At 56.6% G+C, this 112,241-nt stretch carries 109 protein-coding genes and 2 pseudogenes (2 of these 111 cut by a window edge); 55 read left to right on the top strand and 56 right to left on the bottom strand.

All coding sequences use genetic code 11. The annotated features are described in order from the left end of the window. Window positions 1-75, bottom strand: the beginning of a protein-coding gene (locus ACNY69_RS14475; protein WP_418798959.1) for a bleomycin resistance protein. 345 nt of this gene lie to the left of the window's left edge; only the first 75 of its 420 coding nucleotides appear in the window; it begins with the start codon at window positions 73-75; the stop codon falls past the left edge of the window. 38 nt (window positions 76-113) lie between these two features. Beyond that, window positions 114-992 carry a LysR family transcriptional regulator gene (locus ACNY69_RS14470; protein ID WP_293772648.1) on the bottom strand — a complete coding sequence of 293 codons (879 nt, stop codon included), beginning with the start codon at window positions 990-992 and terminating at the stop codon, window positions 114-116. Between the two features lie 130 nt (window positions 993-1,122). Between ACNY69_RS14470 and ACNY69_RS14465 the strand changes: the two genes are divergently transcribed. Next, window positions 1,123-1,974: a Vmh family MBL fold metallo-hydrolase gene (locus ACNY69_RS14465; RefSeq protein ID WP_418798957.1), complete on the top strand. Its 852-nt coding sequence runs from the start codon at window positions 1,123-1,125 to the stop codon at window positions 1,972-1,974. A gap of 56 nt (window positions 1,975-2,030) precedes the next feature. Here the strand turns inward: ACNY69_RS14465 and ACNY69_RS14460 are convergent, their stop codons facing one another. From ACNY69_RS14460 to ACNY69_RS14440, 5 genes are all read right to left on the bottom strand, one after another. Next, window positions 2,031-2,702 carry a hypothetical protein gene (locus tag ACNY69_RS14460; RefSeq protein WP_293772645.1) on the bottom strand — a complete coding sequence of 224 codons (672 nt, stop codon included), beginning with the start codon at window positions 2,700-2,702 and terminating at the stop codon, window positions 2,031-2,033. Between the two features lie 409 nt (window positions 2,703-3,111). Further along, complete coding sequence (gene rluF / locus ACNY69_RS14455) at window positions 3,112-3,963, bottom strand: 23S rRNA pseudouridine(2604) synthase RluF (RefSeq protein WP_418798955.1); 852 nt, start codon at window positions 3,961-3,963, stop codon at window positions 3,112-3,114. A gap of 104 nt (window positions 3,964-4,067) precedes the next feature. Next, a complete protein-coding gene (locus ACNY69_RS14450) occupies window positions 4,068-4,538 on the bottom strand; it encodes a GNAT family N-acetyltransferase (RefSeq protein ID WP_418798952.1) in 471 nt (156 codons plus the stop codon). A 121-nt stretch (window positions 4,539-4,659) separates the two neighbouring features. After that, window positions 4,660-6,633, bottom strand: coding sequence for an autotransporter outer membrane beta-barrel domain-containing protein (locus tag ACNY69_RS14445; RefSeq protein ID WP_418798950.1), 1,974 nt, complete (start codon window positions 6,631-6,633; stop codon window positions 4,660-4,662). Between the two features lie 178 nt (window positions 6,634-6,811). Beyond that, window positions 6,812-7,702 carry a MurR/RpiR family transcriptional regulator gene (locus ACNY69_RS14440; protein WP_418798948.1) on the bottom strand — a complete coding sequence of 297 codons (891 nt, stop codon included), beginning with the start codon at window positions 7,700-7,702 and terminating at the stop codon, window positions 6,812-6,814. A gap of 402 nt (window positions 7,703-8,104) precedes the next feature. On the opposite strand from ACNY69_RS14440, the gene ACNY69_RS14435 reads away from it, so the two are divergent. Together ACNY69_RS14435 and ACNY69_RS14430 are read left to right on the top strand one after the other, a co-directional pair. Continuing rightward, on the top strand, window positions 8,105-10,228 hold the full coding sequence (locus ACNY69_RS14435; RefSeq protein WP_418798944.1) for a TonB-dependent siderophore receptor: 2,124 nt from the start codon (window positions 8,105-8,107) through the stop codon (window positions 10,226-10,228). Between the two features lie 34 nt (window positions 10,229-10,262). Further along, the gene (locus ACNY69_RS14430; protein WP_418799007.1) at window positions 10,263-11,357 is read left to right on the top strand and encodes an ABC transporter substrate-binding protein; all 1,095 of its coding nucleotides are present in this window, start codon (window positions 10,263-10,265) and stop codon (window positions 11,355-11,357) included. Here the strand turns inward: ACNY69_RS14430 and ACNY69_RS14425 are convergent. The 5 genes from ACNY69_RS14425 to ACNY69_RS14405 form a co-directional block, all read right to left on the bottom strand. Further along, the gene (locus ACNY69_RS14425) at window positions 11,346-12,329 is read right to left on the bottom strand and encodes an XdhC family protein (protein WP_111140980.1); all 984 of its coding nucleotides are present in this window, start codon (window positions 12,327-12,329) and stop codon (window positions 11,346-11,348) included. The two genes, ACNY69_RS14430 and ACNY69_RS14425, sit on opposite strands and share 12 nt — an antisense overlap. Continuing rightward, window positions 12,326-12,892, bottom strand: a complete 567-nt coding sequence (locus ACNY69_RS14420) for a nucleotidyltransferase family protein (RefSeq protein WP_418798942.1) — start codon at window positions 12,890-12,892, stop codon at window positions 12,326-12,328. Before ACNY69_RS14420 ends, ACNY69_RS14425 begins: the two co-directional genes overlap by 4 nt. A gap of 94 nt (window positions 12,893-12,986) precedes the next feature. Then, window positions 12,987-15,281 carry a xanthine dehydrogenase family protein molybdopterin-binding subunit gene (locus ACNY69_RS14415; protein WP_418798940.1) on the bottom strand — a complete coding sequence of 765 codons (2,295 nt, stop codon included), beginning with the start codon at window positions 15,279-15,281 and terminating at the stop codon, window positions 12,987-12,989. Continuing rightward, the gene (locus ACNY69_RS14410) at window positions 15,278-16,270 is read right to left on the bottom strand and encodes an FAD binding domain-containing protein (RefSeq protein WP_418798938.1); all 993 of its coding nucleotides are present in this window, start codon (window positions 16,268-16,270) and stop codon (window positions 15,278-15,280) included. The genes ACNY69_RS14415 and ACNY69_RS14410 overlap by 4 nt, the downstream gene beginning before the upstream one ends. Continuing rightward, window positions 16,267-16,755, bottom strand: coding sequence for a (2Fe-2S)-binding protein (locus ACNY69_RS14405; protein ID WP_418798936.1), 489 nt, complete (start codon window positions 16,753-16,755; stop codon window positions 16,267-16,269). Before ACNY69_RS14405 ends, ACNY69_RS14410 begins: the two co-directional genes overlap by 4 nt. 414 nt (window positions 16,756-17,169) lie before the next feature. Between ACNY69_RS14405 and ACNY69_RS14400 the strand changes: the two genes are divergently transcribed. The 6 genes from ACNY69_RS14400 to ACNY69_RS14375 all read left to right on the top strand — a co-directional run bounded on the left by ACNY69_RS14400 (window position 17,170) and on the right by ACNY69_RS14375 (window position 21,961). Continuing rightward, entirely contained in the window at window positions 17,170-17,481 is a 312-nt protein-coding gene (locus ACNY69_RS14400; protein ID WP_293772624.1) for an ArsR/SmtB family transcription factor, read from the top strand. After that, the gene (locus ACNY69_RS14395) at window positions 17,478-18,005 is read left to right on the top strand and encodes a rhodanese family protein (protein WP_418798933.1); all 528 of its coding nucleotides are present in this window, start codon (window positions 17,478-17,480) and stop codon (window positions 18,003-18,005) included. Before ACNY69_RS14400 ends, ACNY69_RS14395 begins: the two co-directional genes overlap by 4 nt. A 238-nt stretch (window positions 18,006-18,243) precedes the next feature. Next, window positions 18,244-18,570: an alpha/beta fold hydrolase gene (locus ACNY69_RS14390; protein WP_418798931.1), complete on the top strand. Its 327-nt coding sequence runs from the start codon at window positions 18,244-18,246 to the stop codon at window positions 18,568-18,570. 227 nt (window positions 18,571-18,797) lie between these two features. Then, complete coding sequence (locus ACNY69_RS14385; RefSeq protein WP_111140987.1) at window positions 18,798-19,088, top strand: Bor family protein; 291 nt, start codon at window positions 18,798-18,800, stop codon at window positions 19,086-19,088. A 406-nt stretch (window positions 19,089-19,494) separates the two neighbouring features. Next, the gene (locus ACNY69_RS14380) at window positions 19,495-19,860 is read left to right on the top strand and encodes a hypothetical protein (protein ID WP_111140989.1); all 366 of its coding nucleotides are present in this window, start codon (window positions 19,495-19,497) and stop codon (window positions 19,858-19,860) included. A 43-nt stretch (window positions 19,861-19,903) separates the two neighbouring features. Continuing rightward, on the top strand, window positions 19,904-21,961 hold the full coding sequence (locus ACNY69_RS14375; protein ID WP_418799006.1) for a pyrroloquinoline quinone-dependent dehydrogenase: 2,058 nt from the start codon (window positions 19,904-19,906) through the stop codon (window positions 21,959-21,961). A gap of 103 nt (window positions 21,962-22,064) precedes the next feature. Here ACNY69_RS14375 and ACNY69_RS14370 read toward each other — a convergent pair whose 3' ends face one another. Beyond that, window positions 22,065-22,319 carry a YrhK family protein gene (locus ACNY69_RS14370; RefSeq protein WP_418798929.1) on the bottom strand — a complete coding sequence of 85 codons (255 nt, stop codon included), beginning with the start codon at window positions 22,317-22,319 and terminating at the stop codon, window positions 22,065-22,067. Between the two features lie 195 nt (window positions 22,320-22,514). Between ACNY69_RS14370 and arsC the strand changes: the two genes are divergently transcribed. Continuing rightward, window positions 22,515-22,943 (top strand): glutaredoxin-dependent arsenate reductase, encoded by a 429-nt coding sequence (arsC, locus tag ACNY69_RS14365; RefSeq protein WP_418798927.1) that lies wholly within the window; start codon window positions 22,515-22,517, stop codon window positions 22,941-22,943. An 81-nt stretch (window positions 22,944-23,024) separates the two neighbouring features. Here the strand turns inward: arsC and ACNY69_RS14360 are convergent, their stop codons facing one another. Together ACNY69_RS14360 and ACNY69_RS14355 are read right to left on the bottom strand one after the other, a co-directional pair. Continuing rightward, window positions 23,025-24,251 carry an MFS transporter gene (locus tag ACNY69_RS14360; protein ID WP_418798925.1) on the bottom strand — a complete coding sequence of 409 codons (1,227 nt, stop codon included), beginning with the start codon at window positions 24,249-24,251 and terminating at the stop codon, window positions 23,025-23,027. Further along, window positions 24,248-24,775, bottom strand: a complete 528-nt coding sequence (locus ACNY69_RS14355) for a GNAT family N-acetyltransferase (protein WP_418798923.1) — start codon at window positions 24,773-24,775, stop codon at window positions 24,248-24,250. Before ACNY69_RS14355 ends, ACNY69_RS14360 begins: the two co-directional genes overlap by 4 nt. Before the next feature lie 97 nt (window positions 24,776-24,872). Here ACNY69_RS14355 and ACNY69_RS14350 point away from each other — a divergent pair, with 97 nt between their 5' ends. After that, the gene (locus tag ACNY69_RS14350) at window positions 24,873-25,778 is read left to right on the top strand and encodes a LysR family transcriptional regulator (RefSeq protein ID WP_111140999.1); all 906 of its coding nucleotides are present in this window, start codon (window positions 24,873-24,875) and stop codon (window positions 25,776-25,778) included. A 316-nt stretch (window positions 25,779-26,094) separates the two neighbouring features. Here the strand turns inward: ACNY69_RS14350 and ACNY69_RS14345 are convergent, their stop codons facing one another. Then, on the bottom strand, window positions 26,095-26,883 hold the full coding sequence (locus ACNY69_RS14345) for a hypothetical protein (protein WP_418798921.1): 789 nt from the start codon (window positions 26,881-26,883) through the stop codon (window positions 26,095-26,097). A gap of 906 nt (window positions 26,884-27,789) precedes the next feature. Between ACNY69_RS14345 and ACNY69_RS14340 the strand changes: the two genes are divergently transcribed. Beyond that, window positions 27,790-28,683, top strand: coding sequence for a LysR family transcriptional regulator (locus ACNY69_RS14340; protein WP_293772610.1), 894 nt, complete (start codon window positions 27,790-27,792; stop codon window positions 28,681-28,683). 13 nt (window positions 28,684-28,696) lie between these two features. On the opposite strand, the gene ACNY69_RS14335 is transcribed toward ACNY69_RS14340, so the two are convergent. From ACNY69_RS14335 to ACNY69_RS14320, 4 genes are read right to left on the bottom strand one after another with little or no spacing between them, the layout of a single operon-like run. Next, window positions 28,697-29,539: a metal ABC transporter permease gene (locus tag ACNY69_RS14335; protein WP_111138894.1), complete on the bottom strand. Its 843-nt coding sequence runs from the start codon at window positions 29,537-29,539 to the stop codon at window positions 28,697-28,699. Next, window positions 29,526-30,398, bottom strand: a complete 873-nt coding sequence (gene sitC / locus ACNY69_RS14330) for an iron/manganese ABC transporter permease subunit SitC (protein WP_111138967.1) — start codon at window positions 30,396-30,398, stop codon at window positions 29,526-29,528. Before sitC ends, ACNY69_RS14335 begins: the two co-directional genes overlap by 14 nt. Beyond that, entirely contained in the window at window positions 30,398-31,195 is a 798-nt protein-coding gene (locus tag ACNY69_RS14325; protein WP_111138895.1) for a manganese/iron ABC transporter ATP-binding protein, read from the bottom strand. The genes sitC and ACNY69_RS14325 overlap by 1 nt, the downstream gene beginning before the upstream one ends. Continuing rightward, window positions 31,192-32,106 carry a metal ABC transporter substrate-binding protein gene (locus ACNY69_RS14320; RefSeq protein WP_111138896.1) on the bottom strand — a complete coding sequence of 305 codons (915 nt, stop codon included), beginning with the start codon at window positions 32,104-32,106 and terminating at the stop codon, window positions 31,192-31,194. Before ACNY69_RS14320 ends, ACNY69_RS14325 begins: the two co-directional genes overlap by 4 nt. A 458-nt stretch (window positions 32,107-32,564) precedes the next feature. Here ACNY69_RS14320 and ACNY69_RS14315 point away from each other — a divergent pair, with 458 nt between their 5' ends. The 4 genes from ACNY69_RS14315 to ACNY69_RS14300 all read left to right on the top strand — a co-directional run bounded on the left by ACNY69_RS14315 (window position 32,565) and on the right by ACNY69_RS14300 (window position 34,277). Then, window positions 32,565-32,855 (top strand): hypothetical protein, encoded by a 291-nt coding sequence (locus ACNY69_RS14315; RefSeq protein ID WP_418798917.1) that lies wholly within the window; start codon window positions 32,565-32,567, stop codon window positions 32,853-32,855. Between the two features lie 292 nt (window positions 32,856-33,147). Next, the gene (gene ycgZ, locus ACNY69_RS14310) at window positions 33,148-33,393 is read left to right on the top strand and encodes a regulatory protein YcgZ (protein ID WP_111138898.1); all 246 of its coding nucleotides are present in this window, start codon (window positions 33,148-33,150) and stop codon (window positions 33,391-33,393) included. A 172-nt stretch (window positions 33,394-33,565) separates the two neighbouring features. After that, the gene (locus tag ACNY69_RS14305) at window positions 33,566-33,859 is read left to right on the top strand and encodes a hypothetical protein (protein ID WP_111138899.1); all 294 of its coding nucleotides are present in this window, start codon (window positions 33,566-33,568) and stop codon (window positions 33,857-33,859) included. A 163-nt stretch (window positions 33,860-34,022) separates the two neighbouring features. Next, window positions 34,023-34,277, top strand: coding sequence for a biofilm/acid-resistance regulator YmgB/AriR (locus ACNY69_RS14300; RefSeq protein WP_111138900.1), 255 nt, complete (start codon window positions 34,023-34,025; stop codon window positions 34,275-34,277). A gap of 410 nt (window positions 34,278-34,687) precedes the next feature. On the opposite strand, the gene ACNY69_RS14295 is transcribed toward ACNY69_RS14300, so the two are convergent. Beyond that, window positions 34,688-34,882 (bottom strand): hypothetical protein, encoded by a 195-nt coding sequence (locus ACNY69_RS14295; RefSeq protein ID WP_111138901.1) that lies wholly within the window; start codon window positions 34,880-34,882, stop codon window positions 34,688-34,690. A gap of 408 nt (window positions 34,883-35,290) precedes the next feature. On the opposite strand from ACNY69_RS14295, the gene ACNY69_RS14290 reads away from it, so the two are divergent. Both ACNY69_RS14290 and ACNY69_RS14285 read left to right on the top strand, forming a co-directional pair. Continuing rightward, window positions 35,291-36,307: a LacI family DNA-binding transcriptional regulator gene (locus tag ACNY69_RS14290; protein ID WP_111138902.1), complete on the top strand. Its 1,017-nt coding sequence runs from the start codon at window positions 35,291-35,293 to the stop codon at window positions 36,305-36,307. 112 nt (window positions 36,308-36,419) lie between these two features. Then, window positions 36,420-36,815, top strand: coding sequence for a (R)-mandelonitrile lyase (locus ACNY69_RS14285; RefSeq protein WP_418799004.1), 396 nt, complete (start codon window positions 36,420-36,422; stop codon window positions 36,813-36,815). Here the strand turns inward: ACNY69_RS14285 and ACNY69_RS14280 are convergent. Further along, entirely contained in the window at window positions 36,790-37,710 is a 921-nt protein-coding gene (locus ACNY69_RS14280) for a LysR family transcriptional regulator (protein WP_418798913.1), read from the bottom strand. The two genes, ACNY69_RS14285 and ACNY69_RS14280, sit on opposite strands and share 26 nt — an antisense overlap. Window positions 37,711-37,809: 99 nt before the next feature. Here ACNY69_RS14280 and ACNY69_RS14275 point away from each other — a divergent pair, with 99 nt between their 5' ends. Further along, window positions 37,810-38,535, top strand: coding sequence for an SDR family oxidoreductase (locus ACNY69_RS14275; protein ID WP_111138905.1), 726 nt, complete (start codon window positions 37,810-37,812; stop codon window positions 38,533-38,535). Between the two features lie 37 nt (window positions 38,536-38,572). Here ACNY69_RS14275 and ACNY69_RS14270 read toward each other — a convergent pair whose 3' ends face one another. The 3 genes from ACNY69_RS14270 to ACNY69_RS14260 form a co-directional block, all read right to left on the bottom strand. Then, window positions 38,573-39,313, bottom strand: a complete 741-nt coding sequence (locus tag ACNY69_RS14270; protein WP_111138906.1) for a YoaK family protein — start codon at window positions 39,311-39,313, stop codon at window positions 38,573-38,575. Window positions 39,314-39,524: 211 nt separating this feature from the next. Next, window positions 39,525-39,854 (bottom strand): DHCW motif cupin fold protein, encoded by a 330-nt coding sequence (locus tag ACNY69_RS14265; RefSeq protein ID WP_111138907.1) that lies wholly within the window; start codon window positions 39,852-39,854, stop codon window positions 39,525-39,527. A gap of 33 nt (window positions 39,855-39,887) precedes the next feature. Next, a complete protein-coding gene (locus tag ACNY69_RS14260; RefSeq protein ID WP_418798909.1) occupies window positions 39,888-40,580 on the bottom strand; it encodes an aspartate/glutamate racemase family protein in 693 nt (230 codons plus the stop codon). A 223-nt stretch (window positions 40,581-40,803) separates the two neighbouring features. Here ACNY69_RS14260 and ACNY69_RS14255 point away from each other — a divergent pair, with 223 nt between their 5' ends. Together ACNY69_RS14255 and ACNY69_RS14250 are read left to right on the top strand one after the other, a co-directional pair. Then, window positions 40,804-41,124: a hypothetical protein gene (locus ACNY69_RS14255; protein ID WP_111138909.1), complete on the top strand. Its 321-nt coding sequence runs from the start codon at window positions 40,804-40,806 to the stop codon at window positions 41,122-41,124. A gap of 561 nt (window positions 41,125-41,685) precedes the next feature. After that, a complete protein-coding gene (locus ACNY69_RS14250; RefSeq protein WP_293772594.1) occupies window positions 41,686-42,573 on the top strand; it encodes a glycosyltransferase family 17 protein in 888 nt (295 codons plus the stop codon). Between the two features lie 91 nt (window positions 42,574-42,664). Here the strand turns inward: ACNY69_RS14250 and ACNY69_RS14245 are convergent, their stop codons facing one another. Genes ACNY69_RS14245 through ACNY69_RS14235 form a run of 3 tightly spaced genes read right to left on the bottom strand, consistent with a single transcriptional unit; the run spans window position 42,665 to window position 43,880 of the window. Beyond that, window positions 42,665-43,192 carry a DUF4865 family protein gene (locus tag ACNY69_RS14245; RefSeq protein ID WP_111138911.1) on the bottom strand — a complete coding sequence of 176 codons (528 nt, stop codon included), beginning with the start codon at window positions 43,190-43,192 and terminating at the stop codon, window positions 42,665-42,667. Beyond that, entirely contained in the window at window positions 43,189-43,578 is a 390-nt protein-coding gene (locus tag ACNY69_RS14240) for a tautomerase family protein (protein ID WP_418798905.1), read from the bottom strand. The genes ACNY69_RS14245 and ACNY69_RS14240 overlap by 4 nt, the downstream gene beginning before the upstream one ends. Further along, the gene (locus ACNY69_RS14235) at window positions 43,560-43,880 is read right to left on the bottom strand and encodes a carboxymuconolactone decarboxylase family protein (RefSeq protein ID WP_111138913.1); all 321 of its coding nucleotides are present in this window, start codon (window positions 43,878-43,880) and stop codon (window positions 43,560-43,562) included. Before ACNY69_RS14235 ends, ACNY69_RS14240 begins: the two co-directional genes overlap by 19 nt. Before the next feature lie 96 nt (window positions 43,881-43,976). Here ACNY69_RS14235 and ACNY69_RS14230 point away from each other — a divergent pair, with 96 nt between their 5' ends. After that, window positions 43,977-44,858: a LysR substrate-binding domain-containing protein gene (locus tag ACNY69_RS14230; protein ID WP_111138914.1), complete on the top strand. Its 882-nt coding sequence runs from the start codon at window positions 43,977-43,979 to the stop codon at window positions 44,856-44,858. A 7-nt stretch (window positions 44,859-44,865) separates the two neighbouring features. On the opposite strand, the gene ACNY69_RS14225 is transcribed toward ACNY69_RS14230, so the two are convergent. Beyond that, window positions 44,866-45,411: a TetR/AcrR family transcriptional regulator gene (locus ACNY69_RS14225; RefSeq protein WP_418798902.1), complete on the bottom strand. Its 546-nt coding sequence runs from the start codon at window positions 45,409-45,411 to the stop codon at window positions 44,866-44,868. 158 nt (window positions 45,412-45,569) lie between these two features. Further along, window positions 45,570-46,124, bottom strand: coding sequence for a GNAT family N-acetyltransferase (locus tag ACNY69_RS14220; RefSeq protein ID WP_111138916.1), 555 nt, complete (start codon window positions 46,122-46,124; stop codon window positions 45,570-45,572). 285 nt (window positions 46,125-46,409) lie between these two features. Between ACNY69_RS14220 and ACNY69_RS14215 the strand changes: the two genes are divergently transcribed. Continuing rightward, window positions 46,410-47,027 (top strand): pyridoxamine 5'-phosphate oxidase family protein, encoded by a 618-nt coding sequence (locus ACNY69_RS14215; protein ID WP_111138917.1) that lies wholly within the window; start codon window positions 46,410-46,412, stop codon window positions 47,025-47,027. An 84-nt stretch (window positions 47,028-47,111) separates the two neighbouring features. Here ACNY69_RS14215 and ACNY69_RS14210 read toward each other — a convergent pair whose 3' ends face one another. After that, a complete protein-coding gene (locus ACNY69_RS14210; protein ID WP_293772584.1) occupies window positions 47,112-47,504 on the bottom strand; it encodes a VOC family protein in 393 nt (130 codons plus the stop codon). A 284-nt stretch (window positions 47,505-47,788) separates the two neighbouring features. Here ACNY69_RS14210 and ACNY69_RS14205 point away from each other — a divergent pair, with 284 nt between their 5' ends. The 3 genes from ACNY69_RS14205 (at window position 47,789) to ACNY69_RS14195 (ending at window position 54,661) form a co-directional block, all read left to right on the top strand. After that, window positions 47,789-48,982, top strand: a complete 1,194-nt coding sequence (locus tag ACNY69_RS14205) for an MFS transporter (protein WP_418798899.1) — start codon at window positions 47,789-47,791, stop codon at window positions 48,980-48,982. Between the two features lie 104 nt (window positions 48,983-49,086). After that, the gene (locus ACNY69_RS14200) at window positions 49,087-53,619 is read left to right on the top strand and encodes an ATP-dependent helicase (protein ID WP_418799003.1); all 4,533 of its coding nucleotides are present in this window, start codon (window positions 49,087-49,089) and stop codon (window positions 53,617-53,619) included. 187 nt (window positions 53,620-53,806) lie between these two features. Continuing rightward, window positions 53,807-54,661 (top strand): oxidoreductase, encoded by an 855-nt coding sequence (locus ACNY69_RS14195; RefSeq protein ID WP_111138920.1) that lies wholly within the window; start codon window positions 53,807-53,809, stop codon window positions 54,659-54,661. Window positions 54,662-55,001: 340 nt separating this feature from the next. On the opposite strand, the gene ACNY69_RS14190 is transcribed toward ACNY69_RS14195, so the two are convergent. Further along, the gene (locus tag ACNY69_RS14190) at window positions 55,002-56,453 is read right to left on the bottom strand and encodes a sugar porter family MFS transporter (protein ID WP_418798896.1); all 1,452 of its coding nucleotides are present in this window, start codon (window positions 56,451-56,453) and stop codon (window positions 55,002-55,004) included. Between the two features lie 193 nt (window positions 56,454-56,646). After that, complete coding sequence (locus tag ACNY69_RS14185) at window positions 56,647-57,549, bottom strand: LysR substrate-binding domain-containing protein (protein WP_111138923.1); 903 nt, start codon at window positions 57,547-57,549, stop codon at window positions 56,647-56,649. 197 nt (window positions 57,550-57,746) lie between these two features. On the opposite strand from ACNY69_RS14185, the gene ACNY69_RS14180 reads away from it, so the two are divergent. Genes ACNY69_RS14180 through ACNY69_RS14165 form a run of 4 tightly spaced genes read left to right on the top strand, consistent with a single transcriptional unit; the run spans window position 57,747 to window position 61,716 of the window. Continuing rightward, window positions 57,747-58,496 (top strand): SDR family NAD(P)-dependent oxidoreductase, encoded by a 750-nt coding sequence (locus ACNY69_RS14180; protein WP_418798893.1) that lies wholly within the window; start codon window positions 57,747-57,749, stop codon window positions 58,494-58,496. Between the two features lie 54 nt (window positions 58,497-58,550). Beyond that, window positions 58,551-59,849 (top strand): MFS transporter, encoded by a 1,299-nt coding sequence (locus ACNY69_RS14175; RefSeq protein WP_128087003.1) that lies wholly within the window; start codon window positions 58,551-58,553, stop codon window positions 59,847-59,849. A gap of 12 nt (window positions 59,850-59,861) precedes the next feature. Continuing rightward, a complete protein-coding gene (locus tag ACNY69_RS14170) occupies window positions 59,862-60,704 on the top strand; it encodes a transketolase (RefSeq protein ID WP_418798890.1) in 843 nt (280 codons plus the stop codon). A 1-nt stretch (window position 60,705) separates the two neighbouring features. Further along, a complete protein-coding gene (locus ACNY69_RS14165) occupies window positions 60,706-61,716 on the top strand; it encodes a transketolase family protein (protein WP_128087004.1) in 1,011 nt (336 codons plus the stop codon). 1,061 nt (window positions 61,717-62,777) lie between these two features. Here ACNY69_RS14165 and ACNY69_RS14160 read toward each other — a convergent pair. The 3 genes from ACNY69_RS14160 to ACNY69_RS14150 all read right to left on the bottom strand — a co-directional run bounded on the left by ACNY69_RS14160 (window position 62,778) and on the right by ACNY69_RS14150 (window position 67,416). Next, on the bottom strand, window positions 62,778-63,749 hold the full coding sequence (locus ACNY69_RS14160) for a ParB family protein (protein WP_418798887.1): 972 nt from the start codon (window positions 63,747-63,749) through the stop codon (window positions 62,778-62,780). Window positions 63,750-63,756: 7 nt separating this feature from the next. Further along, window positions 63,757-64,956, bottom strand: a complete 1,200-nt coding sequence (locus ACNY69_RS14155; protein ID WP_111138969.1) for an AAA family ATPase — start codon at window positions 64,954-64,956, stop codon at window positions 63,757-63,759. Between the two features lie 1,530 nt (window positions 64,957-66,486). Further along, window positions 66,487-67,416 carry a RepB family plasmid replication initiator protein gene (locus tag ACNY69_RS14150; protein ID WP_111138929.1) on the bottom strand — a complete coding sequence of 310 codons (930 nt, stop codon included), beginning with the start codon at window positions 67,414-67,416 and terminating at the stop codon, window positions 66,487-66,489. 460 nt (window positions 67,417-67,876) lie between these two features. Here ACNY69_RS14150 and ACNY69_RS14145 point away from each other — a divergent pair, with 460 nt between their 5' ends. Next, complete coding sequence (locus ACNY69_RS14145) at window positions 67,877-69,247, top strand: aldehyde dehydrogenase family protein (RefSeq protein WP_418798885.1); 1,371 nt, start codon at window positions 67,877-67,879, stop codon at window positions 69,245-69,247. A gap of 3 nt (window positions 69,248-69,250) precedes the next feature. Here the strand turns inward: ACNY69_RS14145 and ACNY69_RS14140 are convergent, their stop codons facing one another. Further along, entirely contained in the window at window positions 69,251-70,429 is a 1,179-nt protein-coding gene (locus ACNY69_RS14140) for an NAD(P)/FAD-dependent oxidoreductase (protein ID WP_293772568.1), read from the bottom strand. A 93-nt stretch (window positions 70,430-70,522) separates the two neighbouring features. After that, window positions 70,523-71,752, bottom strand: a complete 1,230-nt coding sequence (zigA, locus tag ACNY69_RS14135; protein ID WP_111138932.1) for a zinc metallochaperone GTPase ZigA — start codon at window positions 71,750-71,752, stop codon at window positions 70,523-70,525. Window positions 71,753-71,868: 116 nt separating this feature from the next. On the opposite strand from zigA, the gene ACNY69_RS14130 reads away from it, so the two are divergent. After that, window positions 71,869-72,207 carry an ASCH domain-containing protein gene (locus tag ACNY69_RS14130; RefSeq protein ID WP_418798883.1) on the top strand — a complete coding sequence of 113 codons (339 nt, stop codon included), beginning with the start codon at window positions 71,869-71,871 and terminating at the stop codon, window positions 72,205-72,207. Here the strand turns inward: ACNY69_RS14130 and ACNY69_RS14125 are convergent, their stop codons facing one another. Beyond that, window positions 72,208-72,756 (bottom strand): helix-turn-helix domain-containing protein, encoded by a 549-nt coding sequence (locus tag ACNY69_RS14125; protein ID WP_111138934.1) that lies wholly within the window; start codon window positions 72,754-72,756, stop codon window positions 72,208-72,210. 111 nt (window positions 72,757-72,867) lie between these two features. On the opposite strand from ACNY69_RS14125, the gene ACNY69_RS14120 reads away from it, so the two are divergent. The 13 genes and pseudogenes from ACNY69_RS14120 to ACNY69_RS14060 all read left to right on the top strand — a co-directional run bounded on the left by ACNY69_RS14120 (window position 72,868) and on the right by ACNY69_RS14060 (window position 83,182). Further along, on the top strand, window positions 72,868-73,536 hold the full coding sequence (locus tag ACNY69_RS14120) for an AzlC family ABC transporter permease (RefSeq protein ID WP_418799002.1): 669 nt from the start codon (window positions 72,868-72,870) through the stop codon (window positions 73,534-73,536). After that, entirely contained in the window at window positions 73,533-73,856 is a 324-nt protein-coding gene (locus ACNY69_RS14115; protein ID WP_418799001.1) for an AzlD domain-containing protein, read from the top strand. The genes ACNY69_RS14120 and ACNY69_RS14115 overlap by 4 nt, the downstream gene beginning before the upstream one ends. Window positions 73,857-74,046: 190 nt before the next feature. Then, window positions 74,047-74,649, top strand: a complete 603-nt coding sequence (locus tag ACNY69_RS14110) for a TetR/AcrR family transcriptional regulator (protein ID WP_111138936.1) — start codon at window positions 74,047-74,049, stop codon at window positions 74,647-74,649. A gap of 50 nt (window positions 74,650-74,699) precedes the next feature. Then, window positions 74,700-75,599 carry an alpha/beta fold hydrolase gene (locus ACNY69_RS14105; protein ID WP_418798880.1) on the top strand — a complete coding sequence of 300 codons (900 nt, stop codon included), beginning with the start codon at window positions 74,700-74,702 and terminating at the stop codon, window positions 75,597-75,599. 111 nt (window positions 75,600-75,710) lie between these two features. After that, a pseudogene (locus ACNY69_RS14100) lies at window positions 75,711-76,435 on the top strand (DJ-1/PfpI family protein). A 377-nt stretch (window positions 76,436-76,812) separates the two neighbouring features. After that, window positions 76,813-78,000 carry a M20 metallopeptidase family protein gene (locus tag ACNY69_RS14095; protein ID WP_111138939.1) on the top strand — a complete coding sequence of 396 codons (1,188 nt, stop codon included), beginning with the start codon at window positions 76,813-76,815 and terminating at the stop codon, window positions 77,998-78,000. Window positions 78,001-78,019: 19 nt separating this feature from the next. Then, on the top strand, window positions 78,020-78,868 hold the full coding sequence (locus ACNY69_RS14090; RefSeq protein ID WP_199559974.1) for a transporter substrate-binding domain-containing protein: 849 nt from the start codon (window positions 78,020-78,022) through the stop codon (window positions 78,866-78,868). Between the two features lie 6 nt (window positions 78,869-78,874). Continuing rightward, window positions 78,875-79,600: an ABC transporter permease gene (locus tag ACNY69_RS14085; RefSeq protein ID WP_199559975.1), complete on the top strand. Its 726-nt coding sequence runs from the start codon at window positions 78,875-78,877 to the stop codon at window positions 79,598-79,600. A 9-nt stretch (window positions 79,601-79,609) separates the two neighbouring features. Continuing rightward, window positions 79,610-80,296 (top strand): ABC transporter permease, encoded by a 687-nt coding sequence (locus ACNY69_RS14080; RefSeq protein WP_111138940.1) that lies wholly within the window; start codon window positions 79,610-79,612, stop codon window positions 80,294-80,296. Then, a complete protein-coding gene (locus ACNY69_RS14075; RefSeq protein ID WP_111138941.1) occupies window positions 80,293-81,072 on the top strand; it encodes an ATP-binding cassette domain-containing protein in 780 nt (259 codons plus the stop codon). The genes ACNY69_RS14080 and ACNY69_RS14075 overlap by 4 nt, the downstream gene beginning before the upstream one ends. A 266-nt stretch (window positions 81,073-81,338) precedes the next feature. Then, window positions 81,339-81,899 (top strand): fasciclin domain-containing protein, encoded by a 561-nt coding sequence (locus ACNY69_RS14070; RefSeq protein ID WP_199559976.1) that lies wholly within the window; start codon window positions 81,339-81,341, stop codon window positions 81,897-81,899. A gap of 60 nt (window positions 81,900-81,959) precedes the next feature. Then, the gene (locus ACNY69_RS14065; protein WP_111138943.1) at window positions 81,960-82,508 is read left to right on the top strand and encodes a sigma-70 family RNA polymerase sigma factor; all 549 of its coding nucleotides are present in this window, start codon (window positions 81,960-81,962) and stop codon (window positions 82,506-82,508) included. Further along, entirely contained in the window at window positions 82,505-83,182 is a 678-nt protein-coding gene (locus ACNY69_RS14060) for an anti-sigma factor (RefSeq protein WP_418798875.1), read from the top strand. The genes ACNY69_RS14065 and ACNY69_RS14060 overlap by 4 nt, the downstream gene beginning before the upstream one ends. A gap of 64 nt (window positions 83,183-83,246) precedes the next feature. Here the strand turns inward: ACNY69_RS14060 and eptA are convergent, their stop codons facing one another. The 4 genes from eptA to ACNY69_RS14040 form a co-directional block, all read right to left on the bottom strand. Continuing rightward, window positions 83,247-84,887 (bottom strand): phosphoethanolamine transferase EptA, encoded by a 1,641-nt coding sequence (gene eptA / locus ACNY69_RS14055; protein ID WP_293772554.1) that lies wholly within the window; start codon window positions 84,885-84,887, stop codon window positions 83,247-83,249. Window positions 84,888-85,329: 442 nt separating this feature from the next. Beyond that, a complete protein-coding gene (locus tag ACNY69_RS14050) occupies window positions 85,330-86,643 on the bottom strand; it encodes an NAD(P)/FAD-dependent oxidoreductase (protein WP_418798873.1) in 1,314 nt (437 codons plus the stop codon). Between the two features lie 275 nt (window positions 86,644-86,918). Beyond that, window positions 86,919-87,527 carry a dTMP kinase gene (locus ACNY69_RS14045; protein WP_418798999.1) on the bottom strand — a complete coding sequence of 203 codons (609 nt, stop codon included), beginning with the start codon at window positions 87,525-87,527 and terminating at the stop codon, window positions 86,919-86,921. Window positions 87,528-87,885: 358 nt separating this feature from the next. Continuing rightward, complete coding sequence (locus ACNY69_RS14040) at window positions 87,886-88,659, bottom strand: COG4705 family protein (RefSeq protein ID WP_111138946.1); 774 nt, start codon at window positions 88,657-88,659, stop codon at window positions 87,886-87,888. Between the two features lie 721 nt (window positions 88,660-89,380). On the opposite strand from ACNY69_RS14040, the gene ACNY69_RS14035 reads away from it, so the two are divergent. After that, entirely contained in the window at window positions 89,381-90,640 is a 1,260-nt protein-coding gene (locus tag ACNY69_RS14035) for a diguanylate cyclase domain-containing protein (protein ID WP_418798871.1), read from the top strand. Window positions 90,641-90,857: 217 nt separating this feature from the next. On the opposite strand, the gene ACNY69_RS14030 is transcribed toward ACNY69_RS14035, so the two are convergent. Continuing rightward, a complete protein-coding gene (locus ACNY69_RS14030) occupies window positions 90,858-91,238 on the bottom strand; it encodes a winged helix-turn-helix transcriptional regulator (RefSeq protein WP_293772547.1) in 381 nt (126 codons plus the stop codon). Window positions 91,239-91,336: 98 nt separating this feature from the next. On the opposite strand from ACNY69_RS14030, the gene ACNY69_RS14025 reads away from it, so the two are divergent. After that, window positions 91,337-92,065, top strand: a complete 729-nt coding sequence (locus ACNY69_RS14025) for an SDR family NAD(P)-dependent oxidoreductase (RefSeq protein WP_418798998.1) — start codon at window positions 91,337-91,339, stop codon at window positions 92,063-92,065. A gap of 58 nt (window positions 92,066-92,123) precedes the next feature. Here the strand turns inward: ACNY69_RS14025 and ACNY69_RS14020 are convergent, their stop codons facing one another. The 3 genes and pseudogenes from ACNY69_RS14020 to ACNY69_RS14010 all read right to left on the bottom strand — a co-directional run. Continuing rightward, entirely contained in the window at window positions 92,124-92,807 is a 684-nt protein-coding gene (locus ACNY69_RS14020) for a hypothetical protein (protein WP_418798869.1), read from the bottom strand. Between the two features lie 123 nt (window positions 92,808-92,930). Then, complete coding sequence (locus ACNY69_RS14015; protein WP_293772543.1) at window positions 92,931-94,187, bottom strand: MFS transporter; 1,257 nt, start codon at window positions 94,185-94,187, stop codon at window positions 92,931-92,933. 335 nt (window positions 94,188-94,522) lie between these two features. Then, window positions 94,523-94,870: pseudogene (locus tag ACNY69_RS14010) on the bottom strand (transcriptional regulator); the annotation flags it as partial. A gap of 325 nt (window positions 94,871-95,195) precedes the next feature. Here ACNY69_RS14010 and ACNY69_RS14005 point away from each other — a divergent pair. Continuing rightward, the gene (locus ACNY69_RS14005; RefSeq protein WP_418798867.1) at window positions 95,196-96,848 is read left to right on the top strand and encodes a methyl-accepting chemotaxis protein; all 1,653 of its coding nucleotides are present in this window, start codon (window positions 95,196-95,198) and stop codon (window positions 96,846-96,848) included. Between the two features lie 203 nt (window positions 96,849-97,051). Here the strand turns inward: ACNY69_RS14005 and ACNY69_RS14000 are convergent, their stop codons facing one another. From ACNY69_RS14000 to ACNY69_RS13980, 5 genes are all read right to left on the bottom strand, one after another. Beyond that, complete coding sequence (locus tag ACNY69_RS14000) at window positions 97,052-97,558, bottom strand: GrpB family protein (RefSeq protein WP_128087024.1); 507 nt, start codon at window positions 97,556-97,558, stop codon at window positions 97,052-97,054. 37 nt (window positions 97,559-97,595) lie between these two features. Continuing rightward, a complete protein-coding gene (locus tag ACNY69_RS13995; protein WP_128087025.1) occupies window positions 97,596-97,964 on the bottom strand; it encodes a nuclear transport factor 2 family protein in 369 nt (122 codons plus the stop codon). 262 nt (window positions 97,965-98,226) lie between these two features. Next, window positions 98,227-98,718, bottom strand: a complete 492-nt coding sequence (locus tag ACNY69_RS13990; protein ID WP_418798865.1) for a CpmK protein — start codon at window positions 98,716-98,718, stop codon at window positions 98,227-98,229. Between the two features lie 50 nt (window positions 98,719-98,768). After that, entirely contained in the window at window positions 98,769-99,320 is a 552-nt protein-coding gene (locus ACNY69_RS13985; protein WP_418798863.1) for a carbapenem self-resistance protein CarG family protein, read from the bottom strand. After that, on the bottom strand, window positions 99,317-100,147 hold the full coding sequence (locus ACNY69_RS13980; RefSeq protein ID WP_418798860.1) for an SUMF1/EgtB/PvdO family nonheme iron enzyme: 831 nt from the start codon (window positions 100,145-100,147) through the stop codon (window positions 99,317-99,319). The genes ACNY69_RS13985 and ACNY69_RS13980 overlap by 4 nt, the downstream gene beginning before the upstream one ends. Before the next feature lie 360 nt (window positions 100,148-100,507). Between ACNY69_RS13980 and fos the strand changes: the two genes are divergently transcribed. Beyond that, window positions 100,508-100,906: a fosfomycin resistance glutathione transferase gene (gene fos, locus ACNY69_RS13975; protein WP_293772530.1), complete on the top strand. Its 399-nt coding sequence runs from the start codon at window positions 100,508-100,510 to the stop codon at window positions 100,904-100,906. Between the two features lie 105 nt (window positions 100,907-101,011). On the opposite strand, the gene ACNY69_RS13970 is transcribed toward fos, so the two are convergent. Beyond that, window positions 101,012-101,797: a carbon-nitrogen hydrolase family protein gene (locus ACNY69_RS13970; RefSeq protein WP_418798857.1), complete on the bottom strand. Its 786-nt coding sequence runs from the start codon at window positions 101,795-101,797 to the stop codon at window positions 101,012-101,014. Window positions 101,798-101,992: 195 nt separating this feature from the next. Between ACNY69_RS13970 and ACNY69_RS13965 the strand changes: the two genes are divergently transcribed. Then, entirely contained in the window at window positions 101,993-102,442 is a 450-nt protein-coding gene (locus ACNY69_RS13965) for a GNAT family N-acetyltransferase (protein ID WP_111138954.1), read from the top strand. A gap of 503 nt (window positions 102,443-102,945) precedes the next feature. Further along, window positions 102,946-104,169: a cupin domain-containing protein gene (locus ACNY69_RS13960; RefSeq protein WP_418798855.1), complete on the top strand. Its 1,224-nt coding sequence runs from the start codon at window positions 102,946-102,948 to the stop codon at window positions 104,167-104,169. A 130-nt stretch (window positions 104,170-104,299) separates the two neighbouring features. On the opposite strand, the gene ACNY69_RS13955 is transcribed toward ACNY69_RS13960, so the two are convergent. Further along, complete coding sequence (locus tag ACNY69_RS13955; RefSeq protein WP_418798853.1) at window positions 104,300-105,208, bottom strand: alpha/beta hydrolase; 909 nt, start codon at window positions 105,206-105,208, stop codon at window positions 104,300-104,302. A gap of 684 nt (window positions 105,209-105,892) precedes the next feature. Here ACNY69_RS13955 and ACNY69_RS13950 point away from each other — a divergent pair. Beyond that, the gene (locus tag ACNY69_RS13950; RefSeq protein ID WP_418798851.1) at window positions 105,893-106,141 is read left to right on the top strand and encodes a hypothetical protein; all 249 of its coding nucleotides are present in this window, start codon (window positions 105,893-105,895) and stop codon (window positions 106,139-106,141) included. Window positions 106,142-106,314: 173 nt separating this feature from the next. Here the strand turns inward: ACNY69_RS13950 and ACNY69_RS13945 are convergent, their stop codons facing one another. Then, a complete protein-coding gene (locus ACNY69_RS13945) occupies window positions 106,315-106,716 on the bottom strand; it encodes a GFA family protein (RefSeq protein WP_418801246.1) in 402 nt (133 codons plus the stop codon). Window positions 106,717-107,447: 731 nt separating this feature from the next. Between ACNY69_RS13945 and ACNY69_RS13940 the strand changes: the two genes are divergently transcribed. Further along, on the top strand, window positions 107,448-108,119 hold the full coding sequence (locus tag ACNY69_RS13940) for a winged helix-turn-helix domain-containing protein (RefSeq protein ID WP_111138959.1): 672 nt from the start codon (window positions 107,448-107,450) through the stop codon (window positions 108,117-108,119). A gap of 389 nt (window positions 108,120-108,508) precedes the next feature. Here the strand turns inward: ACNY69_RS13940 and ACNY69_RS13935 are convergent, their stop codons facing one another. After that, window positions 108,509-109,987, bottom strand: a complete 1,479-nt coding sequence (locus ACNY69_RS13935) for a SulP family inorganic anion transporter (protein WP_418798847.1) — start codon at window positions 109,985-109,987, stop codon at window positions 108,509-108,511. Window positions 109,988-110,577: 590 nt separating this feature from the next. Here ACNY69_RS13935 and ACNY69_RS13930 point away from each other — a divergent pair. Beyond that, entirely contained in the window at window positions 110,578-111,855 is a 1,278-nt protein-coding gene (locus ACNY69_RS13930; protein WP_293772521.1) for a DUF2254 domain-containing protein, read from the top strand. Between the two features lie 78 nt (window positions 111,856-111,933). Next, a protein-coding gene (locus ACNY69_RS13925; protein WP_111138961.1) for a BCCT family transporter crosses the window boundary here: on the top strand, window positions 111,934-112,241 show its start. 1,687 nt of this gene lie beyond the right edge of the window; 308 of the gene's 1,995 nt are visible here — the first part of the coding sequence; its start codon is at window positions 111,934-111,936; its stop codon lies beyond the right edge, outside the window.

Raw genomic sequence — 112,241 nt, 5'->3', positions numbered from 1 at the left:
GAACGACGTGGCAAAGTCTGTGACGGTGAGTTCCGGCACCATCGGGTTCCAGTCCTGTTCCTGTTCGGTTGTCATAAAAAGCGTCCTTTTTTCATGAAGTTCTGCGACGCTGTTCAGTCGCGGAGTCGGGTTTGCAGTTCATCCAGCATCAGCCGCAGCGCGGCAGACTGATGCTCGCGCGACAGATAGAGCCCCCAGATGCCGATGCGCTGCGGCTCATAGTCCGGCAACAGCCTGACCAGTTTTCCGGCCGCCAGCGCCTGATGCGCCTCCTGCTCCGGCACCATTGCAATGCCGCAATGCGCAATCGCCGCCTCACACAACAGCGACGAGATGCCCGCGCTGAAATTTCCCCTGACGGCGACCGCCCTATTTTCCCCGGCTGCTGTCGTAAAGTGCCAGCGCTGTCCGGCAAAGCGACTGTAGTAAAGACAGTTATGTTCGGCGAGATCGCCAGGCGTCTGCGGCGTGCCGTGCTTTTGCAGATAGTCCGGTGAAGCGCAGAGTACGGAGCAGCACTCGCCGAGTTTGCGGGCAATCGCCCCCGGCTCGGGTGCATCGGTGATGCGGATAGCGAGGTCGATTCGCTCACCGATCAGGCTGACCGGCTGATTGTTGATGTCCAGCTCAATACGCAGCGCCGGATAGCGGGCGAGGAAATCGGGGATCGCCGGGCCGACAAGATGCAGCGCGGTAAAGTGGGCGCAGGCGATGCGCAGCGTGCCCGCCGGGATCGCCTGGGTCGTTTCCTGCTCGATCGCCTCAGAGATCACAGCCAGTTGCCGGGTCTTTTGCAGGATCGTTTCCCCGGCGGGCGTCAGGGTCAGCCGGCGCGACGAACGGTGCAGCAGGCGGGTGCCGGCCCACTTTTCCATCTCTTCCAGATAGCGGCTCACCATCGGCCGGGAAATCCCGAGCGCACGCGAGGCTGCACTCAGGCTGCCCAGTTCACATATGCGGTTAAATACGGCGGCCGCCGTCACTCTGTCCACTCTCACCTGCCCGAATGATGAAACTCAGCATCTCTGATTGCGGGAATTCTAACAGATCGCCAGATACGTAAAATAGCGCCACCGACATGCTAAAGCGCCCGTTACCCGGGCTACCCTCTGAGGAGTTACGATGAAAACGCTGATCTACCCTGCCATGCTGATGCTGGCTTCCTCTGCCGCCGGTGCAGCCACGCTGCAGCTGGAAACCTATAACCCCCAGACGAACGCGATCTTCCCCGTCTCCTCCACGCTGGTTTCCGGGCCCACCGAAGCGATTCTGTTCGATGCCCAGTTCAGCATCCAGGATGGCGAGAAGCTGGTGGAGATGGTCAAGAAGAGCAATAAAAAGCTTAAGGAGATTGTGATTACCTCTGGCGATCCTGACTTCTACTTTGGCCTGCAGCCAATCATGAAAGCCTGGCCGGATGTGAAGGTGGTGGCCGCACCCGCCATCGTGAAGCACATCCGGCAGACCCACGACGCCAAGCTGAAATACTGGGGCCCGCAGATGAAAGAGGGCGCGCCGGATAAACTCTTCCTGCCCGATGTGACGCATCAGACCCGCTTCAGCATCGATGGTGAAGTGCTGGAACTGCGTCATCCTGACCAGTACGCCGCCTATATCTGGATCCCTTCGGTGAGCACGATTCTGGGCGGCACGGCGCTCTCCTCCGGCATTCACGTCTGGACGGCGGACACGCAGAGCGCGGAGAGTCGCGCAGCGTGGCGGCATGTCCTGACCGAGATGCAGGGGCTGAAGGCCAGGAATGTGATTCCGGGTCACTATCTGGGTGCGCGCCCTGCCGGCTCGCAGGCGGTCGATTTCACGCTCAGCTACCTGCAGAGTTTTGAGAAGGCGCTGTCCCGGCACAAAAAGTCTGATGCGGTGATTGCTGAGATGACGCAGGCCTGGCCAGACCTGGCCGAACCGGGATCGCTGGAACTCAGCGCGAAAGTGAATACCGGCGAGATGAAATGGTAGGCGCGGGATCTATGACGCGGCTGCGACGCTGAGCCGCACCTGACATACAGCAGGCGCTACCGTTTTGCCAGGGAGCGCCTGTCGTCACGCGCCTGTAGCCGGGCCTCAGCGGGCGTCGGGAAAATATAATCATAGAGATCGCGGTAGAAACTCAGGTTCTTCAGTAATCCCTCCTGAATCGCCTTCGTGATGTCTTTGATCAGGAATGCCTGCGTGGTGTTAAAGTTGGTCATACTGAAAAAGGCTTTGTCATAGACGTTCACCACGCCCTCCCATTTCATTACCTTCTCCTCCGGGGAGGCGCCCTCCGCCGCGACGAATATCCCTTTATGCGACTTCACCCCCTGTTTACTGACATAGGTGGTCAGCGCGTCATAGCCACGCTTGTTGCGCCAGCGGCAGAATTCATAGGGCACGTCGTAATGCGGCAGGACAAAGTCCGGGCTGCGGAAGTGCTCATCGCCGAGCAACCCATCCAGCGTGACCGTGAAATGCAGAAAGTCCTGCAGAAAGTCGAACTGGCGGGTTTTGGTCAGCGTGACGTTGATGCGGTAGTGTCCGGTCTGAACATACCAGTAATTGGTGAAGCCGGTGACCAGAATGGTGAACGCCTGCCAGTCACTGAGTCGTCGATCCCCCGCCAGCCCCCTGAAACGGCTGATCATCAACCGTGATTTGGGATGCTGATACGCTTTCAGCAGCGGATCGTTCATACCTTTCAGTAACATCAGGCACACTCCTTGATAGATTGCGCTTATCCTGCCACGCCCTGATCGGGGTGAAAAGTGTCGTTGTTCTGAATGTGGGGAGGCATCCTCTGCCAGAGGATGTCTGGGGCATGGCATGATGGGGAAATGAACGGGCAGGCTGGCGCATTCGCAATGGCATGTCCTGCCAGCCTGGTCAGAGCCGGGCGCCGCGCTCACCGATGAATTCAAACTATTCTGCGCTTTTCAGCCTGATCAGAAGCACTGCCGCTCCCTGCGAACCTGCCGTCGGGTAAGGTGCCTGTAAAAAACAGAACAGATGGAAGGTGGACGGCAACGGGTTTTGCAGGTCAGGACGCAGCAGTCAGAAAGAGTGCGATGCGGTGGCAGTGACGCAGAGCACCCATTTCGCCTCTGCGTCCGGTCAGGATTAACGTCCTTTTTTCTTTCGTCCGGGCTGAGCAAAACGCTTGCGGGAAGCGCCGTTGGTGTCCGGTTTCGCAGCACTTTTCTGTGGCTTCCTGGCCGGGGCTTTCGCTTTCTTCGCGGGTTTATCTTCTGACGAGGAGTTTTCCAGCAGTTTAAACAGCTCAATCAGTTCATCGTCGGTCAGATCGCGCCACTCCCCCAGCGGCAATCCCTTGAGATTGACGTTCATGATGCGGGTGCGTTCCAGCTTCGTCACTTCATAGCCAAAATGCTTACACATGCGGCGAATCTGCCGGTTCAGCCCCTGCACCAGGGTGATGCGGAAGACAAACGGCGCTTCCTTTTTTACCTTACACTTTTTGGTGACCGTCCCCAGCATCGGCACGCCCGCGCCCATCCCGGCGATAAACTCATCGGTGATCGGTTTGTCGACCGTGACCACATACTCTTTTTCGTGGTTGTTCCCCGCCCGCAGGATCTTATTAACCAGATCGCCGTGGTTGGTGAGGAAAATCAGGCCCTGCGAATCTTTATCGAGCCGGCCAATCGGGAAGACGCGTTTGCTGTGGTTGACGAAATCGCTGATATTATCGCGTTCACCCTCTTCCATCGTCGTGATGATCCCCACCGGCTTATTCAGGGCAATCAGCACCAGATCGTCTTCGTCGCGCGGTTCGATAAGCTGACCGTTAACCTTCACCACGTCGCCTGCAAACACCTGCGCGCCCACAGTAGCGCGTTTGCCGTTAATGAAAACGTTGCCCTGCTCGATGAAACGATCGGCGTCGCGACGGGAGCAGATGCCGCTCTCGCTGATGTATTTGTTGAGACGAGTTGATGAGCCAGTCAGCATGATTCCTCCAAAAAAACGCGGACTATACCTTACCGGCGGGGGCTTGCGAAGTCTTTGCACGGGAAACTTTTGCCCGGCCAGGCCCGCCGGATGATCGCAGACATTCACAGCGTAATCGCCATTTCCATACAGCGTAAATCGCTGCCCGCCAGCTTAGAAGGATAGAGACTTTCACCCAGCGCCCGGAAGCCGTGCCACTGATAAAAACTGACCGCGTTCGGCGTCGACGCCAGCGTCAGCTGCTGATAGCCACGCTGCCGCGCCTCCGCTTTGATAGCGTTGAGGATCAGCCCCGCCATCCCCTGCCCGGTGCAGTCCGGCCGGGTGAAAATCGCCTCTACGCTGGCGGCGGCAAGATCGAGCGCGCCGGTGGAGACCGGGTCCCCATCCGGGCCGTCGATTACAAAAAACGGGTTCTCGCGGATCATGGCAGGAAAGCTGGCCGGCATCCTGTCCGGCGTCCAGGCGGCGATCACATCTGCGGGATAGACCTGCTCACAGCCATGACGGATGGCCAGATTGCGGATATTCCATAAACGGTATGCCTCTTCGGGTGACGCCTGTCTGACAATCATGCTGCTCTCCGGCCCGGAAACGTAACCGCTACGTTATCACATTGTTCTGCTGGCTTCTGCAGCGGCCTGACACAGGCGCCGTCGCGGTTTCTCCCTGCCGCGACGGCCACGCCCAGCCCGATCAGAAACGGGCGTTCAGCCCGACATTCCAGCTCACCTGATGCGTATCGCTGTTGCCCGCCAACGCCGAGACGCCCGCGAACGCATTGACCGACGTGCCGAGCGGCACGCTCGCACCGACGGCCATATCAACCCAGTTATCATCACGGGAGGCGCTGCTGCGGGTAAAGGCGGTACGGGTCGATTTCAGTCCGGCGGTGACGGCCGAATCGCTGTCACCGAACTGATGGTTATAACTCACCTGCGCCCAGGGATTGATCGGTAACGCTTTGGTATCGATGCGCCAGCCCAGCGAGCCGATCTGTGAATGCAGGGTCTGGTCGCCAAAGCGCATCGCGGTGCTGCTGTTCCCCGTCTCTTTATAGCCATCGACCTGGGTGTAGTCGAGCGCATAGCTGGCCATCGGGCCGGTGGAAACGTAACGGCCCAGCGGCAGATCCCAGCCGGTCTGGAGCCGCATGCCCATCAGGCTGCCGTTGCTGCTGCCCTTTTCGGTGCGGGTTGCCGGTCCCAGCCGGATCTGACGCGCGATGTGGTCAAAATCGAGATCGGCATAGTGGACATCCGCGTTAATCCATCCGCCATCGGGGTCACTGAACTGACTCCAGAGCGCCACCATGTTGCCGCGCAGGCGGTAATCAAAGCGCGACGAAGGTTGCTGACGCCCGTTGGTGGTCGAAAGCATCGCACCCGCCTGCCAGTTATCGCTGAGCTGATAGCCCACGCCCACCGTGCCGGTGGCGCTGGTGGCATCGCCATCCTGCAGGCTGTTGCCGCGAAAATCACGCCGCTGTCCGGCATAGCCGCCAAACAGGGTGAACTCTCCCGCGTCGGCGGACTGCTGACGCTGCTGCTGCAGATGGCCATCCAGCGTGTTGTGCGCATCGCCCACCAGCATCGCGGGTGCCTGACTCAGTGCCGCCACCTGCAGCGGCGCATTCAGCACCGACAGGACATAGTCAGCGATCAGCGCATGAACCGCCGGGCTGGGGTGCAGGCGGTCCGCAAACAGATACTGCTGCGCCTGAGAAAATCCCGGCGTTGCGCTGGTGCAGTCCTTCGCAGAGACCCCCGGCGGGCAGGCCATACCGGCGGTGTTGCTGAGGCCATACAGCCCGGGGTTATCGATCACCTCATTAAACAGCCCGTTAATATCCACGCGGGCGATGTTGCCGCCTGCGGCCACCAGTCCCTGCTCTTCCGCCTGATTATAGCGATCGGTGAGGAGTGCGGCCTGCTGGCTGAGCAGTTGCCAGGCGGCGATCAGCTGCTGCGCAATCGTATCTCGAATCAGCGGGATTGAGGAAACCTGACCTGCTGCCTCGCTCAGCGCCGTCTCAATCGCCTGTTGCCTGGCGGCACGATCCGCCGTGGTGGCTGTGCTCAGCGACTGAAACAGCGCCGCCGTGGCGGGCTGTGCGGCTGGCCCCAGCACCTGCAGAATCGCCTGCAGCAGTGCGGGTGTCGCGCCAACGTTCGGCACCGTTGGAACAATGACCGTTCCGGCTCCGGCATTCAGCAACTGGCTGACCTGCAGGGCCGCGGCGCTGGCGCTGTTGTCCACAATCTGCCGGGCGGTCAGGGGGGATAACGCCGCCGCCGCTAAGTCGTTGCCGCCAATCCAGTGAATGTAGAGCCCGTCCGGGTCGGCCCGCCCGCCACGCGCGGCGAGGTAGCTCGCGAGCTGATCCTGGGTGTTAAACCGGGGATCGATCGCGGGCACCGCCACGGCGCCACCTTCCGCATAGTTGCGTCCGCCCTGCGACGAGGGCCGCAGGCTATCGCCCAGCGACTGCGCCACAATATCGTCATACAGTGGATGGGTTGCGCCGTCATAGGTATAACGCCCGACGTTTCCGCCATCACTGAGGCTATCGCCAAAGACGGTCAGGTTGTCCCAGGCCGCCGCAGGCAGCGGCGACAGCAGGCTCAGCGTGGCACAGCAGAAAAGGTATTGCGCGTGAAGGGGTTTCATCAGCAGCTCCGCACAAATCAAAAGGAAAGGAAAAGGTCTGCGCTGTCCACGGGGATCAGCACGCTGTAAGCGTAGTCGTCCTGAAAAATTGACGGCTCAAAAGGCGCGATCGCGCTCGCAAAGCGGAAAAATTTGCGTTAATCCGCCCCCGCGTGCTGCACAGGCCGGGGTTGCGCCATTACTTTTTGCCGGCGGGTTTCAGGCCGCGATAGAGATCCTGCAAGCGTTTCATCGTCTTAACCGTGCGCTGAGGCAGCGTTGAGGCCACCGACAGGATAAGCATCTCCAGACAGACCATAATCGTGCCGTGCAGCGGAATGCGTCCCTTCTCGCCGCCGCGCGGCACGGTGATAACCACGTTCGCCTCGCGGGCAAAAAAGGAGTCGGTGGCGTTGGTCAGCAGAACAATCGGGATATCCAGCCGCTTTGCTTCGCGTACCACGGTCGTTCCTTCCCGGTGTGCCGACTGCTGCGCCATCATCACCAGCACGTCGCCACGCTGTAACGCCAGCATCTGCTCTGCCAGAGCAATGCCGGCACGGTTCAGGGAAAAGGCGGGCAGACCAATCCGGTTAAGCAGCCGCACGCTGTAGTCGGCCAGAATGCCCGACGCGTTAATGCCGAAGATCGCGACCTGGCGCGCTTCGCTCAGCAGGGCGACCGCATCGGCGACCGCGCCCCGGTTCTGCGGCTGCGACAGGATCTCGCAGGCGTGCCGGTGGCCCTGCAGCACAAAGTCAATGGCACTGTTCACGTCACTGGTCACCTCGCTGACGGTGGTGATCATCTTATCTTCGGAGGTCAGCGACGGACCAAACCAGGCTTTCAGCGTCTGTTTGAGATCCCGCAGCCCGCTAAAACCCAGCGCCTGTATGGCGCGGATCACCGTGGCATCAGAGGTGTGGTTCGCCTGTGCGATCTCCATGGCGGTGCTTTCCAGCACCGTCTCACGCTGCTGATCGAGATAGCGGGCCACTGCCAGCAGGCGCGGCGAGAGCTGTTTCTCGCGCGCACGCAGACGCTCAGCCAGTACATCCACCCTGCTTTTTACCGCTCTGTTCTGTTTCATGCTCTGCCCGCTGCCGGTTTTAAGGTCAAAAATGTAGTAAATGCGTCGTTGCCTTTTCGCTTTCACCTGCGGATTACAGGGATTTAGTGTGCCACCCAGTGTAATTACCTCACTAAAAAGACTTACTTTCAGCAAGTTAAACGCTGTCCCCAGCAGAATTTACGCACTAGCCGGACACGCTGAAATGTAGCAAATTTCTCGCAAATTTTATTTACTACTACATTAGCTAATGATTGAATGATTCTCAATTACAGATGAGAAGAATTGTCGTCCGGCCAGGATTTCCCGGACGCGGCCTCTCTCTGATTACGTGGCTGCCCGTTGCAGCAACCTCCAGGATCGCCCTGCATCGCAGATTGCCCGTGTTGCAGCGCATTAATCGCTTCAGAAACGAAAAGAAAAATGAAAAACAGTTCAGATATCCGTTGTCCGGCTCGCTACTCCGCCCTTGCTCTGGCGATCCTCAGCAGCCTTACTCTGCCGCAGGTCCATGCCGCTACCGACAGTTCAGCCGATATGACAGTGACCGCGAATGCCGGTGAAGATGGCCGTTACAGCGCCAGCGAGAGCAGCGTCGCCAGTAAAATGCCGACGGCGCGGCTCGATGAGGCGCAGTCGGTCAGCGTGGTGACGCAGCAGCAGCTGGAGGATTATCAGGCCAGCTCGCTGGCGGATGCGATGCGCTTTGTCAGCGGCGTCGCCGAGGCCAATACTCTGGCCGGAACAGAAGATGGCTTTGTGCGGCGCGGATTCGGCAGCAATGCGGATGGTTCGATCTACCGCGATGGTATCCGCAGCAGTCAGGGGCTGAATTTCGATGCCACCACCGAACGGGTTGAGGTGCTGAAAGGCTCCTCCTCTCTGCTGTATGGCATTCAGAATCCGGGTGGTGTCATTAATGTGGTCAGCAAAAAGCCGCAGTACAGCTGGCACGCCAGCGTTGCCGGACGTTACGCCAGCGAGGGCGGCGGCGCAGGCTCCCTGGATGTCACCGGGCCGCTGGGCAACGGTTTCGCTTTCCGGCTGATCGCCGAAAAACAGAATCAGGATTACTGGCGTAATTTCGGCAGCGACGATCACACCCTGGTCGCTCCTTCTCTGCAGTGGTATGGCGAGCAGGCGAGCTTCCTGATCAGCTACGCCGACTACCGCTACGATATTCCTTACGACCGCGGCACGGCTTTTATCGACGGCAAACCCATCGATCTCGGTTACACATCGCGCCTGGATGACAAAGCCAATCACGCCTGGGGCCACAACAGGACCCTGAATGCCAATTATGAGTGGCAGTTTAATGACGAGTGGCGCACCCGCCTGACGCTGGGCTGGAACCAGCGTCGTTATGACAACAATGAGGTGCGGGTGACGGCGGTGAATGCCAGCAGCGGCGCGGTGACGCGCCGCGCCGATGCCAATCGCGGGTTTAACCACAAAACGAAATATGTGAGCTGGGATCTGCTGGGTAACCCGGAGCTGCTGGGGATGTCACACGCGCTGGTGGTGGGCACCGATTATGAGATGAACCAGACTTATCGTGCCCATCAGTATCAGGGCAGGGTAAATCGCCAGTTTAATTACTTCTCTCCGGCGTATGATCAGCTCTCCCCCATTACGGACGCCAGCACGGAAAACAGCACCGCCGCCAATAATTTGAACCGTATTCATAGCCGTTCGCTCTATGCCAAAGACAGCATTTCGCTCTCATCTGACTGGATCCTGGTGCTGGGCGGCCGTTACCAGCACTATGAGCAGCGCGCCTCGCGCGGTTTTAATCCGCAGGTGGAGACCCTGAACGATGAGGGCAACAAGTTTCTGCCGCAGGCCGGACTGATCTACAAATTTACCCCTGACCTGTCGTTCTATACCAGTGTCAGCAAGTCGTTTACGCCATCAACCGATGTGGATGATGAGGGCAACGTCGGCAAGCCGGAACAGGGCACCAGCTGGGAAGTGGGCAGCAAATGGCAGCTCTCACCGAAACTGTTCGCCACCCTGGCGCTCTACCGGATCGATGAGAAAGCGATGTCGCTGAATATCAATGGCAGCACGCGGCCCATCGACAAGGCCCGTTCCACCGGAGCCGAAGTGGAGCTGAATGGCGAGATCGCCCCCGGCTGGGATCTGAGCGCGAACTACAGCTACGATCAGGCAGAGATCGTCAGCGACAGGGTGAACCCGGACAACAACGGCAATCGCCTGCAGAATGCGCCGCGTCATGCCGGTGCGCTCTACCTGAGCCATGAGCTGCAGATCAGCGGCGTGCCAGGCTCGCTGCGGCTGGGGGGCGGTGCACGCTATGTCGGCACGCGGGCGGGCGACCCGGATAACAGCTTTACCCTGCCTGACTACGTTGTCGCAGACAGCTTCGTGGCGTGGAATAACCGCCTGTTCGGCGAAAAGACCCAGCTGCGTCTGAACATCAACAACCTGTTCAACCAGCACTACTACAGTTCAAGCGGCGGCAATCTGCGCGTCCGTGAAGGTGAAACCCGCAACCTGATGGTACAGGCCCGTGTTGAATTTTAAATTACTGCGTCGTGCGCTGCTGCTGTTCAGCCTGATGGCGACCGCCTCAGGCGTGAACGCCCGCACGCTGACCGACATCACCGGTCGCCAGGTCACGATCCCCGATCATCCGCAACGCATTGTGCTGGGTGAGAGCCGGATGCTCTATAGCGTTGCGCTGCTGACGCCGGGCAATCCGCTGCAGCACATTGCGGGCTGGCCGCTGGATCTGAAAAAGTATGATCCCCAGACCTGGGCTATTTTTGCCCGCCAGTTTCCCGAAATCAGCCAGATCCCGGCGCTGGGTCTGGACGGGGTCAACGATATGAACCCGGAAAAGGTGATTGCACTGAAACCCGATCTGGTGATCCTGCCGCAGCTGGCGCGCGGCAGCGAAAACAGTCTCCTGCTGGAGAAGATGCTGAGCGCCGCCCGCATTCCGGTGGTGAAGATCGATCTGCGGGTGGCGCTGCTGAAAAATACCGAGCGCAGCATGACGCTGCTGGGTGAGATGCTCAACCAGCCCCAGCGGGCCGCTGACTTTAACCGGTTTTATCGCACGCATATGCAGCGCATCGGCGACCGGCTGGCGCACTATCACGGCCCTAAACCCACCGTGCTGCTGCAGCTGCATCTGGGGCGGCGCAGCGAATGCTGCGTGACCTCAGTGAACGGCAGTCTGGGCGAGCTGCTGCGCTTTGCCGGTGGCGAGAATATCGCCAGCCAGCAGGTTAAAGGGGTATTTGGCCGACTAAGCGAGGAGAGCGTGATTGCCGCGCAGCCGGACTTCTACTTCGCAACCGGCACCGGCAGCATCGGTGAAACGGGCGCGCTGAAGCTCGGCCCGGCCGTCACCCCGGCGCAGACCCGTGAAAGCCTGCTGACGCTGACGGGTCAGCAGAACGCGCTGAAGCAGCTGACGGCACTGAAAAACGGTCACGCCGCAGCCCTCTGGCATAACTTCTATCTGAGCCCCTGGCACGTCGTGGCGACGGAGTTCTTTGCCACCACGCTCTACCCGCAGCTTTTCCCTGACGTCGATCCTGAGCAGACCCTGCGGCAGATGTTCCGTGAATTCCTGCCGGTTCCGTTAACGGGCAGCTATCTCTACCGGCTGCCGCCCTCCTCCCCAACCGCATCAGGCGGCTGACGGAGCCGCATTTTTCACCCGGACAATATCGGCCATGACCGACAGCGCAATCTCCGCCGGGGTTTTGCTGCCGATAGGCAGACCGATGGGCGCATGGATGCGGTCCAGGTCGCGGCTCTCCATACCGGCAATATGTTGCAGCCGCGCCCGCCGTTTCTCGCTGTTTTTCGCCGAACCCATAATGCCGATGTAAAAGGCGGGGGTGGCAATCGCTTCCATCATCGTCAGATCGTCAATGCGCGGATCGTGCGTCAGCGCCACAATCGCCACCGCGGCGTGCGCCCCGTTCAGCTCCAGCCAGCGCGCCGGATGCTGTGAAACCAGCGTCACGTTATCCGCCCCGCTGAAATGCGTCTCCAGCTCCGCCAGCTTCTCCGGCCGGTGTTCACAGACCCGGACATGAAAGCCCAGCATCTGCCCGAGCCGGATACACTCATGCGCCACACTGGAGTAGCCCGCTATCAGCAGTTCCGGGATCGCACCAACTGGCAGAAGCAGCTGCTCCTCGCTGGCATCCAGCGCGGGCAGTCGCCTGTCGGTTGCGATCGCTTCCCACTGCGCGCGCTCGCCGGGGCGGATAATTCTGACCACAGGCTGGTCGCCTCGCAGCGCGGCCTGCATCGCCGTGAGCAGCGCCAGCGTGGTGTCGTCAGGCGGCAGGCACTCAATCACAATCTCCAGGCTGCCGCCGCACGGCAGCCGCACGTCCGGGCGGATCCCGCCTTCGCCATAGCGTACCCGCTGACTGGTGGCGCGATAGGCCCCCGCCGCCAGCTGCGCCAGAAAATCCTCTTCAATGCAGCCGCCCGACAGCGAACCGCAATACTCCCCGCTCTCGTTGACCGTCATCAGGGTGCCGGGCGCACGCGGCGATGAGCCATAGGTGCGCAGCACCGTGCAGAGCCAGACTGTCTGGCCTGCCTGACAACTGCTGAGTGCCGCATTAATGACACGTTGATCCAGCGTTATCATGAAAATTCCTTGATTAAGTGCAGATCGGCGGGCAGATCGATGTCATACAGACAGCCACGATCCTGAAGGGGCAATCGTACGGCGGCGGCACTGACCATCGCCTGCGGTCCGGCGTCGCCCTGTAAGGTGCTCAGCGTCGGATAGCAGTGGCGCTGAAAGCCCACCGGATGACCCGGCCTGCCTTCAATCCACGGCCTGACTATCAACGCCTCCGCCAGCGCACGGCCAACGGCGCGGTAACTTTCCGGCGTCACAAACGGCATATCCCCCAGCGCAATCAGCCAGCCATCATAGTGACGGCTGGCTCGTACGCCTGCGGCGATGGATTCACCCAACCCGCCGCTGTCGCACACGACCAGCCTGGCCCGGTTGCAGAGCGCATGTATTGCCGATGCGTCGGGACGTGCCACCACAAAGAGGTCCAGCCCGCTTGCGGCGGCCTGCTCCAGGGTCCGTTGCAGCACCGGTTTGCCGTCCAGGTCGGTCAGCAGCTTATGCCCGCCCGCCTGCTGCTGAAAGCGGCGGCTCAGACCAGCGGCCAGCACAATTAACGCTATCTTCACTGTTTTGCTCCGGCTGGCGTAAAAAACGGGCGCAGACTCCGGTCAGCGCCCGCATCCTTTGAGGCTGATCCGTCATTGCGGGTCAGCCATCCGATCAGATAAGCTTGTCGAGGGTAATCGGCAGATCGCGCACCCGCTTACCGGTCGCATGGAACACCGCATTACTGATTGCGGCTGCCACGCCCACAATCCCCAGCTCACCCACCGGTTTGCCGCCCATCGTGGTCGCCTCGAAGTCCGGCTCGCCGACGTTAATCGTGATGATCTCCGGGATGTCCCCGTTCACCGGCACCAGGTAATCCGCCAGATTGTTGTTGATCACCCGGCCATTGCGCGGATCGACAATGCCCTCTTCCATTAAAGCCTGGCCGACGCCCATGATCATGCCGCCTATCCACTGGCTGCGCGCCAGTTTAGGGTTGTAGAGACGGCCGCTGTCCAGCGCCGCCACCATCCGTTTTACCCGGATAGTGCCGAAATCTTCATCGACCCGCACTTCCACAAAGTGCGCGCTCCAGCTGTGGGCAGAAAATTTCTCCGGGCGACTCATGTCGTTCAGATTACGCACCATTTTGTCGCGTTCTTCCTGCGACATCTCCTCCGGGAAGGTGCCGCCTTTGACCGTCAGGCTCTCCACCGGTGCCAGGGAGGCCAGTTGCACAAACGAAAGGCGCTGGTCACTGCCCTGACCCTGCACGCCGTCGCCTTTTAAGGTCAGCGCAGAAACCGGCGTGCCTTTAAGGGGTGACTGCGGCAGTTCGCTGGCCAGCTTCAGCAACTGGTCGCGCATGCGTCTGGCGGTATCATCCACGGCGGCGGTTACGTTGCCCGCCAGCTGCGACCCTCCTGCCACCCCCGCACGCGGCAGCGCGGTATCCCCCAGCTCCACCGCAATAGCGGTCGACGCCACGTTCAGGATGTCGGCCGCGGTCTGCGCCAGAATGGTGTAGGTGCCGGTGCCGATATCTGCGCCAGCACACTGAACAATAAACCTGCCCTCTGGCGTCAGGATGACTTTTGCCTCGGCTGGCAGTTTGTTGACCGGATAGGTGCCGGAGGCCATGCCCCAGCCAATCAGCTCACGCCCTTCGCGCATTGAGCGCGGTGCCATGATCCGCTGATCCCAGCCAAAGGCCTCAGCCCCTTTCTGGTAGGCTTCTTTCAGGCGTCGCGAACTCCACGGCAGGTCGAGCTGATAATCTTTGTCCGCCCAGTTGCGCAGACGCAGTTCCAGCGGATCGATGTCGAGTGCATAGGCCATCTCATCCATCGCCACCTCCAGACCAAAGGCGCTCGGATTTTCGCCCGGCGCACGCATCCAGCCCGGCGTGACCGTGTTGATTGGCCGGACTTCATGCTGCGCGGAGACGTTCTCCACCGCATACATGCGGGCGGTGACCTTACTGCAGTTCTCGGCAAAGACATCAATCAGTGAGGTTTCGCTGAAGCTGCGCTGGATAATCGCCTGAATCCTGCCGTCACGCGAGGCACCCAGCTCCAGCTGCTGCGAGGTGGCCGGACGGCCGCCGAGACCGGTAAAGGTCTGTGGACGGGTCAGCGAGACTTTGATCGGGCGATTCAGCGCGCGCGACGCCACGCTGGCCAGCGCGACGTGCGTGTAGGGTACTGGCTTGGAGCCAAATCCGCCGCCGACGTAGGGCGAGATAATCCGTACGCTTTCAACATCAATGCCCATCCATTCAGCGATCTCCACTTGCGCACCAGCGACCCACTGGCTGGGTTCCCAGACGGTCATGCGGCCATCCTGCCAGCAGGCTACACAGGCGTGCGGCTCCATCGGCATGTTGTATTCACGCGGCGTGGTATAGCGTTCGCTGAGGCGCACGTCGGCCTGCTGCATGGCCTTCTGCGCATCGCCCATGTCGATATCCTGTTTCGATACCGGTTTCGGCTCAACGCCCTCATCGGTGGCGAAAATCAGCGCGGAGTCGGTTTCATACTCAATCTCCACCAGTGAGGCGGCCCAGGTGGCCTGCTCAAAGGTCTCGGCCACCACCAGACCGATGTTCTGGCCGTTGTGAATAATCTTATCGTCCTGGATCGGGGTGTAGGTTGACTGCGCCGCGCCGCCGTCCGCAATAGCGGTGGGCCTGATGATCTTCAGCGGATTAAGGTGGGTATAAACCGCCACCACGCCCGCAGCCTGCTGCGCTTTATCTGTGGACATGCGGCTGATGCGGCCGCTGGCGACGGTGGACTGGATCACCACGCCATAGAGCGGATTGTCCGGTTGATGTTCGACCGCATAGCGCGCCTCACCGGTCACTTTAACTTTACCGTCACCGCGCGAGCGCGCCGCGCCCAGCCCCTGAACGGCGCTGGCCGGCTCCGTTAACTCCTGACGTGATGTGTCGTTCAGGTCACTCATGCGGTTTCTCCTGCTGCCATCAGCGCGCGTGCAATCACACGCGGCGCCAGTTTCACTTTGTAAGCGTTATGTGTCAGCGCCTGCGTTTCCTGCGTAATCAGCTCTGCGGCCTGGAACACCCTCTCTTCATTGAACGGCTGGCCCTCCAGCGCCTGCTCGACCGACCTGGCCCGCCAGGGTTTTGTCGCCACACCGCCCAGCGCGATGTGCACCTGACGCATCACGCCATTCTCCAGCGTGAAGCCCGCCGCCGCGCTGGCTGCCGCAAACTCATAGGAGCTGCGATCGCGAACCTTGAGGTAGTGAGAGTGGCGCAGTGCATCTGTCTGTGGCACTTCGATAGCAACGATGATCTCATCGTCGCGCAGATCGTGTTCACGGTCCGGCGTGTCGCCCGGCAGCAGGAAGAAATCATCCATCGCCACCCGGCGCGTGTCGCCCTGTGCGTTCTGCAACACGACAGTGGCGTCAAACGCCACCAGCGCAACGGCCAGATCCCCAGGATAGACAGCGATGCAGCTATTGCTGGCCCCCAGAATGGCATGATTGCTGTTGACGCCATCAAGGGCGGCGCAGCCGGAACCAGGCTGACGTTTGTTACAGGCTGAAAACGTCGCCGGATCGCGGTAGTAATTACAGCGGGTGCGCTGGCGTAAATTGCCGCCCAGCGTCGCCATATTTCGGATCTGAGGTGACGCCGCCTGCCAGAGGCTGCCGTAGATAGCTGGCGCGTTCTGCTGGCAGTCAGGATGATCGGCCAGCTGGCTCATGGTCACCAGCGCACCGGCGGTGATCTTCTGGTCATCAAACTGCAGGCTTTTAAGCGCGCTTAACCCGGTGATGCCGATAAGCTGCGGCGGCGTAAAGACGCCGCACTTCATCAAATCGAGCTGCGTGGTACCGCCCGCCAGCAGCTGACTGCCTGACTGCTGCTTCAGAGTGGCCGCCTCTTCAGGCGAGTGGGCGGTTTTCCAGCTGAATTCATTCATACGGACTCCTTCGCCATTTCAGCCGCAGCCTGTCTGATGGCATCCACGATATGCGGATAGGCCCCGCAGCGGCAGAGGTTGCCGCTCATATATTCACGGATCTCATCGTCCGAACCGGCATGTCCCTCTTTGATGCAGGCGACGGCGGACATAATCTGGCCGGGTGTGCAGTAGCCGCACTGGAAAGCATCGTTTTCCATAAAGCAGCGCTGTACCGGATGCAGTTCTCCCTCCGCAGAGGCCAGCCCTTCAATACTGGTGACTTCAGCACCCTCGGCCTGGACTGCCAGCGTCAGACAGCTCAGCACCCGCTGGCCGTTAACCAGTACGGTACAGGCGCCGCACTGCCCCTGATCGCACCCTTTTTTGGTGCCAGTCAGGTTGAGATGCTCACGCAATGCATCAAGTAAGGTGACCCGGGGATCGACCTGCATCGGGTGCGACTGGCCATTGACCTGCATTGTTAGCGATATTTTTTCCGACATTGTCTGCTTCCCATTGTTGGGGGCTAAAAGATGTAATTTTTTTTATGTGTCTCTGACGGGAGTGAAATCGGGGAAATGGTGATAACCCTAATCTTTACGCGCGTATCTCTGTCATAAGGTTTAGCAGCTTTTTGGCAATCTGGTGGCAGGGTCGGTAAAAGTCAGCGTTATCCGAAGCGGAAAGCACCGTGAAAACGCGCCAGCGCCCTGCTTTGGGCGGAATGCGGATCTTTTCCCCAGGGTTTCTGCCGGCACTGCGGATAGGTATTTGACCGTAAAGAGCGGGACAGGAATGGGAGCGGAAGTTGACTGATGTGATCGCCAGGAAACGTTCCGGTTTCCTCAATTTTTGCTTGCAGGAAAATGCAGTTTATTTTAGATTTTACTAAATTTAGATTTAACTAAAATAAAGAGATGAACACTCCTTTACAGCTACAGGAAAGCGCCTCGCGCGCAACTACCCTGCTTAAGTCGATGAGCCACCCCCGTCGGCTGCTGATCCTCTGCGTGCTTATCGAGAAGCCTGGCACCTCATCAGGTGAGCTGAGTCAGCTGACCGGCCTTTCGCCCTCGGCAACCTCTCAGCATCTGGCGAAGATGAAAGAGGATGGCGTCATTGCATCTGAAAGAGTGGCGCAGAGAATGAACTACTTCATCAAAGATGAGGCGGTGAAAAAAGTTATCTCCACGCTAAAAGCGATTTATTGTCCAGAGGAGTTCAGATGAGTCCGGAATCTGTCGCACCCGAAAAGGCTAAAACACTGATTGAGCATGGGGCGTTGCTCATTGATATCCGCGATACCTCAGAATATCTGCGTGAACACATTCCTGGTGCGCGTTCCTTTCCCCTGACCGATATCCAGGCAGGTAAAACGATAGAGAATCCAGAGGGACGGCCTCTCATCTTTCACTGTCTGTCAGGCGGTCGCACGGCTCAGAATGCCCGTTCGCTCATGGCCGCAGCAGGCCCGGTACCCGCGTTGATACTGGCGGGTGGCATTAATGCCTGGAAGCGCGCCAGCCTCCCGGTGGTGGAAGACAAGAAGCAACCCTTGCCAATTATGAGGCAGGTCCAGATTGTTGCAGGCACACTGATTCTTACCGGGATTGTTCTGGGTTACAGCATAGACAGCCGTCTGTTTTTACTCGCTGGCTTTACCGGCGCGGGATTACTTTTTGCAGGCGTCAGCGGTATCTGTGGCATGGCAAATTTACTGTTAAAAATGCCCTGGAACAGAATGCATCAATAACGATTAGTAGAGTATGCGCAGATGAGTGCGCTGCTTGCGCCGGTTAAATAGTTAAGCGTTGAAGGTCAGCGATGAGCGAGAAGCGGACATTCATTTTAAATTTTTTCCCAAAATGCCTTCTTGCGATGCATTACCAGCTTTGCCATTAGGGGTGAATATGCTCGGCCCTTACGTAGCAAAGTGTCGGACTAAACAGCGGCCTATAATTATCCCCACCTATTACCGTGGGAGTCAGCATATGTTTGAAGGATTTACACATACACGAGTCAGCCTTTCAGAAGCAGAACTCAATGTGCGATTTGGGGGGATCGGACCACCTGTTCTGTTATTACATGGACACCCTCGTACACATGTAACCTGGTCAAAAGTGGCTCCCGAGCTGGCTAAATCATTTACCGTGGTATGTCCTGATTTGCGGGGGGTCGGTCAATCGTCAAAGCCAGCTGATCAGTTTGATCATGCTGGTTCTTCAAAAAGAGCTATAGCCAGTGGTCACCATATGGCCGAGGAAAATCCAAAAGAAGTCACGGCTGAATTACAGCGTTTTCTGTTGCAACCTTGCTAGCAGCATACAGATATATACTTATAGTGAAAGCGAAGACGCCGCGGTAAACATAAAAAGCCCCTGCTGAGCAGCGGCTTTTTTTATTACTGCACTCTTCGGCAAAACGTACCTGTCAGGCGTACTTAAAAATTTTTCTCATGTTTTCGCTTTTGTTGCCGATAACCTGATTGCTGGCTGAGTGATGATTTCACTCAGCATTTTTTTTATTTCAAGCGATAAGGATATTTATGAACAAGCTTTGTGTTGCGGCAGTACTGGCTCTGAGTTTAACCGGCTGTGCGCAGCAGACTTTCGTAATGAAACAGAATCAGGTTGGCGCGGCGACAAAAACCACCAGCCAGCCGTTCTTTGTTTCAGGTATCGGTCAGCGTAAGAGCATTGATGCAGCGCAGGTGTGCGGCGGCCAGGAAAAAGTTAATCGGGTTGAAGTGCAGCAGACGTTTGTTAATGGCTTACTGAGCGTAGTGACGTTTGGCATCTACACGCCTCGTGAAGCGCGCGTTTATTGCGCCATCTGATCATGCCTGAGGCCGGTTCGCCGGCCTAATCCTCCTCAGTTATTAAATCGCATCAATCTATTATTAACTTCTGCTGTCGCACCGCTGTACGGCTTGCCTGCTGACGACGATAAAGCGCTGAGCGCGCGTGAAGAGATTATCGCAGCCCCGATTTCCTTCAGCAGCGTCATGTTGATACCCACAGCCTGACCCGCCTTCTCACTGTTTTACACCCGCAAAAAAACGTTCCCTGTCACTTTGAACGATCCAGGGGAAAATCATCTTCTATACTGAGTGACGTTTATTGCGCTTTGCCGCTGCTTTTCGCGTCCCGTTGGGTTTTCCGTCATTACCTTGTGCATAAAAGAGCGGCATAACCCTGCCTCAGACCTTATTAACGACTCATTTTCTCAGGGGACTTCCTACGATGTTGCACTCTCAATCTTCACGCATGGGTAGCTTACTGCTGCTGCTGGCAGGCGTGATTGGCTTCTCGGTCGCGCTGTACGCATGGCTGACACCACTCACCGGTGTTACCGGCACCATCGGTGCGCTGGGTGTCGCCATCGCCAGCGCCGTGCTGGCGCTCCTGGCGCTTCTGTTACGTGGCGTATCCCGTCGGGGCATGCGCACTTCGTTAATTATTATGACTGTAGTGCTGTTGTCGGGTATCGGTTTTGCAGCCGCGCTGTTGCATCAGTACCTCATTACAGCCGCGATGGTGATCGGCCTGATAGGTCTGATTATGCTGAGCCGCAACCCCGTTGCCCCTAATCATCGCGCCAGAGCCTGAGGATCCGCCCGTGCATAACAAATACTCACCCATGAAAGTCAGCATGACGGCACTGGCTCTGCTTCTCACCCCGCTGATGTCGCAGGCGCAGGATAAAGCCGCTGAAGCCTCTATGGGGACGCAGGAAAAACTGAACGTGGACGCGGCCGACCAACAATCGCCGGGAACGACAAAAACCAGTAGCGAAGCCTCAACCGGCAAGCGCGATGGAGAGAAAGTCGATTCTGCCCCTCAGACAGGCTCCCCGCTGGTGCCTGCGACTGCCACCTGGGACAGCTTTCATGGTCAGCTCAACGCACAGAAATACAGCCCTCTTAAGCAGATTACGGCTGAAAACGTCAGCAAATTAAAAAAAGTCTGGGAGTTTCATACCGGCGATGTCTCAGATGGTAAAGGCGACACGCCAGCCACCGTCTGGTCGGCCACGCCTATCTTTGCCAATGAGACGATTTATATCGGAACCCCTTTCGATCGCCTGATTGCATTGGATCCAGGCACAGGTAAAGAGAAGTGGCACTATGATACAAAATCTCCGCGCAAAGCTCTGACGCAGCCGGTACTGAAAAACCGGGGCGTCTCTTACTGGCAGGCAAAAAATCCGGTTGTCGGGCAGGCGTGTCAGAAGATTGTCTATATGGGCACCGTTGACGGCAAGCTGTTTGCACTGGATGCCGACTCCGGTAAGCCGTGCACGGATTTTGCTGATAATGGCGTCCTGAATCTTAATCAATGGAACACGATTAATGCTAAATACCCGCTATCCGTGTTGCAGCCGCCAACGGTTGTTGGCAACCACGTCCTGATAGGCTGGGCGGGTAAAGACTGGGCCTATGCTGAAGCGCCTCCGGGCACCGTGTTTGCCGTTAACGCACAGACAGGCAAGCGCGAATGGGTATTTGAAGCGATCCCTGCAGCAATCCGTGAACGTACCGGTACGGCCAACGTCTGGACCCATATGTCCGCTGACGAGGCGCACGGTCTGGTTTATCTGCCCGTGTCGTCCCCTTCCCCCAACTACTGGGGCGGTAACCGCGTCGATCCGATTCCACTCGGCACCTCGACCACCGCGCTGGATATCAATACCGGTCGCGTTGTCTGGTCTCGTCAGTGGGTGCATCACGATGTATGGGATTACGATATCAACTCAGCACCGACGCTGATGGATATTACCGTAAACGGCAAGCAGATCCCGGCACTGATTCAGGCGACCAAGCAGGGTTTCCTGTTTGTAGTGAACCGTCTGACGGGCGAGGATGTCTGGCCGATTGAAGAGCGTCCGGTGCCGCAGGGTGATGGTTCCGTACAGGGCGAAATGCTCTCGCCAACACAGCCCTTCCCGACGAAACCTGCGCCGCTGCTCGATCAATCGAAAAAGCCCGCGGTCTGGAAACTGGCGGATGTGGTGGGTGCAGGTCAGTGTTCAAGACTGTGGGATAAGCTGACCTATGAGGGTATGTACACGCCGCCAACCACCAAAGGTGAAGGCGCGCTGACCTATCCCGACAGTGCCGGAGGCGTCCAGTGGGGCGGCGTAGCGTTCGATCCGCAGAAACAGATTGCGATCGTCAATACCTCACACATTGTGCAGTACGTGAAGCTTTATAACCGCAAAGACTACGAAAAAGCGGACAGTGGTTCCGGTAATGAAAACGGTTTTGCACCGCAGGAAGGGGCGCCTTATGGCCTGCGTCTGATGGTGGCAAATAACTGGCTGGGGATGCCATGCTGGCAGCCGCCCTTTGGTGAAATGGTGGCGATCGACATGCATACGGGTGATGTAAAATGGCGTCGCCCGGTGGGGGCATCGCAGCAGTATGGCTTCTTTATGCCGGAAAGCTGGGGTTCACCCACCATCGGCGGCCCCGCCGTGACGGCTGGCGGTGTGGTTTTCATTGGCGCCTCAATGGATGCCAAAGTCCGTGCCTACTCGGTGGATAACGGTGAGGAACTGTGGTCTGATCAGGCCGAAGCCCCTGCCGTAGCAAACCCTTCAATCTACGAGTATAAAGGTCGTCAGTATGTTGCTTTCGTCGCGGGGGGCAACACCATCCTGAAAGATCAGGTGGGCGATCAGGTCGTGGTATACGCGTTGCCTGAGTAATCGTTTGTAAGACGCCTTAATGCACGCATCGTGGGGCCTCAGTGCCCCACGCTTTAAATGCAGCAGAGCGTCTGTTGATTAGTAACGACTGACCAGAGAAAACCTATTCCCTCGCATAGGCCTTGCGGACATGGATGAGCTCGACCAGTGTAATAACCGGCCGCAGCAGCAACTGCAGGCTGCCCGCCACAAATAACCACGTTCCGTCAGTCATCAGGGAGTCGTAAAAGAAGAAAATACTGCCGATGAAAAACCATATCGCTATCAGTAAATCGTTCAGCGCACCCAGCGCCCGATAACGCCGCTCGATAATTATGTGGTCGGCCCCGATGTCTATTTCTGCTTCGCGCTTTCGCATCCACTCCCCATGCTTAATAAACTTTTCTGTCCTGATAAGATTAGCACCCGTGTTGTAAATATTGCTGACGCTGAAGATAAAAAGCAGTCAGCATGGGCTGGAGTGCGATTATCGGGACTGCGCTGGTCCTGTGACTGTCTGTTTAACCACAACACCAGGGCAGCCTCTGCGCAGACCCGTAACGGAGTACCGTTTATGAGTGATATCACCATTTACCACAACCCGGCCTGTGGAACGTCGCGTAATACCCTGGCGCTTATCCGCAACAGTGGCGCGGAGCCAGCAGTGATTTTATATCTGGAGACACCCCCCTCCCGGGACGCGCTTAAAAAGCTGATAGCTGATATGGGTATCCGCCCTCGCGCCCTGCTGCGCAAAAACACAGAGCCGTATGAGCAACTGGGGCTGGCAGAAGATCGGTTCAGCGATGACGAACTGCTGAATGCAATGCTGGCTCACCCCATCCTTATCAACCGTCCGGTGGTGGTGACGCCGCTCGGCACAAGATTCTGTCGTCCGTCTGAAGCGGTTCTGGATATTCTGCCCGACCCGCAGCAGGGAGCATTTACCAAAGAGGACGGCGAAAAAGTCATTGATGAACACGGAAACCGGATCAGCCACTGATTTTTCAGTGTGCTGCCAGCGGAAGGGAGAGGCAAAAACAGAGGCCAGCTTTTTCATACGCTTCCGGTTAACGGCGTTGAGTCACCTGTTTTTCTGCGGACGGGATGTAGCGATCTTATCCCGGCGCTGTTCAGCGGAGGCGGGGTGGCGACGCCCGATCACGACAGAGATCGCCGTGATGAACAGGGTAAGGATGGCAGATAAAAGCAGCGTACCGGGTATCCCGTATCGCTCCAGCAGCATGGCGTAAACTGACGGGGCGATCGCCGCGAGGAAAAAAGCGGGTGACAGCAGTATGCCTGTCCTGCGGGCATACTGCTGCGGCTCAAACAGTACCAGCGGGAGTACGGCCTTTACTACCGTGCTCAGTCCGTTCACAGCGCCGTAACTCAGAACAAAGATGGCTGCAGCCACAGGATTCACGTTCCCCGCCAGCCCGGCCAGAAAGCAGAGTGGCAGAAGAATACCGATAATCAGATTCAGACGGACAGCAGAGGTTCGTGCGCCAGAAGCAACGTCCAGCAGTCGGGCGCTCACCTGCCCCACCCCCCACAACATGCCGGTCATGGCGGACATGCCCCAGGCGGCCAGTATCTGAGGAAAATGAGTGGATACGCCGGTGGAAACAAAGCTCATCAGTGCTATCAGCGTGGCGTACCACAGGCCGCTGACGGATGCTTTTCGCTCTTCTGCTGTTCCGCTTGTCGCACGCGCGGACTGCCCGGTAACGAAAGGGTTACGCCGGTGCCCTGCCGGAACGGTGGACAGGAGAAGCAGGCTGACGATGCCCGCACAACCGTAAACGATAAGAGCATGCCGCCAGTCGGTAACATGCAGTAGCGCAGCGCCAGCAGGCCAGAACAGGGCTGAAGCGAGTCCACCCAGTAATGTAACCAGGGCGACCGCCCGGCGGGCCGCTGCGCCAGTAATCTCCACAAGCAGAGCAAACGCGGCATCATACAGAGCGAGTCGCATACCGGCTCCCATCAGAAGCCAGACGGCCATCCACGATGTGGTTGAACGGGTAAACGCCATCAGAAAACAACCGAGGATAATGGCGAAAGTACCCGCCATCATCATTGTTCGTCCGCCGGTACGGGCGATCAGGGGGCCGGTGAGCGGCGACACAAGCCCCATAACGAGCATGGCAATAGTCAACCCGAAGAAGGTCACAACCGGCGACCAGCCTGTCTCCGCCATGATGGCAGTCCCGAAGACGCCCGGCATATAGAAGGTAATACCCCAGTTGATAAGCTGCGTCATGCCAATGCAGAAAAGGGTGCGTCCTGTCAGATGCCCGTCACTCAACCTGCGCACTCCGGCAATGTGGCGTTCCCCTGCCCGAGCGTACGCTGCAGGATGACCGTATCGAGCCAGCGTCCATGCTTGAATCCTACGGATTTAAGGGTCCCTGTCATGCTGAAGCCTGCCGCACAATGCAGGGCAAGAGAGGCGGTATTTTCGCTGTTTCCCACCACGGCCACGAGCTGACGGAAGCCCTTAGCCTCTGCCCAGGCAACCGCACTTGATAACAACTTTTTTCCGATCCCCTGTCCCTGGCTGCCGGGGGCAATATATACAGAGTCCTCCAGGGTGAACCTGTATGCATGCCGTTCACGATAGCGTGACAGGTAGCAGTATCCGCTGACACTGCCCGCCTCAACCGCCACAAACCAGGGTAATCCTGCTGCACGCAACTTTTTCATACGGGCTGTTATTTCAGCCACGTCCGGCGGTTCGGTCTCAAAAGTGGCAGTGCCATGCAATACGTGATAAGCATAAATCTGCTGGATGGCAGGAATATGTCGTTCATCTGCTTCGGTTATTTCCATCGGTACGGCTCCTTTCAGGTCAGAAGCGGAGACTAACCCGGATGAATAATTTGAGGCAGTCAGCAGGACTTATCAGCGGCATAAGGAAAATTTTGGTATGGCTAACCTGAACCTCGATCACCTTGCTACTTTCAGACTGGTCATCAGCCGGGGCAGTTTCTCCGGAGCGGCTGAGGCACTGGGTCTGTCACAGCCTGCAGTGAGCCTGCAGATCAGACAACTGGAGCAGGCGCTTCAGGTCCGGCTGATTGAGCGCACCAGCCGGGGAGTCAGGCCCACACCTGCCGGGCTGACGCTGGTTGAACACAGCCTGAAAATTGATGCTGCGGTCAGTACAGCGGTTGAATCGGTGTGCCTGCACTCCAGCGAGATAAGCGGCACAGTGACTGTCGGCACAGGCGCAACGGCCTGTATTCATCTGCTGCCTCCCTTACTGCAGCAGCTGCGACAGGCGCATCCCCTGCTGAAGGTGGACGTACGCACAGGCAACACGTCCGAAATTGTACGGGCCGTAGAGGAAAATCGTATAGATATTGGCCTGGTGACGCTGCCAGCCACCGGTAAAAATCTGAGCATTACCCCGCTGGGTAGGGATGAGTTCGTCGTCATCATGGAAAAGGATGTCGCGGCGCTGAGCGCGAAAATCTGGACGCCGGGCGCCTTGCTGCCGCTGCCCTTAATCATTTTTGAACCGGGGAGCGGAACACGCGCCCTGATTGACCACTGGTTCCGTGAGGCGGGACATGTGGCCTGCCCGGTCATGGAGCTTGGCAGTATCGAGGCGGTTAAAAGAATGGTCCGTGCTGGTCTTGGCTACAGCATTGTTCCCCGGATGTCCGTTGCATCCATTGAAGAAAGATCGGGGCTCGATATTTACCCTGTGACGCCCTCTCTTCACCGGACGCTCGGAGCCGTTATGCGGGAGGATCGGATTGTAAGCAGAGGAATCAATGAAGTGCTGAAAAGCCTGAACAGCTGTTTTGCAAAAACCGAAAGCAGATAGATGTTATCGGGCATCCAGGCCGGACAGGTGCGGACTGAAGGGGAGAAGTCTCCCCGCAGCATGAACCCGCTTACCCCTGCCCGCTTCTGGTACTGAGCGGGCAGGCCAGCCAACGTCCGCAATGGGCGAAAAGCGGAAGTTAGCAGCTACCTTACAGTTGATAGGGAATTTGCTAAGAAGTCACGTATTGTTTTATAGAGGGCAGGCCACATAGGCTTCAAAAAGGGGAGAGTATTTCTGTATTTTCTAATAATAAAAACAGCCCTCTGTTAGAGAGATTTTTTCTTATTTAGGATTTTTTATTCCTAAAGTGTGATCACTTTACACGCCCATCCTTAAAGACCATTTGCTTATCTCCTGATGAATAGTTTTGAACGATACCTAGAAGTTCTTTGGAGTAATCAATTATTGATGTAACTTTTGCTGGCTCGCGGTACACATAGCTCAATTTGTATCCCCTAAGCTTAACTCTCAGATCTCCATCGTCAGACTCTAAATAAGAATTATATAACTCCTCACTATATGTCCCCTCCCCATACTGCATATCAGGGATTTTATCAGCCAGCGAGTTAGCCAAGTCATACAGTGAAAATCTAACGCCAGTCACTTCGTTACATATATAAACTTCATTATTTAGCGTCATGCTGAATTTATTGTTTATTTTTTCAATGTCAAGCTCCGGCTGAGATTCCAACCATGAAGCATCAACAAAAGGAGAAAACGACGTAATATTTGGAGGGGATATGGCGATGATGTTCAAATTGATGATTTTTATTAGTGGCGTTCCATCAGGTGCAGTCCAGTCCTCATCAACCCCTTCTCGTATAATAAGAAGATCTACTTTATGCTGATCTGTTTTTCTTTGTGCTCCGCTCTGGTAGCCAGTTTTCGTAGCGTAGATGAGCCTAAGTCCTGGTATGTCTTGTGCCTTGCCAATAAATGCGTCAATTTTATCTATGGTGACTGAAGATGCATAGTCTTTGCATTCGATTACAGTCTTATAATCATAACCACCTAAATTAAACTCCCAATACACATCGAACTGCCTTAAAATCCCGTTTCTATCTTCAATTTTTTTGTTTACTTCCACTTTTATATTTTTCAAATGTGACATCCCTTCAGCATTAATCAAACTTTGCTGTATGGCACCAACAAATTCCTCATACTCCTTTCCAGTGTTTTTTTCATATCAGCCTCTTAACTTCAACATTGAAAATTTTTTTCACTCTAATATTTTGTTAGATCTCGTGCTTCGCTTTATTTACTAAATTGTTTTACATTGCTTCCATTTGACACTGTTTTAACGGGTTTTTTCACGGCTTAACTTTATACCGTCAGTGAGTTTCTGTCGTTCCTGTAACTTTTACCATAACATTCTTGCCAATATCCAGACAAAGATTCTTTCTTTTTCGGCCTATAGCCACCACTTTGAATGAACGAAAAATATTGCAGTCCATCGATAAGATGATCAGAAAACCCACGTCCGCGTCTGGCACATAGTGGACGGTGGCTGCTGAAGCCGCGCGGTGTTCGAAAAGCGGAAGGCACCGACGTCCGCAATTTCGTGAAAAAACCAGCTTGCAGGCAGAGGGTTACCTGCGCGGGTTCAGAGGATAAGCGTCAGGGATGCCGGAACTCTCACTGGTGTGCCGGGTAATAAGGATTCAATTCCTTCCAGGCCGCAGGATCATCACGCCAGCATCCGATGCTGCCAGGATGGTCAGATGCCCGCACAGGCGACCCATCGGTAAGCCTGCCTTTGATTGCCGGATGAGTGCCATCGCCCTGCCGGATAATCTGCACAGGCTCCACCGGATTCAACTCTGCTCATCCTGCACTGTCCCGCACCCAGCAAGCCCTGTCTCGCTGTTCTCTGTAACGCGATCATGATGCCGCAAAACGTGCAATGCTGAGCAATTTCAGGTCTGATAGCCACTCAGTCGGCAACGCAGATCGCCGCACAGGGATCTCAGCCCCCCCTGCTTCTCTCTACTTCCAGGTCACACAGCCGATGCTGAAAGAAAACGTTAACGATTTAATTTATCTGGTCGTCGTGGCCGAAGCGCGCAGCTTTACCCGGGCCGCAGCTAAACTGGGCGTCTCCCAGTCTGCCCTAAGCCATGCCATTCGCGGGCTGGAAGCGCGCCTCAACGTCCGACTGCTGACGCGTACCACCCGGAGCGTCGCACCGACCGAAGCGGGTGAGCAGCTGATCAAAACGCTCGCTCCGCTGTTCAGCGAGATCGAAGCAGAGCTGATCGGTGTCACCGAACGTCAGGATAAGATCGCGGGCACTATCCGAATCACCTCCAGCGAGCATGCGCTCACCTCCACGCTCTGGCCGCGCCTGAAACCCTTTCTGCAGCGTTATCCCGATGTGAACCTCGAATTTTCCGTGGATAACAGCCTGACCGATATCGTCAGCGATCGGTTCGACGCGGGCGTGCGGCTGGGCGAACAGGTCGAAAAGGATATGGTCGCGGTGCGTATCGGGCCGGACTGGAATATGTGCGTGGTCGCCACTCACGCCTATTTTGAGCAACATGGCAAACCGGCAACGCCCTATGAACTGCAGCATCACAACTGCATCAATCTGCGTCTGCCGACACTGGGCGGCCTCTATAACTGGGAATTTATGCGTGATGGCAAACCCATCAGAGTCAAAACGCAGGGGCAGCTAATTTTTAACCATCTCCCGTCGCGTATTGACGCCGCGCTGAGCGGAATGGGGATCGCCTGTGTTCCGCAGGATAGCGTAGCTGAGCACCTGAAACAGGGCCGTCTGGTTCAGGTGCTGCATGAGTGGTGTGAACCTTTTCCGGGCTATTTCCTTTACTACCCCAGCCGACGACAGCACACCCGCGCCTTTTCGCTGCTGCTTGAGGCGATACGCTATCGTGGCTGATGCGCTGTAGAAGCTATTGGCCGGCGTCTGTCACCTGAGGCTGAGACGGCCGGGCCTGACGTCCGGCCGTGACCATCGCCACGACAAACACCAGTGCGAACAGCACGACGATGGTCGGTGCGGGTGCGCTGTCGATAAAGAACGACAGATAAACCCCGCTTAGCGACACCAGCACGGAAACGATGACGGCCACCAGCAGCGCGTGGGAAAACCGACGGGTGAGCAGGAGCGCAATCGCGCCTGGCGCAATCAGCAGAGAGATCGACAGGATAACCCCTACCGCCTTCAGTGTTCCGACAAGCGTCAGGGAGACCATGCAGAGCAGCCCATAATGCAGCCAGCGCGTGGGCAATCCCGAAACCTGTGCCTGCTGCGCATCAAAACTGAACAGCATAAAGTCACGCCATTTCAGCACCATTACGGCTACGACAATGACAGCAATGATCGCAGTCTGGATCATGTCTGCGCCGGTAATGCCGAGCATGTTACCAAACAGGATATGGTCGAGATGCACGTCAGGTTTAACGGCGATGTAGAGGATCAGCCCCGCCGCAAACATGCCTGAGAAGACGATCCCCAGCACCGTATCCTGTTTGATGCGGCTGTTGTTTTGCAAAAATCCACTGGCCACTGCGCAGAATATGCCCGCGACAAAGGCGCCTGCCGCCAGCGGCAGCCCCGCCATCCAGGCAAGCACGATGCCGGGGAATACCGCATGGCTCATGGCATCCCCCATCAGCGCCCAGCCTTTCAGCACCAGAAACACGGACAGGATGGCACAGGGGATCGCCACCATCAGCACCGTCAGTAAGGCGCTGTTCATAAAAGCAAACCGGAAAGGTTCAAGGATCCACATCGGCCAGCTCCTTTTCGCTCTGATAGCGGCTACGACGGCGTTGAGCCAGTAAGCCCTGTTTCGGGGCAAACACAAATGCCAGCAGGAACAACAACGTCTGCGCCACGACAATAATGCCGCCCGTCGCGCCATCCAGATAGTAGCTTGCCCAGGCTCCCAGAAAACTGGTGATGCTGCCGATTGCGACCGCAATGATCAGCAGGCGGGGAAAGCGGTCGGTGAGCAGCCACGCCGTGGCGCCCGGCGTCACCACCAGAGAGATCACCAGAAACGCCCCGACGGTCTGCAGTGCCGCCACCGTCGACGCCGCCAGCAGCGTAAAGAACAGGACTTTCAGCCTTTCAGGATGCAGCCCGACGGCGCGCGCATGATTCTCGTCAAAGAAGGTCAGCATCAGATCTTTCCATTTAAACAGCAGGATCAGGCCCGACAGCCCGCCGATCAGGCCCAGCTGAAGGATGTCAGCGGGGTCGATCGCCAGAATGTTGCCCAGCACAATAGTCTGGATGTTCACCGCCGTGGGATTGAGCGACACCATAAACAGGCCAAGACCAAAGAAGGAAGAGAAGATCAGGCCGATAATCGCATCTTCTTTCAGGCGTGTGCGCTGATTCAGTAACAGCATACTGCCCGCCGCCAGCCCACCGGAGAGAAACGCGCCCAGCGCAAACGGCAGCCCCAGCATGTAAGCGCCTGCGACGCCCGGCACAATCGAGTGTGACAGCGCATCACCGATCAGCGACCAGCCTTTCAGCATCAGATAGCAGGAGAGAAACGCGCAGAGTGCGCCCACCATCGCAGCAACCCACATCGCATTGAGCATGTAGTGATAACCAAAGGGTTCCAGAAGCCACGTCATCATCTGGCCTCCCCTTTCTGCGAGGCCCGGGACAGAGGCTGCATGTCATTTACAAGCCCGTTAACCGCGGAATGGCGCAGCGCGCCGCCGAAGGCGCGCTCAAGGTTGGCTGACGTAAAGGTGGTCAGGGTCGGACCGCTGGCGATAACGGTGCCTTTTACCATGACGGTGTAGTCGCAGAATTGGGTGATCGAATCCAGATCATGCGTCGAGACCAGCATTGTCCTGCCTTCGTCGCGCAGCTCGCCCAGCAGGGCGATGATCCGCGCCTCGGTCTGTACATCCACACCGGTAAAAGGTTCGTCCAGCAGAATGACCCGGCCCTGCTGGGCGATGGCGCGCGCCAGAAAGACGCGTTTCTTCTGTCCGCCAGAGAGTTCGCCAATCTGGCGATGCCGGTACGCCAGCATATCCACCCTCGCCAGCGCCTCACTGACAATCTGCTGATCATGTGCGGTCGGGCGGCGCAGCAGGCCCATGTGACCGTAACGCCCCATCATCACCACATCGTCCACCAGCACCGGAAAAGACCAGTCCACCTCTTCTGACTGCGGCACATAAGCCACCAGATTCTGACGCAGCGCCTGGCGGGTCGGCATACCCAGAACAGAGATTGTGCCGCTGGCGAGCCGGACAAACCCCATCAGCGCCCTGAACAGCGTCGATTTACCGGAACCGTTGACCCCCACCAGCGCCGCAATCGATCCGCCCGGCACGCTGAAGCTGGCATCCCGCAGCGCAGTATGACCGTTGCGGTAAATCACAGTGACGCCTGAAACCACGATAGTCTCACTCATTCTGCTTTTTCTCCCGCCGTGATGCCCTGAACCAGCGTGCGGGTGGTGACGGTGAGCAGATCGAGATAGGTCGGCACGGGGCCATCGGGCGTGCTTAAGGAGTCGACATAAAGCACACCCCCATAATGCGCACCGGTTTCCCGCGCGACCTGACGGGCAGGTTTATCCGGGACGGTGCTTTCACTGAACACCGCCGGGATCTTGAGTTTCCTGACCTGGTCGATGACTTTTCTCACCTGCTGCGGCGAACCCTGCTGGTCAGCATTGATCGGCCACAGATAGAGTTCTTTCATGCCCAGGTCACGGGCCAGATAGGAGAACGCGCCTTCGCTGGTCACCAGCCAGCGTTTATTCTCCGGGATAGTCGCAATCTGCTGCCGAAGCGGGTCCAGCGCCGCGCTGATTTTTTGTTTATAGGCCGCCGCATTCTGGCGATAGGTTTCCGCACGGGCCGGGTCATGCTGGATCAGCGCATTCCGGATGTTATCAACGTAAATCAGCGCATTGTCGGGTGACATCCAGGCGTGAGGATTAGGTTTCCCGTTATAGGGCCCCTCGCCGATGCCAATCGGCTGAATGCCGTCGGAAACCACCACTTCCGGCACGCCGTCGAGGTGCTGATAGAAACGCTGAAACCAGCGTTCGAGGTTAAGGCCGTTTGCCATAATTAATTGCGCACCCTGAGCCCGCTTAATATCGCCCGGCGTTGGCTGATATTCATGTATCTCCGCACCCGGCCGGGTGATGGAAACGACCTCTGCCGCCTCGCCCGCGACGTTCCTGACCATGTCAGCAACAACAGTGAAGGTGGTCACTATCTTAAATTTCTCTGTTGCATTACTGCTGGTGGGCATCAGCGCGATCAGCAGCGCGCCGGTTAAGAACGCAGCCATCTTCTTTATCGGGGCCATGAAGCGATCTCCGGATATGGTGAAATTTCAGGCATAATTAGCCTCTGCTATTTTTTATAGCACAGGCTATATTTTACTGACAGCATCGGAATGTGAAGTTTTTTAAGCGTCGGCGGGTGAATGTGAAGTTGTGTCAGCTAAATAAATAAGCTACTGATATATAGTCTTTTAATCCTGTCTGAAAACTGGCCCTGTCTTTCGCTTTTTTCTGCAGAGCGGGGCAGTAGCCGTCTGTTTAATCGTATTGTCGTCAGGAGAGCGTGCAACCACCCGTTTCCCGGCTCAGAAAAAAAGATAACCCGGCCACCCGACGGGTGTCGGCCTGCAGAGCATCAGAACAGGCGCGGGATATCATCCGGATAATTAAAATAATCTCATTGATAGGCTGAATTGATTAAATTCAGTAATTTTTTTTGCTAGAGTTAAAGTTACTTACCGCAATCACCCAGGAGGATATTTTGTTTTTTTCAAGCGACGAAAAAGCGAATGTCATCATTGGCGAAGCCGCAATGAACCTGTTTAATGCCGGTCAGGAAGTGAACGTTGAACTGCTGATTAAAGAACTGCTGATTATGGCTGGCTCAGAAGTCAACGAGTACCGCCTTGAGCAGATGCAGGATGCGCGTCAATGGTTATCAGGATTTAAAACGATCGGTTCCCGTACCGGTGCGGCAAACTGGCTGTCCGGAAACGTCGCAACAGAATCCGTCGTTTCTGAATCTGCTGATGATATTTATTTCAGGCACTGATTTCTGCCCCTGACTCTCCCGACCTGTACAACAGGTCGGAGCTATCCCGGATTGAAACGATACAACTTTCTGGTACAATTTCTCCCTCGCTGTAACCCCCCCTCAACACGCTGTTTTAAAAGGCTTAGCACTTTTTGCACAAAAATTGTAATCTTAAAAACTCAAAATCTTGTACAAGTTTTTTAAAAAGGTATAACTTACGCACATCTGCGATGTATAACTTACGCACATCTGTGATGTATAACTTGTGCATCACTGTGCGATTGATTTAAATCACCTGAGGAAAAATAACATGCGTCAGAACGGACAGTCCCCGGAAACGTTCAGCGACATTGCCCGTTACTTCAATCAGGCCAGCTCTCCTTCTCAACAGGAAACGCTGGGATCTGTTGTGGTGGAAATTCTGCGCGCAGGCAACAGCCTCAGCCGTAAAGCCATCTGCAGTAAGCTTCTGCATCGTCTTGAACAGGCTTCGACGCCAGCAGAAGAGCAGCACCTGCACGAATTAATTTCGATGCTTTTCCGCCGCGAAGAGTAATTGCCTTTACGGCAGCATGAGTTATTCAGGATGCCCGTTTTTCAGTAGTCCAGGACGGTTTAACGTAGTAAAAAGCCCAGTACTGCTTTCCCGTATACGGTGCGCCCGACCGCACCCGATGACGCATACGGACCCGCAGCATGGCCATTGATTCGTAATCAGAGAAGCCAGTATGTACAGAAGTGAAGATGAGAAACTGACAGATGTGATGATCGGCGAAGCCGTTCTTACATTGCTGAAGTCAGACAAACCGGTGTCCAGCAACGCCCTGATCGCGCAACTTGAGATAATGGCGGCTCACGCAGATAACGACGCAAAAGTGTCGGTTATCCGCAAAGCCATAACTGAGGTGCGCAACGGCATGGTCGCTGCGCGCAAACGTGTCCAGAATGAGGGTGCGGAACGCGACAAGACGGTACATCGTATGACCAGCGATGGCCCGCCTGAGGGTTCGAAAAAGCACTGATAGAAGGTATTGCTTACCTGTTGCAGACGGCTGGTAATAAGCGAAGCGGCAAAGCAACAGAGAAATGTTTTTATGCAGGCTGGGCAAAACGATAACAGCATCTACACTCGTTTTGACATCAACCATTGCGTCTGACTAATTTTCTTCAGAGAACGAAAAAATCATGCAACACTCTTCATCAGATTCTTCCATCATTGACTATTTTCGTGGCGAAGGCGATCTGCTGGCTCAGGAAACCGAACTGCTCGGTGCGCTGATCAGAGACATCGTGGCCGATCAGGGTCGCGTCACCAATAAAGCCATTATTCTCTATCTGATTGCAGAACTGGAATGCACGTCAGATGTGGTCAGACTGGATGTGCTGCGCAAAACGCTGGAAATAGTGGTGGGTCGCACGCCTGACGACACCGGCATCTGATTTCCTTTCCTGCGCTGTCCCTGACAGCGCAGGTTAACTCTCCGCCGCGATGTTGATGCCTGCCTTATTTCTGTTTGCTGACGCGCCTGTGTCTCTTAAGAAAAATCCTGTATAACATCCTGATATTATTAATTTTTGAAAATATAAGAGAAAGCGATCCTGACAGCCGATCGCTTTCCACGGACAGGTCACTTCTGCACAGCATAATAAAGAACCGGACAGCATAAGCCGGTTATTTTATGAACAGAGATTATCTTTCCATTCTGATTGAAATATAACCGGCGGTGTGAAAAATAAAGCCCCTGACGCCTGACAGCTGTGTATTGCGGCTTATTCTCAGCTCAGAAAAGGATTCAGGGGGATATGAGAGGGGCGTTTCTGGAGGGCGCCTGGCGTCGGCCCCACCGGCTTTAGTGCATCTTGCGGCTGAAAAAGCTTATCGCTTCCTGGCACAATGCTCTCAGCCTGCTGTCACGCGTCTCTTCGCTCAGGCGAAACAGCGCGTCCGTAATGTCGTGAAAATGAACTGGCTCTCCCGCCTTGATCAAATCACTGACCACCGCGCCGACAAGCGCACGGATTTCATTATCATTATCGTACTTCACACGACCTCCCGACGGTGTATGAATATCCAGTCTAACATCAGCAGGAGCTAAAAACCAAAAAAGCCAGCGCAGCCGAAATATAAGCGAAGCGGCAGAAAGGTTATTTATTAACCGATAACAGGCGCCTCTCTGATATTATTTATGCCTGCGTGACCTGCCACTGAATAATAGATAGAAGAGTCTCGTATTCCTTGCCAGATTAATTTTCTGTTTATAAATGTTAACCGCCTGAATTTAAACCGCACGGACCCTGCGCCCGCCTTCTCTTCTCCAGATAAACTTCACCGACGCCAGGTCCCAGCAGAGTGTGCGACCCGCCATATTCTGAACAAAGATCTCAGTCCGTCAGCAAAAGCGGCCCCGCGCTATGATAAAACGGTGCTTATCTTCCGCAGTCGTGAGCAGCGAATGGTCCGATTCACCCACAAACAAATTGCAGCCCAGTCGGGACTGAGCCTGGCAACGGTTGATCGTGCTCTGCATCAGCGCGGTAATGTTCATCCGCGAACCCAGCATCGCATCCAGCAGGCGATAGCGGACCTGGAGCTGATGCAGAAAGCCGGACTCGCCAGGGGACGAACCCTCTACTTTGACGTGATTATGCATATCCCGGATCGTTTTCAGCCCCTGATCCGTGAGGCGCTGACCAGCCAGATCGCCAGCTTTGCTGCTTTCAGGCTTCAGCTTCGCTTTCACTTTGGCGCAAACCTCACCGCCGAGGCGATTAATCAGCTGCTGAATAAAAAGGCCCTGCACAGCCACGGCGTCATTCTGAAAGCAGCCTGCTCCGGCGAACTGAACCCCACGGTTGAAGCCCTGCTCCGCCAGCGTGTGCCGTTGGTGACCATGATGAGCGATTTGCCTGGCAGCGCGCGTCTGCGCTATATCGGCATGGATAACTTCGACGCCGGTAAAGTGGCGGCATTTCTGATGTCCCGATGGCTGCGGGTGACTCGTTCGCACATCGTTGCGGTAACCGGCAGTCACGATTTCATTGGTGAGCAGGAGCGAATCCAGGGGTTTCAGCAAGCGATGCAGACGTTTGCGCCTCAGCATCGGGTCAGCGTGGTGGCAGGTGGCTATGGTATCGATGCACGGATGCACCAGTCGGTCACACAATTTCTGCAGCAACATCCGGATGCGGATGCCGTCTATACGGTCGGCGGCGGTAATCCCGGCATATTACGCGCCTTTGCGGAACAGAAGCGCCAGATCAACGCGGTTATCGGGCACGATCTCGATCAGGAAAACTGCGCACTGTTGCAGGCAGGAAAAATCGATGCGCTGATCGAGCATAATCTGCAGCTTGATGCACTGCACGCCTTCCGGACGCTGCTTGAGTTTCATGGGTTTCTGCCGGCAACCACCCCGCCCGCCCCCTATTCTAAGATCAATATCATCACCCGCTACAACATGACGGCCTGACTCATCAAGTCATTCATGAGCACCACTCATAGCCGCTTGCAGAACAGGCGGTCTAATCACATTCTGCCTCATCAATTACACTATCCATAAACCTCAACGACAGGAGTGGATGATGAAAATTATTACCAGCGGTTCGCAGCCTTCCCGAAACGGCCCCGCCGACTATTTTACCGGCAGAGTACGGATTGATGCCCCCTTTCAGGCAACTGAACCCGCCCGCGTGGGCGGCGCAACGGTGACCTTCGAACCGGGTGCGCGTACGGCATGGCACACCCATCCCCTCGGCCAGACCCTGATCGTCACGCACGGCCAGGGCTGGATCCAGTGTGAGGGTGAAGCCATTCAGGTGATGAACTGCGGGGATATCGTCTGGATCCCGGAGAATGTAAAACACTGGCATGGTGCTACGCCAGATAACGCGATGACCCATATCGCGATAGCGGAATCCCTGAATGGCTCACCGGTGACGTGGCTGGAGCAGGTCAGCGACGCGCAGTATCAGTGCTGATGGCCGCAGATCCAATCCTGACATGATCGATCAGGGCACGCAGTTTGGGTGCCAGGTTTTTGCGGCTGGGAAAGTAGAGATAGAAGCCGTCAAAGGCGGGCAGCCACTCATCGAGCAGGGTCACCAGTTCACCGCGCGCAATAAAGGGCTGAAACGTCTCCTCCATGCCAAAGCTGATGCCGCCGCCCGCGCAGGCGGTGCGGATCATCACCCCCATGTCATTGGTGGTGAGCTGTGGATTGACAGCAACATCAAATTCCCGGCCCTGCTCAGCGAACTCCCAGCGATAGGGGGCCAGCCCCGGCCCTTTTCGCCAGCCGATGCAGCGATGATGAACCAGATCCTGGGGATGGCGCGGCATTCCCGCACGCGCCAGATAGTCGGGTGAGGCGACCGCCACCTGCCGCTGCGGCCGGGACACCGGCACCGCGATCATATCCTGCGCGATCACCTCCCCCAGCCTCACCCCCGCGTCATAGCCCTGCCCGACGATATCAAACTCCTCATCGGTGACGGTGATGTCCAGCTCAATACGCGGATAGGCGGTGATGAAGCCTGCCAGCAGTTCTCCACCCAGCATCCGCTCTGCTATCGAAGAGATAGCCAGCCGCAGCTGACCGCGCGGCTCAGCCGCCAGTTCAGCGACATCCGCTACGGCGCGGTTTAGCTGATTAATCGCTGGCGCGACTTCGGCATAGAGCCGCTGCCCGGCCTCCGTCAGCTGCACCGAACGTGTGGTGCGCTGCAGCAGCGTGATATTAAGGCGGTCTTCCAGCCGCCGCAGACTCTGACTGATCGCCGGGCGGCTGACGCCCAGCTGCTCTGCCGCCAGCCGGAAATTCTGCGTCCGGGCCACAATCACAAAGATTTCAAGGGCATTTTTATCAGTCATCATTGGTTAGCCTGAGTTACCAGTCCATGAAGTAATCAGTGGATTATCTTTATAATCCAGCCGCCGTATGATCGCCAGTGACAACTTAACGGGAGAAATTCTATGTCTCAGAAAGTGATTTTAATTACCGGCGCATCAAGTGGCATCGGCGCAGGCATTGCGCGTGAACTGGCAAAAACCGGGGCCACTCTGCTGCTGGGCGCACGGCGTGAAGATCGTCTGACGGCGCTGGCGGAAGAGCTGCGATTCAATGGTGCAGAGGTTGCGATCAAGGCGGTGGACGTGACGCGCCGTGACGAGGTCGCACAGTTTGCGGAATATGCACGGGAGAAATGGGGCCGGGTCGATGTGATGATCAACAATGCTGGCATTATGCCGCTTTCTCCGATGGCGTCGCTGCGGGTCGAAGAGTGGGATCAGATGATCGACGTGAATATCAAAGGCGTGCTTTACGGCATCGCGGCCGTGCTGCCTGGCATGCTGGCCCGCCAGTGCGGGCACATCATTAATATTGCTTCGATAGGCGCGCTCGCCGTGTCGCCGACGGCGGCAGTTTACTGCGCCACCAAGTTCGCGGTGCGGGCGATTTCCGACGGACTGCGCCAGGAGAACAGCCAGCTGCGGGTGACCTGCATACATCCGGGCGTGGTCGAGAGTGAGCTGGCGTCCACCATCACCGATCCAACCGCCGCCGAAGCGATGCGGCACTATCGCGCTATCGCGTTGCAGCCCGACGCCATTGGACGTGCCGTGCGCTACGCCATCGAACAGCCCGAAGAGGTGGATGTGAACGAAATTGTGGTGCGGCCAACCCGGACTCAACAATAAAAAAATGGCCCGATGCGCAGTGCATCGGGCCATAGGATCAGTACAGGATTTTGCGGGTTCGCTGTATGGTAATGGCAATCGCTGTCAGCGCCACCAGCATCAGGAATATCCCCAGCCCCACCATCGCGTTAAAGCCATACGCCTTAAACAGCAGCAGCCCGGCAATACAGCCGCTCAGGAACGAAAACACCGTGGTCAGGTGCGTGTGCAGGACCTTCTGGAAAAAGCGACGATCGTCGGTTTCAAGATGCACAGCGTGTGACGTATGCGCGAAGATCCAGGAGCCCAGCGCAATACCGGCATCGGTCAGCGTACCGGTGATATGGGTCGATCTGACGCGGCCATTGGAGAGCTGCGTGGAGGTGGCATTGTGAATGCCCATTAAAAAGCCCAGCATCACCAGCACTTCGCCATTGAAACTCGGCCGGTAGAACATCAGTTCAAAAATTGACGCCGCCGTCAGCGCCGCCCCTTCCGCCAGAATAATCAGACAGAAAATGGTGCGTAGTCTGTATTTGTGCCCCACCACGACCGCCAGCCGCGCAACGGTGCAGCCCAGCACAAAAGCCCCGATCAGCGCCATCAGAAACAGCATGGTATGCAGGTCGCTGGTGGTCACTTCCTCCGAGATCTGCGACGTATTACCGCTCATGTGCGATGGAAAAAACCCAAAGGCACCCAGCGCCATGGCGTTAAGAATGCCGGCCGTGGTGGCCAGCACCAGCGCCAGCAGACGATCTTCAGTATGCGAACGAACTTTCTTCTTTTTTATCAGCACAGGCTTCCCCACATCAGATGAATGCTTAACGTTCCTTCAAACTTTCAAGCATACAACCTGACAGCGATAATTCCTGTCAGAACCAGAATACTCTGACGAAATAAGCCATTAATTTTGCTGATTTTTATAAAGCAGTTTCAGTTTACTTTTAAAAGTGTCAACGACGTGATAATTCACTTACATAAGCGCAGCGGCAGGGTCCCTCGCAGCCTCAGTCAACCACAAAGAGGGTGGCGCCGACGGCGGTCGATGAGCGATGCGGTTCGGCATTATCCGCCACCTGATAACTGACGCCCGGCGTCAGCACAAACTGACGACCATCGGCCAGTTCGGTGTGCAGTTCGCCTGCCATACAGAGCAGGATATGGCCTTTGGTGCACCAGTGATCGGCGACATAACCGGGGGAATAGTCGACCATCCGCACGCGGATAGTGTTAAACGTGACCGTCCGCCAGGTCGCCTGCCCCTGGTCGCCGGGATGAATCGTCTCTTCAACCTGATCCCAGTGCGTCAGGCCAAACGGCAGATTTTCAATTTTCATCCTGTCTCTCTGAAATGGGTTGAAAGGAACGCGTTACGCCAGCGCCTGGGTCACCGCTTCTTGCGCGTGAATCAGGGTGGTATCGAAAAGCGGTACGCTGGCATCGGTGGTGTCCACCAGCAGGGTAATTTCGGTGCAGCCCAGAATAATGGCTTCGGCCCCCTGCGCCACCAGCTTCTGCATAATCTCCCGGTAGCGCAGACGCGACGCGGGATTGATCTCACCCAGGCATAGCTCGTGATAAATCACCTCATGGACAAACATCCGATCTGCTTCATCCGGGATAATGATCTCAAGATCAAACTGCTCCCGGAGCCGTCCGCAATAGAAATCCTGTTCCATGGTAAAGCGCGTTGCCAGCAGCCCTGCTTTACGCACTCCGGCCTCGCGGATCCGCCGTCCGGTGGCGTCAGCAATGTGCAACAGCGGGAGAGCCGTCGCGGCGCTGATTTGTCCGACCACTTTGTGCATGGTGTTGGTACAGAGCACAATAAACTGCGCGCCAGCCCGTTCCAGATTACGTGCCGCTTCAGCCAGGATCTCACCTGCCTGCTGCCATTCGCCCGCAGCCTGAAGCTGTTCGATACGCTGAAAATCCACGCTGTAGAGCACCAGCTCCGCCGAGTGAAGACCGCCAAGCTGCTGTTTAACCTGCTGGTTCAGGATACGGTAATAGAGAGCGGTGGATTCCCATGACATGCCGCCTAACAATCCAATGACTTTCACAACGGACTCCGGGTTCAGGGGGTGAAATCCCAGCATGCCAGATTGCCATTAATCGGCAATGCGTTTATTCAGCCGCTACGCCGCCCGGATGGCGTACAAACAACCTGAACGTTGCCTCAACAATGGCTAAACGGGGTTAACGGCAGGCAGAATCTGTGGCAGGATACGCGCCCTGCGTCTGGCCATACCCGGCTGACTTAACTGCTTATAACCGGTGACTCAAATGGCTAAAGTTAAAATCCTCCTTCCCCTGCTGCTGATCCTCGCGCTGGCCGCCTGGTGGTTTATCCCCCATGACAGCGAAGAGGATAAGGCGTATTACGTGGCGGTGTTCTGCGCGATTGATCATCAGGATAGCCAGACGGCTGATCAGCAGATGCGCAATGTGATCGAGGGCGGCAATTCCGACTATGCTCTGCAAAAAATCCATTATAAATCGTCGCTGGGTCGCCGTGTCATCAGCCACTGGCAGGATCTCACACCGGATGAACAGCAGCGCGCCACGCAGGATAATTCTGCCTGTCAGCAGTTATTGAATCGCTAATCCGGGGTGCAGGGAGCTCCTCTGTTCACTGAAATGATGAAAGAGCCTCCCGGGCCCGGCCAGAATGTCAACACTTCCCGTAACGGGCGATACAAAACCGCCCTGTCTGCATGCCGTTAAACATGGCACGATAAATAAAGCCTTATTTCAGCATGAAGTTGAGAGGCTATATTTGCCTGGGAGTAATGATGTGCGCATATCATATAGCTGCGCGTTATCTCTTCATCGTCCTTAAATGACAAGCCTCTGCTGCCCATTCTCATTGCCAGCTTCATCCTTTCTGTAATTATCGCTTCTGCGTTTTCAGGGGTGCAGAGAGGTTTCTTCAAAAGGGATTGAGCATGGGGGCAAAATTAATGGCTCAGTTAATCAGCACGACGCTCTGGTCTGCTCCCCTGCGGAGTAACGTTTTCGTGCTGCCCGTCATTGCATCTTCTCTGCCTCAGGCAGTCGCTGTAAAAGCATCATAAAATCGTAAGGAAACAGTAAAACCGGACATACAGATGCGGTAGAATTCCGAAAAATAGCTTTATTAATAATGCCAGGAAGGTATTCCCTCTGATGATTTACGATTGTTTCCTCTATTACGACGAAGACATGCTATTAGAGCTGCGTCTGAATACGCTTTATGAACATGTTGACCGGTTTGTCATCGTGGAGTCTCTTTACACTTTTACCGGCAGGCGTCGTGAAAAACTTAATTTCGATATTGAAAAATTTGCGGCTTTTCGTGACAAGATTATTTACGTGATCAATGACGCCGTGCCGACCATTTATCAGCATGAGTTCGTCTCCGGCAGTTCAGTTGTAAAAGCAGGTGAAACCGATCCGTGGGAAAATGAGACCATTGCACGTAACGCGATTATGCGCGGCCTCGACTTTGCCCAGGACGACGACGTTATTATGGTATCGGACGTTGACGAGATCCCTCGCCCCGAGGCCCTGCAACAGTTCAGCCCGCGCCACCTCTGCACGACGCTGTACCAGAATTTTTATAACTTTAAATTTAATGTTCAGGTGCTCAATGACGACGGCTCTGCGCGTCTGTGCCGCCTGCCAAAGATGACCACCATGAAGAACCTGAAGCACTTCTTCCACGGCCAGCCAGAGCTGCTGCGCAATGTGAAGCGCAAAGGTACGCCAATCAGGGACAGCTGGTGGCGCTGGAAGCTGCTTAAGCTACGCACCCGCACGATCAGGGACGCCGGGTGGCACTTTTCATGGGTGATGACAGATGCCCGTATCAGCGAGAAAATGGCGACGATTTCCCATACGGAAAATAATCTTCCGGAGTTCAACAATCCGGATCATATCCGTCGCTGTGTTGAGCAGAATATTGATATCTGGAACCGGCCCCGGAAGATGGTGATCAGGCCCGTCACGCATGAATATATGCCTGCCTGGCTGGTGGTTAATCAGGACCGATTTAGTGACTTTATTAAACGTTAAGCACCTGGTTTTAGCCCGCACTGAGCGGGCTTTTCTCCCCCGGATCTGCGCATTGAGATTGAGGCCATATTCGCCCTCTGAGCGACGGGCGTCAGAGCAGCATTGCTGAGGCGGCCGCGCCGCGCGCCAGATAGCCGATGCGATAGACCTCCTGCTCACCCGCGGGCCGCTGAGAGGAGGCACGGAGCGTTATCCCCTGCCAGCGGGTCACATCCCAGGCGCTGAAACCGGATCTCTCAGGCAGCGCGGTAAGATCCGTATGAGGCGCGATCGTCCAGCGGTCCAGCGTCATAAAGCGGGCTTCGGCTAAATCCGGTATCGGAGCCTGGTCCTCAGAAGCCAGCCAGCATTCGGGAGTCGGCCAGCCAAAATCGCGGACCAGCGCGGCGAAGCCGGGCGTCTGCAGAAAACGCTGCATCGCTCGTGCCTCCTGCCAGAAATAGATCGGCGCATAGCGGTTTTCCCCTAAGCCCCCCTCCTCACGGCGGGCACAGAGATACGCTTTGGCTATCAGCCCCGGAAAGCCATCCAGCCTGGCGCCATTCTCTCTGATCCGATGTTCGATAATGCCCATGTCATAGTCGGCGGGCAGGGTAAAACGGTAGTGCATCACAATCATAACGCCTCCTGAGCCAGCATCCGGCCGCCGCTGAAGCTCCACTCTTCGGTGGTGTTAAACTGGATAACGATCATTACATCGTCAGGACTGATTCCCATCTCCCTCTGCAGCGCCGTGCAGAGCGCATGATAAAACTGCTGCTTCTGCTGCCGGGATCGCGGCCTGCCTGCCGTTATCTGAAACAGTACAAAATCATCGCTGCGGCCGCCGCTCAGATAGTGACGATCGAATACCCGCTGAGCGACAGGCAGCATCTCAATGATCTGAAAGCAGTCCTGCCGGGGGACGGAAAACTCCGCCACCAGCGCCTGCTGAAGCAGCCCGGAGAGCTGACGCAGCGCCGCATCGCTGTAGCCCTGACGCAGGGTTATTCGTGTGACGGGCATGTGTTGTCCTCCAGATAGTTCAGCGCGGTAACGGCGGCAGGCCAGCCCGCGTAAAACGCCAGATGCGTGAAACTTTCCACCAGCTCATCCCGGCTCAGTCCGTTTTGCCGGGCAAACCGGATATGCCAGGGGAGCTGCTCAACCCGTCCCAGCGCCGTCAGGGTTGCCAGCGTCAGCAGGCTGCGCTCCCGTGCTGACAGCTGGTCGCGCTGCCAGATATCGTCAAACAGCACCTCACGGGTCAGTTCTGCCAGTTTCGGTGCCTGCTGTGCCAGTGTTTCTCTGTTCAGTGAAGTTTTCATTGCACACTCCTTAGGGGTCAGACAGAGTGTCACCCGGGATGATCATCCTGAAAATCAAATTAATCAGCACCAACCCTTCACCTTTGCAGGACGATAATGGACAGGTTACCGGAATCTCTGGATATGGATGCGCTGCGCAGTTTTGTGGCGGGAATAGATGCGGGGAGCTTTGCCCTGGCCGCGCAGCATCTCTGCCGGTCCGCCTCAGCCGTCAGCGCGCAGCTCAAAAAACTCGAGCAGCAATGCGGTACGCCGCTGGTAATGAAAAAAGGGCGACATCTGCAACTGACCCGCAGCGGAGAACAGCTGATGAGCTATGCCCGACGGCTGCTGACGCTGAACGACGAGGCGCTGCGGGCGGTAAAAGGCGAAGGATTACAGGGGGAGATCCGTATCGGCATGCAGGAGGATTTTGGCGAAGCCCTGATGCCCGCCATTCTCGGCGCTTTTAACCGCCAGCATCCGGATGTGATGCTGACAGCAAGGGTTGACCGCAATCAGGCGCTGCTCACGGCGCTGGCGCGTCATGAACTGGACCTGGCGCTACTCTGGCAGTCTGAACGGCAGCGTGGCACGCAGCTGATTGGCCACTGTCCGCTAGCCTGGATACAGCATCCGGCTTTTGATCTGGCGGGCTTTTTGCAGCGGGCGGAGCCGCTGCCGCTGGTGGTCTTCGATGCACCCTGCGTGATGCGGTCCCGCGCCACGGAGGCACTGGATCGGGCCGGTATTCCGTGGCGCGTGGTGTTTACCAGCCACAGCCTGAGCGGGATCTGGGCCGCACTGCAGGCCGGGCTGGGGATAACGCTGCGCACCCGCGCCGGGTTGCCGGAGACGCTTGTGGTGGAATCGCAGCGGCTGCCCGCGCCCGGCTCTCTGGATATCGCGCTGGCCTGCGCCGATCAGGAAAATGATCCGGCACGCGCGCTGTTGCAGCATCTGATCGCAGAAGCCGCTCTGCCCTTTGTGACGGGCTGACGGCGGTTCACAGGGCCTGCTGGATCAGCGACGCGCAATACTCCGCAGAAAGCTCGCGATCGCCGAACAGGATATGGAACATGACGGGTGCCACGACCAGATCGACCACGCGATTAACGTCAAATCCCGTCTCTCCGCGCGCCAGCGCACGACTGTTGAGCGTTTCCAGATGCTGATAAGTGAAGCCGCAGCATCGCTGGCTGGCCTGTTCCGCATGACTGCCAATCACATCGGCCAGCAGTTCACGGCCAACCTTCGACGACATCTCCTCAACATAGTGCTGAATAAAGACATTAAGGTCGCCAGTCATCGAACCGGTATCTTCCGGTTCCGCGATCGGCCGCATCCGCGCCAGGGCCACGTCCGCCAGCAACTGCGCCAGATCGCCCCAGCGCCGATAAATCGTTGAGGGCGTAACGCCTGCCTGATCTGCGATCATCGGCACCGTAATGGCAGAACGTTCATGCGTTTCCAGTAACCGGTTTACCGTCGCATGCACCTCCGCCTGGATACGTGCGCTGCGTCCACCCTGACGAATCATCTCCTTCGCCATCTCTCTCTCCTGCTTTCGCTATCCTGGTCATTTTAAAGCAACGAAGTTGCATTAACAGATAGCGGCAGTGTACCGCATCTCAGGCTGAGCAGGCGGTAAAGTGTGCTAAACGAAGTCGGGCGCGGCTAAAGCCGCACCTCGGGTAAAGCGGGAAGGGATTAACCGGACGTCGCGTCACCCTTTTGCGTCGCCAGCCAGTCACGGCGGGTCAGGGTGTACATCAGGCTCGGCGGCAGGTCTTTCAGATCCTTTACCTTTTTCAGAAAGGTTAAGCCTGCTTTTTCCAGCACCCGGCGTGACGCCAGATGATTTTCCCGCACGACACCCGTAATGATGCTCAGCCCGGCCTCTTCAAACCCGTAACGGATGGCTCTTTGCGAAAGCTCGGTCGCGTAGCCTTTGCCCCAGGCGTCCGGCTCAAACCGGTAGCCGAGGTTATTGGTCGGATGACCATCAAACCGGCTTCTGAAAACGCCCCCAAAACCGATGATTTTCTCCGGGCGTGCTTTCTCAAAAATGGTCCAGTCGCCGAACCCGTCATCCTTATAGCTCTGTAATCTGAGTTCCATAGAATGAACCGCGTGTGCCCTGTCAGGCCACGGGCCCCTCGGGTTAAATCTGTGTGTCTCAGGGTCGCCAAAGATTCTGAAGAGATCGTCCAGGTCTTCACGAAGGGTATAACGGTAAAGCAAACGCTCTGACTCCCAATACATCGACGGCTCCTTGTGGGTACTGAAATTCACTTTGTGTCAGCGACCTGTTCTGCCGCCCGGCTGTGCAGAGACGACAGCAGGCAGCCAGAAAAATGAATATTCCGGTAATCGGCTGTTTTCCCTTGTTTTTAGCACCAGCACGCTGAACAAAGATCACAAACCACAGTGCCACAGTTCCGGCGGCGATGCCATTGGTGTTAATGTTCTGTTAAAGCCGGACGCCGGTTTTTTCGTCTGTCATCGCTGGCGTCCTGAAGCGTGGATTATTCAGCAGAGAGGATATGAATGGCTGAACAGAGCAACATCATCACTGAACTGGCGGAACTCGAGAGTCTTTATGGCAGTGTCGCCCGCCCTTCTATTGCAAAGGTCACCGCTTACATTCACCCCGCCTATCGTCCGTTTATCGAAGCCTCACCTTTTGTGGCGCTGGCGACCTCGGGGCCGGAGGGACTGGATGTCTCCCCGCGCGGCGATCCGGCCGGATTTGTTGAGATCCAGGATGAAAAAACGCTGCTGCTGCCCGACAGACGCGGAAATAACCGTATCGACAGCCTGCGCAACATTCTGCATGACAACCGGGTTGCGCTGCTGTTTCTTATCCCCGGCATTGGCGAGACGCTGCGGGTGAACGGCACGGCGGCGATCAGCACCGATCCGGCGTTGCTGAAGCGGTTTGCCGTCAACCATCATCAGCCCGGAACTGTACTGCGCATCAGTGTGGAGAGCGTCTTCTTTCAGTGCAGCCGCGCCATTATCCGCGCAGGATTATGGGATGCCGACACGCAGATTTCCCGCCAGGCCCTGCCGAGCACCGGTTCGATTCTGAAACAGATTGCAGAGATCGACGGGGATGCCTACGACAAAGCGCTGCCGGAAAGGCTGAAGAATTCACTGTATTGAGTGCCGTTCTGGTCTGATGATCTCGCCGCCAGCGTTAAGCCGTGCATGGCCAGCCAGAGCGGCACCGATGACCAAAACCGGGCGTTACACGAGGTTCTCAAGCCGTTGCTTTGCATCAGGATACTCGTAAGAGGTGACTTCAATTTTGTTATCACTGAGATCGCTGAAATAAACGGACATGGAGACGTCATGGTCACTGACGCTGAAGGGAATATTATGTTGCTTCAGGACCGGAATCAGTTCGCTGAATGACCGGGCTGCGACCCTGAAAGCCACCGTATGACCCGGATGCTGCGATCGCCGGAGAAAAAGGGAAAGGGATGCCCCGTGATTACGAATCACCAGCGGGCCGCCCTGCCCGAACCAGAACAGGAGGGAGTCGTCGCGAGAAAAGCCCAGGATGGTCTGGTACCACCGCTCGGCAAGCTCAATGTTTTCAACGTACAGATGAATATGGTCGATCTCGTCTATTTTCATTTTCCCGCCTCCTGTTGGTTTCAGAAATCTTCGCCAGGTTCCCTCTGCTTAACAACCCGATGAGCACACAGGAACATGAAACTCCTGGTTATTCTGGCGTGCAGAAATCGACCTTATGACTTCACTCACAGCCTGAGTAAGGCTCTTTCATAAAAACCTCGGCCGGTTTCAGCGTTCCTTTCCCTCTTCCTTCCCGCAGCAGGATTTGTTAAAGCAAAGATATTGCATTAAGGCACCGTTCGCCGTATACCTTAAAGCTAATATTTTGCATTAAGGTGATCGTTATGAACCCTGTCCTGACGCCTGCAGCCGCCACCCGCACCACACTTTTCAGCTTTACCAGTGCAGTACTGATTTCAGCGACCAGCAGCGCCCCCACGCCGCTTTATCCGCTCTATCGTACGCTGTTCCACCTGTCGCCGCTCATGCTGACGCTGGTCTTTGGCGCCTACGCTTTTGCCCTGCTGGCCGCGCTGCTGACGGCAGGAAAAGTGTCGGACTTCACGGGGCGGCGACCGCTGATGCTGCTGGCCCTGGCGCTCAATGCGCTTGCGCTGGTGATTTTCATGCTGGCCAGCTCGGCGGCAACGCTGATTACTGCCCGGCTGGTGCAGGGGTTTGCGACCGGCATCGCCCTGCCAACCTTTGGAGCCAGCCTGATCGACGCCAGCAAAACCCGCGGGCCGCTGCTGAACTCCTTTACGGCATTCCTGGGAATGACCCTGGGCACGCTGGCAGGCGGATTTCTGGTGAGCTTTGCCCCTTTTCCTACCGTCACGCTCTACGCGCTCTTGCTGCTGATGATGCTGGCGGCCATGGCGCTCTTACTTCTGATACCAGAAACCATCACGCCTCAGCCTGGCGTTCTGGCCGCCCTGCGTCCTCAGGTCACCATTCCGCGCCGCGCGCTGGGCCCTCTGCTGAAAGTGACGCCGGTGAATATCGCCACCTGGATGCTGGGCGGCTTCTACCTTTCTCTCATGCCAGGCATGGTCGCCAGTGCCACCGGGCTGACCTCACCGCTTATCGGCGGATCGGTTGTCGCCACGCTGATGCTGAGCGCAACGGCTGCGGTGTTACTCTTCCGTCGGCTTCCCCCTGCACGCGCACTGGTTATCGGGACGCTGATGCTGATAACCGGCGTCACGGTCACCCTGACCGGCCTCTCTCTGCACAGCGTGGCCTGGCTCTATGTCGGCACGGCGATTGCGGGCCAGGGATTCGGATCAATTTTCTCCAGCGTGCTGAAAATCATTTTGCCGCTGGCGGAAGGTCACGAGCGCGCCGGTCTGTTTGCGGCCTTTTTAGTGAAAAGTTACCTCGCCTTTGCCCTGCCCGCGATTGCCGCTGGCATCGCTGCTCCCCATATCGGGCTGAACCAGACCGCCTGGTATTACGGCATGACGCTGATTGTGCTGGCGCTGATGTCGCTGCTGGCCGTCAGAGGGCGTGCATTCGCGGACATACCCGGTTCCTGACATCGCGCCACGCACCCTATAGCCGTTGCATCCCCCTGAAGCGGCATTTTCACTTACACTCAACGGATTAATTTCAGGCGCAGTGGACGCACAATCCCATGAGTATGATGTCAGCAGCCCGGTCAGAGGCGATCTTAGCCCGTTTCTCAGCCGCCACGCGGCAATGGTTCTCTGCCGCCTTTTCGGCCCCGACGCCGGTTCAGCTGGCGGCCTGGGAAGCCATCGCCCGTGGCGAGCATGCGCTGGTAATCGCCCCCACCGGCTCCGGGAAAACGCTGGCGGCCTTTCTTACCGCCATCGACACCCTGTTCAGAGCCAGAACGGACGATCCCGCACCCGCGCGTGAAAACACCACCCGCATTCTCTATATTTCGCCTGTGAAGGCGCTGGCGGCTGACGTGCAGCGTAACCTGACGCTGCCACTGGCCGGGGTCAGCGCCCGCCGTGAGGCACTGAACGCGCCCGCCATCACCCTGAATGTCGGCATGCGTTCCGGAGATACCTCCGGCGCAGAGCGCGCCCGGCTGCTGCGGTATCCGCCCGATATCCTCATTACTACTCCGGAATCGCTGTTTCTGATGCTGACATCGAAAGCCCGCACCACACTGCAGGGAGTGACGACGGTGATCGTTGATGAGGTACATGCGGTCGCGGGGTCGAAACGGGGGTCCCAGCTGGCGCTGAGCCTGGAGCGGCTGGATGCGCTGCTGCCACAGCCCGCTCAGCGCATCGGGCTCTCGGCCACCGTGCAGCCGGTCGAACGCGTTGCGGCCTTTCTGGGCGGCTGTCAGCCCGTCCAGGTTGTCAATCCGGCCGCCACACGCACGCTGCATCTGACGATCGAGGTGCCGGTCGCCGATATGACCGACATCGCCGAGGGTGAAGATCCCACGACTGAATCCCCTGCTGTCGGCGGTTCGATCTGGCCACACATTGAGGCGCGTATTCTGCAGCAGGTGATGGCGCATCGCGCCACGCTCGTCTTTGTCAATTCGCGGGGACTGGCGGAAAAACTGACGGCGCGTCTTAACGCACGCTATCTTGCCGGATGCCGTCCGGCTGGCGATCGGGAGAGTGATAACAACAGGGACGACAACCTTATCGCCCGCTCGCATCACGGTTCCGTGTCGAAAGAGCAGCGAAGTCATATTGAAGCCGCGCTCAAAGAGGGCAGCGTGCGTTGCGTGGTGGCGACGTCGAGCCTGGAGCTGGGCATCGATATGGGTCCGGTGGATCTGGTGATCCAGGTTGGCGCGCCGCTGTCGGTCGCCAGCGCGCTGCAACGGGCAGGAAGGGCCGGGCATCAGGTCGGCGGCGTATCGACCGGGATCCTGTTTCCCCGCACCCGGCGCGATCTGCTGGATACCGCCGTCACACTCGAACTGATGCAGACCGGGCAGCTGGAGGCGCTGACCCCGCCGCATAACCCGCTCGATATTCTGGCGCAGCAGACGCTGGCGGCGGTTGCCATGGAGAGTCTGCACGCCGACAGCTGGTTTGAACGGGTGCGCCGGGCCGACCCGTTCCGCGCGCTGCCTCGCCGGCTGTTTGACGCGACGCTGGATATGCTGGCTGGAAAATTTCCCTCAGATGCCTTTGCTCAGCTCAGGCCGCAGCTGGTGTGGGATCGGGAGAATGGCCTGCTGACAGCACGCCCCGGCGCGCAGAAACTTGCCGTGACCAGCGGCGGCACCATTCCCGATCGGGGCACGTTCAGCGTGATCCTGCCGGAAGGCGAGGAGCAGGCGGGCTCCAGGCGCGTGGGCGAGCTGGATGAGGAGATGGTCTATGAGTCACGGATCAACGACATCGTGACTCTGGGCGCGACATCGTGGCGCATCCAGCAGATCACCCATGACCAGGTTGTGGTGGTGCCAGCGCCGGGTCGTCCCGCCCGCCTGCCGTTCTGGCGCGGAGAAGGGGTGGGCCGCAGCGCCGATTCAGGTGCCCGCCTCGGCAGGTTTCTGCGTCAGCTGAACCGCGACGCGTCAGAGGATGATGCAGCCCGGCTCAGTGCGCTGGGACTGAATCATCATGCCGTCAGTAATCTGCTGGCGCTGGTGGCTGAACAGCGTGCTGCCACCGGCGTCGTGCCGGATGACCAGACGCTGCTGATTGAACGCTGCCGGGACGAAATTGGCGACTGGCGGCTGATCCTGCATTCGCCGTGGGGAAAACGGGTCAATGCGCCCTGGGCGCTGGCAATCGGCGCACGCATCCGGCAACGCCTGGGCATTGATGCCTCCGTTGCTGCCAGCGATGATGGCATCGTCGCCCATTTTCCCGCCAGTGAAGGCGATTTGCCTGGCGCTGACCTGTTTCTCTTCGACGCGGATACACTCTTCCGGTTCGTAGCGGAAAGCGTCGGCCAGTCGGCGCTGTTTGCCGCCCGTTTCCGGGAGTGCGCCGCACGGGCACTGCTGCTGCCGAGGCGCAATCCGGGTAAGCGTTCGCCGCTCTGGCAGCAGCGACTGCGTGCCGGTCAGCTGCTGGCCGTCGCACAGCAGTATGATGATTTCCCCATCATGATCGAAACCGCCCGCGAATGTCTGCAGGATGTCTATGACCTGCCTGCCCTGCATGCGCTGATGAAACAGGTGGCGGAGGATCGCGTCAGCGTGGTTGAGGTGACGACCGCCCGGCCCTCTCCTTTCGCCGCGCCGCTTTTATTCGGCTACGTCTCGGAATTTATCTACGCCAGCGATGCTCCGCAGGCGGAACGGCAGGCCTCCCTGCTGACGCTCGACAGCAGCCTGCTGGGTGAGCTGCTCGGCCAGATACCGGAACGCGATCTGCTCAACGCGGAGGCCGTGAAGCAGACTGAGCAGCTTCTGCAACGCCTTGATCCCCGCTATCAGGTTTCGCACGCCGAGGGCATTGTCGATCTGCTGCGCGACCTCGGCCCGCTCTCCGTGGCGGCCATCGCGGCCCGCTTTGCCGGCAATCCTGAAGCGATCTCCCCGGCCATCACGCAGTTCGCGGCTGCCCGGCGGATTATTCCGGTCACTGTCGCTGGCGAATCGCGCTGGGCGGTGATCGAAGATGCAGGCCGCCTGCGCGATGCGCTGGCCTGCACGCTGCCGGATGATCTGCCCGCCACCTTCCTGGCATCAATGGCCGATCCGCTGAGCGATCTGATCAGCCGCTACGCCCGCACGCATGCGCTGTTTACTACCCGACAGCTCGCCGGGCATTTCGGGCTGGGCACCGCCGTAGTAAACGGGCGGCTGCACGCCCTGCAATCCCAGGGCAGCCTGATGAACATCGGTGCAGTCGCAGGCGCGTCAGAAACAGAGTGGGTCACTGCGGAGAACTTCAGACGTCTGCGCTTACGTTCACTGCAATCAGCTCGCGAGGCGACCGAGCCGGTGCCCCCTTCCGCCTGGGTTCGCCTGCTGCTGGAGCGGCACGGTTTAGATGATCTGCAGCGGGAAGAAAGTCAGGGTGCCAGCGGGCTGCTGCGGGTAATTGAACAGCTCGCTGGCGTGCCGCTTCCGGCTTCATTGTGGGAATCACAGATCCTGCGGGCCCGGATCCGCGACTATCAGCCTGCAATGCTCGACGCGCTGTTAGCCAGTGGCGAGGTGATCTGGTGCGGGCATAAAGCCCTGGGCCAGAATGATGGCCTGATCTCATTTCACCTCTCTGACTTTGCGGCAGAAACGCTGCCGGTGCAGGAGACCACGCCAGCTCTCTCCCCGCTTCAGCAGGCTCTTTACGACGCACTAAGCCAGGGAGGCGCATGGCTTGTTCATGAGCTGACGGCGAAAATGGAAGCGAGTGCACCGGAAACGGCGGATATCAATGACGCGCTGTGGCAACTGGTGTGGCAGGGCTGCATCACCGCGGATAGCTGGATTGCCGTGCGCAGCCGTCTGAGTGCGCCTGGCGTGACACGTTCACGTCCGGCGCGGACCCTGCGCACCCGATTCGGTCATCGCTTTACGCCAGGCGCGTTGCCCGCACGCCGTCCGATGGTCAGCACGCTGCCCGGGCGCTGGTCGCGGATAGCGCGGCAGGCGGTTGCGCCTGCCCGGCTGGCCCTGTCGCTGGCGGAGAACCTGCTGGACCGCTATGGGGTCATCACGCGCGGCTGTGTGGTTTCAGAACAGATCCCCGGCGGCTTTCCGGCCCTGCAACCGGTATTGCGCGGCATGGAAGATGCCGGGCGGCTGCTACGGGGCCGGTTTGTTGACGGCGCAGGCGGCGCGCAGTTTGCCGATCATCGGACCATTGAGCGGCTGCGGCAGCTGGCAGAAGACTCCGGGGCCGCGGCGGAGGCGGTCGTGCTGGCGGCCTCTGATCCGGCGAATCCGTTTGGCGCGATGCTCAGCTGGCCGTCACACGCCAGCGCAACCCGGCCTGTCCGCCGTCAGGGCGCGCGGGTGGTCATCGCGGACGGTGCCCTGATGCTCTACCTGACGCCGGGTGGCAAAGAGTTACTGACGTTCAGTGACGATGTCACACGGCTGGAAGCCGCGGTTGCCGCGCTGGGTGCGTCGCTGAAACGTGAAAAACCTGCGAGCTTTACGCTGGAAACGGTGGCGGGTCAACCGGTGTCGCACTCACCCCTGTTTAATGCGCTGCGCCACGCCGGTTTTTCCCGGGTACCGCAGGGATTCAGCTGGTACCGCTAGCGCAGGTTTCAGCACATCGGCGAACGCCTGCGCGGTCATCCTGGATCGGTCCGCAGGCTGAATGCCGCCCTCTTCCGCACACTCTTTCCTCAAAGAACGCCGCTTTATTTCTCGCGCCTGTCAACACCCGATAGTTGCCCTGCTGAATCACCATTACACTTGATCTACACCCATGCAGGAGGTTCTCATGTCAGACAACACCATGACTTACCAGTTAGGCGATCGTAACGTAAACCGTATCGGTTTTGGCGCAATGCAGCTCGCCGGGCCGGGCGTGTTCGGGCCGGTGAAAGATGAAGCCCGTGCCATGCAGGTTTTGCGCGACGCGATTGAAGCAGGCGTCAATCATATCGACACCAGCGATTTTTACGGCCCGCACGAAACCAATCTGTTAATCAAAAAGAGCCTCTATCCCTATCCGCAGGATCTGTGCATTGTGACTAAAGTCGGTGCCCGCCGTGACGCCAAAGGCGGCTGGCATGCGGCGATGGAACCGGAGGCGCTGACCCAGGCCGTGGAAGATAATCTGCGTCATCTGGGGCTGGACGTGATTGAGGTAGTGAATCTGCGCAGTATGCTGCATCCGGCCAGACCGAAGGAAGGTTCGCTTGCCCCGCAACTGGAAGCGCTGATGGCCTTAAAGGATCGTGGGCTCATCCGTCACATTGGCCTGAGTAACGTGACCGCCACCCAGATCGCTGAAGCTCAGGCGCTGACACCGATTGTCTGCGTGCAGAATATGTATAACCTCGCGCACCGTCAGGATGATGAGCTGGTGGACAGCCTGGCTCAGCAGGGCATTGCCTGGGTGCCCTTTTTCCCACTGGGCGGCTTTGCGCCGCTGAAGCTGGCGAAGCTGAATGAGGTTGCTGCCTCTCTGAATGCGACACCGATGCAGGTCGCGCTGGCGTGGCTGCTGCGCCGTTCACCCAATATCCTGCTCATCCCCGGCACCTCCTCCCCTGAACATCTGCGGGAGAATCTGGCCAGCGGCAATCTGGCGTTGTCGGATGAGGTGATGGCGACGCTGAATGCTCTGTAACCTTCATCGGACGAGGTCACCAGGATGTGATGCCGTCACGTCTGTCACCCATAGACAGTGGCCTGTTTCTGCCAGCAGGCTTTTGGCGAAAGAAAACGGATGACGATCAGTCTGTAGCGGATGATATGCCCGGCTCACGGGCGTTTCCGGCGATAACCGGCCAGAATTTCACTGCCCGGTTCTGGCGATTTCAGGCTGAAATCGCCAGCGTTGCACCCGCTCTCATCTGCCCTTTACAGTGAACGCTGACGGTTTGCATGAGGCGAGAACGAAGACAGGCACGTCGCAGAAAGCGGATAAAAAAAACCGGATTCAGCGTCGGGCTGAATCCGGTGATGGGTCAGACGGCTTCAGCCTCTTTCGGCTTTTCACCAAACTTCTCTTTCATGTGTGTCTCGATCTCTTCCAGACTCTTGCCCCGCGTTTCAGGGACCATCGTCAATACAAAGATCAGTGAACCTGCATTGATGGCGGCGAAGAGAAAGAAGGTCGTGCTGCCGGCATATTCCATGACCGGTGGGAAACCAAAGGCGACTACGGCGTTAAATATCCACTGCAGCGAAACGGCCCCGCCGGTCAGCACACCGCGCAGCTGCATCGGGAACAGCTCCGACATCATCAGCCAGTAGACCGGTGAAATACACATCTGCATGCAGAACAGGAACAGCAGAATACAGGCCAGAGCCAGATAGCTCTGCATCAGGCTGGAACTCATAAAGGTCAGCACGCCGCCCAGCAGGATCTGCGCGGTGATCACCAGACACAGACCGGTAATCAGCATCGTGCGGCGCGGGAAGCGGCTGATGGCCCAGATGCCGACAAAGGTCGCCAGCACGGAGACCACGCCGTTGCCGATGGTGGCGGCGATCGAGGCGCTGGTGCCCATTCCGGTGGACTTCAGGATAATCGGCGTGTAGTACATGAAGCCGTTGACCCCGGTAAACTGCGCGACAAAGCCAAGACCGACACCGATGATCATCAGACGAATCACCCATTTCTCGCGGATCAGTGTTTTCGCATCCGGGCCGCGCTCGGCTGCCCTGGCCTGCTTCTTCATCTGTGCCATCTCATGACGGACTTCGCGTGGCGTTTCACGCAGATACTTCAGGATTTTTTTCGCCTCGCGCAGACGTCCTTCCGCCACCAGCCAGTGCGGCGACGCCGGTACGAAGAAGGTGCCGATAAACAGCAGCAGGCCCGGCACCATCGCAATCGCCAGCATGTAACGCCACAGGTGCTCATCGTGCAGCAGATAGCTCAGCAGCGTACTGGCGACATAAGCCACCAGCTGGCCGGTGACGATCATCAGTTCGTTGCGGCTGACCAGCGGCGCGCGCAATCGCGGCCCGGCAATTTCAGCGATAAACACCGGCACGGTTGACGAGCCACCGCCCACCGCGATACCCAGCAGGAAGCGCATCGCCACCATCACATTGACCGAAGGTGCCAGCGCCGTACCCAGTGAACCCAGCACAAAGATCACCGCCAGGCTGCGCAGCGTAATACGGCGGCCAAAACGGTCAGAGAAGAAACCACTCAGGAAGGAGCCAATGGCGGCGCCGAACACCAGCGAAGAGGCGACGAGTCCTTCCGTAAAGGCGTTCAGTCCCAGCCCGCCCTTATCCGGCGGTGAGGTCATATAGGGCAGTGCGCCCGAAATGATCCCGGTGTCATAACCAAAGGCCAGCGCCCCCATCGTCGCTACCAGCACCACTAAAAAAATACGCTGGCGTACCGTATCCGCAGGCGCGTGATCGCCTGCATCACCAGAATCTGGTGTATTTGCACTCATAATATTCCTGCCATTAATAAGTTAAACATCCGCATGGTTAAATTTCATACGGAATAGAAATGAAACATATTTACCGATTGGGTAAGGAAGTGTAGACGCTATTTTTAAACTGGCATGAGCAATACGCCGTTAATAAGCGGGAGAGGGAAAAGAAGAAATAAACCGGCGAAACAGTGACTGAAAGAAAGTTATTTCAGGGCATCCCTTTCAGCTCATCCTGGATCCAGTTAAGAAAATGAGCCACGCGAGGAAACCGGGCAAATCCGCGCGGAAAGACCAGATGATGCGCGCTGACGGGCAGGCTCTCCTGTTCAGAGAATACCCTGACAAGTTTCCCGCTGCGCAGATACGCTTCCGCCAGCAATTCACTCTCAAAAATCAGCCCGTGGCCCAGCATGGCCGCTTCAAGGCTCATATAGGAACGATCAAAGCGAAACAGCCACTCTTTATCCGGCTGGGGCAGCTGCCGGGAAGCAAACCACTGCGGCCACTGTATCAGCGGCGACTCCGATAAGATCAGCGCATGATGACGCAGATCGGCCGCCTGCTGAACCGGATGCTGTGCCAGATAGGCCGGTGACGCCAGAACCGACATGCGCTCGTGGCGGATCGTTTTGATTTCAAACGCCTTCCAGTCCGGGAAGCCGTGCCGTATCGCCAGATCGATATTATCCCGGCTGAAGGAAAGATTTTCATACGAGCAGGAAAGGGTAAGCTGAAACTCCGGATAGCTCTCCCGGAACTTATGGATGCGCGGCAACAGCCAGAGCAGCCCGAAGCTGGGCGCGCAGTGTATCCGCAGATTGCTGCGGGCGTTCTCATTACTGATGCGTGCCGTCGCCTGCGCCAGCCCCAGCAGGATCGGACCGATCTCCCGCAGATAATGCTCACCCGAGAGCGTCAGCGTGACCCCTCTGGCAGAGCGATTGAACAGAATACAGCCCAGTTCCCGCTCCAGTTTAGCCAGCTGATGGCTGGCCGCCGAAGGGGTAATACTGAGTGTCTCCGCCGCGCGCGCCACATTACCGAAATGGGCAACCTGCTCAAACACCCGCAGCGCTTTAATTGAAGGTAAGTGATCAGACTGCTTTTCCATCCGCCTCTCCGCGCCGCGATTTTGTGACAGGTGCCCGTTTCTCTGTTGCAGAACTGTTAACTGCATCAAACCAACAAATTCATTCAGCATCAAATGAATTTTTTTGCATTGCCAATTTTCGCCGCGTTATCAATTCTGATCGTGACCCTGCCGGTAGCGATACCGAACCACTAATAATTATTCTTCTGGAGTGGACCATGTTACTTGAAAATAAAGTTGCGATTATCACCGGCGCCGCCTCTCAGCGCGGTATTGGCCGGGCAACGGCGGCCTGTTTTGCTCAGCATGGCGCGCGCGTCGTGGTGCTCGATTTAGATCCCGAGGCCGCGCAGGCCAGCGCCCTGTCGTGCGGCGAAGGACATCTCGGCCTGGCGACCGATGTGACCGATCCCCTCTCCATCCGCCGGGCCGTCGACCAGATCCTTGCGCATTACGGGCGCATTGATGTACTGGTCAACAACGCCGGCATCACGCAGCCGGTGAAGACGCTGGAGATTGGCCTGAGTGACTACAACCGGATCCTCGACGTCAATCTGCGCGGCACGCTGCTGATGTCCCAGGCGGTGATCCCGACCATGCAGCAGCAGCAAAGCGGCAGCATCATCTGTCTCTCGTCGGTATCGGCTCAGCGCGGCGGCGGAATTTTCGGTGGCCCGCACTACAGCGCAGCGAAAGCGGGCGTACTCGGCCTGACTAAAGCGATGGCGCGCGAGTTTGGTCCGGACCAGATCCGCATCAACGCCCTGACGCCCGGTCTTATCCAGACAGACATTACGGGCGGATTGCTTCAGGATGAGCGTCGTCACGCCATCATCGACAGCATACCGCTCGGCCGCCTGGGCACGGCCAGCGACGTCGCCAGCGCGGCGCTGTTTCTTGCCAGCGATCTCTCCGGCTATCTCACCGGCATCACGCTGGATGTAAATGGCGGCATGCTGATCCACTAAGCAACGCCCTTCCCTGCCCGCCCGTCCGGCGGGCGCCCTTCGGGAGTGAACATCATGACCACGCTTAATCTGAGCGCAGCCGCGGCTGCGCGCGATATCACCTATCGTAAAATTGCCTGGCGGCTGATGCCCTGGCTGATGCTCTGTTATCTCTGTGCCTATCTTGACCGCGTCAATGTGGGTTTTGCGAAGCTGCAGATGATGGACGATCTGTCGCTGAGCGAAACGGTTTACGGGCTGGGTGCCGGCATCTTTTTTATCGGCTACTTCTTCTTTGAGGTACCCAGCAACCTGATCCTGCACCGGGTCGGCGCGCGCCGCTGGATTGCCCGCATCATGATTAGCTGGGGCCTCATCTCGGCGCTCTTCGCCTTTGTGGAGACCGCCTGGCAGTTCTACCTGCTGCGCTTTCTGCTGGGCGTGGCGGAAGCTGGTCTGGCGCCCGGCCTGCTGCTCTACCTCACCTACTGGTTTCCCGCGCACCGTCGCGCACGTATGACGGTACTCTGGTTTGTGGCCATTCCGCTTTCCGGGATGCTGGGCGGCCCGCTCTCCGGCTGGATCATGGCCACCTTTGCCGGCTTCCATGGCTGGGCGGGCTGGCAGTGGATGTTTTTGCTGGAAGCCATACCGACCATCGTGATGGGCTGTGTGGTGCTGCTGGTGCTCAGGGATCGGGTCGAGCAGGCGGAGTGGCTGGACGACGACGAGAAGCGCCGGGTGCGTGCCGACCTGGATGAGGATAATCAGCAGAAGGCCTGCCACGGCACGTTGCGGGCATTTGTCGCCGACCGTCGTCTGTGGCTGCTGGCCCTTATCTACTTCTGTGTCGTGATGGGTCAGTATGCCCTGACGTTCTGGTTGCCGACGCTGGTGAGAAACTCAGGCGTGAGCGAGCCGCTGCATATTGGTCTGCTGACCAGTCTGCCCTACCTCTGTGCCATCGTCGTGATGCTGCTCGCCGGTCGCAGTGGTGACCGCTGCCGTGAACGCCGCTGGCATCTCATCGTGCCGATGGTGGCCGGTCTGACGGGTCTGACGCTGGCGACGCTGCTGAGTCACAGCACCGCTTTCTCCCTGCTCTGCCTCTGTCTCGCTGCGGCAGGCATCCTTTCCGCCTCATCACTGTTCTGGATGCTGCCGACCAATCTGCTGGGCGGCGTCTCTGCGGCCGCGGGCATCGCCGCGGTGAACTGCTTCGCCAATCTCGCCGGCTTTTTCTCGCCGTGGCTGATCGGTGCCATCACCACGGCAACCGGCACCCCCTCATCCGGCATGTATTTTATTGCTGCGGTCCTGCTGGGTGGTGCGCTCTGCGTGCTGCGCATCCGGGCGGCGGATGTTAATCGTTAATCAGGAGGCCACATGACAGACCCTCAATACAGAGCCGACACGCTCTCCTTACAGCAACGCGCCACACGCATCCGTCGCCATGCCTTACTGATGGGCCAGGTGCAGGGCCAGGGCTATATCGGGCAGGCATTAGGCGCAGCCGACCTCCTCGCGGTCAGCTATTTTCATGCCCTGAACTACCGGCCCGGTGAACCTGATTGGGAAGGACGTGACCGCTTTTATCTCTCGATCGGCCACTACGCAATCGCGCTCTATGCCGCTCTGCTGGAAGCAGGCGTCATTCCCGAAGAGGAACGGGAAACCTACGGCACCGATGAGAGCCGGTTGCCGATGTCGGGCATGGCGGCTTACACCCCCGGCATGGAGATCACCGGCGGCTCGCTGGGCCACGGGTTGGGCATTGCCGTAGGCGCCTGTCTGGGGCTGAAGCAGAAAGGCTCAACGGCCCGGGTCTTTAACCTGCTTTCAGATGGCGAACTGAATGAAGGTTCAACCTGGGAAGCCGTGATGTCCGCGTCACACTGGCAGCTCGATAACCTGATCGCCATCGTCGATGTCAATAATCAGCAGGCTGACGGCCACAGCAGTGAGATTCTGGCTTTTGAGCCGATCGTGGAGCGCTGGCAGGCGTTTGGCTGGTTTGTTCAGCGGGTCGACGGCAACGATATTCCTGCACTGCAGGCCGCGTTTGACGCCGCACGTAACCAGGTGGGGCCGCAGCCGCGCGTCATTATCTGCGACACCCGGATGGGCAAGGGCGTGCCGTTTCTGGAAAGCCGTGAAAAGACTCACTTTATCCGCGTCGACGCCGATGAGTGGGACAAAGCACTGACCGCACTGGAACAGGGAGTCTGAGATGAACCTACAACCACAGAAAAAACGGCTAACCACCTCGGCCATGATTGCGTCTATCGCCGCAGAAGGCCAGCCGACGGTGTCTGCACCCTTTGGTCATGCTCTGGTTTCGCTGGCGCAGCAGCGTCCTGATATAGTCGGCCTGACGGCGGATCTGAGCAAATACACCGATCTGCATCTGTTTGCAGACGCCTTTCCTGCGCGCTTTTATCAGATGGGCATGGCGGAGCAGTTACTGATGAGCGCCGCGGCGGGCATGGCGCGTGAAGGATTTATGCCCTTTGTCACCACCTATGCCGTGTTTGCATCCCGTCGCGCCTATGACTTTATCTGCATGGCGATCGCCGAAGAGAACCTGAATGTCAGGATTGCCTGCGCGCTGCCCGGCCTGACGACCGGCTATGGGCCGAGTCATCAGGCTACCGACGATCTCGCCATCTTCAGGGGAATGCCTAATCTGACCATCATCGATCCCTGCGATGCGCTTGAAATCAGTCAGGTCGTTCCGGCTATTGCCGACCATCGGGGTCCGGTGTATCTGCGGCTGCTGCGCGGCAAGGTGCCGCTGGTGCTGGATAAGTATGCGTACCGCTATCAGCACGGAAAGGCTCAGCGTCTGCGCAGCGGTAAACATGCCGTCATCATCAGCAGTGGCCTGATGACCATGCGCGCCCTGGAGGCGGCTGAGGTGCTGGAGAGCCGGGGCATTGAGGTTGGCGTCGTACATTCGCCCGTGATCAAGCCGCTGGATGAAGAGACGATCCTGCGTGAAGCCGGGGAGGCGCTGCACCACAATCAGCTGGTGATCACTGCTGAGAACCATTCAGTCACTGGCGGCCTGGGCGAAGCGATTGCGGGGCTGTTAATGCGGCAGGGCGTGACGCCACGCTTCAGACAGATTGCGCTGCCGGATGCCTTCCTGGCTGCTGGCGCGTTACCCACGCTGCATGACCGCTATGGCCTCTCAACCGAGGCGGTGGTGAAGCAGATCACCGCCTGGCTGGAAGGCTGAAGGGAACTTAACCGGGCCACCGGCCCGGTTTTCCGCCAGGCTGCTTCACAGAATATCGTCAGTTTTACTGATTGCAGTGGACCACGCCTTTCACTCTGTTTGCCACGCCACAATCCCTGAAAACGGGGCAGACGGGCGGATGCAGGATCCTGAAGAACCGGCCGGTGCCGATTCACTGTAAACAGCACGCTTATCTGACCATCGCAGGCGTCTGGCAGGCGCTTCAACCATCCTGTGAGATTCAGGCTAATCCCGTGACGCTGCACAGCCGCTGAATGAGCGCGGCGCGGGTCAACACTGAAGAGAGTTTTACCCCAGAAGTCGTTGTCGTGTTCAGTCAGCATTAGCGTCTTTCACTGTCCATGAAAAAATAATTTTACTGCACAGAAAAAGTTATCCACTTTTTCTGTGGATAACTGAGGGATATTTTCTGGGTATCTTTTTTCGTGCCGGAATCAGGTGTTAGCTGTCAACCTGTCACACTCCCTTTTTCGACGTTCTTTTTCAGGCTGACCGATAACAGGCTGGACCTTTCCGCCAGCTTTCCTGGCGATTTCAGCCTGAAATTTCTATGTAAATTGCAATATAAACAAAAGGTTAATGATGAATTTAGGCTGGCGGAGGGTTCCGCTGTAAACGGGTTAATCAGGGGATGCGTGTGCATCCGGGGGCAGTCAGGTGTTCAGAGCACTGGGGGGAATAAGGTTGGTCACAAATGAACCAGTGCCGGAAATTCTTCTCTTGCAATATCGTGATGAGCCAGCCTGCGCTCAGGACACAGCAGCCTGTCAGCCGATCTCATAACGCAGACTCATCATGGGCTGTGATAAATTGCGCAAAGGTACGGAGCAGAATCTGACCTCAACTGAAATTTCACAAAAGCCTGGCGATTTCAGGCTGGTAATAATTAAAAAAGAAGAATAATTTCAATAAATTAGCCATTAACCACCGTGATAAAGCGTGGCGATTTCAGCCTGAAATTGGCTGCATCCCGGATGAAACAGTGATGAGCAGGCAAAAAAAAACCGGCGCAGCGCACCGGTTTCTTCAGGCTGAGACCGTTAACGGTTCAGATACTTCTTCAGCGTCTCTGCGATCACTTTATCCAGCTCTTCCTGCAGCTCTTTCGACTGACGATTAAACTCATAACTGAACATCCGGCCACGCACCTTTTTACGGGCGAAGCGATCTTTGTCCGCGAAGGACCAGAGCGTTGTCGCCTGAGTTTTATCTTTCTCCGGCTCCTTCACCAGCGTCTGGCTGCCCTGACGGATCAGACGCAGGATGTGATTCTTCAGCTCATCCTCAGCCAGGCCTTCGCGGGCACGGACAACATCAATTTCCCGCGAAATAGCATTGATTAACGTGTCGATGCTTTGTCCGGATTCGCTTAACTTGTCCGTGGCCTGTAACAGTGCCTTGTAGTCAGGATAGGTCAGCTCGGCATGATTCGGAAAAAGTGTGATCAGGTCGGCTGGCACGCTGGCCGCCTGCAGGGCACGGGTCACTTTCGCCTGGGAGAGTCCCTGATTCTCAGCAATCTCTTTCTGCGACAGGCCGCCCTCTTTCAGCGTCAGCAGGCGCATCCCCACTTCACGCAGATTATGTTCACGCGCCGTCTGAATATCCTGTGCCAGCCTGCGCGCTTCATCCGCAGTAATGGCGGCATCCGTGACCAGCACGTCAAGGCCGGTTTTGCAGTGCAGCGCGGCCGCACGGCGGCGTGAGCCGTCGAGGATCTCGATACGCTCGTCACGCATCACGCCAATGGCCGGAAAGAACTGCTGCAGCTTAATCGTGCGGATGATGTCACGCAGTGAATCGGGCGTCAGGCCAGCCTGATCGCGTCCGTTGGTTTCCATCGTGACAAACGTTTTACTCTCAACCTCAGCAGCGGCAATACGTTCAAAGCGAAACAGGGCGCGCTTGCCCGTGGCCAGTACGAAAGTCTGATTATGCTGGCTGTCAGGCGCTTCATTTTCCAGGGGAGTCTGGCTGAAGGTTCTGCCAATCGTAATTCTTTTTGCGCTCATACAAACCTCAGTTCAGGCGAATAAATTCGATACGATCGAACACGGCTTTTGCAAAATCCTCAGCGGCTGAGCGCGCATTTTTCAGCGCTTCGCTGCTGCCGACGTAGGTCGACGGATTGGCGGAGATGACCGTATCAAATGATTCCCCGCAGCGTTCGAAGCCATCGAGGCGGGGAAGGGCGGCATCGAGCATGTCGCCCCCAAAAATCTCTTTTGCCAGACTATGGCAAAGTTTGTGATCGGCTTTGTTGGAAAGCTTGGACATAAAGCCGATGTTACCCTGCAGCCGACAGGTCGCGCCGGAATCTTCAATAATCGCAATCAGCTCCGGCAGGCGCGTCAGGTATTTCAGCGTCGAGTGGAAATCAACCTGAGCGGGAGGAACAGGCGTCATCAGCAGATCGGAAGCCGCAATCGCATTTTTCAGAAACGCATCCAGGTGCGGCCCGCTGTCGATAAAGATAAAGTCATAATCTTTCTTCAGTTTGGCAATGACGTTCTCGTAGAGCACGGCATGAATGTTCTGTTGTGGCAGATGTTCAGCGCACAGCTCATCCCAGCGCGAAGCGATAAAGGCGTCATCGATTGAAGCGGGCAGCACATCCACGCCCGGAATAATCGACGGGACGATAAATTCGTTAATCAGCTCGTCACGCGAAACATTCTGCAGCATCGCCTGCGCGGCGGTCGCTTCTACCAGCCCCACTGAACGCTCATGATTCAGAAACATGGTGGCAGAGGATTGTGGATCGAGATCAATGACCAGGATCCGCAGATCTTCATACAAAAGGTGAGGGTGGGCACGCAGCGCATGCGCCAGCGAAACGGTGGAAACCGTTTTAGAGACCCCGCCTTTCAGATTGCCGACAAACAGCGTATAGGCCTCATGATGGCGATCCCGGTACTTCGGCACGCCACGATGATGATAGATATCGATAATATTCTGAATCGACATGGCGTATTTGACGGAAGATCCCGCTGCGCGTTTATCGAACTGATAACCGCTCTCTTCCATCTCGTTGACAGCATAATCCACACTGGCCCGGGTCAGTTTAGGCAACTTCGCCAGTGCCGCTTTGGCATAGACCTGATAATAGGTGTTTTCGTGCAGTTCCTGCTTCTGCGCCTGGATTTGTTCGGTGAGGCTCAGCAGCATGCGTTCTGAACGCTGTGCAACCTTCATCACCTGCTTGTCATCGTTAGCCATCGTTGCTCCAAACATGTAGGATTTACGACTTTATACATAAATCCTGCACATGAGGCAATATTTTATCTTGCCAACCTAAACTTTGATTATATGCAACCGCACCGATTCTGGTGAGGTTCATCACATTATTTTTACTTCACTGCCAGAATGACCACACAGCCGCCGGAGAAGATTCACTGTAATCAGCAAAACGTTCACTGTAATCAGTCATGGAGATGGCGATCGCCAGGCGGGAGAGGAGCCGGACAGGCAGATGATTGAAAAGCGAACAGAAAAAAGTGAACGTTCACTGTAATCAGTAAGGCGGTCGGCAAAACGTGCCGGATCGGATGACTCTGTCTATTTCAGCATAAATGTTGAGGGAGCAGGCAGTAACGCAAAGCATCAGACGTTCACTGTAATCAGCAGTTTCTTAGCGCGAAAAGGAACCGCTTCACGACCAGACGTTCACTGTAATCAGTAAACTTTTCGGCGTTGAGCCACAGATGGTGGAAAAAACAGCGATGGTGGAGAGAAAACAGTCAAAATTAACCGTGATCGCAGTCGCAAAAGAGAGCATTACTCAATATTCACTGTAGTCAGTGACCGCAGAACAGTGAAACGTTGACTATAGTCAGTGAAAACCACTCCGCTGCACAAAGATTCACTGTAATCAGCAGAGAGGTGGATTGAGCGGCGACGTGACCCGGGAGCAGGTCCGGGAACATCAATCGACGAAGCTTTGCCGTGAGCGCGTGGGCCAAAGGGACATTCTGGTATGCTCAGGAGTGCTCCAGGCATGGATGTGCTGGCAAGCTTACCTCAACGCCTTATTCTGGCTGCACGGACTTAATCTGGCAGCTGCGTAATAAGGCGTGATGATCTGTCGTTCACTGTAATCAGTAAACCGGATGGCTGATTCAGCAATCCGTTTGCTGACATTCACTGTAATCAGTAAGCGTTCACTGCAATCAGTAGTGGCAGCCGATCTGACCCGCAAATGAAGAGCGGATGCGCAGCATTGCGCCCGCGGTTAACGTTCACTGTAATCAGCAGGTAACCCCAGGAAAGATGAATAGCGACCGTTTGCTGACATCATTCACTGTAATCAGTAACAGTGTCACGCCTTTCATCCCGCTCAACAGGCCTTCCTTCAGGCCGCATTGCGTTCTCCTCAGCCTTAACGGCAGAGCAGGGCTCATCATTCACTGTAATCAGTGACGTTCACTGTGTTCAGTAAACCGCGATCCTGCCGACCCTCAACGCATTCACTGTAGTCAGTAAGGGGGCCGTTATAAACCGACTCAAAAAAGTATGTAAGCACACACTTACTATCAGGAGCTTATAGGGTGTGGGATTGAAAGTGAGTAATTGACTGACAGAGCTTTATGCAGGGTGCTGAGCACTGATTACAGTGAATGGTGCTGATTACAGTGAACAGGCAGTTAAGCGCTGATTACAGTGAATGCAGTGGAAGACAAGCTGACATCAGCAGTGACAGAAGAGGTGACACTGCAACAGAGTCATACTGATTACAGTGAACGTCAGCGATCACTCATCAAACTCAATTTCATCCAGGGAATCAATGCTCTCAAGATTGCTGATGCCATCAAGCTTAGGCGTGCGGCTGTGGATGATGAAAAAGACGGAGCGCCCGCGTTTCACTTCTGAGTAATCCAGATAGCCAATCTCTTTAAGCTGCTCCATAGCTCGCCGCACCACATGGTTCTGTGTAGTGGTTTTCGAACCCAGATTCAGTCGCATCCGCAGACGCGCAAGTGAAATGGGCGCCGGATTGGTAGGCAGGCTCTCCAGAAAAGTATAAAGCGCCTGTGCAGACTCTTTGCGCTTAAGGCGGGATATGGCGCGAAGCTGAAGCAGCACCTTATGGTCAAAGTTGTAGAGTTCAAACAGCTTGGGATCGGCCTGGATACGCACGATATCTTTTTCACGATCGTAGTAGGCAGACTGAACAAGGTGGGTGTGGTACGCCTTTCCATTGCCCTCAAAGGAGAGCGTGTTGGTCGCTATACGGCGCAGAGAGGCATCCAGACGCTTACGCAGCGCAGCAGAGGAATTGGCAGAGGGGATACCACACATCTTCACAAAGTCGATAAACGGCAGCGTTACCGTGTCGCCTTTGGTCGGGTAGCGCGAGAAAGACTGGATGATCCCTGCCCAGGTTTTGAAATCGTTATCCATATCCAGCCGCGCGCCGGTGATGGTAATCTTTTCGTAGCCCTCGGCTTTCACCAGCGTCAGGTTCTTCAGCTCTTTAGTGGCATCCGTTGAGGCCATCGCACCGGATTTGCCGCGTGCCGTCGATTTCAGCGTCGGCACAAAAAGTCCCAGGCGCATTAATGCCACCGGCTGAACGGTATTATTCTTGTTGGGATGAAGCTGGATAACTTCACCGCTGTTTTTGGTCACTGACAGAAAAGGTTCGAGTAACGCTTTGTTTTCTTTATCTTTATCTGCCATGGTTTTAAGATCTTCATTCTGTGGATGAAAAGGATCGTTTTCTGACTACAGTGAACATTAGCACTGTTTATAGTGAACATTCTACCTGGTACAGTGAATAAAGTACTGATTACAGTGAACACTTTACTGATTATAGTGAACACGATCACCCTTTGAGCCCTTGGGGTGTGCGGCCTGCGACGATCGGGGATCTCTTTGGATCTCTCTATGATCTGTTAAGGATCGTTTTTTAGGATCTGGTCACTGTATAAGTGGAAAACCTCAGCAACAGGCGCTCCTCAGCGGTCTGTCCTGGAGGCTGATAGCAGCAGAACGCAGGGATCCTGATCGTCTGACTGAACAGATCCTGCCTGTAATGATTCACTTTTAATAAACAACTTCCTCACTATTATTCATTTTTCATCATCATTGAGAGCGCGTATCGTTTTTTCATCACTGACAGAATGAGGAAAACGGCATCATGACTGAACATGTCCTATCACGTAACCCTGCGACAGGTGAAATTCTGACGCGCTGGCCTTTGCAATCCGCCGCAGAGCTGGAGCAGTCACTGACAGAAAGTGCGGCGGCATATGCGGAATGGCAACACAGCGATATGGCAGTCAGAGTGCGTGTATTACGCCAGCTGGGTGAACAGCTCCGCCAGCGGGAGCCGGAACTCTCCCGCACCATCACGCTGGAGATGGGCAAACCCATCGCCCAGGCCCGCGCTGAAGTCCTGAAATGTGCGAATTTATGCGACTGGTATGCTGAACATGGCCCGGCAATGCTTGCGGATCAGCCGACTCAGGTTGCAGATGCGTGGCAGCGATTCCGTCCGATTGGGGTCATCCTGGCGGTCATGCCGTGGAATTTCCCCCTGTGGCAGGTTCTGCGAGGCGCTGTCAGCATGCTGCTGGCGGGTAACACCTATCTGCTGAAACATGCGCCTAACGTCATGGGAAGCGCCACACTGATGGCTGAGCTATTCAGAGCAACCGATCTGCCCGCAGGCGGCTTTAATCTCATTAACGTCGATAACGATGGCGTGTCCATCGCGATTAAAGATGACCGGATCGCCGCGGTTGCCGTGACCGGCAGTGTCCGTGCAGGTGCCGCAATCGCTGCGCAGGCGGGTGCCGCCCTGAAGAAAACCGTGCTGGAGCTGGGCGGTTCGGATCCTTTCATCGTGCTGAGCGATGCCGACCTCGATGAAGCCGTTAAGTCTGCCGTGATCGGACGCTTCCAGAATACCGGGCAGGTCTGCATGGCGGCCAAACGCTTTATTGTCGAAGCGCCGATTGCCGACGAGTTTGAAAAACGCTTTACGGCAGCAGTTCAGGCACTGACCATGGGCGATCCGCTGGACGAGAAGACGTTTCTCGGCCCGATGGCGCGCGCCGATCTGCGTGACGAACTGGACAGCCAGGTCAAAGCCACACTGGCGGAAGGCGCGCGTCTGGTCATGGGCGGCGAAAAGATCGCGGGGCAGGGTAACTACTATGCACCGACGATCCTTGCGGATGTCACCAGCAACATGACGGCGTTTCGTCAGGAACTGTTTGGCCCGGTTGCCGCGATCGCCGTTGCACGGGATCCCCGGCATGCGCTGGAGATCGCCAACGACAGTGATTTTGGCCTCAGCGCCACTGTCTGGAGCGGCAATGAAGAGACAGCCGATTGGCTGGCACTGCAACTGGAAGTCGGAGCCGTGTTTGTGAACGGTAACGGCGCCTCCGATCCGCGTGTCACCATTGGGGGCGTGAAGAAGAGCGGCTACGGTCGTGAGCTGTCACACTTTGGTGTGCACGAATTCTGTAACGTACAGACCGTGTGGAAGAACCGCCGCTGAGGGTTACTGCGCCGCAGGAAGATAGGCGGGTGCGCACCTGATGCCCGCACTGAGCGGTCGCAGCAGCCGATGCGGTGCAAAATCATTCAGCATCGGCGAGACGGTGCCGCTCAGCATCTCTTCCGCCACCAGCCTGCCCAGCAGCGGGGCCAGGGTCATGCCGCTGTGGGTGACCATCAGATAGATCTTTGACGATGCACTGAGATAGCCCAGCGCGGGTAATCCGTCAGCCGGGCGCGACCGCTGCCCGGTTTCAATCTTCTCAATTTTTGCCCCCTCACTGTGCCTGAACAGCCGCTGCAGCCGTCGCAGCATCTCTTTGCCAATCAGCCCATCCGGCGAAACCGGGCGGGCCGGATCGGCATGCTGATCCAGATCGAGCGCCTGCAGCATAAGGCGGCCTCCGCCGTCTGGCCGCACGTTAAGTTCCGGCGTGATCAGATTGCAGTTAAGCAGGATCGGCAGCGGCTGGGTGTGCGCCAGAAAACTGCAAGCCACCGGATCGGCACGGTTCGCATTGGTCATCGCCAGTTCAACCCCGCACTGGCTGAGCAGCTCAGGTGCCCAGCGGCCGGTTGCCAGAACCAGCTGATCGCCGCGCCACTCTTCACCGCTGGCCAGCGTCAGATGCACACCCCGGTCCGACTCCGCCAGCGTGGTGACCTCACTCTGAGAAATGAGTCGCCCCCCGCTGGCGTGCAGATCGGCCAGCAGAGAGGCGATGTAGAGGCTGGGATAGAGCAGGCATTCCGAGGAAAAAAACCACGCCTGCTGAACGCGGGGATCAAGCCGCAGACCGGGCAGGGCGCTGAGCAGCGCCTCGCGGTCGCGCGTTTCACAGGGATAACCCAGCGCCGTGAGTTTCCCGGCACGCCGGGTCAGCTGCTGGTGGATAGCGGGATCGGCCGCCCACTCCAGCGTGCCGGTTTCCAGCAGCCAGCGGGGCGAGGCCGGATGGCTGGCCTGCCAGCGCCGGTGCGCCTCTGTCGCGTGCGCATTGAGTGCGTGGTAGCTGGCGGGATCCTTGCCGTTGGCATTCACCCAGGCGTAACTGATCTGGCTGGTGCCGCCGCCGGGACAGCCCTTGTCGAAAACGGTGACCTGCGCACCCTGACGGGAAAGGCACTGTGCGACGGCTAAACCCAGCACACCTGCACCAATAACGGCAATACGTTGCGGCATCTGCGGCACCTCCTGAACAGGGATCGGCGGGCGATCGTCACCCGCGCGGTTGTGTCACTATTGCGGAGCCCGGCCATGCCGTCAACCGGTGCGTCAGGCCGTTACCTCGTCAAACCAGGCGGGAACCGGGTCCGCCAGCGTGACCCACTGTTCCGGGCCGGCCGCCATCTCCTGCTCCGTCAGCAGCGCGCGATCCAGCGCCGCACGGATGCGCAGCTCATCCATTTCGATACCGATAAAGACCAGCTCCTGACGCGCATCGCCGGTGCCTTCCTGCCACTGTCCGGCGATGAAGTTAAGGGACTCCGCATCCTGCGGCCAGTCGGCGCGCGGAACGCTGACCCACCAGCGGCCGGCATATCCCTGACGCGCCACTGCGCCCGCCTGCGACCAGAGTCCGGCATAGTCGGGGCGGCTGGCCAGCCAGAAGTAGCCTTTGGAACGGATGATCCCGTCGAGTTCGTGGTTCACCACCTGCCAGAAACGCTGCGGATGAAACGGCCGGCGGGCGCGATAGACAAAACTCCGGATGCCATACTCCTCCGATTCCGGCTGATGCTCTCCGCGCAGCGTCTGTAGCCAGCCGGGTGCCTGAGCCGCCCGATCAAAGTCGAACCGGCCGGTATTCAGGAGTGCGTCCAGCGGCACCTGGCCGAATTCGCTCTCCACAATACGGGCGTGCGGGTTAAGCGCGTGCAGCATGCCCTGCAGTTCATGGCGTTCCGCCTGGCTCAGCAGATCTGTTTTGTTGAGCACCAGCAGATCGCAGAATTCAATCTGATCCACCAGCAGATCCACCACGGAGCGCTCATCCTGTTCGCCCAGCGATTCACCACGCGACTGAAGATCGTCGACCGAGCGGTAATCCCGCAGGAAGTTGAGGCCATCCACGACCGTGATCATGCTGTCCAGCCGGGCATAAGCGGAGAGGCTTTCCCCATCTTCATCCTCAAAGGTGAACGTTTCCGCCACCGGCAGGGGTTCGGAAATGCCGGTGGATTCGATCACCAGGTGGTCGAACCGACCAGCCTGCGCCAGACGTTTCACCTCCAGCAGCAGATCTTCACGCAGCGTGCAGCAGATGCAGCCGTTGCTCATCTCGACCAGTTTTTCATCGGTACGGGAGAGTTCTGCGCCGCCGTTGCGCACCAGCGCCGCATCGATATTGATCTCAGACATATCATTGACGATGACCGCGATCCGCCGTCCTTCGCGGTTGTTCAGGATATGGTTAAGCAGGGTGGTTTTGCCTGCGCCAAGAAAGCCGGAGAGCACCGCCACCGGCAGGCGGGGATCGAGGGGAGTGACTGAGGAGAGGGTCATAGCGTTACCTTACAATGCACGTTAATTATTATGTTATAACATAACATTAAGGATTTTGTTTTCAACCCGTAATTGTGTTTAGTTGTCCGGATAACCACAGATGAGCAGGAGAAAAGATGCAGCGGCTTACACTCGTTCCGCGCCTGATACCGGCCGTCCGGCGCGGCGAAAAAACCTCAACGATACGCTGGCAGGAGGGGGTGATCGTCCCTGGCCTGCTGAGACTGGAAAATCGGCAGGATGCAGCCGACGCGGTCACTGTGTGGGTGACGCACGTTGAGACTCTGCGTTTAAGTGAGGTGGCTGCGCGGCTGGGAAAAGCGGCGGAATGGCCGGATGCGTGGCTCCTGGCGGGGATGCGCGAACACTATCCGGCTATCTGCCTGAGCAGCGAGGTGCAGCTCATCCATCACCTCACCCCCGCGCAGACAGAGGCGAAACGCGCCGGAGGCTAATCAGGTGTGTTCAATCACCAGCAGCGCCAGCGTATCGGGTTCCAGCGCCCGGAACATATGCAGCTCATCGCCCGGATAGGTGATGTAATCTCCTACGTCCAGATCGACCGCACTGTCGACCGGTCCCACCCGCGCACGCCCTCTGGCGATAATGATGTGCTCGATGGTATTGGGAATATGGGGCTGTGAAACGCGCTCGCTGCCGGGCTGAACCTCCAGCAGATAGATGTCACGCCGCGCACCGGGCGGGCAGGAGGCCAGCAGAACGGCCTGATAATCCGCCAGGTCGGCCGTCACCGTCAGTCCTTCCCCGCGCCGGATCACCTGCAGACGGCGGGCATCCGGCTCCAGCAGCCGCGAAAACGGGATATTCAGCGTCACGCAGAGCGACCACAGGGTTTCAATGCCCGGATTGCCATTTCCTGCCTCCAGCTGGGAAAGCGTGGATTTGGCAATGCCGGCGCGGCGCGCCACCTCAGCCAGTGACAGCCCTGATCGCTGACGTTCCCGCACGAGGGCATTGGCAATAATGCTGATAGGGGTATTCAAACGCACTCCTGATAACCTGAATGTTTTTTATATCGAACGTTACGTTCATCTTGTAAAACGATGTCTGGCTGTTCATTATATCGGAATATACGTTCATTATGAGAGGGGATGATGATTTTTCCGCAGAAGCAGTTGCTGGATAAAGGGGTGATAAAAGCGATTTTTCTGGTCTGCCTGGCGGACGGGATCGTGGGCCTTTCTTATGGTTCGCTGGCCTCCGCCGACGGTTTCCCCCTCTGGGTGCCGCTGGCCTTGTCAACGCTGGTGCTGGCGGGCGCGTCGGAGTTCCTGTTTATCGGCATCGTGGCGGGCGGGGGCAGTCCCTTTACCGCCGCCGCGGCCGGACTGCTGGTCAATGCGCGCCACCTGCCGTTTGGCATTGCGGTAAAGGATCTGGTGGGCAGGGGGCCGTCGGGCTGGTTTGGCTGTCACATCATGAACGATGAAAGCGTGGTGTTTGGCATCTCTCAGCCTCAGCTGGCCCAGCGCCGCAGCGCCTACTGGCTGTGCGGGATCGGGATTGGCCTGATCTGGCCGGTCAGCGTGATGACCGGCGCGGCAATAGGGCAGTTCATTCCGGATGTCTCGCTGATTGGCCTGGATGCCGTCTTCCCGGCCATCCTGATCGCCCTGATCTTCCCGGCGCTGCGCCAGCGTCGCACCCGGCTACCCGCCACCGTCGGCGTACTCCTCTCCCTGCTGGCGACGCCCCTGGTTCCGGCGGGCATGCCGGTACTGTTTTCGTTACTGGGCCTGCTGACATGGAGATCGCGCAAATGACGCACCAGGGATTGATCATCGCCGGCATCGCCCTGCTGGCCGCCGGAACCTATCTGATGCGCTTTGCGGGTGTCCGGCTGGGTAACCGGCTGCCCATCAGTGAGCGCACGCAGCAGATGCTCTCTGACGCGGCCACGATACTGCTGCTGGCCGTCGCCGCAACCACCACGCTGTTCGAAGGCCAGCATTTTGCCGGTGTGGCGCGGGTCGCGGGTGTGGGTTTTGCGCTGCTGCTGGCCTGGCGGCGGGCACCTCTGATCTTAATTATTCTGGGGGCCGCAATGATGACGGCGCTGCTGCGTTTTCTCGGCGTGGCCTGACGCCTCCCTTCCGCGCTTTCGGCGGGGCGGCCCGGTTCCCTGGTCAGATTCGGGCCGCCTTTCATCCCGCGCTAGTCCGCTCCGCCCGATCCCGAAACCCCGGCTTTCACCGGGCAGGATAAAAAAGCTTCACACCGCAGAGGATTCGGTTTATGTTCAGGGAAATGATCGTTTCCTAAAGGTGCCCGCGATGAACGATAACCGCTACAAGGATCGGGGGCGGCCACGCGCCTTTGATGCCGATGAGGTGCTCGATCGTGCGATGCTGCTGTTTCGTCAGAAAGGGTATCACGCCACCTCGATCGGGGATCTGAGCCAGGCGATGCAGCTTACCACGGGCAGCATCTACAAAGCCTTTACCGACAAGCGCACGCTGTTTGCAGACGTTTTTGCCCGCTATCTCTCCATGCGTAACAGCAGCCTGTCGCAGCGGCTGGCGCAGTGTGAAAACGGCCGGGCAAAACTGGCAGAGCTGCTGGCGTTCTATGTGGATTCCGTGCGCGACATAGAAGGCGAGCGCGGTTGTCTGGTGGCGGTCAGCGCGGTGGAGCTGCAGACGCTGGATGAAGAGCTGGCGGGCGCGGTCGGGGCGGCGCTGATGCGTAATTATCAGAACCTGCAGCAGCTTATCCTTCAGGGGCAGCAGGATGGCTCGGTTAATCCCTCGCTCGACAGTGCACCGGCGGCCTCTCTGCTGCTCTGCGTCGTGCTGGGGATGAGGGTCGCAGGTAAAGTTGCAGCGACCCGCCCGGACGCCAGCGTGATTCCACTGGCGATGAAGCTGCTCGATTAATTTTTTTACCAATAAAGGAAATGATCGTTTCCTTAATATCCGGAGGTTCTATGTCGTCGCATCCCGCGTTTCAGCATCACTTTGTCACTGTCGGCTCACAGCGTCTGCACTATCTGCATGCAGGCGGTGATCACCCGGAAACCGTGGTTCTGCTGGCCGGATTTCCACAGAGCAGCTATGCCTGGCGGGATGTGATCCCTCTGCTGGCCCGCCGTTTCAACGTTATCGCCCCCGATCTGCCCGGTCAGGGAGATTCAGATTTCCCCTTCGACGGTTACGACACGGACACGGTGGCCGGGCGGATCGTCGAGCTGCTGCAACAGCTCGGCGTGGAACGTTTCTCGCTGGCCGGTCATGATGTCGGTGCCTGGGTGGCGTGGTCACTGGCAGCCCGGTACCGCGGAAAGGTCAGCCGGGTGGCGCTGCTGGACGGGGGCATCCCCGGCGTCACGCTTCCGGAGACGCTGCCGCTGACAGGGGAGAGCGCCCGGAAAATCTGGCACTTTGCGTTTCACTTTGTGCAGGACCTGCCGGAAGCCCTGATCGCGGGCAGAGAAGGCCTCTATCTCGACTGGTTTTTCAACCAGAAAGCCGCCAGCCCGCATCGCATCGATCCGGCGGCCCGCCGGGAATATCTGCGTGTCTTTCAGCAGCCAGGCGCACTGCGGGCCGGGCTTGCGTTCTATCGGGCGTTTGAGCAGTCCGCACAGCAGAATCGCCTGCGTGCGCAGCAGGGTAAACTGTCCCTGCCGCTGCTGGCGGTAAGTGCCGATCGCGGTTCGATTCCTGATATGGCGGCACCCTTACGTGCTGTTGCACAGCAGGTTTATGGTGAAACGATAACTGACTGCGGCCACTTTATACCGGATGAGCAACCCGAAAAACTGGCGGACAGCCTGACCCGTTTTTTTACCCGACAGGCCGGGACAAACGCAGAGGCGCTGTTGTAACGCGCGGGCGAGGATGTGCTGCGCCGCTACAGAAATCCGCCGCGGCCTGCGCATTGCTATCTGAACAGCCATCCGGGCATGATGGGGGCCACTGTTTCCCGGAGTATCCACATGAACCCTGCACTGAAAATAGGCCTGTTGCTGTTTCCTGATGTCACCCAGCTCGATCTGACCGGCCCCTGGGAGGTGTTCGCGCGCACGCCGGGCGTCGAATGCTTCCTGATCTGGAAAGATCGTCATCCGGTGCGTTCCGATCGCGGCCTGTCGATCGTGCCGACCGTGACGTTTGCGGATTGTCCGCCACTGGATGTGATCTGTGTGCCGGGCGGACCAGGGCAGATCGCTCTGATGTCAGATGCCGTCACGCTGGATTTTCTGCGGCAGCAGGCGGAACAGGCGCAGTGGGTTACGTCCGTCTGTACCGGATCGCTGGTGCTGGGCGCGGCCGGGCTGCTGCAGGGCTACCGTGCCACCTGCCACTGGGGTTCCCTCGATCAGCTGGCCCTGCTGGGGGCGGACCCGGTAAGCCAGCGCGTGGTGCGAGACCGCAACCGCATCACCGGCGCGGGCGTCACCTCTGGCATCGATTTTGCGCTGACGCTGGTGGCGGAAATCGCCGGTGAAAACACCGCCAGAGCGGTGCAGTTGCAGATGGAATATGATCCTGAACCTCCCTTCAGCAGCGGTTCCCCCCGCACCGCTGCTGAAGGGAGGTGGCACAGGCACAGGCTCAGATGGCTCCCTTTATCGCCACACGCCGTGCGGCAACAGAAAGGGCGGCTGCCTGGTTGCAGGCTCAGCCGCGTGCTCACGCTGGCGGGAACGGGGCGGAATAACGCTATCTGAAAGCCCGGCCAGGTTGCGCTGTTTCGTCCGGCGATTTTCGATTATTTATTCCGGATGCGAACGCCATAACGTCAGCGTAAATTACGCTGACGTATTTTCAGTGCTGGAATAAAAGGCCCCCGCCGTAAAAGTAGGGAAAGTAATGTTGCGAGATGGATTATTAATATTATTGCTGATCCGCTGTTATCTCATACGACTTTCCAATAATTAATTCTATCTTATTGATTTATAGTAATTGATTGCCGCTTTTCCCGCGTTGCTTTCTGCAACGTGCTGTGAATAAATAAACGGTCATCAACATCCGCCATCAGGATGAATAAAATGAAGGTCGGCCGGAGCCTGCCGACCTCATATTGCCGGGGCTGCTATGAATCAGGAAAAAGCACGACTGGCCGGGGAATTAAAAGCCAGAGTTAATGAACTTGAACCGCAGTTAGTCGCGATTCGACGGGATATTCACGCCCATCCGGAATTAGGATTTGATACGCTGCGAACGGCCGGTCTGGTCACAGACTACCTGCAGGCGCTGGGGCTTCATCCCCGCAGCGGAGTAGGCCGCAGCGGCGTTGTGGTCGATATTGAGGGCGCAGAGCCGGGTAAAACGCTGCTGCTGCGCGCCGATATGGATGCGCTGCCTATTCATGAGCAGACCGGTTTACCCTTTGCCAGCCGCTTTCCCGGAAAAATGCACGCCTGCGGGCATGATATTCACACGGCGACCCTGCTGGGTGTAGCGACGATCCTGCCGCACTACCGCCAGCAGCTTAAAGGCCGCGTCCGGCTGATATTCCAGCCCGCGGAAGAGACGCCGGACAGCGGCGCGGCCGCCATGATTGCGGATGGCGTGGCGGACGGTATCGACTGGGCCGTAACCCTGCATAACAAACCCGAGCTGGCGGCGGGCGAGATTGCCCTGACGCGCGGGTCCAGCACGGCCTCCAGCGACGAATTCGATGTGACGGTGCACGGCGTCTCGACCCACGCGGCCCGGCCGCATATGGGCACCGATCCGATCATCGCCACCGTCCACCTTATCAGCCAGCTGCAGACCCTGATTTCGCGTGAACGCGACCCCGCGCACTCCGCCGTTCTGACGATCGGACATATTCAGGGCGGAACCACCCACAACATCATTCCCGACAGCTGCCTGTTTCAGGGCACGATCCGCACCAAATCGCCCGAGGTCCGCGCGGCTATGGAGGCCTCATTCAAACGGATGTGTGAAGGCGTCGCCCTGGCGCAGAATGTGCGCATCGACGTTAACTTTCAGCGTGGCGTGCCGCCCCTGATGAATGACGATCGCCTGATCGACGCGCTGGAAACCATCCTGTCGCACCAGTTTGATCAGACGATCGTCGGGCAGCCCAGTGCCAGCTTTGGAGCAGAAGATTTTTCACTGTTTACCGAACGCGTACCCGGCTGCCAGATCCACATCGGATCTGCCACGCCGGGTCGTGATGACCATCTGCATAACTCCGACTATCAGCCGGATGAACGCAGCATTGCCGCCGGGACGCAGGCGCTGACGCGCCTCGCGATTGATTTACTCTCTTAATTATAACAATGAGGTTTCTATGATGATGCGCAACCGCCTGTTCACGGCGTCACTGACCGTGGCGCTGCTCGCCACGTCGGCGTTCAGCCAGGCGAAAGATTTTGGCACCCTGAAATTTGCGACCGAAGCGGCCTATCCTCCGTTTAACCAGACGACCCCGAGTGGCAAAATCGTCGGCTATGAGCCGGATATGGTGGCGGAGCTGGCGAAGCGCGCGGGCTTTAAATATGAAATCATCGCGCAGAAGTGGTCAGGTATGATCCCGGGGCTGATCGACGGTAAATATGATGCCGTAGTCGATGCGGTGACCGTAACGCCAAAACGCGCTGAAGCGATCGACTTTACCCATCAGTACACCGTCAGCGTCTCCAGCTTTGTGACCGCGAAAAAAAGCCCACTGGCGACCCTGCCGGGCAGCGGCACGGTGGTCGCGGCAGATGACGAAGCCGGAATGAAAAAAGCGATCGACGATCTGAAAACCACCTTCAAAGGTAAAACCATTGCGGTGCAGGTCGCGACCATTCAGGCGGATTTCCTGCAGAAATATCTGGGCGATGTCGCCACGATCCGCACCTATCAGGCGGGTCCGGAAACCTATGCCGATCTGCTGAATGGCCGCGTTGATGCGGTGATGGCGTCGCGCACCAACCTCAACGCCTTTGTGAAAAAACAGAGCGATGCGATCAGCAGCAGCGGCTATGGCTTCACCGGTGGCGTGCTGGGTGCCGGCTCGGCGATTGGCCTGCGCAAGGGCAACAGCGAGCTGCAGCAGGCGCTGAACCAGGCGCTGGAGTCGATGATCAAAGACGGAACGCTGAGCAAACTGTCGATCAAATGGTTCGGCGAAGATGTCGCGCCGAAAGCGTAACCCCGGATGCTGATGACTATTGACTGGCAGATACTGGGCTTCGGCGATGAGGGATGGGGCGGCGTGCTGCTTAACGCCGCCGCCGTCACCGTCAGCGTGTCGCTCTGCGCCTGGCTACTGGGGGCGATGCTGGGCAGCGTGCTCTGCTGGATGCAGATTGCCGGTTCGCGCTGGCAGCAGCGGCTGGCGGCAGGCTACATCACACTGTTTCGCGGCGTGCCGGAGCTGCTGGTTATCTATCTCTTCTACTTCGGCGGACGGCAGGTCGTCTCCACCGTCGGCACCGCGCTGGGCTTTCAGGGGCCGTTTGATGTCAACGGTTTTGTGGCCGGGGCGATTGCCATCGGGCTGATTTCGGGGGCCTATCAGAGCGGCGTGTTTCGTGGCGCCTTCTATGCCATTCCGGGCGGCACGCTGGAGGCGGCCACCGTAACCGGCATGGGCAGGCTGATGATGTTCCGGCGCATTATTGTGCCGCAGGCGTTACGCACCGCGCTGCCGGGCATGGGCAACCAGTGGCAGTCGGTGATCAAAGAGTCGGCGCTGGTTTCCGTGACCGGCCTGGTGGAAACCATGAACCAGGTCTCTACCGCCGCAAACTCCACCCAGATGTCCTTTTTCTTCTACAGCGTCGGGGCGGTGATCTACCTGATTATCACGACCTGTTCCGATATGGTTTTCCGCTACGTGGAAAAGTTTGCGATGCGCGGTCAACAGCGCGTAAAGGGATAAGGAGAGCTCATGGATATCATCTTTTTACAGCAGACGCTGCTGGCGCTGCTGAAAGGATTGCCGCTGACAATCAACCTGGCGCTGCTCTCTCTGCTGGGCGGTGGCGTGCTGGCGCTGCTGCTGAATCTGCTGCGCATGACGCGCGTCGGCAGCCTGTTCTGCCGGTTCTACGTCTGGCTGTTTCGCGGCACGCCGCTGCTGATCCAGATTTTCATGGTCTATTACGGCCTGGGCAGCTTACCGGCGGTGCGGGAGAGCCTCTTCTGGCCGCTGCTGCGCGATCCTTACTGGTGCGGCTTGCTGGCGCTGATCCTCAACGATGCGGCCTACACCTCGGAGATCCTGCGCGGCGGGCTGCGCGCCGTCAGTCAGCAGTCGCTGGAGGCCGCGAAAGTGTCGGGCATGTCGTCGTATAAGATGTTCACCCGTATCACCTTACCCATTGCTGTCCGTCAGGCGTTACCCGCCTACAGCAATGAAATCATCTCCATGATCAAAGCGACATCACTGGTCAGTACCATCAGCCTGATGGAGATGACCGGCATTGCCGATTCCATCGTCTCGTCCACGTTCCGGGCGCTGGAGGTGTTTCTGAGCGCAGCCCTGATCTACCTGTTGCTGACCATCCTGGTCAGTAAAGGGGTGTCGATGCTGGAACGACGCTTATCACCTTACTACTTTGGAGCACGCTCATGACCGCACCTACCATCATGCTGAGCCACCTCAGAAAGAGTTATGCGGGACACGAAGTGCTGCATGATATCAGCCTGACCGCGCAGGATGGCGACGTCATTTCGCTGATCGGGGCAAGCGGGTCGGGCAAAAGTACGCTGTTACGCTGCATCCCGTTTCTGGAAGTGCCCCAGGCGGGCGAGATCGCCGTTGGCGACGTCAGCGTCACGCTGGACAACGCCGAGGAGAAACTGAGCCGTGAGCAGCGCCGTCGCATTAAACTGATGCGGATGCAGCTCGGTTTCGTGTTTCAGAGCTTTAACCTGTGGCCGCATAAGACGGTAATGCAGAATATCATTGAAGCGCCGGTGCATGTGCAGAAGCGCAGCCACAAAGAGGCGCTCGAAGAGGCTGAGGCGCTGCTGCACAAGGTCGGACTCTATGCAAAGCGTGACGCCTGGCCGTCGCAGCTTTCAGGCGGACAGCAGCAGCGTGTGGCGATTGCCCGGGCGCTGGCGCAGCAGCCGAAAGCGATACTGTTTGATGAACCGACCTCCGCGCTGGATCCGGAACTGGTGGGGGAGGTGTTGCGGGTCATCCGGGGCCTGGCAGAAGAGGGACGCACCATGATCATCGTGACGCATGAGATGGGTTTTGCGCGTGACGTGTCGAACAAAGCGGTGTTTCTGCATCAGGGCATAATCGAAGAGTCCGGCTCACCGGAACAGGTCTTTCTGGATCCGATCTCCCCTCGCTGTCGCGCCTTTGTGAACAGCCATTTTGAACGCAATGCAGGCTGACGCAGACAGGCGCCGCAGCGCCTGATTTCCCCCTGCGGTACACCCGGATATCACGTCGCGCCATTTAGTCACCCGAATGGCGCGGCCGTTTCCGCATTCTTCTGTACGCTGCCGCTCCATTTAACCTGTTAAAAATCATAATCTTAAATTTTATTTCGACCTGCCGAAAAAAAATTTAAATTTTTTGCATCCGTTTTCCCTGCTCATTCGTATTAACAGATAAGGGCACATCGGCCCTGTCCGTAAACTCAATGAGGAAAGTGAAAATGAAACCATTCATGCCAGCTCTGCTTTTTTCTGCTTTAGTTTTCAGCGGTGCCTCTTATGCAGCGACCATGGACAGCGACACGGTGATGGTCGGTGGGGCAGCGATGTACCCGTCGAAAAATATTGTACAGAACGCCATTAACTCCAAAGATCACACCACGCTGGTGGCGGCCGTTAAAGCGGCGGGTCTGGTGCCGACGCTGGAAGGCAAAGGGCCGTTTACCGTTTTCGCGCCGACTAATGCCGCGTTCGAAAAACTGCCGCAGGGCACCGTCGACTCCCTGCTGAAACCCGAAAACAAACAGAAACTCACCAGCGTGCTGACCTATCATGTCGTGGCCGGGAAACTGGATATGAAAGCACTGCAGAAAAAAATCAAAGCGGGTGGCGGCAAAGCCGAACTGAAAACGGTGCAGGGTGGCGCGCTGTGGGTGATGGCAAACGGCCCGCACAACATCCAGCTGAAAGATGCCCAGGGCAACATTGCCAATATCACCACCTATGATGTGAACCAGAGTAATGGCGTCATTGACGTTATCGATACCGTGCTGATGCCATAAAAGGTGTCATCTATACTGTGTGTAGCCACTGATGTGGCTACACCTTTAACAGGGAAGACGATGACAAAAAACGTGCCTCACATTCAGGCTGAGTTAATGAATCAGATTGCCTGTGGCGACAAAGCCGCGCTGGCGCAGCTGTATCACAGCCTCTCTCCGAAGCTGTTCGGCATTATCCTGCGTATGGTCCGGCGCCGTGACTGGGCAGAAGAGATCCTCCACGACACCTTCCTTCAGATCTGGCAATCGGCAACCTATTACGACGACAGGCGCAGCGAACCGCAGATATGGCTCTGTCACATCGCCCGCAATCGGGCGATCGATTTTCTGCGAAAACATGATAACCGGTGCTGTTCGATGGAGGAGATTACCGAAGCGGAAGCGGGCTTACATACCCTGCTCTCTGCCGATGGCGGACATGCAGAGGCGCGCCGTCTTCAGCACTGTATGGCGCATCTGCCGTCAGAGCAGCGCCAGACGCTTTCGCTCGCCTATTATCGTGGCCTGTCCCAGAGTGAAATTGCCCTCTCCCTGAGCCAGCCGGAAGGCACCATAAAAAGCTGGATCCGTCGCGCGTTAACCCATCTGCGGGAGTGCATAGGCCTATGAGTGCTCAGGAAAACGAAGACCTTGTCGCCGCGGAATATGTGCTTGGGCTGACCGATGACGCCACCCGTCAGTCGCTGGATAAACGGCTTAATGAGGACGCAGCCTTTGCTGCCGAAGTGCTGCACTGGCAGAAAGCCTTTAGCGGACTCGATCGCATCACCCCGGCGGTCGCGCCTGCGCCCGGCGTCTGGCAGCGGATTGAGCGGGATCTCAGCCGCGCCGCTCCCACAGCCTCTTCACCCCGCATATCCGCTCATCCCGGATTCTGGCTCGGCTGGGGGCTGGCGGCGGCGCTGGCGGGCTTTCTGATCGTCAGTTACGTGACCAGGCCCGATGTTACCCCTGCTCTGCAGCCGGTGGCGGTGCTCAGCGGGGCGCGGCCTGATGCGCAGTTTGTGGTGAGTCTGGATAAGTCCGCTTCGCTGATTGAGGTGTCTGCCCTCAACATCACGCTGCCTGCGGATAAAAACTTTGAGCTATGGCTGATCAAAGGCAGTGCCGCACCGCGGTCGCTGGGGCTGATCGCGCGTCGCGAGGGCAATGCCTTTAAACTGCCCGCCGGGGCGCTGGATAACCAGACGGTGCTGGCGGTCAGTCTCGAACCGCTGGGCGGCTCTAAACAGGCCGGGCCATCGGGGCCGGTCGTTTTCCAGGGCAGGGTCACACTTCTCTAATCGGGCCGCAGACCTGCGCTTTTAACCATCCGGCCCGCAGCAGGCTGTGCTGCCGGGCCGGTGCTCAGGGCTGACGTCTGCAGCTCGCCAGAATGTCGTCAGTGGCGACATATTCGCGGGTCTGCACGCCCGTCATTCCCAGCAGCGTGGAAAAGAGATTGTCGTGGGAATATTTCTGCGTCGCGGCATGCTGGCCCAGACAGTGATAGTCCACGCCATAACGCTGCTGGTAGTCCGGCGACAGCCAGATCAGCAGCGGAACGTGGGTCTGAACGTCGGGCGCAATGGCGTAGGGCAGGCCATGCAGATAAACACCGTTTTCGCCCAGAGACTCACCGTGATCTGACAGATACACCAGGCTGGTCGTAAATCGCGCCTGATGGGCTTTGAGTAACGCTATCGCTTTATCAACGATGTAGTCCGCATAGAGGATCGTATTGTCATAAGTGTTGATCAGCTGCGCCTGAGAGCACTCCTGAATCTGTTTCGTTTCACAGGTGGGTGTGAATCTGCGGAACGCCGGGGGATAGCGGTGGTTGTAGGTGGGCCCGTGGCTGCCAATGGTGTGCAGCACGATAATGCCATTGCCCTGCAACTGGCTGATGTACGCCTCCAGACCATGAAAAAGCACGTCGTCGTAGCATTCGCCGTTGATGCACATCTCCGGCAGATTGAGGTCGGTCATCTCCTGATTCGGCACCCGTGCGCACGCACCCTTGCAGCCGCCATCATTCTCATTCCATAACACGCTCAGCCCGGCGCGCTGCAGGATGTCCAGCAGGCCCTCCTGATGGCTGGCCAGCGCATCGTCATAATGGCTGCGCGGCATATTTGAGAACATGCAGGGAACGGAGACGGCGGTGGAGGTGCCGCAGGAAGAGGTCGCCGGAAAATAGACGACATCCTCTTTTGCCAGCAATGGATTGGTTTCCCGGCCGTAACCGCCCAGAGAGAAATTAGCGGCCCGTGAGGTTTCACCCACCACCAGGATCGTCAGGTTCTTTTTCGGGCCGTTCAGCCGCTGAGGCTGCTGACGGGCATCCTCGCCTATTTTCACCAGCGGAAGGTTGGCCCGCTCGCGATGGCTGTAGTAAGAGAGTGACGCGGCAATAAAATTCGAGGGGCTGAGTGATTTTAATAGCGAATGGTTATTGCGAATCAGCGAGGCGTAATCTTTATAAAAAACCAGGGCAATCAGGGCAATAAGCAGCAGGGAGAGGGTGAGGCTGATGCCGCGCTGTACGACCCCTTTCCACACCGGAACGGCCTGTTTAAACGCAGGCCAGAAGGCCAGCGCCGCGACAAACACGCCGCTCGCCACTATCACCAGGATCATCTGAGGCGTCAGCAGCGCCAGGCTTTCAGCGGGCGTGGTATCCACCATGTTGGTGATCATCGAGCGGTCGAGGACGATGCCGTAGTGCTGAATAAAGTACTGCGCGGTGGCGGCAATCATGACAAACAGCGCAATGATTATCCTGTCGAGCCACAAAAAGGAGGCGAGCGTCACCACCATATTAATGACGCAGAACGCCACCACCGGCATAGAGAGGAAAAAGAGCAGGTTACCCGCGCCGTTAAACGGAATGAGTGAACTGGCCTGGCGGTAAAAAGGGAGGTTAAGGAAAACCGAAATATAGAGCGAGAATAAAATAATGAATGTCACGCGGTGCAACGCGGGCTGAGTGATTCTGAATCGTGGCATGAAGGTATTCCATAACCCTGAAGAGAGCTGAACAAATAAAAATTAATTTCTGAGTGGGCGGGCTAGAATTAATCAGAATTTTGCGCCGGTTAGAGCAAATAAACGAAGTCAGGGATCGTCATTAATAAAATGGCACGTTATTACCTTTACCTGATGAGACAGCGAACAGGGCGGGGGCCGCATGGGGGCCTTTTCAGAGCCAATACTGTTAAGCATTAATGAACTTTTTGCTATAGATAGTGCGATTATCATCGTTGATGTGTGATGCTGATCACATTGTTTTGCTAACGGCGGCCTGGTTAGTTAAGCAGGGCGTGCAGTTACGGTGAATCAGGCGGGTCGATGATGCCAGGTTCAGCAGACACGCCCCGGAGACGTGTCCGCTGAGACTCAGGTCAGTAGAGTAGTTTATCGCTGCGCTTCTTTCCGATTACGCTGACGGTTAAACCTCTTTTCTGCCCAGATAACGCTCTTTCTGCAGCGAGAGGGCAATCCCGATATCCAGCAACGGTGAGGGGGGCATAAAACTGGCTTTACCGAGCGACAGCATATCTGCCAGGTGCGGATTATCCTGTTTCAGCATGAAATCAGCCAGCAGGCTGCCTGCGACCGTCTGCTTTGACACACCCGCGCCGTTACAGCCGCCTGCCGTACAGACAAACCGGTTCAGTTGGCCCCACTCCGGCGCGCCGTTGCGCGTGACGCTCAGGGTCCCGGACCAGGTCTGGCTGATGCTGACTTCGCGCAGGGTTGGATAGACTTTATGGAACAAGTGCTGATGCAGCTGAGTTGCCTGCCAGGTCTGCACGGCATTTATCTGACCTTTCAGCGCGGGGATCACATGCTGACGGATCAGGAAACGGCGGTCGGGGGTAAAGCGGAAGGTGGCACCGGCAATAGCATTGACCGGCGTAAGCCCCCAGCTTTGCATCGGCGGCAGAGACGCCAGCTGCTCCGCCGTCAGCGGATCGGTAAGGCTGGCGAAGGTCGCCATCGCCGCCTGACGTGAAAGACCTGGTCGCAGCTCTGGCGATAATGCGTTAGTCGCCAGCATTATTCTGGGAGTAGTAATCACGCCATAAGGGGTCAGCACCTCAGCCACGCTGCCGTAGCGCATCCCCAGCACGGGCGTATTATCGAAACGTTGTACGTTCTCGGGCAGGCAGTGGTTCAGGCCGGCAATCAGCTGAGCCGGATTGACCAGTACGCAGCCCGGCGTATAGATGCCCTGACTGTAAAAGCGCGTCCCAAGTTTCTGATAGAGCGCGTCCCCCTCTGCCAGCGTCCAGGGCTCCTCCACTGAATCGAGCTGACGGGCATACTCCTGCAGAATACGGTCGTTACCCCGTTCGGCCTGACAGTGATATTTACCCACCTTTTCCCAGTCGCACTCAATGTGATGCTGAGCGATCACCTGCTCCAGCTGCCGGATGCCCTCCTGCAGCAAATGACGATAGGCGCTGGCCTTTTTTAATTCGGCCGTTGAGCTGCCGATATTATGGGGCAGGCCAATGACAAAGCCGGAGTTACGGGCCGATGAACTGTCGCGCGGGCTGCAGGCGTCGACGATGAGTATCCTCAGATCGGGATTGATTTCCGACAGGCGGCGCGCAAACGCCACACCGGCAAATCCTGCTCCGACGATAAGCCAGTCGGCTGTAAACCGACCCCGCAGCATCGGCTGGGGTGCAAAGGCGTACTGACCCGCTGGCCAGCCCACCTGATTGTGGTTGAATGGTAGTGATGCGTAGCGCAATTCCCTGTGCCTCATCTGAAAAATGAAGCCAATTTATAAGAGAAAGCGGCGTATGCGGGCCAGCGCTAATCTGACCAGCGTTGATTTCAGACAAGGAAACGTCAGGTGAAGATTTTTCATTTTGCTGCTGTGCGCGGCAGGGATGGATGCCCGCAGGCGGGGCCTACCCGATTCCGCAGAATCATGTCCCGCAGACGCAGGCGGTGCTTTCAACGCATGTTGCTCCGGCAGGTAGCTGACAATGGAACGGGGGCGCGTTATGCCAGCCTGAGAAGTCAGCGCAGTGCGTTGATTGCCTTAATGATCTGCAGCATCGCCTCATTCAGGCTCCCCTCATTGCGGCACAGCAACCAGCCGTTGCGGGCTATCTCCTGCTCGAAGGCGCGGGTAGAAGCCGCGTGCTCTTCCAGCCGGTGGATCACCGTACTGCCCAGGCCCCGCGATCGTGCTGCGGCTCTTGCCCACGACACCTCAGAGGCGGTCACTACGCCGACGTGCAGGTCCGGCACACGCACGTTGTGCTCCCTGTTGAGCCGTAAGATCTCTGCAAATGGGATCATCCGGCGAAACGCGGCATCTGAGGGATACCAGCGGTCCATCAGGATAATGCTGTCGGCTGGCTGTCTGGTCAGAACCTGCTGTGAAATCCAGGCGCGGCTGCGGGCAAAGCGTTCACAAATTTCCCGTTCCAGCTCAGCAGAGGGCTGTCTGACGAGCCGGTTCACAAGCAACATGGTTTCCGATCTGAAAGGATCGCTTTTCCTCTCGCAAAGCCGGACCACCTTGCGTTTCTCTGCCCTCAGGCCCTGGGTGATCGCTTCCAGCAGGGTGGTTTTCCCGACGCCTTTGAGACCATCCAGCGTGACAAACAGCGGACGGTTCACCACTGGAATGACAGGCAGCAGGCGTGACGGATAAAGCGGGGATCTGACATAAGCATTCTCTGTTGCGGGCCGGGTCTGTTTTCATCTGCAATCCTGGGTGCCGCGGAGCGATCCGGCAGGCTGCAGGATCATCCGGGGCAGCGATCCGACATCCTGAGCGCCCTGTTTTGCGGATAACGTGGGATGGTCAGCGGAGCAGTGTAGTGTAAGAACGCCGGAGGGAAAACGAAAAGTATCGCGGTCTGATCAGGCCCTTGCCGTTGCGGTTCTCCACTTCCTCTGCGGTATCGCCACGGCGGATGAAAAAAGCCGCCACGGCGGGCGGCTCTGATCACAGCGATGAAGGCGGGTCGTCGCGTCAGCCTGTCGTGACACGACGGGTTGCGGGACGCTGAGGCAGCAGAACCAGGAAGGCGATAATCATCAGCGCCAGGGCCAGCGAGGCACCGTAGCGACTCAGCGCCAGTCCGCCTGCGGCAAAAGGTTTATCCAGGAAGTCACCAACAACCGCACCCAGGGGGCGGGTCAGAATAAACGCGGCCCAGAAAAGTGCGGTGCGTGAGAGAGCAGTAAAGCAACTGGCCGCCCAGATGATAGCCAGGGCACCGACAAACAGCAGGATCCCGCCATCGTAGCCCAGCCCTTCGCTGTCGGCTGTCCAGTCACCCAGTGCGGTGCCCAGCGTCTGGGAGAACATAATAGTGACCCAGTAAAACGTCTCAGTCACGCCGTTGCTGACCGAGCTGACCGCCACGGTTCCGCAGGTCACTTTCCAGAGAAAGAGTGAGAGGGCCAGCAGGATGCTCAGCAGCAGGGTGCCACCCAGATAACCAATCCCCAGCGAACGGTCTGCAAAATCCGCCAGTGTCGTTCCGACGGTAGTGGTCGCGACCACGGTGAACCAGTAGATCCATTTGTTAAAGCTGTGGCGATTGATTTGAACCGCCACCGCAACCAGAAAGATGATGGCGAAAATCAGCGTGCCGGTCAGATAGCCGAGATTCATCGACATCGTCACCGCGTCACCACCGGTTTCACCCAGCGTTGTCGCCGCGATTTTAGTCAGCCAGAACGCTGTGGTCACGGCTGGCACTTTACTGAAAGAGAGAGAGGCTGTGTGTTTATTTTGCATGGATAACACTCCGGACAAGCCCAACATGAGCTAATACAGCGGTGAGGTTATAAGAACAATCTTAAGCAAAGATTAAGCACCAAGCGGCGGAAGCGATTTTGCTGAGCAATCGAATCTGGCTCACAAAAGCGGGCTGAGCCTGCTCCAGGATCTGACCTGGGGTTTGACTTAATGGCGCACCAGCGGGGACTTTGCTCTGCATTTCAGGCGCAGTTAATGGACGAAAAGTCGGAGGCTGGGTTTTGAAAGAACGCCAGACGTTCTCTCAGCGGCGCCGAATCGCTTAAGAAAAATAAACAATGCCGCCGCAGCTGCTGATAAAGCCTGCATCTGTTTGCATGCCTCTTAATTTCGTCAGGCGGATAAAAAAGGTGTCAGGCTGGTGAGGGGGTAAAAAACGCACACAACCGTTAGGACGAGCGGGGCGGTATAACGGATACCCGGGTTAAAGGTTTCCGGCTCATCAGCCGATAAACACAGGCTAATACTTTACCACTGCATCCTGTTATATATGCGCAGAGCCACAGGGAGAAGGGCACCTCAGAAAATGCAGCCGGAAAGGTTTCAGTTGCAGCCATCGTTCAGGGCAGAGAATCTCGCAGGAATAAACTTCCGCCCGGTACCGCCTTCCGTGCCAGCTGGGGGTTTAAGGTTATAATCAGGTCTGTGCGACGGGTATTCAGTTTGTTAAATATCGTCAGTCACGTCGGAGCCGACCGCCATGTACACAATGATTAAACCCTCCTTTACCGCCGTCTGGTCTACAGACGCACAGGGTGTCTGTATCGCCAGTCAGGAAAGTCCTGCCGGCGTGATGCCCGAACTCAGGGGTGTCACGCTGAGTTCATGGCTGAGGCTGGCGCAGGCCGATGATGATGCAAAGGTCGCATTGCAGCTCACGGCGGCGCTGGAAGGTCTGACCCCTTTTCACATTGAGGTGCCGATTCACTGTCTGGATGGCAGGACGCGCCGTGTCCTTGTTTCTGGCCTGCCCGATTCGCAGCCTGGCGCCTCTCATCAGCAGTACAGTGGCTTTATCCTTGATGTGACCGGACAGCGCAAAGCACTGGAGGATGCACTGCGCACGGCGGCGGAGTATCGTCTGTTAATCGAAAACAGCACCGATCTGATCGCCCACTGCGATGCGCAGGGCCGGTACGTTTCCATCTCCCCCTCCTATTGCGAAATGATCGGCTGGACCGCAGAAGAGGTGATTGGTCGCCGGGTGGTGGATTTACTGCATCCCGACGATCGTCAGCCCGCTACGGAAGCGCTGGCTACGCTCTTCAGCGGTGGCGTGCTGCCGGATGTGGTGGAGGTGCGCAAACTGCATCGCGACGGCCATTACATGATCGTGGGTACTAAAGCCTGTGGCGTGACCAATCCCTCAACGGGCAAAAATATCGGTGCCGTGCTGGTATCCCGCGACATCTCGCGAGACAAAGAGAAGTTGCGCGATCTTGAAAAGCTGGCAACGCTGGACCAGCTGACCGGACTGCATAATCGCGCCTGGATCAACAACAGGGTTGAGCAGATGCTGGCCAGGAGGGATGAACAGGGCTATACCACGGTGATGTTCATCGATCTCAACGGCTTTAAGGCGGTAAACGATCTGATGGGGCACGCGACAGGGGATGCGTTGCTGCAGCAGGTCAGTAAACGGCTGCAACGCTGTATGCGTCCCGGTGACGCGGTGGCACGTCTGGGGGGCGATGAGTTTGTGGTGGCAGCCCGATGCACGGACCGTGAAGCGGCGGCGTCAATCGCCCTGCGTATCAACAGTAGCCTGCAAAAGCCCTTTACCATTAATAACGTGGAGGTACGCATCGGCGCCGCGATTGGTATCAGCTTTGCCCGCTCTGGCACCGCCTCCGCAAAAATGTTATTTGAAAATGCGGATAAGGCAATGTATCAGGCTAAAGCTCGCCGTGACGGCACCTGGCAGTTTTTTGATTTACCGCCTCAGTCCGCTGGCGAGTAAATGACGGCTGGCGGGGTCATTTCCGCCTTCCCCGCGTGGCTCTGTGCCCGACAGAGGAGCCTGATGCCTTTCCTGACCGAAACAGAGCAGGGATCAGGTCCGGCCCTGATAAACGCGGGACACATCCGTCAATGGGATCCGCCGGCGGCGAGAGCGCGGCGCGGCATCTGCCTTTTCAGACCCTGGCGAGCTCAACTTTGCGCCGCTGCGCGCGAATTTATTCAATTCCGTTTTCACCTTCGGCGTCATAGGCCGCCTGCGCCTGTTCCAGTGTCGCTCCATGTTGCTTTGCCCAGCCGACCAGCGCGACAAAAGGGGTCTGCAGAGTCTGGCCCAGCGGCGTAATCGCATATTCTACGGCCACGGGCGATGAGGCAATCACCCTGCGGCTCACTAATCCATTACGTTCCAGTCGCCGCAGGGCTTCTGTCAGAGACTTATGGGTAATCGGATCGAGTCTGCGCTTGATCGCGTTAAAGCGTGCGGGCTGAGTGCACAGCACGGTCAGGATCAGAACCGACCATTTGTTCGCCACCTGTTCCAGGATAGGGCGGGTACTGTTGATTTCGGCCAGCAGCGTCGTGATGTCGGTTGTCACAGGGTTTCCTCGTGGATATCTGGTATACATCAGGTGCGTAATTGACACTAAATATACAAAATATATCATCAGGTGTCTAACATCCGTCTGGAGTCACCCTGATGAAACTACGTGGAAAAGTTGCCCTGATTACCGGCGGCAGCAGCGGTATTGGCCTCGCTATTGCCCGTCGATTTGCCCTGGAAGGCGCCCGGGTCTTTATTACCGGCCGCCGCGAAACGCAGCTGGCTGAGGCTGTTGCTTCGATCGATGGGCAGATCGAGACCATCGCCGGCGATCTCACCCATGCTGACGATCTTGCGCAGCTGTTCGATACGCTGCAGGCCAGAGCTGGCCGTCTCGACATCCTCGTCAGCTCATCGGGTGTGGCAGAACCGGCGAGCCTGGATGAAACGACGGAGGCGCACTTTGACCGAGCCTTTAATCTGAACGTGCGGGCCATGGTGCTGGCGGTGCAGCGTGCGATGCGGCTTATGGGGGAGGGCAGCGCCATCGTGCTGGTGGGTTCGATCGCAGGCAGCATGGCGAATCCGGGTTACGGCACCTATTCCGCCAGCAAGGCCGCGGTGCGATCTTACGCCCGAACCTGGAGTCATGAGCTGGCCCCGCGCGGCATCCGGGTCAATACCCTTAGCCCCGGCCCGACCGACACGCCGATGTTTGATCAGGCAAGCGACGACGTCAGGGAGGCGCTGAGCGCGCAGATACCGGCAAAACGACTGGGTCAGCCCGATGAGGTCGCGTCAGCGGCGCTGTTCCTGGCCTGCGACGAGAGCCGCTATATCAGCGGCACGGAACTGGTGATTGATGGCGGCATGTCTGCATAGCAAGGCTTTGTGCTGACGCTGCCCGCGCTCCGCACAGGAGGGCGGATAGCGCCGGGGATCATCGCGACAGGGGATGACAGGTTGTCCAGTTATAGTTCACGCTGGCCAGAATCAGCTCGCCGCAGACTTCGCCATAATCCCGGTCCTGATGTTCCAGAAAATAGCGGCGCAGGCTGTCGGGCAGAAAATCAGCGTGGTAGCGCAGGATCGTACTGTGCCAGAATGGCGCGGGCAGCGCCCGGCCGGCATGGCGCATCAGCAGCTCCGCTTTCCAGTCAGACTGCATCACCTGTTCGCAGAAGGTCTGGCGCAGGTCAGCGGCCGGGCTTTCGGGGATGCCAGCCAGCAGCAACTGATCGGGCAGCGCCACCAGGCGAAGATGCCGGATGACCAGTTTTTTTGCCTCATAGTCTGACCAGATAGCCGCCAGTTGCGCCACTTTCTCCGGCAATGGTTCATGTTCTTTATACAGCGGCAAGGTCAGCGGTAAAAAGGTCAAATGAAAGCCTCGTGCGGGCAGCAGATCCGCCAGAGGATCGTGCTGAATGCACTGTTGTAACGCAGTAATCAGCCGTGACACCGCCGCTGACAATGGCGGCTGAATACCCGTCGCCAGAGCAAGCTTCACCGGGTCATAATAATTTTCCTCTTTTACCTTACCAATCCCGGGTTTTTCCGCCCATGTCGCGACCGTTTTCGCATTGGCAGAACGGTAGATCTCTTCCAGCGTGGCTGATTTCATCACAGACCTTCAGACGAGGGCATCGTCACCTTCCTGATGCGGTTAACGGGGATGCGATAGCGTTGCGGTGAATCTTCCACTGACGACCGGTCCGGTGGCCGAATCCCGGACGTCTGACGCCTCTCACAGGGTATTCTGCAATCGCGCCACTATTCTGCGTCTGCAGACGAAGATAATGACGCAGAGCAGAAGGCTCAGCAACGCCGTGCAGATAAATACTCCGGCACCGGTCCATGCCAGCATCACGCCACCGATTAACGGCCCCGCCGCAATCCCCAGGGTAGACAGCATGGACGCGCCTAGATAGGCCCCCCGGTGCGCTGGCGGCGCCAACTGGTCGAGCAGAATGTTCAGATTTGGCATCAGGATCGCCTCACCCATACTGAACACACAGGTCACCGTGAGCCATATCCAGGCATCCGGAGAACGTACCGAAAAAAAGCAGAGTTGTGATATGGCGAAAATCAAGCCACCCAGCAGAATGCGTTTTGGCAGCGCATAGCCCGCCAGAAACCGCATGATAAAGGTCTGAAACACCAGTACGGTGCACGCGTTGGTCACCAGTATCAGGGTAATCAGCCTGATGGCCTTCTCGCCGTTCAGCAGAAGGAGGTACTGAGGCAGAACCGCTTCGTAATGCATAAACACCACGGTACACAGAATGCTGCACAGCAGCGCCGCAATAAATACCCTGTCCCTGATGATAATGCCCGTTACCTGATGCAGCCTGAGCTTTATCTCGCTCTCTTTCTGCTCTCCCGCCAGTAATGTCCCTGCCGGGATGAACAGCAGCACGTAAACGAAAAAAGGCAGGTAGGAGAGGCCGGTGATCAGGAATGTGCCTTTCTGCGAGGTCAGCCCGAAGGCTATCCCGACAAGAGGACCAAATACGGCCGCGACGTTGATCAGGTAATAACGCATCTGCAGCGCAAGCGCCCGGCGACGGCGATCGCCCAGTAAATCACTCATCAGCGCGCGCAGTGGCGGATCCACCCAGGCAAAGGAGACGCCAATAACCATCAGGCCGGTAATAAACAGCCCCATTCCTGCCGCCTTCGCGAGAATGATGTAGCCGAGGGCCGAAAAGGCACAGCCGAGTAAAAGAATCACGCGTCGGCCAAGTCTGTCCGAGATCTGTCCGCCGTACATGCCGAGCACCACCGAGATCAGAGCGCTGCTGGTCATCGCGCCACCAATGGCGATCGGAGACATGTGGTAGTTCTGTGTCATGATCACGGCAATAAAGGGCCACGCCATAAAATAGCTAAAGCGGATAACCAACGTGAAAAAGAGCAGGGCGTGGACGGTTCCCGGAAACGTCCGCAGCGTCCGAAATAATCCCGGTGTCTGACACGCACCGTCGGCAGGTTCAGATTTCATAAAATATCCTTATATGAGAATGATTAGCGATTCTTTGGGCGTGCAGTCATAAGCGACTAAATAGTAATAATTTTATTCATCCGTCATCGCAACCGGATTGTTAATGAACTGTTGATTTCACCCGCTTATCAGGTAAACACCGTTAACCGAAGAGGAATATAAAGGGAACAGGCCAGCCGGAATCAAAAACGCCGACGGAAGTGCTGAATTAAGGGATGCAGGCAGAGGCGGGGCGGGCAAGAGCCTAAGCAGAGGAACATTGCGCGGCAGACCCGGAGCCGGATAAACCGGCCAGGTCGGGCCTGTTACTGCCTGGTTGGGGGGGCCACCGTGACCTATTTCAGATCAAACAGCCGGAATAATGCTGTCCGGCCTGCATCCGTCACGTTCACCTCACGATACCCCGATACCCGCGTGAACCATTTCTTTTGCAGAAACAGCGTTAGCAGTGCAGAGCCAGCATTTCCGCCTAAATGATAACGTCGCTCGCTCCAGTCCAGACACGGGCAGCAGGGCCTGCGGCGTGATCGAGGCTCAGGTACGACGCCCATTTTTGCAAAACAGATTTTCCCGGACGAGGTCAGCCCAGAGCCATCAACTGTCAGCCATTTTTCCCGCAGCATGTATTCATAGATACTGACAGCAAGCTCACCTGCAAGATGGTCATAGCAGGTGCGTGCGTAACCGTTTTTGTCGATGAGTCAGGTATGGGGTTGGTGCTGCTTAGCGATAGGCTCATCGCTATCACAATGTATTAGTTATTGATTTTAATAAACTTTAATAATCCTCAATCCGCTTGGGCTTGCATGTTCCCCGCCGGTAAATTCACTTCTGGGGCGTGGTTCACTTTTCGCTGTCGTGCGGGGTAATTAATTACTCACCGTTGCCGATAATAATGATTCCGCATTACCTGCTGCGGGGCTTTATACCAATACCTCCTGTTAACAGGGGAACCTTTTTGCATCAGCGGTATGCCTTCATGCTGATGCCTTACACCATAGGGTAAGTATGAATAACATCAGGATAGGAATCAGGCTCGGCGCTGCCTTCGGCTTTATGGCGCTCCTTGTCATGTTTATGGTGCTCATCGGCATCATAAAAATTAACTCTCTCGGACAGGCCAACGATGAAATATCCGGCAGTCTGTATGTCAAAGCCTCCACATCGCTTTCACTCCGCTACTACACCTCAGATATGAGTCGTCTGGCGCGAAACGCCATCCTCCTGAGCGATGCCACCAAACGTGAAAAAGCTATCAGCGACTATCGCGATGAAAGGCGTATGGTGGACGGTCTGATCACGCTTATCGGCGACCAGCTCAACACGCCGCAGGGAAAGGCGATTTATGCCCGTCTTAAAGACCACGCTGCGCTCTTTCTGCCCTTCATTGATGACGTTGTAACCCTGGCGCAACAGGGCAAAAGCGAAGAGGCCACACAGCTGCTTTTCGGCCCCCGTTATCAGACTCAGGGCGACTACATGGCGTCCCTGAAGGAGATGCAGACCTTCCAGGAAGGGCGTATGAGTGCCGCCGCAGCCAAAGCGCGCGACGACCGTGCTGGTGCACTGACGATCATAACCATTGCCGGCGTGGTGGCCCTGCTGCTGGCGGCTATCTCTGCGTGGATCATTACGCGCAGTATCACGCGTCCTCTTCAGGATGCGGTAGAGGCGGCCCAGCGTGTTTCGCGCGGGGATCTCAGTAGTGTGGTTCGCAGCGACCGCCGGGACGAAACCGGCAAACTGCTGACGGCCATCGGTGAGATGCAGGACTCACTGATTAACACCGTCAGCCTGGTGAGGAGCAATGCCGAAAATGTGGCTTCCGCCAGTACCCAGATTGCCCAGGGCAATGCCGATCTCTCGCAGCGGACTGAGGAGCAGGCCAGTGCACTTGAGCAGACGGCCGCGACCATGACACAGCTCGGGATGACCGTTAAAAACAACGCCGATAACGCCCGCCAGGCAGGTCAGCTGGCCGTCAACGTGCGTGACGTCGCCAGTAAAGGCAACGAGGCGACGGTGGCTATTACCGGCACGATGAAATCCATCAGCGAAAGCTCCGGTCGCATCGGTGAAATCACCGCCGTTATCGATGGCATCGCCTTCCAGACCAATATCCTGGCGCTGAATGCCGCAGTTGAAGCCGCACGCGCCGGTGAACATGGCCGCGGCTTTGCGGTCGTCGCCAGCGAGGTCCGGTCACTGGCGCAGCGCAGCGCCTCTGCTGCGGGGGAGATTCGTCAGCTGATTGCAGCTAATGCCACGACCGTCGGACAGGGTAATGAGCTGGTGGTCCATGCTTCTGAGACCATGTCGGGCATTCTCTCTGCGGTCGGGAGACTCACGGATACGGTCGAAGAGATTAATTCAGCCAGTGCCGAACAGGCTCGCGGAATTGAGCAGGTAGGTATAGCCGTAACAGAAATGGATACCAGCACGCAGCAGAATGCCTCGCTGGTTGAAGAGTCAGCCTCTGCGGCATCGAGCCTCAGAGAGCAGGCGGCGCTTCTTCTTCAGGCGGTCTCTGTATTCAGCCTGGGAAATCATGCGGCTCCTGGGGCTGTTCAGGTTCCGGCTGCTACCGCCAGAGCGTCTGTCCAGACTGCGGTCGTTAAGCCCCGCGAGGAAACCGTGGACGACGGCTGGACGAGCTTCTGATGACGTCACCGCGCCTCAGGCAGGCGCGGTGCGTTTCTAAACACCGGCTGCAGCGACGTCAGCTAAAGGCGAAATCGCTGCGGCTTATATTGAGCGTTGAAACAGCAGAATACAGACCTCTTGTTTCCGCGTGGGCAGAGGCAGATAGGCAGGACTGCAGGAAAGGTGCGCCAGAGACGTGATAACATCCTGCCAGCAACGTACTAATCATCAGTCAGTGCTATACGCAGATGATCCTCAATAAAGCTCGCTTTTAACGCGCTGTAACGATGTGGTTCATTACCGCTGAGTAAAGCTGCTGTGTATTTAATTTCTGCATACTTCGCTGCAATTTCGCGGTTATTACGAAGATAATCGCGGAAAGCAAGGTGTCTTAATAACTGGATATTTCCAGTGGCGAACGCATGCAGCTGATAGCTACGCTTATCACCGCCTTTAGTGAAATATCTGCGTTCCTTAATCCCGTTTTCATTGCGAGCAACATATCCGGCGCGAGACATAGCTTCATTACAGGTATCCAGTTCATGAATGTCTGAGACTTCCAGCATAATATCAATGACGGGTTTTGCAGAGAGACCCGGTACAGCCGTGCTGCCAATATGATGGACAGCCATCACGACGCCATTGAGTATTCTGCTTATCAGTAAACTTTCCGTTTCAAATTCCTCAGGCCATTTATCATCATAAGGCACAACAACCACTGTCCGCATTAACAAGTCTCCTGCGCTGAATATGCTTTCTGGGCATTTATGCACCTACTTGTGCCGTGCCTGCTGCAGGCGTTCCCTGATGAAAAACCAGACGCCACTGACCCTGATCTGAACAAATCCAGCAGGATGAACGTAACGCAGGACGGCTGCCATCAGCGTAACAGGTCCGATAGTGAAGCAGGACGCAGTTGAATCCCAGGTCGGTGAGCCGGAAATCGCTGCTATGGATAGAAGGCAGAGTTTCCTCCCTCAGCAGCGATATGATGGTCTCTGAACGGCTGACAACAACCCCTGACCGGGTAATTTCCCGAAATTCAGGATGAAGGATCAACTCAAGCCACTCGCGGTCTTTTCGTCTTTCGCCGTGAAGCGAGCACTCAAGCAACTTGAGATTTTCCAGAAGCATTCAGCTTATCCTCCAAAGGTTTTGCCGGACATTCACAGCGTAGCGAAATTTTAATTTGCATGACATTCGTTACCGTCGATCCTCCGGCATGAAACGGCAGCTCAGATACGGCCTGACATAAATCGGGATACACAAGTAACAGGCATCATGAAACAGCATTGAGGCTGTCTGTAACGTTTTCTGACGGCACATTATTTTCAGCAGCCATGAAAGCGAAGCGTCCGTAGCTCATCCTTTCCTGAATATGATCAGAGAGTATCTGTTAATAGAGCAAATCAAGTTGTTCAGGTTCACTGATAAGATGGATAACACCCTGACTGTTGGAGCTGAAGAGAGCCTGATAACGTACGGTATCCACTCCCATGACCAGGTTATCGAGATCCGTATTGGCAATACGAACTGAGTGATTTTTTGCCCACTCAGGCAGACCTTGAATGTAATAAGTGAAGGTCACATAAGTAATGCCTTCTTTGTCTGATGAGATAGTTTTGATAGCTCTGACGCGCAGAGTTCCATAGCAGAAGTCATGATGTTTTTTGAACAGGGCCTGACCGTAAGGCGTTAGCTCCCATATTTTTTGTCCTGCTTCCATATGAGAGATAATCAGACCGGCATCGACTAGTGCCTCCATTTTTGCATTAATCCATACATCGGTTCCTGCTCTGATTGAGACTGGCCACTGCTTCTCACCCAGGCAAAGAGACTGCTGGTTGAGTGACTGCTGTATCAGATCACTATAGGAACTTTTGTCCATCGCATGGGCACAACACGACAGGAATAAAAGCAAAATGCCTGAGAAGCGCATTAACGAAATTTCTCCATATCCAGGGTTTTGAACGCTTTATCCACATCGTCAAACGTCTGTTTTGTAAGATAGGAACCTGCAGGTGCCCAGTAAAAAACTGATGTCCCGGGATCGTCGCTATTTTCTTCGAGCCGAAAGCGAGAAAATCTGACCGGCAATGTGTCAGTAACATCTTCATTGCCAGAGCTGCCGGCATATTTTGTCGCCCGGACAACATAAACGTGTTGCTTATAGCGGTGAAGTTCTGTGCCGCTTACCTTAAGCGTGGACGCTGACAGTCTCAAATCTGTCCAGGTAAAACCCTCGTCGTCCGGAATCGGCACGATAAACCAGTTTTTTTCCTGGCGAATAAATATATTGAGGGTTTCACTTGGATGAGAAGTGTTATTGTCATAAGTGGCGGCAAAAATAGCATCAGGTATACCGTCATTATTTAAATCCAGGCTATTCAGTCCCGTATTCAGATAAAGGCGGGTGTCTGTCTGCGAAAAAGCGCAAAGGCTAATCAGCATAGTGGCCAGTGCTATAAAAGCTATGTTCAGTTTCATCATTTACGCACCAGTCTGAAGCCGGTGTCTGGTAAAGCGTATCCTGCACTGTGCATGTCGCAGTTGGCCAGATTCATCGTAGGTAACAGGAAACTGCCGCCACAGAAATAATACATCTTTACGCCGGAAACGGTGGTGAAAGTATCAACCCATTCCGAAACATTCCCGCTCATATCATACAGACCGAGCGCGTTGGGCTGGGGGCTTTTCACACGCACAGTGCCGAATTGCGGATCGCTAAAATCAGGAAACCATGCAACAGTTTTTGCGTGATTGCTGCCGGAGAATCTGAAACCGTAAGTGGCATTTTTCAGTCCGTTTTTTCCTCCACGGGCGGCAATTTGCCACTCTTCCGCTGTGGGTAAGCGATAACCATCTTCCTGAGCATCCTGCATAAAATCGTCGCGGGAGCTGTCCCGCGCCGGAACGCCTTCTGGCGTGAGATAAACCGGCTTCATTCCTGCCTTTTCACTCAAGGCATTTGCAAAGATCACCGCATCTGACCATTCCACATTGGTAACCGGATGCCTACCGTTATCTGTATCCGCCGGGCGGCACTCCTCATAAATGGCACCGTTACATCCGCTACCGAATGCATAGCCACGGCTTAGTGCCCATTCATGGATAGCTGAGTAGAGCAGGTAGGTGACTTCTGTCTGCATAATTCTGAATGAGCGCAGCGTGATATTCGTATGTGCTGCATAGTCATGCTGGCCAAAAACGTTACCGGCATAATATCTGCCGCCGTCCATGACGATTTCATCGGGGGGTTGTGTTGCACGAGCAAAAGCGGAGCAGATCAATAACAGATATAAGCATTTAGTTTTCACAGAGCCATCCTGGCGGCTTAAAAAGGCCATTTTCACGGCAGTTTTTTTACATTATCAGACTATAGCAATGCTGTCTGACTGAAGCGAAGCGTATTAATCCATTAAATTCTGAGATTCATTCTGATAACCTCTTTATTCACAGCTTACATTCGATGAAAAGGTTGTCGCTATCCTATTTCCAGCGTACGTTTCCGGTACAGACAAAATAGCTATGCTGGAAAGGGAATGCGAGCATGACCCGGACCGGCCATCACTTTTAGTCGATGATGCCTGCTGCAGCCAGCACGTTGCTGACTTTGCATCTCAAAATATTTAAAGTCACATAAACCCGATTTATGCGCATCCATCAGAGAGAACAATATGCTTACGGGCCTGAATCACGTCACCCTTGCAGTAAGTCACCTACCGAAGAGCCTGGCTTTTTACGTTGAAATGCTTGGATTCACGCTGAAAGCAAAATGGAATCATGGCGCTTATCTCTTGCTGGGGGATTTCTGGCTATGCCTTTCTCTGGATAAAGTCTCTGTCGGGGATGATTACACTCACTATGCTTTCACTATTTCACCAGAGAATTTTGATTCATTCGCTGAACGATTGAGAGCATCAGGCGTTACAGAGTGGAAAACCAACAAAAGTGAGGGGAAATCTCTCTACTTCTTAGACCCCGATGGTCATCGGCTTGAAATTCATGATGGCGATCTTCAAAGCCGCCTGACCGCCTGTCTTAATCAGCCTTATGCAGGAATGGAGTTCTTCTGATCCAACGGTTTGCCTGTAAAAGACGTAACCCCGTAATTATGAGTTTTCGCCAGAGGCTTTGTACCTGTGCTTGAGGCACAAAGCCGACAGAGTACATTTCGTTAATTAAGAGCGCCAAACCGGCTTACCGGCATCCTGATTGAAACAGATAACCTCTCCCGAACAGGTGCCATCGTGAATATCAACGATGACCAGCGCGGCGCAATCTTCGGGTGCCTGAGCGATACGTTCTCCCCTGGCATTCCATGCGGCGCTTTTACCCACCGGTTTCCAGCCTCCTGACGGCCCGCAATAATTCGCCATCAGGGTGGGCAGGGCATAAAGTCTGGCGTAATCCTCAAGCTGCTGCGCATCATTATCATAGCCACCGGCGCTCAACACTGAGTTCAGATAAATTTCAGCACCCTGCTGTACTGTTCGCTCTGCATGAAGTGGCTGTCCGGCATCGGCGCATATTGATAAGCCCAGATGAAATGCCCTTTCCTCAATAACGCACTCACTGGTGCCTGCTGAAAAATAGTCGGATTCACCTGGATGAAGGTGCATTTTCAGGTAACAGGTAACCGGGCGATGGGATGAAATAACATATGCACCAACAGCAGGCTTTTTCCCTTCAACAGACACTGGCGCGCCTGCAATAATTGTTATGTCATATCTGTCAGACAATGCCTGAAGGGGAGCAAGGCAGGTTTCATCGGAGAGAGCCAGTTCAGCCGCCAGCTCAGGTTCATAACCCGTCAGAGAAAGTTCAGGGAAAATGATAAGATTAACGCTAGCAGAGGCTGCAGATGTCACCAGGAATTCGTGGTGACGCCTGTTTTCTTCGATACAGCCACGCGCCGGGGCAAACTGTCCGGCTGCGATTCTTAACTTTCTCTCAGTTGCGTCCATAGACTGTCCTGTCTGATTAAGGTCTCCGGGTTACCATACGGAAACAGACGTCTGGCGTCATCACTCTGGCCGCGTAAAAAAGACCTGTTAACTTCCGGCACTCAGCGACACCCGGAAGCCAGGCGCAGTACCCTGATCATTACCGGCGCTCAGTTAATCCCGTCGTTTATGCAGAGTGAAATGCAGGAGGATTTAATGGATATCCAGTTTGCGAAGATTACCCCGGACAGCACCGGCTTTGGGCCGCTGAAATCGCAGAGTATAGCCGGGGGATTTAATATGCTGCGTCGGCTGGAAGAAAACTGGCTCAGCGGACATAACCGTTTTGACAGGCCCGGAGAAAAACTGATGGGCGCTTACGCTGGTGGCCTTATGGTCGGCGTATGCGGACTTAATATCGATCCTTTTGTACCGGAAACGGGCATCGGGCGGCTGCGACATTTCTATATTGACAGGGAATGGCGAAACAGGCGGACAGGCAGCCGTCTGCTCAGTGAAATACTCCGGGATGCCGACCGCTGGTTCGATCGGATTAATACCAATGCGCCCTTATCGGCATTTGCTTTCTACGAACAGGCGGGCTTTGTTGCGTTATCGGGCAGAGATAAAGTCACACATCAGTTCTGCCTCAGCCATCCAGCCTGACCGCAAAAGCACCCACTGTCTTACAACTCATATTCATCCATTCTCCAGAAAACGTTTCATACACGTTCTGAAACACGGAATAGAAGGTAGCAATCACAGCAGAAATCCCCTCCATGCTTTCGTTCGCCATCACCCGTATCGCCTCGTTCTTTGAAATAACATATCGGGCACGGAGTTGCCGACATTCAGCGTCTGCTAATTCACGCAATTGGTAAAAAATTTTATCAGTTGTAACGGATAATCGGCTGACCAGAAATTAAAACGCGTCGTGTTGATTAACGATAAGTGCGCATATTTTAGGGGGAAAACCCTGACAGATATACGGAGATTAAACAGTCTTAATTTTTCTGAATACATTCACCAGCCTTGACTGTTCATACGGTTATTCCAATGCCTCTCCAGTGTTACAAAATTGTTGCTGCCTTCATTTTCAGCGCGTCTATAACGGTAGGGCGTTAGCAAAATAAGACCAGAGATAAACACTATTCTGAGGATGGATGGCTATGAAAACACTGACAAGAAGACACTTTATGGCTTTTGCGGCAGGGGGAACGGTCGCGCTTGCGGCTGGTCAGGCGATGGCTCACGACAATACCGTGAAGACGTTTCCTGCCGGAACGGGTGGCGGAGGACGGGATCCCGGCCCTCATGATCCCGTCCGCGAAGCAGAAAACCCCGATATCGTTAATCCGCCTGCAACAGACAGTGGAACACTGCCGAATCTGCGCTTCTCTTTCAGTGACGCGCACGTTCGTAAGGGAAGCGGTGGCTGGACGCGGCAGGTGACGCAGCGTGAGCTGGGCATCTCTACGACGATTGCGGGCGTCGATATGCGCCTTAATGCAGGGGGCATCCGCGAGCTGCACTGGCACAAGGAGGGCGAATGGGCTTATATGACATACGGCAATGCGCGGGTGACAGCGTTTGACACCAGCGGCGGATGGTTCGTCGACGACATTGCGGCGGGCGATCTCTGGTATTTTCCACCGGGCATTCCCCACTCGATTCAGGGGCTCGGTCCCGATGGCTGCGAGTTTTTACTGGCTTTTGACGACGGCAATTTTGATGAGGACAGCACTTTTCTGCTGTCAGATTGGTTCAGACACATTCCGCCGGAAATTCTCGCCAAAAACTTTAAGGTACCCGTCTCTTCTTTTGCGCATCTTCCTTCGCCTGATGATGAATATATCTTTGCCGGTAATGTGCCGGGCAGTCTGGAATCGGACAGCATAAAAGGCGCCAAAAAGTCGAAAATCCGCTTTACCCACAGGATGCTGGCTCAGGAACCGGTGCGCGCGCCGGGAGGAACCGTCAGGATCACTGACTCATCCAATTTCCCGGTATCTAAAACCATTTCCGCCGCGCTGGTGGAAATTGAGCCGGGCGGCCTACGCGAGCTGCACTGGCACCCTAATAATGATGAGTGGCAGTATTATCTGGAAGGTGAGGGGCGGATGGGGGTCTTTGCCTCGTCCGGTCAGGCAAGAACGTTCGATTATCGCGCCGGAGATGTTGGCTATGTGCCTTTTGCAATGGGACACTACATTGAAAATACCGGTAAAGGGCCGCTGCGTTTTTTTGAGCTGTTTAAAAGCGATTACTATGCCGATATTTCGCTTAACCAGTGGCTGGCGAGCACACCACCTGAACTTGTCCGGCAGCATCTGCACCTGGATGATGAGTTTATGAACATGCTCTCCCTTAAAAAGAACCCGGTAGTGAAGTAAACGGGAAGCGTCTGTGCCTGAATTTCAGGTGCAGACGCCAGTCTGATAAGAGGTGAAAGAAACAGTGTGCTTTGAGTGAGAAGCGGACGTCAAACCTATGGGATAAAGATGTTATTCCGTATTAGACCTACTATCTATATTGCGCTCTGGAAGTCAGGCCAGTGAAATGTTCCGCCACCCTATCCGTTAACTCAAAAATACAATCGAGATGTGTACTCTCTGCTACAACCCGAATGCTTACATTCGGATTGCCGCAGCTCCTGAAAAATTTATCCATTCGGCTTACATCAAACAGTTCATCATGCTCAGCGAGCATGACTGTTACCGGAATAGAGATTTCTTTAAGTTGCCTTTCGGGATTACGAGGGGTAAGGGCGTTAGCCATATTAACGCTGTACGTATGAACAAAGTCAGGCCTCGCATTGATTACCTCACAGGGGAAATTAAGCCTTACTCCTGCACGACGTCCACACAAAAAACCTGCACTCATTGCATTGACTATGAAACTCAAACGGTTTATCGATGCAAAGGGAGAGGAAAAGTCGCGGTTCAGATCCGGAGGTGAAAAAGGACCTAATGCTGGGGCCAGCAGGATCAGGCTTTCAACACTCCTCGATTGAGAGTATTGAGTGAAGTAATTTATCAGCATGCCGCCTCCACTGGAATGGCCAAGCAAGTGAATTCTGGCATCACAAAAAGAGGTTCGGACATAATCAATGACAACATCTATATCCCGCCAGATTTGAACCGGACTGGAAGCTTCTCCCCGGACACCAACTGAACGACCGTGCCCACGGATATCGACGAGACAAACACAGACGGGCAGATCGTAACTCAACTGTCGTGCAAGAATGTCGTAGCCTGCGTCAGAGTTTACCCCGCCACCATGGTAGACAATAAGAACCTCATTGAGATCTGCCACTGGCGCGTATACCCGGATATATAAATCATTGATCCGGCACTCGGTGATGTTATCAGATGGGAGTGATGAAGCGTCAAACTGCTCATAACGCTCGACAAAACGCATGAAGTCAATCACGTCCTGAATTCCTTATTTAATTAGATTCACTACCTGTGAATTTGTGACATGAAGCATGCACCATTTCCTTCATGCACGAGATTTATTTTACATAAAAGTGGCTGGGCGCACCCCTGCGGGCACTCTCCACGCGTTTCTGACGCGGGCGGACTAAAAGCGGGACCTTTCTTGCCCGTATTCTAAAAAACTGTCCTGAAGATTTCAGCGCGTCTGCATGGCTATGCAGTGAGCGCTCGTCTCGAAAGATTAATGCATGCAGATGCTGAAAACGTCTGCTTCTGGTACGGAGCAGGCATGTCAGCCAGCGTCTACTTTGAGCGAGAAGCGGGCATCGAGACTCGGAGAGTATTTCTGATAAGATAAGACATTGATGAGAAAGTACTCAATTTCCAGCGTTTGGCGAAGACAATGAAATGGAGGCGTAATGTTCACCCCGGAGTTTATAAATGAAGAACGCGGCGTGTTTCTACTTTTGTCCAACCACAGTCTGGCATCACCGGAATCAATAAGACTCAGTATTGCATACAATATTGCCAGAATAAGCTGGTGACTATCGCAGCTTCCACCGCACATTCAAACTTGCCGGGTCGTCTATGACATCAGAGGGCAGTCTATCCCTGATCAGGCTCAGGCCTTGGTCAGGCAAGCGCTTGAGCAGGTAGCGATTGTGGAGTTTAGAAGCTGATGGGACTCCAGTTAATTATCAAAGCAGAGCGTAACAAGATAGAAAAAGCATTGGGAGCGCTGACATCAGAATGTGAAATATTTCCGGTCGCTGAAGGCCTTTTCGGTATTTCTATTTCGGAGCGAAGTCTCTTATCTGCGGGTGAAGTTGCCGTTCTAAAAAACTCGAACCACTCACACGTTTTGACCTGTGGCACGGAGCCTGGCAAGAATCCAGGCGACGTTGGCTTTGGTGAGCTTCAGCGCTGAGCGAGGTAAGGAAGTCGCATTGCATGTCGGGCGTAGATCCCCGGTTTTCATTAGCAAAGCGGTTAAAGTTCTCAATATTGAAAAATCAATGTCCGCGTCTGGCACTAAGCGGACGGTGACAGCTTTATCTCCACAATGAGCGAACAGCGGGCCACGCTGTTAGGGTAATGCCATTAATCATCGGCTTTCTGCCATTGCGCATAATAAGGCGTATCCTGAATTTCACTGAGCCACGGGGCATCATGAGAGCACCAGATATATGAAATTGCCGCAGAAAAAGGTGGCTCATCCAGGGTTGCCACGCGCACGATGACGTGGCCCTGATGCGGCCTCTCTGCCATCAGGTTTGAGCCGCAGAGTGAACAGAGATGACGCAATTTATCCGGGGAAGAGGCATATGAACTGAGGTACTCACTTCCCTTTAGCCATCTGAAATGTTCACGTTTTACCCCCGCTGCCGGGACATATGGGGCGGCGTGTGCTTTTCTGCAGGTATGACAGTGACAGTTCAGAATTCCCTCTTCCATCACATCGCATTCATACTGGATTTTCTTACACAGACAGCTTCCTTTCATAACGGCTCCTGATAGCGGTCAGACATCTCCTGAAACGTCATACTTAACCAGTCCTGATTAAGTTAACAATGCTTTAACACCCTTCAGGGGTGATGACTCTCTATTGATTATCTGCTTTTGCCGTCAGCCCGACCTGACGATGCTTCCGGCTCCCGCCAGCCAATCCTGGCTGTCCGCACCCCCGCGTTTCGTTCAGGCTGAACAGCTCTCAGCGGCACGCTCATCCACGTTAAGGTTTTTTTAATCTTCGACGGTAAGAATGAAGGTCGCTCTTTTTCTGACCCGTCTGGCCGTTTTGCAATCGTCATTTACTGGCCTCTGACCAGGGGCCTTTGTTGCCGGAATGCATTGCCGGACATGCCTGCTGAAAAGCTGTCTCGGGACAGATGTCTGCTTCGGGTTTGTATGGCGCAGGCGCTGTCGTTTTTCATTAAAAATGTTATTGCATAGTGGCTTTCCGGAGCCAGTCGGCTCACCGCATAACGTTAGTGATATTAGTTTACCTTACTGATTATCGACAATCGCTGGATGCGGAGATACAAGCCAAAAGAGTGACAGTCTCGCTCTGCCCGTCATTGCAAATGGCTTAACCGGCGTGTCAGTGAAGAAAATATATGCGACGTCACTCCCGACGCATGAAAAATCTGCTGTTCGGCAAGTTGACATTTTGTGCTATTTGGATATTTTAATATAAGTTATTCTTAACCTTTAACAGACTGGCGGACTGGTAAATGCGTATTCTGATATTTGATAAAAATCAGGCTTCCTCCCGCTTTGCCCCGGCGTTGATCTCACGGCTGGGATTTGTGACCGATACCTTCTCAGACACGGATAACGCACTGCGTTCGCTTAAAAAATTCTCTCCTGACGTGTTTATCATCAGCACACATTTGCTCTGTGAGCAGCACTGCGCGCTGATCAGACGTTACCGCAAAAGGGGATTTACAACGCCGGTGATCGTCACCGCAGCTGATAGCACGCAGGCTCTGAGGATCGCAGCCTACGAAGCCGGCGCGGATGACATTGTTTCCGATGAGATTGAGCCTGAAGAGTTTGTCGCGCGTATCAGCGCCATCGACCGCCGCAGCCGGGGGATTGCCTCAAGCCGGATAAGGCTGCCGCCTTATGAGCTCGATCTAACGGGGAAACAGGTATTAAGAAATGGCACGCAGGTCGAGCTGACCAACTTCGAGTATCTGGTTGCTGAGTTCCTGATGAAGCGAAATGGGAAAGTCGTGACGCGGGATGAACTGATGGGCCAGCTTTACGCGGATGCTGACCTGCGCAATCAGGATGTGGTTAACGTTCTGATTTGTCGGCTCAAGAAGAAACTGTGTCGGGATTCCGGGTTTCAGATCCAGAGTATCCGCGGGCTTGGATATGTCTTCCGGCAGCAGCTATAGCGGCCCGACTCTGAGCCGGTTCGCGTAAGCTAACGCGGGCGAGTCCCGCATCGCGAGCGATTGCTCAGGGCCGGGCGTCGGTGTCATGCCGGACAATCTGCGTGGCAGGGCCGGGCAGACGGAATCTCCGCCTCTCTTTTAGCGCGGAGTCAGTGATATCGGTTTCAGCAGAGGCCTGCTTATCACGCCGCGCCATAAAAAAGGGCCTGCGCCGCAGGCCCCGAAAGTTAACGCAGCCTCAGCTGCTTCTGAACGTCACCACCGGAAAGCGTGATCGCTCATCCATGGCCCCAATGGCCCTGTTCCCGGCCGTCCGGGCCGCAGACGCACAGACCAGGCGGGCTGAGGATGATCCGATCACCCGGTATTCAGGATGCCACTCCTGAGAATCAATGACCGCTCAGCAGTTTTTCCGCTTCTTCGGGTTTTTCATGCACGCCGAAACGATCGACGAGCGTCCGGGTCGCGTCATTCATCCCTCTGATTTCCACCACGGCGCCTTCCTGGCGGAACTTAATCACAATACGATCCAGCGCGCTGACCGACGTGATGTCCCAGAAATGGGCGTGCGTCACGTCGATGATTACGCGCTTCAGCGGCTCGCGAAAGTCGAAGTGGCGGGTGAAGCGATCGGCCGAAGCAAAGAAGACCTGACCGGTAACCGTATAGGTCCGGGTCTCCTCTTTCCGCTCAGAGGTGACTGCCATAAAGCGGGCTACCTTCGTGGCGAAGTTCAGGGACGCAATCAGTACACCGGTCAGCACGCCAAACGCCAGGTTGTGTGTTGCCACCACCACGGCAACGGTCGCCAGCATCACCACGCTGGTTGAAAGCGGATGCGTGCGCAGGTTCGCAATCGAACGCCATGAGAAGGTGCCGATGGAAACCATGATCATCACCGCCACCAGCGCGGCCATAGGGATCTGCGACACCCAGTCGCGCAGGAACACCACCATCAACAGCAGCACCACGCCCGCCGTCAGCGTAGAGAGTCGCCCGCGACCGCCCGACCTGACGTTAATCACCGACTGACCAATCATCGCGCAGCCCGCCATCCCGCCAATAAACGACGTGCAGATATTGGCGATGCCCTGCGCCTTGCACTCGCGGTTCTTATCGCTCGGCGTGTCGGTCATGTCATCCACAATGGTGGCCGTCATCATGGACTCCAGCAGTCCGACCACGGCGAGTCCCGCTGAGTAGGGCAGGATAATCAGCAGGGTATTAAGGTTAAGCGGGATGTCCGGAAGGAGGAACACCGGCAGGCTGTCCGGCAGTTTGCCCATGTCACCCACCGTGCGCACATCCAGATGCAGCCACATGGAAATCGCGGTCAGCACAACGATGCAGACCAGCGGGGAGGGAAGGGTTTTATTCAGGAGGGGGAAGAGATAAATAATCGCCAGACCGGCAGCCGTGAGCGCGTAGACGTGCCAGGTCACGTGGGTCAGCTCCGGCAGCTGCGCCATGAATATCAGTATGGCCAGCGCATTAACAAATCCGGTCACGACCGAACGGGAGACATAGCGCATCAGGCTGCCAAGCTTCAGGTATCCGGCCATCAGCTGGATGATGCCGGTCAGCACGGAGGCAGCCAGCAGATACTGCAGCCCGTGATCTTTCACCAGCGTGACCATCAGCAGCGCCATCGCGCCGGTGGAGGAGGAGATCATCGCCGGGCGACCGCCCAGAAAGGCCATGACGAGGGGGATGCAGAAGGCGGAATAGAGCCCGACCTGCGGATCGACGCCAGCAATGATAGAAAAGGCGATCGCTTCAGGAATAAGCGCGAGCGCAACCACAATACCGGCAAGGACGTCACCACGGACGTTACCCAGCCAGTCCTTACGCGTTGAGGACAGCAGCATAGTCATTTCTCAGATTTTAGATACGGTCAGCCCATGAGGGCAGAAAATTCAGGTACGAAAAAGCACATCCGCAGACGGGATGTTATTGAGTGCGCGACTGAGATGTCTCAGTGCAGCAGGGAAGGGGGACGACTCAGGGTGGCGTAAGACGCATGATGTCTGAAATCTCCTTTACGGCAACAGCGTGCCTTCAGGATGGATGTAAACCAGGCTCCGGTGACGGGCGCTGGCGGCGAAGTCCGATCGGCACATCAGGCCGATCAGGACAGGCTGAATACTATAAACGAAAGCAGGATGAGGTCAATCTCTGCTCAAAATGCCGGGCAGGGACAAAAAGCAGTGCATGGCTGACGACGCGCGGGGGAATCCGGCCCGGCAGGATCGCATCAGGCAGGACAGAGGTAAATCGTGCACCCCCGGCTATGCTTACTCTGAAGCCGGATGCGCGCCGCGCCGGGCGTAACCCACGCGGGCCCTCTCTGGCGATACCGTTACAGCCGCTGTTCTTCACTCCGGGGGTGCAGCAGAACGATCATCTCAGAGGCCGTGCTGACTGTTCAGCCGTAACTGAAATTAAGATAACAGGTGACATGATGTCTAAAACGCAGTGGATTATTCATCGGCTGACCCGCCAGCTCTGGTTTCGCAGCTCACTGTTCGCCGTGCTGGCGGTGATCACTGCCCTGGTCGCCATTGCGATTAAGCCTTTCATTCCCATCTCTATGTCGGGCATTGTGGGAAGTGACGCGGTGGATAAGATACTGACTATCCTGGCCTCCAGTATGCTGGCCGTGACGACCTTTTCGCTTAACATCATGGTGACGGCGTACAATTCTGCCAGCAGCAGCGTCACGCCGCGCGCGACGGTTCTGCTGCTTGAAGACAGCACCACCCAGACCATGCTGGCAACCTTTATCGGCTCTTTCCTGTACAGCCTGGTGGGAATTATCGCGCTCGGCATGGGGGCTTATGGCATGCAGGGGCGCGTTATTCTGTTTTTTGTCACCCTGGCCGTGATTGCCATGATCGTGATCACCCTGCTGCGCTGGATACAGCATCTGGCGCAGTTTGGCTGCCTGTCTGATACGTCGCATCGCGTTGAGGAGGCCACGACGGCGGCCCTTCACCACCGCCTACGGTCGCCTTGTATGGGCTGCGCCTTCTGGGACGGCATCCTGCCGGAAACGATCCCGCTGCACCGCGTTTACCCGCCGCAGGCGGGCTATCTGCAGCATCTGGATCTGCAGGAACTCGCCGGCTTCGCAGAGGAAAAAGCGTGCCATCTCTATCTCACCGCGCAGCCCGGCAGTTTTGTGCATGGCGCGGCCCCGCTGTTCTGGTGCGACAGGCCGCTTGCGGATGAGGACCTTCAGCGACTGCTCAGCGCGTTTACCCTGGGTGAACAGCGCTCGTTTGAACAGGACCCCCGTTTCGGACTCTGCGTCCTGTCTGAAATTGCCTCACGCGCACTCTCTCCGGCGGTTAACGACCCCGGCACGGCAATCGATATTATCGGGCGGGCGGTCCGGCTGTTCAGCCCCAGCGAACCGCAGGAATCGGAGACGCCGCAGTATCCCCGGCTCTTTATGCAGCCCGCCGGGATAGGCGATATGTTCGACGATATGTTTACCGGCATCGCACGCGATGGGGCCGCCCTGGTGGAGGTACAGCTGCGCCTGCAGAAAGCGCTTCAGGCGTTAGCGATGATTGCACCGCATCGCTATGGCGCGGAGGCGAAGCGTCATGCGCAGCTTGCGCTGGTGCGTGCCAGCCTCGCAATGACCAGCGAAGCGGACAAAGCGGCGGTGGAACGGGTTGCCCGCTGGCAGGCAGAGGCCGTTATCTCCGACAAATCGCTGAATAACTGACCAAACGGCGCCGTTTCGCTTTTACTCTTTTATACTGATTGTTACATTTGGTCTTCATTCATCTTGATCAGGATACCTATGTCTTCATCAGAAACTGAAACGCAACACAAGCGAAGCCACATTAATCCACCCGTATTTTTCACCTCTGCCGCACTGATTTTTATCCTGGTTGCCTTTGCTGCGCTCTTCCCTGAACAGGCTGATGTGCAGCTGGGCGCACTGCAAAACTCCCTGTTCGCCAACGCCAGCTGGTTCTATATCCTGGCCGTTGCGCTGATTTTGCTGACGGTCGCCTACCTGGGGTTCTCCCGCTATGGCGACATCAAGCTCGGCCCGGATCATGCGGAACCCGATTTCAGCTACCACTCCTGGTTTGCCATGCTCTT

Source organism: Pantoea graminicola, from assembly GCF_048452665.1.
Taxonomy (GTDB): Bacteria; Pseudomonadota; Gammaproteobacteria; order Enterobacterales; family Enterobacteriaceae; genus Pantoea.
The sequence above is the reverse complement of the archived record's forward strand: the minus strand, read 5'-3'. Positions and strand labels throughout refer to the sequence as shown.

Excerpts from the sequence above, each read along its gene's own strand:
- ACNY69_RS14465 (WP_418798957.1), top strand. The coding sequence starts at position 1,123 with ATGAAAACGCTGATCTACCCTGCCATGCTGATGCTGGCTTCCTCTGCC.
- ACNY69_RS14460 (WP_293772645.1), bottom strand. The coding sequence starts at position 2,702 with ATGTTACTGAAAGGTATGAACGATCCGCTGCTGAAAGCGTATCAGCAT.
- rluF (WP_418798955.1), bottom strand. The coding sequence starts at position 3,963 with ATGCTGACTGGCTCATCAACTCGTCTCAACAAATACATCAGCGAGAGC.
- ACNY69_RS14450 (WP_418798952.1), bottom strand. The coding sequence starts at position 4,538 with ATGATTGTCAGACAGGCGTCACCCGAAGAGGCATACCGTTTATGGAAT.
- ACNY69_RS14445 (WP_418798950.1), bottom strand. The coding sequence starts at position 6,633 with ATGAAACCCCTTCACGCGCAATACCTTTTCTGCTGTGCCACGCTGAGC.
- ACNY69_RS14440 (WP_418798948.1), bottom strand. The coding sequence starts at position 7,702 with ATGAAACAGAACAGAGCGGTAAAAAGCAGGGTGGATGTACTGGCTGAG.
- ACNY69_RS14435 (WP_418798944.1), top strand. The coding sequence starts at position 8,105 with ATGAAAAACAGTTCAGATATCCGTTGTCCGGCTCGCTACTCCGCCCTT.
- ACNY69_RS14430 (WP_418799007.1), top strand. The coding sequence starts at position 10,263 with ATGGCGACCGCCTCAGGCGTGAACGCCCGCACGCTGACCGACATCACC.
- ACNY69_RS14425 (WP_111140980.1), bottom strand. The coding sequence starts at position 12,329 with ATGATAACGCTGGATCAACGTGTCATTAATGCGGCACTCAGCAGTTGT.
- ACNY69_RS14415 (WP_418798940.1), bottom strand. The coding sequence starts at position 15,281 with ATGAGTGACCTGAACGACACATCACGTCAGGAGTTAACGGAGCCGGCC.
- ACNY69_RS14410 (WP_418798938.1), bottom strand. The coding sequence starts at position 16,270 with ATGAATGAATTCAGCTGGAAAACCGCCCACTCGCCTGAAGAGGCGGCC.
- ACNY69_RS14405 (WP_418798936.1), bottom strand. The coding sequence starts at position 16,755 with ATGTCGGAAAAAATATCGCTAACAATGCAGGTCAATGGCCAGTCGCAC.
- ACNY69_RS14400 (WP_293772624.1), top strand. The coding sequence starts at position 17,170 with ATGAACACTCCTTTACAGCTACAGGAAAGCGCCTCGCGCGCAACTACC.
- ACNY69_RS14395 (WP_418798933.1), top strand. The coding sequence starts at position 17,478 with ATGAGTCCGGAATCTGTCGCACCCGAAAAGGCTAAAACACTGATTGAG.
- ACNY69_RS14390 (WP_418798931.1), top strand. The coding sequence starts at position 18,244 with ATGTTTGAAGGATTTACACATACACGAGTCAGCCTTTCAGAAGCAGAA.
- ACNY69_RS14385 (WP_111140987.1), top strand. The coding sequence starts at position 18,798 with ATGAACAAGCTTTGTGTTGCGGCAGTACTGGCTCTGAGTTTAACCGGC.
- ACNY69_RS14380 (WP_111140989.1), top strand. The coding sequence starts at position 19,495 with ATGTTGCACTCTCAATCTTCACGCATGGGTAGCTTACTGCTGCTGCTG.
- ACNY69_RS14375 (WP_418799006.1), top strand. The coding sequence starts at position 19,904 with ATGACGGCACTGGCTCTGCTTCTCACCCCGCTGATGTCGCAGGCGCAG.
- ACNY69_RS14370 (WP_418798929.1), bottom strand. The coding sequence starts at position 22,319 with ATGCGAAAGCGCGAAGCAGAAATAGACATCGGGGCCGACCACATAATT.
- arsC (WP_418798927.1), top strand. The coding sequence starts at position 22,515 with ATGAGTGATATCACCATTTACCACAACCCGGCCTGTGGAACGTCGCGT.
- ACNY69_RS14355 (WP_418798923.1), bottom strand. The coding sequence starts at position 24,775 with ATGGAAATAACCGAAGCAGATGAACGACATATTCCTGCCATCCAGCAG.
- ACNY69_RS14350 (WP_111140999.1), top strand. The coding sequence starts at position 24,873 with ATGGCTAACCTGAACCTCGATCACCTTGCTACTTTCAGACTGGTCATC.
- ACNY69_RS14340 (WP_293772610.1), top strand. The coding sequence starts at position 27,790 with ATGCTGAAAGAAAACGTTAACGATTTAATTTATCTGGTCGTCGTGGCC.
- ACNY69_RS14335 (WP_111138894.1), bottom strand. The coding sequence starts at position 29,539 with ATGTGGATCCTTGAACCTTTCCGGTTTGCTTTTATGAACAGCGCCTTA.
- sitC (WP_111138967.1), bottom strand. The coding sequence starts at position 30,398 with ATGACGTGGCTTCTGGAACCCTTTGGTTATCACTACATGCTCAATGCG.
- ACNY69_RS14325 (WP_111138895.1), bottom strand. The coding sequence starts at position 31,195 with ATGAGTGAGACTATCGTGGTTTCAGGCGTCACTGTGATTTACCGCAAC.
- ACNY69_RS14320 (WP_111138896.1), bottom strand. The coding sequence starts at position 32,106 with ATGGCCCCGATAAAGAAGATGGCTGCGTTCTTAACCGGCGCGCTGCTG.
- ycgZ (WP_111138898.1), top strand. The coding sequence starts at position 33,148 with ATGCGTCAGAACGGACAGTCCCCGGAAACGTTCAGCGACATTGCCCGT.
- ACNY69_RS14305 (WP_111138899.1), top strand. The coding sequence starts at position 33,566 with ATGTACAGAAGTGAAGATGAGAAACTGACAGATGTGATGATCGGCGAA.
- ACNY69_RS14300 (WP_111138900.1), top strand. The coding sequence starts at position 34,023 with ATGCAACACTCTTCATCAGATTCTTCCATCATTGACTATTTTCGTGGC.
- ACNY69_RS14290 (WP_111138902.1), top strand. The coding sequence starts at position 35,291 with ATGGTCCGATTCACCCACAAACAAATTGCAGCCCAGTCGGGACTGAGC.
- ACNY69_RS14285 (WP_418799004.1), top strand. The coding sequence starts at position 36,420 with ATGAAAATTATTACCAGCGGTTCGCAGCCTTCCCGAAACGGCCCCGCC.
- ACNY69_RS14280 (WP_418798913.1), bottom strand. The coding sequence starts at position 37,710 with ATGATGACTGATAAAAATGCCCTTGAAATCTTTGTGATTGTGGCCCGG.
- ACNY69_RS14275 (WP_111138905.1), top strand. The coding sequence starts at position 37,810 with ATGTCTCAGAAAGTGATTTTAATTACCGGCGCATCAAGTGGCATCGGC.
- ACNY69_RS14265 (WP_111138907.1), bottom strand. The coding sequence starts at position 39,854 with ATGAAAATTGAAAATCTGCCGTTTGGCCTGACGCACTGGGATCAGGTT.
- ACNY69_RS14255 (WP_111138909.1), top strand. The coding sequence starts at position 40,804 with ATGGCTAAAGTTAAAATCCTCCTTCCCCTGCTGCTGATCCTCGCGCTG.
- ACNY69_RS14250 (WP_293772594.1), top strand. The coding sequence starts at position 41,686 with ATGATTTACGATTGTTTCCTCTATTACGACGAAGACATGCTATTAGAG.
- ACNY69_RS14245 (WP_111138911.1), bottom strand. The coding sequence starts at position 43,192 with ATGATTGTGATGCACTACCGTTTTACCCTGCCCGCCGACTATGACATG.
- ACNY69_RS14240 (WP_418798905.1), bottom strand. The coding sequence starts at position 43,578 with ATGCCCGTCACACGAATAACCCTGCGTCAGGGCTACAGCGATGCGGCG.
- ACNY69_RS14235 (WP_111138913.1), bottom strand. The coding sequence starts at position 43,880 with ATGAAAACTTCACTGAACAGAGAAACACTGGCACAGCAGGCACCGAAA.
- ACNY69_RS14230 (WP_111138914.1), top strand. The coding sequence starts at position 43,977 with ATGGACAGGTTACCGGAATCTCTGGATATGGATGCGCTGCGCAGTTTT.
- ACNY69_RS14225 (WP_418798902.1), bottom strand. The coding sequence starts at position 45,411 with ATGGCGAAGGAGATGATTCGTCAGGGTGGACGCAGCGCACGTATCCAG.
- ACNY69_RS14220 (WP_111138916.1), bottom strand. The coding sequence starts at position 46,124 with ATGTATTGGGAGTCAGAGCGTTTGCTTTACCGTTATACCCTTCGTGAA.
- ACNY69_RS14215 (WP_111138917.1), top strand. The coding sequence starts at position 46,410 with ATGGCTGAACAGAGCAACATCATCACTGAACTGGCGGAACTCGAGAGT.
- ACNY69_RS14210 (WP_293772584.1), bottom strand. The coding sequence starts at position 47,504 with ATGAAAATAGACGAGATCGACCATATTCATCTGTACGTTGAAAACATT.
- ACNY69_RS14205 (WP_418798899.1), top strand. The coding sequence starts at position 47,789 with ATGAACCCTGTCCTGACGCCTGCAGCCGCCACCCGCACCACACTTTTC.
- ACNY69_RS14200 (WP_418799003.1), top strand. The coding sequence starts at position 49,087 with ATGATGTCAGCAGCCCGGTCAGAGGCGATCTTAGCCCGTTTCTCAGCC.
- ACNY69_RS14195 (WP_111138920.1), top strand. The coding sequence starts at position 53,807 with ATGTCAGACAACACCATGACTTACCAGTTAGGCGATCGTAACGTAAAC.
- ACNY69_RS14190 (WP_418798896.1), bottom strand. The coding sequence starts at position 56,453 with ATGAGTGCAAATACACCAGATTCTGGTGATGCAGGCGATCACGCGCCT.
- ACNY69_RS14185 (WP_111138923.1), bottom strand. The coding sequence starts at position 57,549 with ATGGAAAAGCAGTCTGATCACTTACCTTCAATTAAAGCGCTGCGGGTG.
- ACNY69_RS14180 (WP_418798893.1), top strand. The coding sequence starts at position 57,747 with ATGTTACTTGAAAATAAAGTTGCGATTATCACCGGCGCCGCCTCTCAG.
- ACNY69_RS14175 (WP_128087003.1), top strand. The coding sequence starts at position 58,551 with ATGACCACGCTTAATCTGAGCGCAGCCGCGGCTGCGCGCGATATCACC.
- ACNY69_RS14170 (WP_418798890.1), top strand. The coding sequence starts at position 59,862 with ATGACAGACCCTCAATACAGAGCCGACACGCTCTCCTTACAGCAACGC.
- ACNY69_RS14165 (WP_128087004.1), top strand. The coding sequence starts at position 60,706 with ATGAACCTACAACCACAGAAAAAACGGCTAACCACCTCGGCCATGATT.
- ACNY69_RS14160 (WP_418798887.1), bottom strand. The coding sequence starts at position 63,749 with ATGAGCGCAAAAAGAATTACGATTGGCAGAACCTTCAGCCAGACTCCC.
- ACNY69_RS14155 (WP_111138969.1), bottom strand. The coding sequence starts at position 64,956 with ATGGCTAACGATGACAAGCAGGTGATGAAGGTTGCACAGCGTTCAGAA.
- ACNY69_RS14150 (WP_111138929.1), bottom strand. The coding sequence starts at position 67,416 with ATGGCAGATAAAGATAAAGAAAACAAAGCGTTACTCGAACCTTTTCTG.
- ACNY69_RS14145 (WP_418798885.1), top strand. The coding sequence starts at position 67,877 with ATGACTGAACATGTCCTATCACGTAACCCTGCGACAGGTGAAATTCTG.
- ACNY69_RS14140 (WP_293772568.1), bottom strand. The coding sequence starts at position 70,429 with ATGCCGCAACGTATTGCCGTTATTGGTGCAGGTGTGCTGGGTTTAGCC.
- zigA (WP_111138932.1), bottom strand. The coding sequence starts at position 71,752 with ATGACCCTCTCCTCAGTCACTCCCCTCGATCCCCGCCTGCCGGTGGCG.
- ACNY69_RS14130 (WP_418798883.1), top strand. The coding sequence starts at position 71,869 with ATGCAGCGGCTTACACTCGTTCCGCGCCTGATACCGGCCGTCCGGCGC.
- ACNY69_RS14120 (WP_418799002.1), top strand. The coding sequence starts at position 72,868 with ATGATTTTTCCGCAGAAGCAGTTGCTGGATAAAGGGGTGATAAAAGCG.
- ACNY69_RS14115 (WP_418799001.1), top strand. The coding sequence starts at position 73,533 with ATGACGCACCAGGGATTGATCATCGCCGGCATCGCCCTGCTGGCCGCC.
- ACNY69_RS14110 (WP_111138936.1), top strand. The coding sequence starts at position 74,047 with ATGAACGATAACCGCTACAAGGATCGGGGGCGGCCACGCGCCTTTGAT.
- ACNY69_RS14105 (WP_418798880.1), top strand. The coding sequence starts at position 74,700 with ATGTCGTCGCATCCCGCGTTTCAGCATCACTTTGTCACTGTCGGCTCA.
- ACNY69_RS14095 (WP_111138939.1), top strand. The coding sequence starts at position 76,813 with ATGAATCAGGAAAAAGCACGACTGGCCGGGGAATTAAAAGCCAGAGTT.
- ACNY69_RS14090 (WP_199559974.1), top strand. The coding sequence starts at position 78,020 with ATGATGATGCGCAACCGCCTGTTCACGGCGTCACTGACCGTGGCGCTG.
- ACNY69_RS14085 (WP_199559975.1), top strand. The coding sequence starts at position 78,875 with ATGCTGATGACTATTGACTGGCAGATACTGGGCTTCGGCGATGAGGGA.
- ACNY69_RS14080 (WP_111138940.1), top strand. The coding sequence starts at position 79,610 with ATGGATATCATCTTTTTACAGCAGACGCTGCTGGCGCTGCTGAAAGGA.
- ACNY69_RS14075 (WP_111138941.1), top strand. The coding sequence starts at position 80,293 with ATGACCGCACCTACCATCATGCTGAGCCACCTCAGAAAGAGTTATGCG.
- ACNY69_RS14070 (WP_199559976.1), top strand. The coding sequence starts at position 81,339 with ATGAAACCATTCATGCCAGCTCTGCTTTTTTCTGCTTTAGTTTTCAGC.
- ACNY69_RS14065 (WP_111138943.1), top strand. The coding sequence starts at position 81,960 with ATGACAAAAAACGTGCCTCACATTCAGGCTGAGTTAATGAATCAGATT.
- ACNY69_RS14060 (WP_418798875.1), top strand. The coding sequence starts at position 82,505 with ATGAGTGCTCAGGAAAACGAAGACCTTGTCGCCGCGGAATATGTGCTT.
- eptA (WP_293772554.1), bottom strand. The coding sequence starts at position 84,887 with ATGCCACGATTCAGAATCACTCAGCCCGCGTTGCACCGCGTGACATTC.
- ACNY69_RS14040 (WP_111138946.1), bottom strand. The coding sequence starts at position 88,659 with ATGCAAAATAAACACACAGCCTCTCTCTCTTTCAGTAAAGTGCCAGCC.
- ACNY69_RS14035 (WP_418798871.1), top strand. The coding sequence starts at position 89,381 with ATGTACACAATGATTAAACCCTCCTTTACCGCCGTCTGGTCTACAGAC.
- ACNY69_RS14020 (WP_418798869.1), bottom strand. The coding sequence starts at position 92,807 with ATGAAATCAGCCACGCTGGAAGAGATCTACCGTTCTGCCAATGCGAAA.
- ACNY69_RS14015 (WP_293772543.1), bottom strand. The coding sequence starts at position 94,187 with ATGAAATCTGAACCTGCCGACGGTGCGTGTCAGACACCGGGATTATTT.
- ACNY69_RS14005 (WP_418798867.1), top strand. The coding sequence starts at position 95,196 with ATGAATAACATCAGGATAGGAATCAGGCTCGGCGCTGCCTTCGGCTTT.
- ACNY69_RS14000 (WP_128087024.1), bottom strand. The coding sequence starts at position 97,558 with ATGCGGACAGTGGTTGTTGTGCCTTATGATGATAAATGGCCTGAGGAA.
- ACNY69_RS13995 (WP_128087025.1), bottom strand. The coding sequence starts at position 97,964 with ATGCTTCTGGAAAATCTCAAGTTGCTTGAGTGCTCGCTTCACGGCGAA.
- ACNY69_RS13990 (WP_418798865.1), bottom strand. The coding sequence starts at position 98,718 with ATGGACAAAAGTTCCTATAGTGATCTGATACAGCAGTCACTCAACCAG.
- ACNY69_RS13985 (WP_418798863.1), bottom strand. The coding sequence starts at position 99,320 with ATGATGAAACTGAACATAGCTTTTATAGCACTGGCCACTATGCTGATT.
- fos (WP_293772530.1), top strand. The coding sequence starts at position 100,508 with ATGCTTACGGGCCTGAATCACGTCACCCTTGCAGTAAGTCACCTACCG.
- ACNY69_RS13970 (WP_418798857.1), bottom strand. The coding sequence starts at position 101,797 with ATGGACGCAACTGAGAGAAAGTTAAGAATCGCAGCCGGACAGTTTGCC.
- ACNY69_RS13965 (WP_111138954.1), top strand. The coding sequence starts at position 101,993 with ATGGATATCCAGTTTGCGAAGATTACCCCGGACAGCACCGGCTTTGGG.
- ACNY69_RS13960 (WP_418798855.1), top strand. The coding sequence starts at position 102,946 with ATGAAAACACTGACAAGAAGACACTTTATGGCTTTTGCGGCAGGGGGA.
- ACNY69_RS13950 (WP_418798851.1), top strand. The coding sequence starts at position 105,893 with ATGGGACTCCAGTTAATTATCAAAGCAGAGCGTAACAAGATAGAAAAA.
- ACNY69_RS13945 (WP_418801246.1), bottom strand. The coding sequence starts at position 106,716 with ATGAAAGGAAGCTGTCTGTGTAAGAAAATCCAGTATGAATGCGATGTG.
- ACNY69_RS13940 (WP_111138959.1), top strand. The coding sequence starts at position 107,448 with ATGCGTATTCTGATATTTGATAAAAATCAGGCTTCCTCCCGCTTTGCC.
- ACNY69_RS13935 (WP_418798847.1), bottom strand. The coding sequence starts at position 109,987 with ATGCTGCTGTCCTCAACGCGTAAGGACTGGCTGGGTAACGTCCGTGGT.
- ACNY69_RS13930 (WP_293772521.1), top strand. The coding sequence starts at position 110,578 with ATGATGTCTAAAACGCAGTGGATTATTCATCGGCTGACCCGCCAGCTC.